The organism is Serratia proteamaculans, assembly GCF_008830365.1.
GTDB lineage: Bacteria > Pseudomonadota > Gammaproteobacteria > Enterobacterales > Enterobacteriaceae > Serratia > Serratia proteamaculans.
Window position 1 is genome coordinate 1 of the sequence record NZ_WBKI01000001.1, and the last position, 115,343, is coordinate 115,343.

Consider the following 115,343-nt stretch of genomic DNA (forward strand, 5'->3'; position numbering starts at 1 on the left):
TCAATCTTGCCATGGGGCGCGCGGATTTATTCCCAGAAACGCCGGTAGCGGTGAGAGGGTTTAAGCGCGTCATAGACGAGCAGGCGTGGACAATTACTAAGGTGACCCATTCACTCAGCAATAGCGGCTATACGACGGCGCTAGAGCTAGAGGTTAAGCTTTCCGATGTGGAGTATGAAGAGGAAAGAAAGTAAGGTTGGTTTGTTAATAATTAATTGATGTTAAAAGAAAAAAGTCTAAAATCTCTTTATCAATGTTGAATGGTGGAGGTGATAAATTATGTTTCATTGCAATATCTGCGGAACTGCTGCACATGCTCGTTCAAGTCGTTATCTCAGCGAGAACACCAAGGAACGTTATCACCAGTGTCAGAACATCAATTGCAGTCATACATTTGTCACCATGGAAACCATTGAACGCACCATTATGAAACCCGGCCATGTGGTGCCGGTGATGCCTCACCCGACCCATTACGGCCAGCAAAGCATGTTGATGTAACAGAAACGAAAAAGCCCCGGAAATCCGGGGCTTTTTTTCGATGTGGTCAATGTGTGGACGGAACAGGAAATAAATCCTTTTATTTCAATGTTATAACTCTATTTTAAAGTCACCTGTCACTGACATTGCGGGGTTTTCTCCAATATTGACTGTCAAACGCAGTCTAAAAGTAGGCTCATAACCGCCAGCCAGGGATCAGCGATGCAGTAAGCGGGCAGGGCCCGACGACTGGGGTGGAACGATTCCTGTTGGCCGGTTATTACGCCGGATAACTGTTTTGTCGGATATCCATCAAGTATAGCTATCTGGCAAAACAGACTCGTGTTGAGTCAGGGAACTAGCATTTATTAAAAAGGCCGGAAAGATCCGGCCCCGGGGTTCAGCTTAACCACCGAGCGGGAAACCCCGCCCGGATGGGGCAATTACATCGACTGAGTGAAAGTACGGGTAATTACGTCTTGCTGTTGTTCTTTGGTCAGCGAGTTGAAGCGAACGGCATAACCGGATACGCGGATGGTCAGCTGAGGATATTTCTCAGGATCTTGCATCGCGTCCAGCAGCATTTCACGGTTCATCACGTTGACATTCAGGTGCTGACCGCCTTCGATAGAAGCTTCGTGGTGGAAGTAACCGTCCATCAGACCCGCCAGGTTGGCTTTACGCACGTCGTCGTCTTTACCCAGTGCGTTTGGCACGATGGAGAAGGTGTAGGAGATCCCATCCTTCGCATAGGCAAACGGCAATTTGGCTACGGAAGTCAGAGAGGCTACGGCACCTTTCTGGTCACGACCGTGCATTGGGTTAGCACCTGGACCGAATGGAGCGCCAGCACGGCGGCCATCTGGGGTGTTACCGGTTTTCTTGCCGTAAACCACGTTGGAAGTGATGGTCAGTACGGACTGAGTCGCTACAGCATTACGGTAGGTACGCAGTTTCTGAATTTTCTTCATGAAACGTTCTACCAGGTCACAGGCGATGTCATCAACACGAGCATCGTTGTTACCGAACTGCGGGTATTCACCTTCGATTTTGAAGTCTACGGCCAGGCCGTCTTCGTCACGGATGGTGGATACTTTAGCGTACTTGATAGCAGACAGGGAGTCAGCCGCAACAGACAGACCTGCAATGCCGCAAGCCATGGTGCGGTAAACGTCACGGTCATGCAGCGCCATCAGTGCAGCTTCATAGCTGTACTTGTCGTGCATGTAGTGAATGATGTTCAGCGCGGTCACGTACTGCTTGGCCAGCCAATCCATAAAGTGGTCCATACGTTCCATGACTTTGTCATAGTCCAGCACGGTATCCATCATTGGCGCTTCTTTCGGACCAACCTGGATTTTCATTTTTTCATCAACGCCGCCGTTGATGGCGTACAACATGGTTTTCGCCAGGTTGGCACGGGCACCGAAGAACTGCATTTGTTTGCCGACGATCATCGGGCTAACGCAACAGGCGATGGCGTAGTCATCGTTGTTGAAGTCAGGACGCATCAGGTCGTCGTTTTCATACTGTACGGAGGAGGTGTCGATAGACACTTTCGCTGCGTATTTTTTGAAGTTCAATGGCAGTTTTTCAGACCACAGGATGGTCATGTTCGGTTCCGGAGACGGCCCCATGGTGTACAGGGTGTTCAGGAAACGGAAGCTGTTTTTGGTGACCAGAGTACGGCCGTCAACGCCCATACCTGCCAGAGACTCAGTCGCCCAGATTGGGTCGCCGGAGAACAGCTCATCATACTCAGGAGTACGCAGGAAGCGCACCATACGCAGTTTCATCACCAGGTGGTCAATCAGTTCCTGCGCCTGTTCTTCGTTCAGTTTGCCTGCTTCGATATCGCGTTGGATGAACACGTCAAGGAAGGTAGACACGCGGCCGAAGGACATGGCTGCACCGTTCTGGGATTTCACTGCGGCCAGGTAGCCGAAGTAGGTCCACTGTACGGCTTCTTGCGCGGTGGTAGCCGGGTTAGAGATATCGCAACCGTATTTGGCCGCCATTTCTTTAATCTGGCCCAGAGCGCGATGCTGTTCAGCAATTTCTTCACGCAGCTGGATGGTCATTTCCAGATCTTCGCCGTTTTCCAGCTTGGTCTGCAGTGACTTGAACTGATTCAGTTTGTCGGCCATCAGGAAATCGATGCCGTACAGGGCTACGCGACGGTAGTCACCGATGATGCGGCCACGGCCATAAGCATCTGGCAGACCGGTCAGCACGCCGGATTTACGGCAGTTCAGAATGTCTTTGGTGTAAACATCGAATACACCCTGGTTGTGGGTTTTGCGGTATTCGGTGAACACTTTTTTCAGCTGTGGATCCAGTTCGCGGCCATAGACCTTACAAGAACCTTCTACCATTTTGATGCCGCCGAATGGGATCAGCGCACGTTTCAGAGGTGCATCAGTCTGCAAGCCAACGATGGTTTCCAGCTCTTTGGCAATGTAGCCAGCGTCGTGGGAAGTGATGGTAGCTGCAACGTTGGTGTCGAAATCAACTGGCGCATGGGTGCGGTTTTCCAGTTTGATCCCTTCCATAACCTTGTCCCACAGGGTGGAAGTGGCCTGAGTTGCGCCGGCCAGGAAGGATTCATCACCCTCGTAAGGAGTGTAGTTTTTCTGGATGAAGTCACGAACGTTGACCTCGTTCTGCCAGTCACCTTTACTGAAACCTTCCCAAGCTTTGGCTAACTTCTCGTTAAGTTCGGTCATTATACACCTACCTTTAATTGTGGAGTTCTAACTCGGCGCGCGGTAACTAACAGCTTAGTGCTGTTGTTCACCACCACGCAGATAAATTACCCAGTAAGTCAACCCAACCAGCAAACCGCCACCAATGATGTTGCCAATGGTGACTGGGATCAGGTTGTCGATGATAAAGTTGCTTACGGTCAGATGAGCAAACTGCTCAGGTGTTGCCCCTATGGCTTGCCAGAATTCTGGCGTGGCGAAGTTTTTAACCACGATACCCATAGGGATCATAAACATGTTGGCGATGCTGTGTTCGAAACCGCTGGCGACAAACATGCCGACCGGCAGGATCATGGCGAACATTTTGTCCATCAGGCTGCGGCCTGAGTAACTCATCCACACCGCCAGGCAGACCATCAGGTTAGCCAGAATGCCGAGGCAGACGGCCTCAACAAAAGTGTGATGCAGCTTGTGGTCAGCGGTTTGCAGGACGTTCAGGCCCCATTGGCCGTTGGCCACCATGTGTTCGCCAGAGAACCAGATGAGTGCCACAAAGAACAGTGCGCCAATCAGGTTACCGATATAGACATTCAGCCAGTTGGCACCCAACTGGCACCAGCTGATACGGCCGCTGGCCTTGGCGATGACAATCAGTACGGTAGAAGTGAACAGGTCGGCGCCCGAAACGACGACCAGCATTAACCCCAGGGAGAAACAGATGCCGCCGACCAATTTTGCCAGGCCGAAAGGCACACCGGCAGTGCCGGTAGTCGCTGTGATATAAAACACGAATGCGATTGAAATAAAGACACCGGCAGTGATCGCCAAATAAAACGTTTTCAGCGGATGCTTGGTGGCTTTGTACACACCTGCATCCTCAGCGATTTTCGCCGTTGCTGCAGGTAATATCAGATCGAAGGGGTTGTCAGCTTTCACACTAACTCTCGCTTTTAAGGGTTAAAACAACGCAATAAGATACTAGCAAAGCAGTATAGGGTAAAAATTGATTTGGATCATAAGGCGAGAAACTAAAGCGGCCAAAAACCAGATAAATCGCAAGGTTTATTGAGTTAACTAATTGAATTTTATTGTAAAACTATTTTTTAATGTTTGCAAAAAATTTTGAATAAACCATCCGAACATTCTCGTAAAGGTTAAATTTTCATGTATTTTGTCACTTTCCGACGGTCAGCGTTTAATTATCGGTTAATTATTATTTTACCGACCAGTAACAATTGCCGTTTTATTTGTCTTGTTTGCTGATAAGTGCGTAATTAAGCGAAAAAAATAAGCAGAAAAAACGCTTATTTAACCGTCTAAATAAGGTTTAGATCATTTGGAGAGAGGCGACAGGGGGTAATTTGAGTATTGCGCCGGCGATGGATCACCGGCGCAAAGGGACTGAGATTATGCCTGCGCCCAATAACGGCGTTTGGCGTTCTGCAGTTTTTCGTAGGCCGCTAACAGCGCCTGATGAGCCGGCAAGGCTTTCAGATCGTTATCGACTGCGAACAGGCCGTTAAAGCGCACTTCGCCGCTGATGGCCGCAGAGGCAGCATCCACCGCTTCCTGACCGTACATCTTCACGAAAGCAGTGTAGTACTGCGCCGGATCGCGTTCAGGTTCTTGTGTCAGTAACAGCAGCGTTTGCAGGCAACGGTAATAGTTGCTGCGTGCCGGGCTCAACACCGAAGCGTTGAAGTCTTGCGTCCATTCGGCCCAGATCAGCGCCTGGTCCATATCGCCACCGGCCAATGCCAGCATTGATTTCAACTCGCCCACGCGCAGGGTGTTCCAGGCGTTGTCTTTACCGGAGGCAATACCCAGCAGTTCGCGCACGCGGGTGAAATCGTCCAGGCCTTCGTCGTCAAAGCGTTCAATCAGCGCCAGATATTCCTGCGGCTCCCACTCACTGCCCGGCAGAGCCAACAGAAGATCACGCAGGTGCGCACCCATGCTGTTGTTGGCCAGCAGCAGGTCTTCCGCAGGGTAAATATCGGACATTCCCGGCACTATGATGCGGCAGGCGTACACGTCCAGATGCTCATAGTCGGCGATGTACACTTCCGCGCCTTCCTGGTCGAAAATGCTCATCAGGGTGGCGAACTCTTCCTGCGTGCTGCCGCTGAAGCTCCAGTCGACAAACGGGTAATCCGCATCCTGCTTGAACATATCCCAGGAGATCAAACCGCTGGAATCGATAAAGTGGGTTTCCAGGTTGGTGTGTTCTGCGACTTCTTCGTCGTCGAAGGTTGGCGCGGTGAACACATCCAGATCCTTCAGGCTACGGCCCTGCAGCAGTTCAGTCACAGTACGCTCAAGTGCCACGCCAAAATCAGGATGGGCACCGAACGAGGCGAAACAGGTGCCGTTAGCCGGGTTGAACAGCACAACGCAGATCACCGGGTAGTTGCCGCCCAGCGAGGCATCGTAAGAGAGGATCGGGAAACCTTCTTCTTCCAGCTTGGCGATAGCTTCCACCACGCCCGGATAGCGGTTCAATACTTCCGCCGGGATCTCCGGCAGGCTGATGGATTCGGCGATGATGCGGTTTTTCACATAGCGCTCGAACACTTCAGACAGGCCCTGTACGCGAGCTTCGTTGGCGGTGTTACCGGCAGACATGCCATTGGACACATAAAGGTTACCGATGATGTTCATCGGGATGTAAACCGTCTGCTGGTCTGACTGACGGGAGAATGGCAGGGCGCAAATGCCACGATCGCCATTACCGGACTGCAGGTCGATCAGATCGCTGGCGTTAACTTCCCGATCCGGATTATAGAATGCATGCAGACGATCATCGAGAATGCCGGCCGGCAGCGAATCATCGGCTGGGATCGGGAACCATTTCTCGTTCGGGTAATGCACGAAATCGCCTTCGGCAATCTGTTTGCCCAGATAGAAGTCGGCAAAGAAATAATTGGTAGAGAGACGTTCGAAGTATTCGCCCAAAGCGGAGGCCAGCGCAGCTTTTTTGCTGGCACCTTTACCGTTGGTGAAGCACAGCGGGCAATCGCGATCGCGGATGTGAACCGACCATACGTGTGGCACCGGGTTCAGCCAGGAGGCCTCTTCGATATTAAAACCCAGATCGCTTAATTTCTGTTGGAAACGGGCGATAGAGTCTTCCAGCGCGGCGTCTTTGCCAGGGATAAAAGTTTGCGTCATTGTCTTCACTTTTTGAGCGTACTAAAAACGCGCAATGATACGGGGTTTTACGCCCAAGCTCCATGTATTCCTAAATCGGTGGCAAAGTCACAGTTTTTTTGGGGATAAGGGCCATAATTCAGCGGGTTATCTATCATGGAGAAACCCAATGAAATCAGTGAAACTCAGCGCTGTGGCGCTCCTGCTGGCGGGCGCAAGCGGTTCTGCTCTGGCCTTGCCCACCATTACGCTGTTGGCGACCGGTGGCACCATCGCCGGTGGGGGCGAATCGGCGACAAAATCCAACTACACGGCGGGTAAGCTGGGCGTTGATGCCCTGGTGAATGCCGTGCCGGAGTTGAAAAACGTCGCCAATGTGCAGGGCGAACAGGTAGTGAACATCGGTTCGCAGGATATGAATGATGAGGTTTGGCTGAAGCTGGCGAAAAAAATCAACGCCGACTGCGCTAAAACTGATGGTTTTGTCATCACCCATGGCACCGACACGCTGGAAGAAACCGCCTACTTTCTTGATCTGACGGTAAAATGCGATAAGCCGGTGGTGATTGTCGGAGCGATGCGCCCAGCCACCGCGATGAGTGCCGACGGTCCGTTTAATCTGTATAACGCCGTAGTGACGGCAGCCGATCCGCAATCGGCGAAACGCGGGGTGCTGGTGGCGATGAACGACATCGTGCTGGATGGGCGCGACGTGACTAAAACCAATACCACTTCCGTACAGACTTTCCAGTCGCCCAACTTTGGCCCGCTTGGCTATATCCATAACGGCAAGGTTGATTACCAGCGCTCGCCGCAACGCAAACACACCACCGATACCCCGTTTGATGTCGCCAGTCTGACAGCGTTGCCCAAGGTCGGCATTATCTATAACTATGCCAACGCCTCCGATGCCCCGGCCAAAGCGCTGATTGCCGAAGGTTATCAGGGCATCGTCAGCGCCGGAGTCGGTAACGGTAATCTGTATAAAACGGTATTCGACACCCTGGCGACAGCCGCCCATAACGGGGTCGCCGTGGTGCGTTCCTCCAGAGTGCCCACTGGCGCGACCACCGAAGATGCCGAAGTGGATGATACCAAATTCGGTTTTGTTGCCGCCGGTACGCTGAATCCGCAAAAAGCGCGGATCCTGCTGCAACTGGCGCTGACTCAGACTAAAGACGCCAAACAAATTCAGCAGATGTTTAATCAATACTGAGTGTCTTTCCTTCATTCGGGGGCCTGCGTGCCCCCTAGCCATGTCGGCTGTATACAGCATAAAAAACCGCGTTAACCCACTGAATTGGCCGTTGTCACAGCGTTTTATTGCAAAAAATACCGGTGATTTGGCAGAGCCTGTTAGTGCAGGGTTTGCGTGTTTCCTTGCATCGGGTGAATAACCATTGCAGGAGGGGGGCGCGAGTGATAAAACCGAAGGATTAATTCGGGCGTATTTCGGTAGGCCAGTATCATTGGCGAATAGTGAATGTGGTGAGGGGAAATGACTCAGGTTTATAATTTTAGCTCTGGTCCGGCCATGCTGCCGGTTGAAGTTTTGCGTCGTGCGGAACAGGAGCTGTGCAACTGGCACGGTCTTGGCACCTCGGTGATGGAGATCAGCCATCGCAGTAAAGAATTTATCGAAGTCGCTCAGCAGTCCGAACAGGACCTGCGCGATCTGCTGAAAATCCCCTCCAACTATAAAGTTCTGTTCTGCCACGGTGGTGCCCGCGCGCAGTTTGCCGCGTTGCCTCTGAACCTGTTGGGTGACAAAACCACCGCAGACTATATCGACGGCGGTTACTGGGCACATAGCGCCATCACCGAAGCGAAAAAATACTGCACGCCAAACACCATCGACGTGAAAACTAACGTCGACGGCCTGCTCGGCATCAAACCGATGAAAGAGTGGCTGTTGAGCGATGACGCGGCCTACGTGCATTACTGTCCGAACGAAACCATCGACGGCGTGGCTATCGATGAGGTGCCTGACTTCGGCGATAAAGTGGTGATCGGCGATTACTCCTCCACTATTCTGTCCGGTCCGCTGGACGTTAGCCGTTTTGGCGTGATTTACGCCGGGGCGCAGAAAAATATTGGTCCGGCCGGTCTGACGCTGGTGATTGTACGTGAAGATCTGCTGGGTAAGGCGCGTCGTGAAGTGCCGTCGATCCTCGATTACACCGTGCTGGCCGAGAACGACTCCATGTTCAACACGCCGCCGACCTTTGCCTGGTATCTGTCCGGCCTGGTGTTCAAATGGCTGAAAGAGCAGGGTGGACTGGTGGAAATGCATAAACGTAACCAGGCCAAGGCCGAGTTGCTGTACGCGACCATCGATAATTCTGATTTCTACCGCAGCCGGGTGGCGCTTGCCAACCGTTCCTGGATGAACGTGCCGTTCCAGTTGGCGGAGCCTGCACTGGATAAGGTGTTCCTCAGCGAAGCAGAAGCCATTGGCCTGCAAGCGCTGAAAGGCCACCGAGTGGTTGGCGGCATGCGCGCTTCTATTTACAATGCAATGCCGCTGGCCGGTGTGAAGACATTAACCGACTTTATGGCCGACTTCGAACGTCGTCACGGTTAAGCCAGGTTGCCTGCCTTGAGCGGGCCGCCTCGCTGTTGTCCTTTTGAGTTAAAGCGGCTCCGGCATTTTTCCCGGGGCCGTTTCGTTTATCAGATTTTGGAGATTTTAGTTCACATGGTGGATTCCCTAACGTTACAACCGGTTGCCTTGGTTAATGGCACCGTCAACTTACCCGGTTCCAAGAGCGTGTCCAACCGTGCTCTGCTGCTGGCTGCGCTGGCGGAGGGAACGACGACGCTGACCAACCTGCTGGACAGTGACGACGTGCGCCATATGTTGAATGCGCTGCAGGCGCTGGGCGTGAACTATCAACTGTCAGACGATCGCACCACCTGTAAAGTTGAAGGTGTTGCCGGCCCGCTGGTGGCCAGCCAGCCGCTTGAACTGTTCCTCGGCAATGCCGGTACCGCGATGCGTCCCTTGGCGGCAGCGTTGTGCCTGGGCAGCAATGATGTGGTGTTGACCGGTGAGCCACGCATGAAAGAGCGTCCAATTGGTCATCTGGTAGATGCCCTGTGTCAGGGCGGCGCACAGATTGATTACCTGGAGCAGACCGATTATCCGCCATTGCGCCTGCGTGGGGGGTTCCGCGGCGGTGATGTGACCGTCGACGGCAGCGTTTCCAGTCAATTTCTGACCGCATTGCTGATGACGGCACCTTTGGCCGAACAGAACACCAATATCCATATCAAGGGTGAGCTGGTTTCCAAGCCGTACATTGATATCACGCTGCACCTGATGCGTACTTTCGGTGTTGAGGTCAGCCACGACAACTATCGCGTGTTCCACATCAGTGGCCGCCAAACCTACCGTTCTCCGGGCGACTACCTGGTGGAGGGCGATGCTTCTTCGGCTTCTTACTTCCTGGCGGCCGCGGCAATTAAGGGTGGCACCGTGCGTGTCACCGGCATCGGTAAGAAAAGCGTTCAGGGCGACACCAAATTTGCCGATGTACTGGAAAAAATGGGGGCACGCATTACCTGGGGCGATGACTATATTGAATGCAGCCGCGGTGAATTGCGTGGCATCGACATGGATATGAACCACATTCCTGATGCGGCGATGACCATTGCGACTGCGGCCCTGTTTGCCGAAGGCCCAACGACCATTCGTAATATCTATAACTGGCGGGTGAAAGAAACCGACCGTCTGGCTGCGATGGCGACAGAGTTGCGTAAAGTGGGCGCGGAAGTGGATGAAGGGGAAGACTATATTCACGTCGTACCGCCGGCCAAACTGAAATTTGCCGATATCGGTACCTACAATGACCACCGTATGGCGATGTGTTTCTCGCTGGTGGCGCTGTCGGATACTCCAGTGACCATTCTCGATCCGAAATGTACCGCGAAAACCTTCCCGGACTACTTCGAACAACTGGCACGCATCAGTCAATTGGCGTGATCCGCAGTCAGATACTTTCTTTTAAGGCCCTTAATTGGGCCTTTATTGTTTTTAACGCCTGTAGCCCGGTGCTGTCCGCTATACTTTTGCGCGGCCATACGCTTATTTTCAACAACCAGACGGTTCCAGGGTAACAGTTCGCCGTTAGGCAGCGTATAATGCGCCACCGTGACTGCCCCGATTGGGCGGGCGGCAGGGATGTTTTTAATTATGCTTTCGCATTGTGCTGGCGGCAGGTTATGTCCCTGTGAGGTTTTCTACCTGAAGGAGAGAGAAATGACGGCTACAGCCCCGGTGATAACCGTTGATGGACCAAGTGGCGCAGGCAAAGGCACGCTGTGTAAAGCGTTGGCCGAATCACTTGGTTGGCGCTTGCTGGATTCCGGTGCGATTTATCGCGTGCTGGCTTTGGCGGCGTTGCATCATCAGGTCGATATCACGTCTGAGGAGGCGCTGGTTCCACTGGCCGCACATCTCGATGTTCGCTTTATTGCCCTGGATGGCAAACTGCAGGTTATTTTGGAAGGTGAGGATGTCAGCAATGAAATCCGCACTGAAACCGTCGGCAATACCGCTTCACAGGCTGCGGCTTTCCCGCGTGTGCGTGAAGCCCTGTTGCGCCGCCAGCGGGCATTTCGTGAGGCCCCAGGCCTGATTGCCGATGGCCGCGACATGGGCACGGTGGTGTTCCCCGATGCCCCGGTCAAGATTTTCCTGGACGCCAGTTCTGAGGAGCGTGCGCACCGCCGCATGCTACAGTTGCAGGAAAAGGGCTTTAATGTTAACTTTGAACGTCTTTTAGCCGAGATAAAGGAACGGGACGACCGTGACCGTAATCGGCCTATCGCGCCACTGGTGCCTGCTTCTGATGCCCTCGTGCTGGATTCAACCAGCATGTCGATTGACGAAGTCATCCAGCGTGCGTTGACTTATGCACATGAAGTTTTAGCGTTGCCGCAGCAGTAAGCGCGGCGGCGCTATTGGCTTTTTGTCATATTTGTCATGGTAGTATCGAACTATATCGGGTAAAATTTTACCCCTGTAACCTAAACCCTGTCGGCATGGAGCCAATGGCGGGGTATGTGAAACAACCCCATTCGGCGGGATGCTAAATGGACGTTAAACTATAGAACCCTGAAGATTAAACATGACTGAATCTTTCGCTCAACTCTTTGAAGAATCCCTGAAAACAATCGAAACCCGTCCGGGTTCCATCGTCCGTGGCGTTGTAGTTGCTATCGACAAAGACGTAGTACTGGTTGACGCCGGTCTGAAATCTGAGTCTGCCATCCCGGCTGAGCAATTCAAAAACGCACAGGGCGAGCTGGAAATCCAGGTAGGCGACGAAGTTGATGTTGCGCTGGACGCTGTTGAAGATGGCTTCGGTGAAACTCTGCTGTCCCGTGAGAAAGCTAAGCGTCACGAAGCTTGGATCACGCTGGAAAAAGCTTACGAAGAAGCTGAAACTGTCGTCGGTGTTATCAACGGCAAAGTTAAGGGTGGCTTCACTGTAGAGCTGAATGGTATTCGTGCGTTCCTGCCAGGTTCCCTGGTTGACGTGCGTCCAGTACGTGACACTCTGCACCTGGAAGGCAAAGAGCTTGAGTTCAAAGTCATCAAGCTGGACCAGAAACGCAACAACGTTGTAGTTTCTCGCCGTGCGGTTATCGAATCAGAGAACAGCGCAGAACGTGATCAACTGCTGGAAAACCTGCAGGAAGGCATGGAAGTTAAAGGTATCGTTAAGAACCTCACTGACTACGGTGCATTCGTTGATCTGGGCGGCGTAGACGGCCTGCTGCACATCACTGATATGGCTTGGAAACGCGTTAAGCATCCGAGCGAAATCGTCAACGTTGGCGACGAAATCACTGTTAAAGTGCTGAAGTTCGACCGCGAGCGTACTCGTGTTTCCCTGGGCCTGAAGCAACTGGGCGAAGATCCATGGGTTGCTATCGCGAAACGTTACCCAGAAGGCACCAAGCTGACTGGTCGTGTAACCAACCTGACTGATTACGGCTGCTTCGTAGAAATCGAAGAAGGCGTTGAAGGTCTGGTACACGTTTCTGAAATGGATTGGACCAACAAAAACATCCATCCGTCCAAAGTTGTTAACGTGGGCGATGTAGTGGAAGTTATGGTTCTGGACATCGATGAAGAACGTCGTCGTATCTCCCTGGGTCTGAAGCAGTGCAAAAACAACCCATGGCAGCAGTTTGCAGAAACCCACAACAAGGGCGACCGCGTTGAAGGTAAAATCAAGTCTATCACTGACTTCGGTATCTTCATCGGCCTGGACGGCGGCATCGACGGCCTGGTTCACCTGTCTGACATCTCCTGGAACGTTGCAGGCGAAGAAGCAGTTCGTGAATACAAGAAAGGCGACGAAATCGCAGCGGTTGTTCTGCAAGTTGACGCAGAGCGCGAGCGTATCTCCCTGGGCGTGAAGCAGTTGGCTGAAGACCCGTTCAATAACTACCTGTCTATGAACAAGAAAGGTACTATTGTTACTGGTAAAGTCACTGCAGTTGACGCCAAAGGTGCTACAGTTGAATTAGCAGGCGGCGTAGAAGGTTACCTGCGTGCTTCTGAAGCCTCTCGCGACCGCATTGAAGATGCAACTCTGGTTCTGAATGTGGGTGACGACGTTGAAGCTAAATTCACCGGCGTTGACCGTAAGAACCGCGTAGTAAGCCTGTCCGTACGTGCTAAGGACGAAGCTGACGAGAAAGATGCAATTGCTACTGTTAATAGCGGCAGCAAGCAGGAAGAAAGCAACTTCTCTAACGCAATGGCTGAAGCTTTCAAAGCGGCTAAAGGCGAGTAATGACGGGGGGCGGTTTTTGACCGCCCCGATACGGTAGTTTAGCTGCAAAGCTTGGAGGAACTATGACCAAGTCTGAACTTATTGAAAGACTTGCTGGCCAGCAATCTCATGTACCGGCGAAAGCCGTTGAGGATGCAGTGAAAGAGATGCTAGAACATATGGCTGCAACGCTAGCCGATGGGGAACGCATCGAGATCCGCGGATTCGGCAGTTTTTCTCTTCACTACCGTGCTCCGCGTGTGGGCCGCAACCCGAAAACTGGTGATAAAGTTGAGTTGGACGGCAAGTACGTTCCTCACTTCAAGCCAGGCAAAGAGCTGCGTGACCGCGCCAATATCTATGGCTAGTCACTGACTACCCATAGAGTTGTTGCTTGTAAAGAAATATAAAACGGTGCCCTGGGGCGCCGTTTTTTTTGCCTGTTATTTACTGGCGCGGTCTCGGCGCTTCTTGCGAGCTACGCCGCAGCATGCGGTTGGCCGCGGTAACGGCCGCTATTATTGTGCGGAGGGGATCGCGTACTGTCAGATTGCAGATGGTGAGTATTGGCCAATGCGTAAACAATCCCGTGATGTTGGCAGCCTGAATAGCTGCCCGATACCGGGAGATCTCTTATCAAAACTTCGCTGGATTTGGCTGTAAGTGCAATTATCTGCGGTATTTTACCGCTGCTTTTCATGCCGTCCTTACCCGATGCGCGCCTCACTCTGTGGGTCACCTTACCTGTTTGTCTCTGCCTGTGGCGTAAGGGCAACGTAGGCCGATTTGTGGCATGTGGGGCATTGGGGTTTCTTTGGGCGGTATTTACTGCCGGAACCCTGGTTAATCAAATCAATCGCTTAAGTCAGGGGCCTGCAGTGAACGCGGTGGTTCAGGTGAGCAGTATTGCATTGGCTTCCGCGCCACGAAAGCAGACGGTTATGCGTATCGAACAGATTAATGGCCGCTGGCTGGTGCCCTCGATCGCTTTTTCTACCCACTGGCAACCAAAAGACCAGCCCCTGTGTGCCGGGCAACGCTGGCGATTGCACCTGCGCTTGCGACCGGTGCATGGCAGCTTAAATGAAGGGGGGTTTGACAGTCAGCGTTGGGCGATATCACGGCGCCAACCGCTGACGGCGCAGGTTAAGAGCGCGGTACTCTTGGATCAACGCTGTGGTTGGCGGCAACGCATGATCGGCTACGCAGAGAGCAATATGGGGATCCTTCGCTATAAAGCCGTGTTGCTCGCGTTGGCATTTGGAGAGAGGGCGGCGCTGGAACCGGCACTGCAGACCTTGATGTTGAAAACCGGCATTGCCCACCTGATGGCCATTTCGGGGCTGCACGTGGCGATGGTGGCTATTTTGATTTGGTCCTTGTTACGGGCTCTGCAGTTTTTTCTGCCGGCAAACCTGATTGGTTACCGTTTTCCACTGATCATCAGCTGTCTCGGCGCATTGGGCTATGTCTGGTTGGCTGGTGCGCATCCACCCGCGGTAAGAACCGGCCTGGCGCTGACACTGTGGATGTTGTTGCGTATACGCGGCATCTATTGCTCTTCCTGGCAAGTTTGGCTGTGGTGTATCGGGCTAATCCTGGTTTGTGATCCGCTGGCAGTGTTATCCGACAGTTTTTGGCTATCGGCCACGGCAGTGCTTTGCCTGATTTTTTGGTTTGAATGGGTGCCGCTACATCCCCGCTTTCGCTCGGGATGGTACTGGGCACCGCTACGTTGGCTGCATATTCAGTTTGGTATCACATTGCTATTAGTCCCCATGCAGGCCGGCTTGTTTCTTGGCCTGACGCTTACCTCCATTCCGGCCAATCTTTGGGCGGTGCCCCTGGTTTCACTGATAACGGTGCCACTGATCCTGCTGGCAGTGGTGGTGGGTATTTTCCCGATGTTGAGTGCGGGACTCTGGGGAGTAGCCGATCTTACCCTGGTAGGGGTGTTTACCCCATTACACTACCTGCAAAACGGTTGGGTCGATCTCGGCGCAGCTTCTCTGGTTGTCAGTCTTACCGGTTGGCTGTTGGTGATTTTTTGGCGTTTTCACTGGTGGTGGCGTTATGCATCGGTGCTGGCAACTTTGGCGGTGTGTGGCTTATTGTGGCGCGAAAGAGAGCCCACATACTCTTGGCGTGTAGACATGCTAGACGTTGGGCATGGTCTGGCGATGGTGGTTGAAAAGAACGGTCGGGCAATATTGTATGATACTGGCCCCCGTTGGGGGACAGAGAGTGCCGCTGGTCGGAATATTTTGCCGTTTCTTCACTGGCGAGGATTGCCTGTGGAGCAAATCATTATCAGTCACGATCACCTGGATCATATCGGTGGTCTTGAAGAGATGCGGCGGGCATTTCCGCAAGCGACCGTAAGAAGTCCACGTCTTGATGCAGGCCATTTACCCTGCGTGGCCGGGGAGCGCTGGCAATGGCAATCGTTACAGTTTCAAGTGTTGTGGCCGCCAAAGAGGGTAAAAATGGCAGGAAATGATGATTCATGCGTCATTCGTATTGATGATGGCAAATATAGCCTGTTGCTAACCGGGGATGCAGAAAAAAGGACGGAGGCACAGTTGGTACGGTATCAACGTCCTTTATTGAGCGCTACAGTGTTACAGGTACCGCATCATGGCAGTAAAACCTCGTCCACGCCGCCATTTTTGCGTGCGGTAGCGCCGAAGGCAGCAATAGCTTCGGCATCGCGTTACAATAAATGGCGTTTACCTGTGGTTAAAGTTGTCACCAGATATCTCGCAAATGACATCATATGGCGCGATACTTCGCGCTCTGGTCAGTTATCCGTACTTTTTTTCGACAACGATTGGCAAATTAAAGGCTTTCGTGAACAATTAATGCCCCGTTGGTACCATCAGCGGTTTGGCGTAGAGGGTGATAATGAGTAAAATGGGCCGCTATTTCTTCCGATGCTGGTATTTGCATGATGAATGATAAAGATCTCTCCACCTGGCAGACTTTCCGTCGCCTCTGGCCGATGATCACACCTTTTAAGACCGGACTGATCGTGGCCGCCATTGCGTTGGTACTTAACGCGGCCAGCGACGCCTTTATGTTGTCTTTGCTTAAACCTTTATTGGATGACGGTTTTGGGAAAACGGAAAGCAGCATTCTGCTGTGGATGCCATTGGCGGTAATTGGCCTGATGGTGGTGCGCGGGGCGACTGGCTTCGTTTCCAGTTACTGTATCTCCTGGGTATCCGGTATGGTGGTGATGCATATGCGCCGCCGGCTGTTTGGCCATATGATGAGAATGCCGGTATCGTTCTTCGATCAGCAGTCTACCGGAACCTTGCTGTCGCGGATCACCTATGATTCCGAACAGGTCGCTTCATCGTCTTCCAGTGCGCTGGTGACCGTGGTGCGTGAAGGGGCGTCGATAATCGCGCTGTTCACCATGATGTTCTACTACAGCTGGCAGCTGTCGGTGATCCTGATCGTACTGGCCCCTATTGTCTCTATTGCTATCCGCATCGTTTCCAAACGCTTCCGTAATATCAGCAAAAACATGCAGAACACTATGGGGCAGGTAACGACCAGCGCAGAGCAGATGCTTAAAGGCCATAAGGAAGTCCTGATTTTTGGCGGTCAGCAGGTTGAAACCGATCGCTTCAATTCGGTCAGCAACCGCATGCGCCAACAGGGCATGAAACTGGTTTCCGCTTCCTCTATCTCTGACCCCATTATTCAGCTTATCGCGTCACTGGCGCTGGCCTTCGTGCTGTATGCCGCCAGCTTCCCTAGCGTAATGGCTACCCTGACTGCCGGTACTATCACCGTGGTGTTCTCTTCGATGATCGCCCTGATGCGCCCGCTGAAGTCACTGACCAACGTCAACGCTCAGTTCCAGCGTGGGATGGCGGCGTGCCAGACCTTATTCTCTATTTTGGATATGGAACAGGAAAAAGATACAGGCACCCGTGAAGTTGCACGTGCGAAGGGCGATATCGAATTCCGTAATGTCACTTTCTACTATCCAGGCAAAGAAACTCCTGCGTTGCGCGATATCAATCTGAGCATTTCAGAAGGTAAAACCGTAGCGTTGGTAGGGCGTTCCGGTTCGGGCAAATCGACGATAGCCAATCTTCTGACCCGTTTTTATGACGTCCAGGAAGGCGAGATCCTGATGGATGGTCATGATTTGCGCGAGTACACACTGGCATCGCTGCGTGATCAGGTAGCGCTGGTTTCGCAAAACGTGCATTTGTTCAATGACACTATTGCCAACAACATCGCTTACGCGCGTGAAGAACGTTATAGCCGCGAAGAGATAGAAAAGGCTGCGCGCATGGCTTATGCCATGGACTTCATTGAAAAAATGGAGAACGGTCTGGACACGGTGATCGGTGAGAACGGCGTAATGCTGTCCGGCGGTCAACGCCAACGTATCGCTATCGCCCGTGCCTTGCTGCGTGACTGCCCGATACTGATCCTCGATGAAGCTACTTCGGCACTGGACACAGAATCGGAACGTGCTATTCAGGCAGCGTTGGATGAATTACAGAAGAACCGTACTTCACTGGTGATTGCGCACCGTCTGTCGACCATTGAGAAGGCTGATGAAATCCTGGTGGTTGAGGATGGCCGTATCGTTGAGCGTGGCGAGCATGCGGTCTTGCTCGAAAAGCAGGGGGCTTATGCCCAGCTTCATCGTATGCAGTTTGGTCAATAATGATTGAGCGCATCTGGTCAGGCAGTTCGCTGGTTTATTTGCTGCTGTTACCGCTGTCCTGGTTGTATGGCCTGGTCAGTGGTCTGATTCGGCTCAGCTACCGTTGCGGTCTGCGTAAAAGCTGGCGTGCACCGGTGCCGGTGGTGGTGGTGGGGAATCTCACTGCCGGTGGCAACGGCAAAACTCCGATGGTGATCTGGCTGGTAGAACAGTTGCAGCAGCGTGGATACCGGGTGGGTGTGGTTTCTCGCGGTTATGGTGGTAAAGCCGAGGCATATCCGCTGTTACTTAACGCGAGCACGACCACCCAGCAGGCGGGCGATGAGCCGGTGCTGATTTTTCAGCGTACCGCTGCACCAGTGGCAATCTCACCCAAGCGTTGTGAAGCTGTTCAGGCGTTGCTTAAGCAGCAGTCACTTGATGTGGTGATTACCGATGACGGTCTGCAGCATTACGCTTTGCAGCGTGATTTTGAACTGGTGGTGATCGACGGAGTACGCCGCTTTGGCAATGGATGGTGGTTGCCGGCAGGCCCGATGCGCGAACGTGCTTCGCGGCTAAACAGCGTTGATGCCCTGATTGCCAACGGTGGTGTGGCCCAGCCGGGTGAGATTGCTATGCGGTTGCAGGCACGTGACGCGGTTAATGTTGCCAGCGGTGAGCGCCGCCCGGCAGTCGAACTGCCGCGTGTAGTGGCAATGGCCGGTATCGGTCATCCCCCACGTTTCTTCGCCACCTTGGAAAAGCTGGGTGTGGAGGTTGAAAAGGAAGTGGCATTTGCCGATCATCAGGAATATCAGCATGATCCATTGGCGGCGCTGGTGTCTTCAGGGCAAACGCTGTTGATGACTGAGAAAGATGCGGTCAAATGTCGTGCTTTTGCCCAGCCCAACTGGTGGTATTTACCGGTTGATGCGGTACTTCCCCCCGAACAGGCTGAGCAACTGCTGCACAGCATTGAAACTCTGCTAAAAAAATAATTCAGATTGCCAGCGCGTGAAGCCCCAGTGCTTGCGCGCAGGCGTCTATCGAACGCTGTTGCGTTTGCTGATATAACGCTAATTCATCAACCACTTCCGTCCCCAATGCCCGCTCAAATGCTGCCCTGCTTGAGGTTGAGTTGTACTGCGTGTGGCCACTGTCGCCCAAATTCGATTGAAAAATGCCTGCGGCACTGACCGGCAGAAAATCTTCATAGACCAGCGGCTGGAAACGGATATATTCCTGAGCGATCAGCTGTTCCAACGTGCTGTGGTGATCCAGCGTTTCCTTGGCCGCCAGCCCACATTCGGTCGGGAAGTAGCGGAACCAGGCTAACTGTTGCTCACGCAGGGTGGCATAGTCATCTGGAAACGCCTGGAAATTTTCCGCCAGTAATTGGTTGTAGCGCTCAGCATTTTTTTCGCTCGGCGGGGCCTGCAAAGCATCATTGGTCGCCTGCAGCAAGCGATCGTACAGTGTACGGCCTTTGGTTGTCAGTGCCACTCCGCGCTGTTCAATTTCACCGAAGCGTGCAGTGTGATGCCCGGCTACGGCGCTACCATCATGTTCAACAAAATCAACGTTCTCTTCCAGCGCTTTAAAACTGGTTTGGCGCAGCAGGATAGGGCGGCGACGTGGCGGCGGGCCTTCAATCACCGCTTTGGGGGTGATACCCCGGCCGGGCATGGCTTGCTGGACCAAATCGATATCGAGAGTGCGTGGTGTTAAATGGTTAATGTGCGGGCCTTTAAAGGCCACGACATCGGCGATCAAACGGTGCTGGTCATGCAACTGTTGATATTCGGCTGCGCTGACCGTCGCCCGGCTGTGCCAACGGAAGGTTTCCAGCGCCTGTTCGACAAATTCATTTGCCTGGCTGTCATCCAGCCCGCCCTGAGCTTCCTGCAATACGATCAGCTCTAGTGCCCGTTCGGTAAAGATACGGCGACGAGCCAACAGGCGTTGTGCCAGTTCGCGTAACTCTGGGTTTTCAATCAGCTCAAGCCGTAATAATGAGGTGAACACCCGAAATGGACTGATTTGCAGCGCATCCTCGTGTACTGCCCGAAACGCGGTGGAGTGTACCGGGACACCTGCGACGGCCAGGTCGTAGTAGCCGACCGGAGACATGCCCATCACATTAAACAGCCGCCGCAGGGTGGCCAATTCTTCTGAGGTACCCACCCGAATCGCCCCATGGCGTTCCATGGCCAGACGTTCGATTTCGCCGGTAATTTGTAATTGATGAGCCAGTGCGGCATCTTCGCGCAGGACCTGTCGGTTGGTTTCCGCCACCAATTCCAGCAAATCGCCATACAGAGGTACCTCGTTTTGGTACATTTCTGACATGGCGTGGGAGAATCTGGCGCGGATTTCATTCGGTGAGACGAACTGCTGGGCGGTCATGCGCATAGCTCCTTTATTCAGTATAATCTGAAAAATATCATTCTTGGCGGCAAAAGTGCTGGCTGGAAGGCCATTAGCCTTGTTTTCACCTCAAGTTTAGCTATGTCGATTAGGTTTTGTTATAGCTTGGGCAAGCATATTAGATTTTTATGCGTTAGCTCTCATTTGAACAGGAAATAACGGAAAGTACGGCCGTCCGGAAGGCAATGACGCCAAGCGATTCTCGTAAAAAAAGATAAATAAATCCATTAGCAATCATAGATATAAAAACAAATGTGCCCTTATGATAAAAATAAGGCAATAAACCTCTTGTGCAAAAGATAGATTTATGAGTAAATGCAAGTCGGCCTGTGATACAGACCTATTTATGTTCGAGTTTAGAGTTAAGCAGTTCCTCCAAAAACGTTATCATCTGATTCCGCTTCAAAGACGAACCTTCTAAGTATCTCCCATAAGTAATGTTTCTAAGAGCGGCCAAAATTGCCTTATGGCAGGTTTTGTATATATATTTAAAAGGTAAATGAGTAATGTCTAAGAAGACGGGTCAAGTGAAGTGGTTCAATGAAAGCAAAGGTTTTGGTTTTATTGAACAGAACGACGGTGGTAAAGATGTATTCGTACACTTCTCCGCAATCGCGACCGACGGTTTCAAAACTTTGGCTGAAGGCCAGCGTGTTGAGTACACCGTAGAAGACAGCCAGCGCGGGCCGGCTGCAGCTAACGTTGTTGCTCTGTAAATAAACAGGGAATAACGTAAAGAGATATTAATACAACCATGATGACGCATTTACGCTGATTCATTGCGGAAGATATTAATTTCAACAAGCCCGCCAGAGTGCGGGTTTTTTATTTTTTGCTCACGAGAGGTTTCTTACGAAAAACTTTAGGATGGGCTGGTAGCGTCCAACAATAATAAAAATGACGTTGTTAAGGATGCTCAAGTAAAAGGATATAAGTTATGTTTAAAAATACTGTGTTACAAATGGGCCGTGTGAAATGGTTTGATCAGGCTGCAGGCTATGGTTTTATTTCACCGGTAGATGGTAGCGACGAAATCTATGTAAGTCGTCGTTCTATCGCCAATACTAAAAATAAATCGTTAAACGAAGGTCAGAACGTTGAGTTCTCGATCTATCGCAGCTCCCACGGGCTGTCAGCGGCAGACGTTATCGCGTTCTGACCCACCCCTTCCTCGCCAGTGCCGGTGCAGCCACCCCAAGCACTGGCGAAGATAAATCTCCCGATATCCACTACTATCAAGCGATTGCTCAATCACTTCGGATGTCAGGATGAACACCCCAGTTATTTCTCTTACTGCCGCCCGTGCGCTTCACCTCGCCGCACAGGGGCTGCTATCCCCGATGAAACGCAAAGCCAAACCCGATGACGTAGTTGCCGCTATTGGGCGTATGGGCTTACTGCAAATCGATACTATCAGTGTGGTCGCACGCAGTCCCTATCTGGTGCTGTTCAGCCGCCTGGGTGACTACCAGCCTGAATGGCTGGAGCAGGCACTGGCGAGCCGCCGGCTGTTCGAGTACTGGGCGCACGAGGCCTGCTTTTTACCCATCGAAGATTTTGGCCTGTTGCGTCACCGAATGCTGCAGCCGCAAGGTATGGGCTGGAAGTATTCCGAAGCGTGGATGCAGGAACATCAGGTGGCAATAGACGCCCTGCTGCAACACATTGAAACGGGTGGACCGGTACGTTCGGCGGATTTCAGCGCCGAGAAGAAGGGCAACAGCGGCTGGTGGGATTGGAAACCGGAAAAGCGCCATCTCGAAATATTGTTCACCGCCGGCAAACTGATGGTAGCCGAACGGCGCAATTTCCATCGCGTTTACGACCTGACAGAAAGATTGTTACCTCACTGGGATGATAGCCGGCATGGGTTACCTGTCGAAGATGCACGACAGGAAATGCTTAGCCGCAGCTGTCGTTTCCTGGGTATCTTCAGAGCCGAATGGTTGGCGGATTACTACCGTCTGAAGCGGGTAGCGCCAAAAGCGCTATTGACGTCGTTACAACAGCAGGGCGAAGTGCTACCCGTGCTGATTGACGGTTTGGACGGGGAGTTTTACGTGCATCATTCGTTGTCGGCAGAGCTACGGCTGGCAGAGCAAGGGGCGTTAAAATCCACCGTGACCACGTTGCTTTCTCCGTTCGATCCAGTGGTTTGGGATCGCCGTCGTGCGCTGGAGCTGTTCAATTTTGATTACCGGCTGGAATGTTACACGCCGAAAGAGAAACGGCAGTATGGCTACTTTACATTGCCGGTGTTGCAGCGCGGCGAACTGATTGGCCGTATTGATGCAAAAATGCATCGCCGACAGGGCATTTTCGAAATTATCAGCTTTCACCCACAGGCGAAGGTTCGCTTCGGTAAACAACGGATGCAGGATATTCGGCAAGCAATAACCCGCAGTGCAAAATGGCATGGTGCCAAACAGGTTACTTTGGGTGATATTCCGGCGGCACTGGCTATAGAGTGGGGCGCTGGCTGGGAAGTGGAATAACGAACGGCGTTGTCGGCTTGGGTAAAACGAATGTTCAGCGCCGCTCGTTACAATGGGGATACCTTAGTTGCTGAAGTTGGCAAACAGGGCGATGATTTTGTGAAGACGTTTGATCATGTTAATTGTCTTTTTTGTGACTTGCATCGCAAAACTCTACGCCTGAGCCGGGGGCAATTCAATCCCCTCGAAAGATTAAAATGCCGCGACAAAACAGCCGGTGATTAACCTGGCGCATCGCGTTATGCTATCCTCACGCACTTTCCTTACGTTAAATCTCCACCCTGGAGGAAGCATGGATCACCGTTTACTCGAAATCGTTGCCTGTCCGGTCTGCAACGGTAAGCTTTATTTTAATAAAGAAAACCAGGAATTGGTCTGCAAAGTGGATGGTCTGGCCTATCCGCTGCGTGATGGCATTCCCGTCCTGTTGGAAAATGAAGCGCGAGCGCTGTCATTGGATGAGAAACACGCATGAGTTTTATCGCTATTATTCCAGCCCGTTATGCATCAACCCGTTTACCGGGTAAACCCCTGGCCGATATCCACGGTAAGCCAATGGTGGTGCACGTAATGGAGCGTGCGCGCGAGTCGGGGGCCAGCCGCGTTATCGTCGCGACCGATCATCCGGCGGTGGCCGAAGCGGTCAAAGCGGCAGGCGGTGAAGTCTGCATGACCCGGGCCGATCACAATTCCGGCACCGAGCGTTTGGCAGAGGTGATCGAACACTATGGTTTCGCTGATGACGAAATCATAGTGAATGTCCAGGGTGACGAGCCATTGATCCCACCGGTGATTGTGCGCCAGGTGGCTGAAAATCTGGCGGGAAGTCAAGCCGGTATGGCAACCCTTGCGGTGCCGATCGAAAGCGCAGAAGAAGCCTTTAACCCCAATGCGGTCAAGGTCGTGATGGATGCGCAGGGTTATGCGCTCTATTTCTCGCGCGCCACAATCCCATGGGATCGTGAACGTTTTGCCCAATCCAAAGAAAACATCGGCGACAGCCTGTTGCGTCACATCGGCATTTACGCCTATCGCGCCGGTTTTGTGCGTCGTTACGTCACCTGGGCACCAAGCCAACTGGAGCAAATTGAGCTGCTGGAACAGTTGCGGGTGCTGTGGTATGGCGAAAAAATCCACGTGGCAGTGGCCAAGGCGATGCCGACGGTGGGTGTTGACACGCCGGAAGACTTGCAGCGCGTGCGCGACAGTATCCAAGGCTGAGCATTGAACGCCGGCGTGTTACGCAACGCGCCGGCGATATGATTTCCCTTCTTATATCCCCATTTTGTTGATCTGCGTTGAAGAATTTTTCTGCTCCCCGTTCGATGATGTCAGCGTCTCTTCCTTTCCTCTTGAGGCCATTTTCTTATGGAGCAGTTACGTGCCGAACTGAGTATTGTGCTGGGTGAGTCCATCAGCCGGCTGGAACGCGTCAGCGAACAACCTTATGCGCACATGTATTCACTGTATGACCAACAGGGCTATGCTATTCCACTAATGGCAAAAAGTTTTGTCTGTCAGGGCATTGCCCAGCAGGAGGCTTACAAACTGTCGATGCTGTCGCGTGAAGGGGATATTCGCCTGCCGACGGTATATGGCGTGGTCTATACCCACCAGGCTCCCTATAAAGAGATCTTGTTGATCGAACGTTTACGGGGTGTGTCGGTGGAAGCGCCGACGCGTACGCCGAACCGCTGGAATACCCTGATGGAGCAGATTGTCGATGGCGTATTGGCCTGGCACCGCATTGACAGCCACGGCTGTGTTGGCACGGTAGACAGTACTCAGGAGAACGACTGGTTCTGTTGGTATCAACAGCGGGTCGAAGTGCTGTGGTCAACGCTGAGTAATCTCAACTCGCCGCAGCTGACGATGGCGGATCGCCGTTTGTTGTACCGCACGCGTGAAGCCCTGACCCATTTTTTTGTCGGTTTCGACGATCCCTGCGTGCTGGTTCACGGCAATTTGTCATTGCGCAGCATGCTGAAAGATCCGAAAAGCGATCAACTGCTGGCGATGCTCAACCCGGGAATGATGTTGTGGGCACCGCGTGAATATGAGCTTTTCAGGCTGTGTGAGGCGGGAATGCCGAGCCAGTTGCTGTTCTATTATTTGCAACGGGCACCGGTAGCGGAATCTTTCCTGATGCGGCGTTGGTTGTATGTGATCTGGGAGGCGGTAGGGCGGTTGATTCATACCGGCAAACTGGAGCGGCAGCCGTTTGACTATGCGTCCAAACAACTGCTGCCCTGGCTTGCCGGTTAACCCGGTTAGTCGACAGAAACCTCATCGGCCCCTTTCAGCCATTGCCACAGGCTGCCCAGCGTTTCATACCAGGCGCGTTCGCTGTGGCCAAGGAACATGGCAGACGGTACCACGCGATCCCAGATATTCAACCGCGAACTGATGGCCAACTGATTGGCCGGCGCCGGGATCGGGTGCAGCCCCTTGGCTTCAAAGAAGCGCATGGCGCGCGGTAAATGGTTGGCTGAAGTCACCAGAATAAACGGCTGCTGGCCGACCAGCTTCGACACCTGCAATGCCTCCTGCTCGGTATCCAACGGGCGATCCAACAGCACGATATCACTGCGGGGGACTCCCAGGCTTTCCGCCACCTGCGCCGCGGTTGCCGCGTTACTCAGGGTTTTGGGACTCCCGGCGCCGGTAAACACCATTTTCGCCCCAGGGTGAGCGAGATATAAGCGCACACCTTCCGTGACTCGCGGCAGGCTATTGCCGATCAAGTTGGAACTTGGCGCCCAATCCGGATTAAAGGTATAGCCGCCGCCCAGCACCACGATATAATTCACCGGGTCATTGCCACGATAGGTGACATACTCAGATTCGATGGGGCGCAGCAACCTGTCGGCCACTGGTTGCAGGCTGAAAAGCAGTAAAAACAGCCAGCTCAGCGTGAAAATGGCCTTGCCGCTTTTTTGCCAACGGGTGAACCACAGCAGTAACAGCGCCAGTCCCATCAGTAGCAACATCGCAGGTAACGGCATTAAAATAGCGCCAATGAACTTTTTCAGGTTAAACAGCATCAAAAATCAGGTCCTTTTGGGCGAAAAAACGACATCCGGGCACAATCAGGCCGCAAGAAGATTTATTCTAAGCCAGTCTGTGCCAAAATAGCAGGTTTGAATGGGCTGGCACTTTGCCCCAGCCGGATAAGATCAGCGGAGCCGTTGTCCATGCAGGATCGCAATTTTGACGATATTGCTGAAAAGTTTGCGCGTAATATTTACGGCACCACCAAAGGGAAAATCCGCCAGGCTGTGGTTTGGCAGGATCTGACCACGCTGTTGGCCCAGTTGCCGCAGCGGCCGCTGCGCATTCTGGATGCCGGCGGCGGCGAAGGCCATATGGCCTGCCAATTGGCAGAATTAGGACATCAGGTGTTGTTGTGCGATCTTTCTGGTGAGATGATCCAACGCGCCGCGTTGCTGGCAGAGCAGAAAGGTGTGAGCCAGAACATGCAATTCATACAAAGTTCAGCACAGGACATTGGTCAACACTTGGAACAGCCGGTTGATCTGATATTGTTCCATGCAGTGCTTGAATGGATCGCCGAACCTGAGGCCGCGCTGCAGGCGTTATCTAACTGTTTGCTGCCGGGCGGTGCGCTGTCATTGATGTTCTTTAACGCCAATGGCCTCTTGATGCGTAACGTGGTGTTGGGTAATTTCCAACTGGTGAACCCAGAGGTCAGAAGACGCAGAAAGCGTTCGTTGTCGCCGCAGTATCCGCACAGCCCGCCGCAGGTGTATGACTGGTTGGAGCAACTGGGCATGCGCATCAGCGGAAAAACCGGCGTGCGGGTGTTCCACGATTATCTGCAGAGCAGGCAGCTACAGACACAAAAATTTGAAGAGTTACTGGCGCTTGAACAGCACTATTGCCGGCAGGAGCCGTACGTGAGTTTGGGGCGCTATATTCACGTCATGGCGCATAAACCAAACCTGAAGGACGAACTATGAGTGAATTTTCCCAGACAGTACCCGAACTGGTCGCCTGGGCACGGAAAAATGATTTCTCTATTTCGCTCCCTACGGAGCGTCTCGCGTTTTTGCTCGCTATCGCCACGTTAAACGGCGAGCGGCTGGACGGCGAGATGAGCGAAGGTGAGCTGGTTGATGCATTTCGCCATGTCAGCAAGGGTTTCGAACAGACGCATGAAACGGTGGCCGTCCGCGCCAACAATGCGATTAATGACATGGTGCGCCAGCGCCTGTTAAACCGTTTTATCAGCGAACTGGCGGACGGTAACGCGATTTACCGTCTGACGCCGCTGGGCATCGGTATCACCGATTACTATATCCGTCAGCGCGAATTCTCCACGCTGCGTCTGTCGATGCAGTTGTCGATTGTGGCGCAGGAGCTCAAGCGTGCTGCCGACGCTGCCGATGAAGGCGGTGATGATTTCCACTGGCACCGTAACGTGTTTGCACCGCTGAAATATTCGGTAGCGGAAATCTTCGACAGTATCGATTTGACCCAGCGGATTATGGATGAACAACAGCAAGGCGTGAAGGACGACATCGCAGCATTGCTGAACAAAGACTGGCGTGCGGCGATCTCCAGCTGTGAGATGTTGCTGTCCGAAACTTCGGGCACCCTGCGTGAATTGCAGGATACGCTGGAGGCGGCGGGCGATAAACTGCAGGCCAACCTGCTGCGTATTCAGGATGCCACGCTGGGTGGGGCAGAACTGGGCTTCGTCGACAAGCTGGTGTTTGATCTGCAAAGCAAGCTCGACCGCATTATCAGTTGGGGCCAGCAGGCGATTGACCTGTGGATTGGCTACGACCGCCACGTGCATAAATTTATCCGTACCGCGATCGACATGGACAAGAACCGGGTGTTCGCCCAGCGTTTGCGTCAGTCGGTGCAAAACTATTTCGACAACCCATGGACACTGACCCATGCCAACGCCGACCGTCTGCTGGATATGCGCGACGAAGAACTGGCGCTGCGCAGCGAGGAAGTGACCGGGGAACTGCCGCCGGATCTGGAGTTCGAAGAGTTCAGCGAAATCCGTGAGCAACTGGCGGCAATGATCGAACAGGCACTGAAGATTTATCAGGAACAACAGATGCCGCTCAATTTAGGGGCGGTAATGCGCGATTATCTGGCGCAATATCCGCGTGCTCGTCATTTCGATGTGGCACGTTTAGTGGTCGACCAGGCAGTGCGCCTTGGTGTGGCTGAAGCAGATTTTTCAGGGTTGCCGGCACAGTGGCAGGCAATCAATGATTACGGAGCCAAGGTCCAGGCCCATGTCATCGACAAATATTGAACAAATAATGCCAGTCAAGCTGGCCAAGGCATTGTCTAACGCGCTGTTCCCGGCGCTGGACAGCCAACTGCGTGCGGGTCGTCACATCGGTATCGATGAACTGGACAACCACGCCTTCTTAATGGATTTCCAGGATGAACTGGAAGAATTCTACACCCGCTACAGCGTAGAGCTGATCCGCGCGCCGGAAGGATTCTTCTACCTGCGCCCACGCTCTACCACGCTGATCCCGCGTTCGGTGCTGTCCGAGCTGGACATGATGGTGGGGAAAATCCTGTGCTATCTGTACCTCAGTCCAGAGCGTCTGGCCCACGAAGGGATCTTCAGCCAACAGGAGCTGTATGACGAACTGCTGAGCCTGGCGGACGAGAGCAAATTGCTGAAGTTCGTTAATCAGCGTTCTACCGGCTCGGATCTCGATCGCCAGAAGCTGCATGAAAAAGTACGTACTTCACTGAACCGTCTGCGTCGTTTGGGCATGGTCTATTTCATGGGCAACGACAGCAGCAAGTTCCGTATTACCGAGGCGGTGTTCCGCTTTGGCGCCGATGTGCGCAGCGGTGACGATCCGCGTGAAGCGCAGTTGCGTATGATCCGCGACGGCGAAGCAATGCCGGTTGAAAACAGCCTGTTGCTGAATGATGAGAGCGATGCGGAAGACGCGTCGCTTGATACCACACCGGACAGTGCAGAGGATGAACAGGAATGATTGAACGCGGTAAATTTCGCTCGCTGACGTTGGTTAACTGGAACGGCTTCTTTGCCCGCACCTTTGATCTCGATGAGCTGGTGACCACGCTGTCCGGCGGTAACGGGGCAGGGAAATCCACCACCATGGCGGCCTTCGTCACTGCGCTGATCCCCGATTTGACGCTGCTGCACTTTCGTAACACCACTGAAGCCGGTGCCACCAGTGGCTCTCGCGACAAGGGCCTGCACGGTAAACTGCGCGCCGGGGTATGTTATTCGACCCTCGACGTGCTCAATTCGCGGCACCAGCGTGTAGTCGTTGGTGTCCGTCTGCAGCAGGTTGCCGGCCGTGACCGCAAGGTGGACATCAAGCCGTTCGTTATCCAGGGCCTGCCGACGGCGGTGCAGCCGACGGAGCTTTTGACCCAAACGGTGGGTGAGCGCCAGGCACGTGTATTGTCGCTGCAAGAACTGAAAGATCGCGTTGAAGAGATGGAAGGGGTGCAGTTCAAGCAGTTTAACTCCATTACCGATTACCACTCATTAATGTTTGATCTGGGCGTGATTCCAAAACGCCTGCGTTCATCGTCCGATCGCAGCAAGTTCTACCGCCTGATCGAAGCCTCACTGTACGGCGGTATCTCCAGCGCCATCACCCGCTCACTGCGTGACTACCTGTTGCCGGAAAACAGCGGCGTGCGCAAGGCATTCCAGGATATGGAAGCAGCGCTGCGTGAAAACCGCATGACGCTGGAAGCGATCCGCGTTACCCAATCCGACCGTGACCTGTTCAAACACCTTATTTCCGAGGCCACCTCTTACGTGGCGGCGGACTACATGCGCCATGCCAATGAGCGACGCATTCATTTGGACGGAGCACTGGCACTGCGCAACGATCTGCTGGGTAGCCGCAAACAGTTGGCTGCCGAGCAATACCGCCATGTTGAAATGGCGCGTGAACTGGCAGAACAGAGCGGTGCAGAATCCGATCTGGAAACCGATTATCAGGCTGCCAGCGATCACCTGAATCTGGTTCAGACGGCAATGCGTCAGCAGGAAAAGATCGAGCGCTATGAAGGCGATCTGGAAGAGCTGACCTACCGACTGGAAGAACAGAATGAAGTGGTTGCGGAGGCCAGTGAACAGCAGGCCGAAAACGAAGCACGCGCCGAAGCGGCCGAACTGGAAGTGGATGAGCTGAAAAGCCAGCTTGCCGACTACCAGCAAGCGCTCGACGTGCAGCAAACCCGTGCCATTCAATATCAGCAGGCGTTGCAAGCATTGGAACGCGCGCGCGCGCTGTGCCAATTGCCGGAACTGACCGCCGAAAATGCCGAGCATTGGCTGGATACATTCCAGGCGCGTGAGCAGGAAGCGACCGAAGCCTTGCTGATGCTGGAACAAAAACTGAGCGTGGCCGATGCCGCGCACGGTCAGTTTGAACAGGCTTATCAGCTGGTGGGTAAAATCGCCGGTCAGGTCAGCCGCAGCGAAGCCTGGCAGTGTGCGCGCGAATTGCTGCGTGACTGGCCATCACAGCAACACCTTGCCGAGCGCGTGCAGCCTTTGCGTATGCGCCTGAGCGAGCTGGAACAGCGTCTGCGCTCCCAGCAGGACGCCGAGCGTCTGCTGCAGGAGTTCTGCAAACGCCACGGCCAGCAGTATCAGCCGGATGAACTCGATGCCCTGCAACAAGAGCTGGAAGAGCGTCTGGAATCGCTGTCACAAAGCGTCAGCGATGCCGGCGAACGTCGTATGGAAATGCGCCAGGAACTGGAGCAAATTCAGCAACGTATCCGCGAACTGACCACCCGTGCACCTATCTGGTTGGCAGCGCAGGATTCGCTGAGCCAGCTTGGTGAGCAAAGCGGTGAAGCGCTTGAAAGCAGCCAGCAGGTGACTGAGTACATGCAGCAACTGCTGGAGCGCGAACGTGAAACTACCGTTGAGCGTGACGAAGTGGCTGCCGGTAAACGTGCCGTGGAAGCGCAAATCGAACGTCTCAGCCAGCCTGGGGGGGCTGAAGATCAGCGCCTGGTCACGCTGGCCGAACGTTTTGGTGGCGTGCTGCTGTCCGAAATCTACGATGACGTAACCATCGACGATGCACCGTACTTCTCCGCCCTGTACGGCCCGTCGCGCCACGCGATTGTGGTGCCGGAACTGTCGTTGGTGCGCGAGATGTTGGAAGGTCTGGAAGACTGCCCGGAAGATCTCTATCTGATTGAGGGGGATCCGCAGTCGTTCGATGACAGCGTATTCGCCGTCGAAGAACAAGACCGGGCGGTGTTGGTCAAAACCGCTGAGCGCCAGTGGCGTTACTCCCGTTATCCGGCAGTGCCTTTGTTTGGTCGTGCCGCTCGTGAGAACCGCCTGGAAATACTGCATGCCGAGCGGGAAAAACTGGCAGAACGTTATGCCACGCTGTCGTTCGACGTACAGAAAACCCAGCGTTCGCATCAGGCCTTCAGCCGCTTTATCGGCAACCATCTGGCGGTGGCGTTTGACGCTGATCCAGAAGCCGAAATCCGGGGCCTCAATACTCGCCGCGGTGAAATCGAACGTGCTCTGAATAACCATGAAGCGCAGAACCAGCAGCAACGCCAGCAGTACGATCAGGCGAAAGAGGGTATTTCAGCGCTGAACCGTCTGATGCCGCTGGTTTCATTGTTAAACGATGAAACCCTGCAGGATCGCGTGGAAGAAATCCGTGAAGAGCTGGAGGAGGCGCAGGATGCCGCGCGTCATATTCAGCAGCACGGCGTTTCCCTGACCAAACTTGAGCCGCTGTTGTCGGTGCTGCAGAGCGATCCGCAGCAGCATGAGCAGCTGCAACAGGACTACTCTCAGGCGCAGAGCGTGCAGCGTCAGGCTAAACAGCAGGCGTTTGCCCTGATTGAAGTGGTGCAACGTCGTGCTCACTTCAGCTATACCGATTCCGCCGGTATGCAAAATGCCAATAACGATCTGAACGACAAGCTGCGCCAGCGTCTGGAGCATGCGGAAGCGGAACGTACCCGTGCCCGTGAGCAACTGCGCCAGTATCAAACCCAGTTTACCCAGTACAGTCAGGTGTTGGCATCGCTGAAAAGTTCGTATGACGCCAAGCGCGACATGCTGAAAGAACTGAGCCAGGAACTGGTAGACATCGGCGTACAGGCGGATGCCAATGCCGAAGCCCGCGCGCGCACTCGTCGTGATGAATTGCATGCGGGTCTGAGCACCAATCGCGCACGCCGTAACCAGTTGGAAAAACAGCTTACCTTCTGCGAAGCGGAAATGGACAGCCTGCAGAAGAAACTGCGCAAGCTGGAACGTGATTATTATCAGTTGCGTGAGCAGGTGGTTACCGCCAAAGCGGGCTGGTGCGCAGTGATGCGCCTGGTGAAAGACAACGGGGTTGAGCGTCGTCTGCATCGCCGTGAGCTGGCCTATATGGACGGTGATGAACTGCGCTCAATGTCGGATAAGGCGCTCGGTGCGTTGCGTCTGGCGGTATCGGATAACGAACACCTGCGCGACGTACTGCGCCTGTCGGAAGATCCGAAGCGTCCGGAACGCAAGATCCAATTCTATATTGCGGTCTATCAGCATCTGCGTGAGCGTATTCGTCAGGATATCATTCGCACCGACGACCCGGTTGAGGCCATCGAACAGATGGAGATCGAACTGGGCCGTCTGACTGAAGAGCTGACTGCGCGTGAGCAGAAGCTGGCGATCAGTTCCAAGAGCGTGGCGAACATCATTCGCAAAACCATCCAGCGCGAACAGAACCGTATCCGCATGCTCAACCAGGGCCTGCAGGCGGTTTCCTTCGGTCAGGTGAAGAGCGTGCGATTGAACGTCAACGTACGTGAAGCGCATGCGACTCTGTTGGACGTGCTCTCCGAGCAGCAGGAACAACATCAGGATCTGTTCAACAGCAACCGACTGACCTTCTCAGAGGCTCTGGCCAAGCTGTATCAGCGCCTGAACCCGCAGATTGATATGGGGCAACGCACGCCACAAACCATCGGCGAAGAATTGCTGGATTACCGTAACTACCTGGAGCTGGAAGTGGAAGTCTTCCGCGGCTCTGACGGTTGGTTGCGTGCCGAGAGTGGCGCGCTGTCTACCGGGGAAGCGATCGGTACCGGGATGTCGATTTTAGTGATGGTGGTGCAGAGCTGGGAAGAAGAGTCGCGCCGTCTGCGCGGCAAAGATATCTCCCCATGCCGTCTGTTGTTCCTTGATGAAGCGGCGCGACTGGATGCCAAATCCATCGCCACGCTGTTCGAGCTGTGCGATCGTCTGGAAATGCAGTTGATCATCGCTGCACCGGAAAATATCAGCCCGGAAAAAGGCACGACTTATAAGCTGGTACGTAAGGTGTTCCAGAACCATGAGCACGTACACGTCGTGGGCCTGCGTGGTTTCGCTAACGAACCCCCAGTACTGGGGATTACGGCGGCAGAAACACCTTAAAGGTGAAAAAAGCCCGCTAATAATCTGAAAATAGCCGCCCTGGGGTGGCTATTTTTTTGTGCGAGTGGATGATAGTCGTGCTTTTTTCTGCGCGGGAAACCGAGTAGCCTGATGAAATACAGTTATTCATAAGTGCCAAAAGGCAAAATGGCTTTTCTGTTCGTATACTGAAACTAATAAGCTGTCTTGGTTATATTTTTTGTGAGCATACAGGGGGCAATGGATGTTGCTTAGAAATGGAAACACTGTACGGCGGCTGGCGTTAAGTTGCGCAATCGCATGTGGTCTTGCGTCGTCGTTACCCGTATGGGCAACCGTTCCTGCGTTTCCGGTAGCGTCATCCGGCATGTCAGTGGCGCAAAGCCGTTCGGAAATACTGGCGGCCTTGCCGAAGGGTATCACACCGAATTACCTTTCAACGCTGGCTCCTTTGTACGCGGCGAACCGTATGCAATTGATGTGGCAAGATCGCGACGCGGTTCAGCAATTCCAGCAGCAACTGGCAGAATTGGCGATGTCCGGCGTACAGCCACAGTTCACCCAATGGGTGAAACTGCTGACTAATCCGGCGATTACCGACGTGGCGCGTGATGTGGTGCTGTCTGATGCGATGCTGGGATATTTACAGTTCGTTTCGTCCATCGGAGCCAACGGTAATAATTGGTTGTACAGCAATATTCCTTACAAGCTCGGCTTGCCGCCGAATACGGTAATTAACCAGTGGCAGTTGGCGGTGCGTCAGGGCAAGACTCTGGCTTATGTCAACACGTTGGCACCGCAGCACCCGCAGTACGCCAAGATGCATCAGGCTCTGCGGGACATGCTTGCCGACGGCCATCCGTGGCCGCAGGTGGCCAATGGTCCTAGTCTGCGTCCAGATCAACTGAGTGATGATATTCCAGCCTTACGCGAGATTCTGGCGCGTACCGGCATGCTGTCCACTGCGACGGCACCGGTGGAAGCACAGGATCCCCCTGCGGTATTGACCGGCTCGCGCAATGAGCCCGACGATGGCGGCCTGTCGGTCGATGAAGAAAAAAGTCGTGAGAGCCAGAGCGTCGTGGTCAGTCCGGCCGCCGCGCCGGTGAAAGATCTGGCACCTTCACCGCAATCGCCATTTTCGCAGCAGCCGGAAAATCCGGTTACCGTCACCGATAATCGTTATACCCCCGATCTGGTGGAGGGGGTTAAGCGCTTCCAGCAATGGCAGGGGCTGAGCGCAGACGGGGTGATCGGCGTGCGCACTCGCGAATGGCTCAACGTGACGCCGCAGATGCGTGCCTCGCTGTTGGCGCTGAATATTCAGCGTTTACGTATTCTGCCCGGCCATGTCGATACCGGCATTATGGTTAACATTCCCAACTACTCATTGACCTACTATCAGAACGGTAATGAGGTGCTTTCCTCGCGGGTGATTGTCGGTCGACCTAGTCGTAAGACGCCGTTGATGAGTAGTGCTCTGAACAATGTGGTGGTGAATCCTCCGTGGAACGTGCCGACCACGCTGGTGCGCGAAGATATCGTGCCGAAGGCGATGCGTGACGGCAGCTACTTCCAGAAGCATGGCTATACCGTGCTCTCGGGCTGGAGCAACGATGCCGAAGTGATTAATCCGGCAATGATCGACTGGAGTATGATTTCGCCTCGTAATTTCCCGTATCGGATCCGTCAGGCTCCGGGGGCGACCAACTCATTGGGCCGTTTTAAATTCAACATGCCGAGTTCGGACGCTATCTATCTGCACGACACGCCCAACCATAATCTGTTCCAGAAGGACATCCGTGCATTAAGCTCCGGCTGCGTGCGAGTCAACAAGGCATCGGATTTGGCGAATATGCTATTGCAGGATGCCGGTTGGAATAACACCCGCGTATCGTCCACCCTTAAACAAGGGAATACCACTTTCGTTAATATCCGCCAGCATATTCCGGTTAAATTGTATTATTTAACTGCCTGGGTCTCTGATGATGGAAAGCCACAATTCCGTACAGATATTTACAATTATGATGATACGGTGAGATCGGGTGCACAAATTTTGGCTCAGGCCGAAAAATTAATGCAATAAATGCAGTAATTATAAATAAATAACGGTCTGAATATCGGGCCATGATGCAGGCACTCATTGCATGAGTGCCTGCAAACCGCGGGACATCACGGGTTGACTCAGCCAGTGTGGGCGGTTATGGTTCGGGCAGTGCGCTGTTTTGTGCATATATTTTGATATTCTTGCCGGGTTTAACAGAAACATGGACAAAATTGATCATCATCGCCGTAAATGGCTGGCGTTAGGTAGCGCCGCTGTGGGCATAGCGCTGCTCCCTGGGCAAGCCTTTGCCAGTCTTTCTACTTCACGCCCCCGTATTCTGGTTGTAAATAACATGCATACGGGCGAATCGCTTAAAGCCGAATTCTTCGACGGTAAGGGATATAATAAAGACGAGTTAGTCCGTCTTAATCATCTCTTCCGTGATTATCGTGCCAATAAGGTCAAGTCGATCGATCCTCGTCTGTTCGATCATCTCTATCGCTTGCAAGGCCTGTTGGGTACCAACAAGCCGGTACAGTTGGTTTCAGGCTACCGCTCGCTGGATACCAACAATGAGCTGCGTGGGCGCAGCCGCGGTGTGGCTAAGCACAGCTACCACACCAAGGGCCAGGCGATGGACTTCCATATTGAAGGCATCCAGTTGAGTAATATCCGCAAAGCGGCGTTAAAAATGAGCGCCGGTGGTGTAGGATATTACCCACGTAGCAACTTTGTACACATCGATACCGGCCCGGTGCGGACCTGGTAATCGCTGTGCACCATAAGTGAGTAGCGCCAGCCCATCAGGGTATGACGCTGTTGTCGTTGGAGCCTTATGAAATACCATATTATTCCCGTTACCGCTTTCAGTCAGAACTGCAGCCTGATCTGGTGTGAGAGCACCCAACAGGCGGCGTTGGTCGATCCCGGTGGCGAGCCAGAAAAACTGAAGGCCGAAATAGCCAGCCAGGGCGTAACGGTGACGCAGATCCTGTTGACTCATGGGCATCTCGATCACGTTGGTGCCGCGGCTGAGCTGGCAGAGCATTATCAGGTGCCGATTTACGGCCCGGATAAAAAAGACGCTTTCTGGCTGGACGGCCTGCCTGCGCAGAGCCGGATGTTTGGACTGGAAGAGTGTGCTCCACTGACGCCGACCCAATGGTTGGAAGAAGGGGACAGCGTGCAGGTGGGCGATATGACGCTCAAGGTGCTGCATTGCCCGGGCCATACTCCTGGTCATATCGTCTTTATTAACGAACAGGCGAGATTGGCGCTGGTGGGTGACGTGCTATTTAACGGCGGTGTTGGACGCAGTGATTTCCCACAAGGTGATCATCAGGCGTTAATCAACTCGATCCATACCAAGTTATTACCGCAGGGTGATGACATGGCGTTCATTCCAGGCCATGGGCCGATGTCTACCTTCGGTCAGGAACGTGAAACCAACCCGTTCCTGCGTGAAGAGCCGGCCATCTGGTAAGGTTATTTCCGGCAGAAATAACTAAGGGGCGCATTGAGCGCCCCTTTTGCTATGTGTCGCGTGCTGGTTTTACAGCACGGCGACGATGGCTTCGCACAACGGCGCCATATTGTCCGGCGTCATGCCGGCAACGTTAACGCGGCCGGAGTTAACGGCATAGACGCCAAACTCTTCACGCAGGCGCAGCACCTGTTCTTTGGTCAGCCCGCTGAACGAGAACATGCCGTTCTGATTGATGATGAAGCTAAAGTCCTGCTCAGCACCTTTCTCCTGCAGGGTATTCACGAACAGCTGACGCATGCGGTGAATGCGTTGACGCATGTCGGTCAGTTCCTGCTCCCATAGCGCACGTAGTGCGTCGTCACCCAGGATGGTCGCTACAATGGCAGCGCCGTGTGACGGTGGGTTGGAGTAGTTGGCGCGAATGGCGGCTTTCACCTGGCTGAAGGCACGATCGGCGGTCTCTGCATCTGCGGCAACCACAGTACAGGCACCTACACGTTCGTTGTATAGACCGAAGTTCTTCGAGTAAGAGCTGGCAACGATCAGTTCCTGGTGTTTGGCGGCAAAAATACGCAGGCCCTGAGCATCTTCTTCCAGTCCTTTCGCGAAACCCTGGTAAGCGAAGTCAAACAGCGGCAACCAGCCGTTAGCCACAGACAGCTCGGCCAACTGGGCCCATTGCTCAGCCGTTGGGTCGATACCGGTTGGGTTATGGCAGCAACCGTGGAACAGTACTACATCGCCTGCCTGAGCCCGTTTCAGGCTGTTCAGCAGGCCATCGAAGTCCAGCGCATGATTGGCTGCGTCGTAGTAGTCATATTCCAGCACTTCCAGACCGACAGCCCCGAACACGTTGTTGTGGTTCGGCCAGCTTGGGTTGCTGATCCAGATGCGTTTTGCGCTGGTCTGGTTGGCGATGAAGTCAGCTGCTACACGCAGAGCGCCGGTGCCACCAGGAGTTTGTGCGGTGCGCGCACGCTTGTCGGCAATAATTGGGCTTTGTTTGCCGAACAGCAGCTCTTGCGTGCAGTTGGCGAACGCCGGAATACCTTCAATGCCGAGATAGTTTTTGGTGGTCTCATTTTCCAGCAGATACTGCTCAGCTTTTTTAACGCTGGTCAGCACCGGAGTTTTACCGGTTTCATCTTTATAAACGCCAATCCCCAGGTTGATTTTGTTAGGGCGAGCGTCAGCGCGGAAAATGTCGGTCAGACCCAGGATCGGATCGGCAGGTGCAGCAGTGATTTTTTCAAACATGTCAGGTGCTTCCATGGCTCGGAGTTAAGCAGACAGAAGCATCAGGGTAGCGCCAGTTATGCCCTTTGCCAACCGTTTGCGAGAAAAACACCTCGATCTTGTGAAGGACGCATATTCAGCATAAAAAATGAGGGAGAAGGGGGGATTGGCAGGATAAAAATTCAGGAGAATGCAAAAACAAAAACAGGGCCGAAGCCCTGTTTTTTAACTTGTCCGACGGTGAACCGTCGTTAAGTGTGACAACTTAGAACTGGTAAACCAGGCCAACAGCTACGATATCGTCGGTAGCGATGGCGTTAGCTTTGGTGAATTCGTTCTCGTCCAGCAGGTTGATTTTGTAATCAACATAGGTAGACATGTTTTTGTTGAAGTAGTAAGTGGTACCAACAGAAACATATTTAACCAGGTCGGCATCGCCGCCACCGAAGCTAGAGCCGTTTGCGGTACGGCTAGACAGGTTTTTACCTTTAGACTGCAGGTAAGAAACTTCTGGACGCAGACCGAAGTCGAACTGGTACTGTGCAGTCACTTCGAAGTTCTGAGTTTTGTCAGCGATGGTGAAGTCAGATTCGCCGTATGGAGTCATGTTACGGGTTTCTGAGTACATGGTTGCCAGGTAGACGTTGTTCGCGTCGTATTTAGCACCCACGGTCCACGCATCGGCCTTGTCGCCTTTAGCGGTAGAGTCGGTGGTCTGCGCATCAGTACGATCAGATGATGCGTATGCAGCACCGAAGCTAATGCCTTCGCCGATGTCATAAGTAGAAGACAGGCCCCAACCGTCGCCGTTTTGTTTCTTCAGAGCACGGCCGTCGTTTTCGTTCTTACCCTGGTACTGAACAGCGAAGTTCAGACCGTCAACCAGACCGAAGAAGTTGTTGTTACGGTAAGTAGCAACGCCGTTGGTACGGCCAGTCATGAAGTTGTCGGTGTAGGTGTAAGTATCGCCACCGAACTCTGGCAGCATATCTGTCCAGCCTTCCACGTCGTACAGTACGCCGTAGTTACGGCCGTAGTCGAATGAACCGTAGTCAGCAAATTTCAGACCCGCGAAGCCCAGACGAGTCTTGGTGCCTTCGGTGCCTTGAGATTCAGCGTGGTTAGCCTGAACGTTGTATTCCCACTGGCCGTAACCGGTCAGTTGGTCAGTAATCTGGGTTTCACCTTTGAAGCCGAAACGAACATAGGTCTGATCGCCATCATTACCTTTGTCGTCTGAGAAGTAGTGCAGACCGTCAACTTTACCGTACAGATCCAGTTTGTTGCCGTCTTTGTTGTAGATTTCAGCAGCGTTTGCTGCACCAGCTGCTAACAGAGCCGGGATTACCACTGCAAGAATGTTGCGCTTCATCATTATATTACCCTCATTGGTGTTATTCGGACACCTTTGCCACTGCCGCCAATAATTCTTTTGGAACTATTGTTGATAGATTGGTGTCGTCCTGTGTCTGCACGCAGTGTTCCATTCACAGCCGGGTTAATCTAGAACGAAAATGCTACTAATGTCGCAATGAGGTATCAGAATGAAAGCATTTGTAACAAAAAGTAATATTCAGGGAACTTTGTGACGCGCGTCAATATTAAAAAATGCGAAAGGCCAGCAAAGCTGGCCTTGGTTTTGTAACTAAATTAATTAGAAAATGTATTATCTGATTAATTAAAAGGTTGCATTACGTGGAGTCCGCGGGAACGGAATGACATCACGCACGTTTTGCACGCCGGTGACATAGGCGATTAAACGCTCAAAGCCCAAACCGAAACCGGCATGAGGCACGGTGCCGTAACGACGCAGGTCGCGATACCACCAGTAGTCTTCTTTATTCAGACCCATGGCTTCCAGACGCTGATCCAGTACGTCCAGACGTTCTTCACGTTGAGCACCGCCGATGATTTCACCAATGCCTGGAGCCAGAACGTCCATTGCGGCAACGGTTTTACCGTCATCGTTCATACGCATATAGAAAGCTTTAATGTCTTTCGGGTAGTTTTTCACTACTACCGGGGCTTTGAAGTGTTTCTCCGCCAAATAACGCTCATGTTCGGAAGACAGGTCGATACCCCAGGAAACCGGGTTTTCGAAAGTCTGACCTGAGGCGATCAGGATTTCCACTGCTTCGGTGTAATCAACCTGAGCAAAATCAGAAGTCACAAAACGCTGCAGGCGATCGATGGCATCCTTGTCTACGCGCTCGGCGAAGAACTGCATGTCATCCATACGCTCGTTCAACACGGCCTGGAATACATACTTCAGCATTTTTTCGGCCAACTCGGCGATGTCTTCGAGATCGGCAAACGCCACTTCCGGTTCGATCATCCAAAACTCCGCCAGGTGGCGGCTGGTGTTGGAGTTCTCGGCGCGGAAAGTGGGGCCGAATGTGTAAATTTTCGACAGCGCACAGGCATAGGTCTCGCCGTTCAACTGGCCGGAAACGGTCAGGAAGGCTTCTTTGCCGAAAAAGTCCTGGCTGAAATCGACCGCACCTTTATCGGTACGCGGCAGATTTTCCAGATCCAGAGTTGAAACGCGGAACATTTCACCGGCGCCTTCGGTATCGGAAGCGGTGATCAGCGGGGTGGAAACCCAGAAGAAGCCGTTTTCGTGGTAGAAACGGTGAATGGCCTGTGCCAGCGTATGACGTACGCGGGCAACGGCACCGATCAGATTGGTGCGTGGGCGCAGGTGAGCCACTTCGCGCAGGTATTCGATGCTGTGACGTTTGGCCGCCATCGGGTAGGTGTCCGGATCGTCAACCCAGCCAACCACTTTAATTGCGGTTGCTTGCAGTTCGAAACTCTGACCTTCGCCCGGAGATGCCACCACAATGCCGGTGACTTCAATGGAACAGCCCGTGGTCAGATGCAGCACTTCATCCTGATAATTCGGCAGAGAATTATTAACGACGGCCTGTAACGGATCAAAGCAGGAACCGTCATAGACGGCCAGGAAGGAGATACCAGCTTTAGAATCTCTCCGGGTACGCACCCAACCGCGCACGGTGACTTCACTGTCAACCGCAGCACGGCCTTGCAGTACGTCGACTACAGGCACAACGCTCATAGATTTCTCTCTTTATAAATTTGGTTTAGAAATAGCTTACAACCCAAGAATATGGGGATGTTGCTATGTTACTTGCCGCGGTGCAGAGCACAAGCAGAAATCGCCGGATTGGTGCAACATTTCTTGGGCAGAGTGAAAAGGGGGCTGCGGGAAGTGTCTTATAAAGAAGAAAAAAGCCGGCGTGAAGATTTCAGCCGGCTTTTTGGCGTTCGCAAGGCGGGGGCTTAGCTCGCTTTTTTCACCAACGGCAGATCGAAGGCTTTGCGCAACGCTTTGACAAAGGCCTGATCCTGGCAGATGGTTTTGCCTGGGCTGTCGGAGAGTTTAGCCACCGGTTTGCCTTTGCATTCGACCAGCTTGATAACGATGTTCAGCGGTTTGACACCAGGAATATCACAGGTCAGACGCGTACCTATGCCGAACACCAGGTTAACGCGTTGGTAGAAGTGACGGTAAAGCGCCAGCGCTTTGTCCAGATCCAGATTATCGGAGAACACCAGCGTTTTGCTCATCGGATCGATACCCAGCTTCTGGTAATGTGCGATGGCTTTCTCGCCCCATTCGAACGGATCGCCCGAATCGTGGCGCAGGCCCTGATAGCGCTGGGCAAACTGCGGGCCAAAATCACGCAGAAAGGCATCCATGGTGATGCAGTCGGTCAGGGCGATGCCGAGCTGATCCGGATATTCATCCAACCAGGCCTGTAACGCCGCCCGCTGGCTATTGGCCAGCACCGGGCTGATCTGCTGATGTGCCTGGAACCATTCATGGGCCTGGGTGCCGACCGGCGCAAGGCCAAGCTGATGCGCCAGATCGTAATTGCTGGTGCCCACCAGATACGGGAATTCGTTTTTCAGTGTGCTAACGATCGTTTGCTGCACATCCTGCGAAAAACGACGACGGGTGCCGAAGTCCATCAGCTTAAAGCGCGAAATATCCACGTCGGCACTCATAGCTTTAAACTGTGTGAGCTTGTTGCGCAGGTGGGCTACCGCCATGTCTGGTGTGACATCCGGCGAGCGGTGACGGTGTACCACTTCGCTAATTACCGCCAGCAGAGGGACTTCCCACATGATCACTTCGCGCCATGGGCCGGCAATACGGATATGCAGTTTGCCCGCGCGGTTTTCGATTTGAACCTGTTTCGGGTCGTAGCGGAAACCGCGCAGCCAGTTCAGATAATCTTCACGGAAGAAGGGCAGTCCTGAGAGATATTGGAACTCAGCGTCTGTCAGCGCTAACTGGCTCATCAGTGCGATTTGCGCACCAATCTCGTCGGCATATTCACCAAGCAGCTCGTCACCACGGCAGCGGAATTCCGCCGCCACGCTGATAGCGGGATAGCGATGAAACACTGCTTGCTGCATATGAAGCTTGTAGGCATCAGTATCAAGCAGTGATGTCAAAATCGGGGAGGCGTATTGAGTCATAGCGCGTTACTGCATCCTCGTCAGGCGCGTGTCCAAATCCGGATAATCAAAAAAAGTGGGGGGAGTATACCCGGATTATCCTGTTATTGAAGCTGCATCACACCACAATTCATCGGAGCGGGTCGAGGATTAAACGTGCCTTTATCTCGGCTTGGCATCAGGGGAGCGGCAGAAAAGCCAGATAAGCCTGTAAGGTGAATGACTTAGGTTAATTAGTCATAAAAATTATAATGTTAATTATTTTAAACAGCAATTCAGATAAAACCGAGCGGCGTGTGAATGCCGATCCGGTCCTTGCCGTTATTCTTGCAGAAATAGAGCGCTTCATCCGCCTGTTTGATTGCCGTTGGCAACAGCTGGATGTCACTCACCTGGGCAATGCCGCAGCTGGTGGTGAAACGCACGTTTTGCCCATCGGCTACGGTCAGGGTTAATTGGTGAGTTCGTTCGCGTAGCTTGGACATCACTTCGCGTGCATTTTGCAGCGTGCAGTTGCCGAGGATAACGGCGAACTCTTCACCGCCATAGCGACAGAAAATATCACTGGAACGGAAGGTGCTCTGCAGCAGTTTACCGAATGCTACCAATACAAGGTCACCGATGTGGTGGCCGTAGGTGTCATTGAGGTTCTTAAAATTATCTATATCAATCAGGCAGAAGGCCAGCGGATAGTGACTGGCGGCCAGCGATTCGCACTCGCGGAAAAATTTGCGGCGGTTATAGATGTTGGTTAAAGGGTCAAGAAATGAGGAAGCTTCCAGCTCTTTGATCAGCAGATGTTTTTCATTTTCCAGCGTCACCTTTTCCATCTGATACTGTTTGAGCTGCTTAATCGCATCGCTGATGGCCATTAACTCCTGACTGTAGAACACCTCATTGCGATCGATGTTCATATTCCCGCGCGACAGTCGCAAAATATTATTATGGGTTTTCGTCAGCCAGCGGCTGATATTTGAACAATAAACCAGCGTTGGCAGAAAAATAAACAGCGTGATCAGGCCACCCAGGGAAATCATGCCGTAAATGGCCGTCTGGCTGTTATAGATTTTATGTTGAGAGGCGGCGACCTCCATCTCAAAACTACGCTGAAAAAGCCGCTGTGACAGTTCACTGAGGTTTCTACCATATTGATAAATTGAATCGATCGGGTAGGCGGTATGGGTATCCACGGCGGTATACAGCCCGCTAGTAATACGGCTGATCTGCCTGGTCGACAATTGCTCAAGGATCTCATTCACCAGAAAGGTGGTTTGCACATCATTGTAGGTCAGCTTGATAAATATCAGCCGGGTGTTCAGCGCGCTCAATACCCCGGTGAGCTGAACGGCTTTCAGGTAGGCAGCTTTACGCTCCAGTGGGTTGGTATTGACGTCGATAACTTGATCGATCAGTTCAGTAACGGACATATTCAGTCGGTTATTTAACCGCACGGCTTCCAGAAACAAAAACGAATCGGCATCGACCATACGATTATCGTAGCTATAGCGGTAATAACTTTTGCTGGCCTGAGAAATATAGTAGGCGCTATTGATATTAAACAGATTGGCATTGGCGTCGGTAACATGCGAAAGCTGCAGGTTGTCGTTATTGAGTAATTGCTCCATCAGACTGAGCATGGAAAGCGCCGCGATTTTTTGTCGAATGCCCAGCCGTTGCGATATTTCACTTTCTATATGCGGTCGAAAGCGGGCAATTTTCTCCCGGGCCAGTCGATCGGCGTCCTGCCACTGCTGTGGGGTAATTTTCGAGTCTATCAGGCTCAGGCGCTTTAAGCGGTGGGCCAATAAGGTGGCTTGAAAAGCTTCGGAAATCTCTTTGGCGCGGGTAATTTTGTACAGGTTAAGCTGGTTGTCTCGATAGTCAGTATTGGCCTCAAGCAACTCATCGGAAATGAACAAGGCGAATGAGGACATCAGGGCAAAGGTAAAAAAATAGATCAGATATTTTACTTTCATATGCGCCGCGAGTCCTTGAACCAGAATGGTTAATTATATCATTGCGCCTCCCAGACTGTCTTAACAATACCCGGTGAGGCCTGGCGGCCCAAAAACGTTGCTGAACAGCAGCTAACAGCCCGCAGGCTCTGAGAAGAACGCACTTTTTATCCAGGTATGAAGCCTGGTAAAAGGCGTCCTACGAAAGGTATTTTTTAGCATTAAATGCTGATTTCTACGCTGCATCAGGTGAAGGAGCCTGACTGTGTGGGCAATTCGTCGACAATATTAGGATCCACCTCCGATTTCTCCGCTCTGGAGGCCCGGCATCTCTGGGTTTTTTTTGTAGCTGTGATACAGTTTATTTACAATCAGGCTCATCGAACTTTCTGCTCTTTCCCCACGGCGAAATAAGCCCATGATGAAAGCCTGGCACCTGTAACTCACTGAGACGTCAAAGGGTTTTTATGACACAACAGCCACAGGCGAAATATCGCCACGATTATCGCGCGCCAGATTACACCATCACTGACATTGACCTGGATTTTGAGCTGGACGCAGAGACAACTCGCGTCACCGCCGTCAGCAAGATCAAACGCCAGGGCGCTGCCGACGCGGCATTGGTGCTGAACGGTGAAGACCTGACGCTGGTAAGTATTGAGATCGACGGTCAGCCGTGGACGGCCTATCAATTGCAGGATAACAAACTGGTTATCGAGAAACTGCCGGCACAATTTACCATGACCCTGGTTAACGATATCCACCCGGCGAAAAATACCGCGTTGGAAGGGCTATACCTGTCTGGCGAAGCGCTGTGCACCCAGTGTGAGGCCGAAGGCTTCCGCCACATTACCTATTATCTGGATCGCCCGGACGTGCTGGCCCGCTTTACCACTCGCATCGTGGCTGACAAGGCGCGTTACCCGTTTCTGTTGTCGAACGGTAACCGTGTAGGCCAGGGCGAGCTGGAAGACGGGCGTCATTGGGTACAGTGGCAAGATCCGTTCCCAAAACCTTGCTACCTGTTTGCGCTGGTGGCCGGTGACTTCGATGTGTTGCGCGACAGTTTCACCACCCGTTCCGGCCGTGACGTAGCGCTGGAGCTGTTCGTTGACCGCGGTAACCTGGATCGCGCAGATTGGGCGATGACCTCGCTGAAGAATTCGATGAAATGGGACGAAACCCGTTTTGGGCTGGAATACGATCTCGATATTTATATGATCGTGGCGGTCGACTTCTTCAACATGGGAGCGATGGAGAATAAAGGGTTAAATATTTTTAACTCCAAATACGTGCTGGCAAAAGCCGAAACCGCCACCGACAAGGATTACCTGAACATCGAAGCGGTGATTGGCCACGAATATTTCCACAACTGGACCGGTAACCGCGTGACCTGCCGCGACTGGTTCCAGCTCAGCCTGAAAGAAGGGCTGACGGTATTCCGCGATCAGGAGTTCAGTTCAGATTTGGGTTCACGCCCGGTTAACCGCATCGATAACGTGCGCGTTATGCGCGGCGCACAGTTCGCCGAAGATGCCAGCCCGATGGCACACGCCATTCGCCCGGACAAAGTGATCGAAATGAACAACTTCTACACCCTGACGGTGTATGAGAAAGGGTCTGAAGTGATCCGCATGATGCACACGCTGCTGGGTGAAGAACTGTTCCAGAAAGGTATTCAGCTGTATTTCGAACGTCATGACGGTAGCGCGGCTACCTGCGACGATTTCGTTCAGGCGATGGAGGATGCTTCCAACGTCGATTTGTCATTGTTCCGCCGCTGGTACAGCCAGTCCGGTACGCCGTTACTCACCGTTCGCGACGAATACGACGCCGAGCACCAGCAGTATCGCCTGCACGTCAGCCAGAAAACCGAGCCGACCGCCGATCAACCCGAGAAGCTGCCACTGCATATTCCGCTGGATATCGAACTGTACGACGCACAAGGTAATGTGATTGCGCTGCAGAAGAACGGTTCTGCGGTCAATAACGTGCTGAATGTCACCGAAGCGGAGCAGACTTTCGTGTTCGACGGCGTAGCGCACAAGCCAGTACCGTCCCTGTTGCGTGAATTTTCTGCGCCAGTGAAGCTGGACTATCCGTACAGCGATCAGCAACTGACTTTCCTGATGCAGCATGCGCGCAATGAATTTGCCCGTTGGGATGCGGCCCAGAGTTTGCTGGCCACCTATATCAAACTGAACGTGGCCAAACATCAGCAGAAACAGCCGTTGTCGCTGCCGCTACACGTTGCCGATGCGTTCCGCGCGGTGCTGTTGGACGAGACGCTGGATCCGGCATTGGCCGCGCAGATCCTGACGTTGCCTTCAGAAGGCGAAATTGCCGAGCTGTTCGCTACCATCGATCCCGAAGCCATCGCCGCGGTGCACGAAGCTATCGTCCGCTGCCTGGCGAAGGAAATGGCCGACGAGTGGCTGGCGGTTTATAACGCCAACAAAACCGACGGTTACCGGGTGGAACACGCGGATATCGCCAAACGTTCGCTGCGCAATGTGTGCCTTGGCTATCTGGCCTTCGGCGACGAAGCGCTGGCCGATCGCTTGGTGACCGAGCAGTTCCGTCAGGCAGACAATATGACCGATTCTCTGGCGGCGCTGGCAGCTGCGGTAGCGGCACAGTTGCCTTGTCGCGACGCGCTGCTGACGGCCTTCGATGAGCGTTGGCACCAGGATGGCCTGGTGATGGACAAATGGTTCGTGCTGCAGGCGACCAGCCCGGCGGCAGACGTGTTGACCAAGGTGCGTAGCTTGCTGAAACATCGCTCATTCAGCCTGAGTAATCCCAACCGCACACGTTCGTTGATCGGTGGTTTCGCTTCCGCTAACCCCGCAGCGTTCCACGCAGCAGACGGCAGTGGTTATCAGTTCCTGGCGGAGATCCTCAGCGATCTGAACCAGCGCAACCCACAAATTGCTGCTCGTCTGATCGAGCCGCTGATCCGCCTGAAACGTTATGATGCTTCGCGTCAGGCGTTGATGCGTAAAGCGCTGGAACAGTTGAAAGGGCTGGAGAATCTGTCCGGTGACCTGTTCGAGAAGATCACCAAAGCGCTCGACGCGTAAACCTAAAAAGGGACGGCATGCCGTCCCTTGTTTAATTCGCTACCCGGCGTGAGGCTTCAGCCAGCGGCGGGGGCGGAGACAGTACCCTGTCCAGCACCTCGGCTTCCAGTTCCGCCAGTTTGGTTGATCCCTTCCGGCGTGGGCGTGGCAAGTCAATGGTCAGGTCCAATCCGATACGGCCTTCCTCAATCAGGATCACCCGATCCGCCAGCGCAATAGCCTCACTGACATCGTGGGTCACCAGCAGTACGGTAAAACCATGCTGTTGCCACAGCCCTTCGATAAGCCCCTGCATTTCAATCCGCGTTAATGCATCAAGCGCCCCCAGGGGTTCATCCAGCAGCAGTAAGCGTGGCCGGTGGATCAGTGCGCGTGCCAGCGCCACCCGTTGTTTTTGCCCGCCGGACAACGCCGCAGGCCACTCATTGGCGCGATCGGCCAGCCCGACGGCTTCCAGCGCTTGCAAGGCATCGGCGCGCCAATGACCGCGCAGACCGAGGCCGACATTGTCGATCACCTTCTTCCACGGCAGCAGGCGTGCATCCTGAAACATCAGGCGAGTATCGTCTCTGGCACTGGAGAGAGGTGCATTTCCGCTTAATAACGCGCCGCTGCTGGCATGTTCCAGCCCGGCCATCAGACGCAGCAAGGTGCTTTTGCCGCAGCCACTGCGACCGACCACGGCGACAAACTGCCCGGCGCTGATGCGTAACTGGATATTGTCGAGTACCGTGCGGTTACCGTATCGCTTGGCAATCGACTCCAGCGTGACCGGGGTACCCTGGGGAATGCGTGCGGGAACCGTCATAGCGCTTCTCCTTGTTTCAGTTGATAGGCCGGATGCCAGCGCAGCCAGACTCGCTCCAGCAACCGGGCGCTGACGTCCGCCAGCTTGCCGAGCAGTGCGTAAAGCACAATCGCCACCACCACCACGTCGGTCTGCAAGAATTCACGGGCATTCATCGCCAGATAACCGATCCCCGAATTGGCAGAAATGGTTTCGGCCACGATCAGCGTTAGCCACATAAAGCCTAACGCAAAGCGTACGCCGACCATGATCGAGGGGAGGGCGCCCGGCAACACCACCTGGGCAAATAACTGGAAACCACTGAGTCCGTAGCTGCGCGCCATTTCAAGCAGGTCGGGATCGATATTCTTGATGCCGTGATAGGTATTCAGATAGATAGGGAACAAGGTGCCCAACGCCACCAGAAAAATCTTGGCGGATTCGTCAATGCCAAACCACAGGATCACCAGTGGGATCAGCGCCAAATGCGGCACGTTGCGGATCATTTGCATGGAACTGTCCAGCAGACGTTCACCCCAGCGTGACAGGCCGGTGATAAAGCCCAACGCCAGCCCAATGCTGCCACCGATGCTAAAACCGATCAGCGCGCGCCAACTGCTGATCGTCAGGTGTTGCCACAGCTCGCCGCTTTTGGTTAGTGTCCAGAAGGCGGTCACCACCGCGCTCGGTGCCGGCAGAATACGGTTCGACAGCCAGCCGGCCTCCACAGAAATCTGCCAGATAATCACCAGTGCCACCGGCAATGCCCAGGGCGCTAACCGGTGCAGGATCCGTTGTGTCCCCTTTGCCATAGTGCGACTCCTCAGCTTTGCGACGCTTGTTGCGGAATATAAATATTGGCCACCACTTCGCCCTGTGCTTTGACCGGTCGCCGCTGAACCGGCGCTTCGTTTTCCACCAGGTCAAGATGGGGGAACAACAGCTCGCCAACGCGATAGGCTTCTTCAAGATGCGGGTAGCCGGACAAAATAAAGGTGTCGATGCCCAGGTCGGCATATTCCTGCATGCGGGCTGCCACTGTTGGGCCATCGCCAACCAGGGCGGTACCGGCACCGCCACGGACCAGGCCCACCCCGGCCCACAGGTTGGGGCTGATCTCCAGGTTATCTTTCTTACCGCCGTGCAGCGCCGCCATCCGCCGTTGCCCAACGGAATCAAAGCGGGCAAAGGCCTTCTGTGCATCGGCGATGGTCTTTTCATCCAGATTGGCAATCAGCCGGTCGGCAGCTCGCCAGGCTTCCTCGGTGGTTTCGCGCACGATGACGTGCAGGCGAATGCCGAAACGCACCTGGCGACCTTTGGCTGCGGCCTTGGCGCGTACCTCGGCAATTTTTTCTTTTACCTGCGCCGGTGGCTCGCCCCAGGTGAGATACATTTCAACCTGTTCGGCAGCCAGATCCTGTGCGGCGGCGGAGGATCCGCCAAAATACAGCGGTGGGCGTGGCTGTTGCACCGGTGGGTACAGCAGTTTTGCACCCTTTACCTGAATATGTTTACCATTAAAATCGACGGTTTCTCCTTCCAGCACCTTGCGCCAGATATGGGTGAATTCTGCCGAGGCCTCGTAGCGTTCTTCGTGATTCAGGTGCAGACCTTCCGCCGCCAATTCATCAGGATCGCCGCCGGTAACCAGATTAAACAGTGCCCGGCCGTTGGAAAGGCGATCCAGCGTTGCCGCCTGGCGAGCCGCCAGCGTGGGTGAAATAATGCCGGGGCGCAGGGCTACCAGGAATTTCAACCGTTGGGTGACCGGGATCAGCGAAGCGGCCACCAGCCAGGAGTCTTCACATGAACGACCGGTGGGGATCAACACACCACCGAAACCCAGCCGATCGGCAGCCTGGGCGATTTGCTGTAAATAGCCGTAATCGACGCTGCGGGCCCTTTCGGTACTGCCAAGATAGTGGCCATCTCCGTGGGTGGGTAAAAACCAGAATACGTTCAGGCTCATCGTCAGTTCTCCAAAGTTAGGGTGCGCTCGGGTGCCAGATGCGTTGTGAGATATCGACCTTCACAGGCACCAGACGATTGGCATAAAACAGATCGGCAGTTTCCTGTTGAGCGGCAATGGTGTGTGCGTCTAAAGGTTTAATGGCCGTCGGCGGGCGATGATCCAGATAGGTCGAGATCACTTTCTCCGGCAAACCCATGGCATTCGCCAGCAGTGTGACGCTTTGCGCGCGGTCGCTCAGGGTTAACGCATCGGCCTGTGTCAGGGTATCGAGCACCTGTTGAATAAATGGCCCATTAGCCTCGGCATAAGGGCGTACCGCCAGATAGAAGGAGCCGGTTTGGTTCAGATCGGTGCCGTCACCCAGCACCCGCACGCCGCCCTGCAACAATGCCGCGGAATAGTAGGGATCCCAAATAGTCCAGGCATCGACATTACCCTGCTGGAAGGCGGCGCGGGCATCGGCCGGGGTCAGATAGATCGGTTGAATATCGGTGAATTTCAGCCCCGCTTTTTGCAGCGAGCGCAGCAGCAGGTTGTGCGAGCTGGATCCTTTCTGGAAGGCAACCTTGCGGCCTTTTAGCTCTGCGACGGTTTTGATCGGGCTGTTTTCCGGCACCAGGATCACTTCCGCCTTGGGTTTGGGGGGTTCTACACCGACATACAGCAGGTCCGCACCGGCGGCCTGAGCGAAGATCGGCGGAATATCACCGGTACTGCCCAGATCGATACTGCCGACGTTCAGCGCTTCAAGCATTTGTGGGCCTGCTGGGAATTCGATCCAGCTGATTTTGGTATTGGGAAAACGCTGTTCAAGCAGCCGGTGGGTTTTTGCCAGGACCAGACTGATCGATCCTTTTTGGTAGCCAATGCGAAACTGCGCAGGATCCTGTGCGCTGGCGGTATTGATCCACACCAGCGAGATGATGCCCGCCAATGCGCTGGCGCCCAGCCAACGTCTTAGTAAAGAAGGTCGTTTCATGCTTATCTCCTTATAGGCTGTGCCGTCAGGCGGTTTGGCGGGCAAACAGAGACGGGTTGGTGGTGACTCTCGGCGGTTTACGGCGACCTAGCGCCAGATAAAAGCTTTCCAAAGCTTCTTCCAGCCGGCCGGCCAGGTTGTCGGACAGCGTGATGGCTTCCCCGTTCAGCACCACCTGGCTGTCATCGGCAAACACGCCGTGCAGGACTTCTTGCGCTTTCAATGCTGCCAGGACTGGCTTGAGGGCGTAGTCCACCGCCAGCATATGACCAATGGAGCCGCCGGTGGCCAGCGGTAACACCACCTTATGATCCAGCGCCCGCTCGGGCAACAGATCCAGCAGGGTCTTCAGCGCGCCGGAAAACGAGGCTTTATACACCGGCGTAGAGACCAGCAGGCCATCGGCCTGGGCCAGTTGTTCGGTAAAGGCCTTGATCGCCGGGCTGTTAAAATTGGCGTACAACAAATCTTCGGCATCAAAGTCATGCAAGGTATAGGAAATCACTTCCACGCCTTGCTGCTGCAACCAGTTTTTACTCAGGGAAAGCAGCGCCGCTGAGCGTGATGGGATACGAGGGCTGCCGGCCAGTGATATAACGCGCATTACCACTCCTTATAACTAAAAGTTAGGTTTAATCAGAAAATGGTCGAGAAGTGTTTTAAACCTATCAGCAAAGAGGCGGGTTACTTAAATCTCATTTTTCGATTTTGATATGCGCAAATGCGGATTGGCGGTGGTTTGAGCCCAGTCAGGGGGAAACGATTGCGTAAAAAACGCTTTTTTTGCTTTTAATCAATTCCAATTGGTCAGGGGATACCGGATAATACGCCCCCGGTTTGCAACCGGGAAATCAGGAGAGTACATGTACTACCCCCTCATCAGAAAAGCGTTGTTCCAGCTCGATCCCGAGCGTGCGCATGAATTGACTTTTCAGCAGCTCCGCCGTGTCAGCGGTACCCCGTTAGAATTTCTCATTCGTCAGTCTGTGCCGACCAAGCCGGTAAGCTGCATGGGGCTCTCTTTTAAAAACCCATTGGGTTTGGCCGCCGGTCTGGATAAAGACGGCGAGTGCATCGATGCGTTTGGCGCCATGGGTTTTGGCTCTGTCGAAGTGGGCACCGTGACGCCGCGCCCGCAGTCGGGCAATGACAAACCGCGTCTGTTCCGTATTGTGGAAGCCGAAGGTCTGATCAACCGCATGGGCTTTAACAACCTGGGCGTGGATAATCTGGTTGAAAACGTTAAGAAATCCCATTTCGGCGGTATTCTGGGGATTAATATCGGCAAGAATAAAGATACCCCGGTTGAGCAAGGAAAAGACGATTATCTGATCTGCATGGATAAAGTTTATCCGTATGCCGGTTATATCGCGATTAACATTTCGTCACCTAATACTCCGGGATTACGATCCTTACAGTATGGTGAGGCGTTGGACGATCTTCTGGCTGCGATTAAAAATAGGCAGCAGGAATTACATGAGCGTCATCACAAATATGTGCCGGTAGCAGTAAAGATCGCGCCGGATCTTTCTGAAGAAGAATTGATCCAAATAGCCGACAGTTTGGTTCGTCATAATATAGATGGCGTGATCGCGACCAATACCACGCTGGATCGTAAATTGATCCAGGGGCTGAATTATTGTGAGCAAACGGGGGGCCTGAGTGGTCGTCCTCTGCAGGCAAGCAGCACCGAAGTGATCCGCCGTCTGTCGCTGGAGTTGCAAGGGCGCTTGCCGATTATCGGCGTCGGCGGAATTGATTCCCTGATGGCGGCGCGGGAAAAAATGGCGGCCGGGGCTTCATTGGTACAAATTTATTCCGGATTTATCTTCAAAGGTCCGCGCCTGATTAAAGATATCGTTAACTACATCTAATATTTTTCCTTTCATTTTCCGCCGGGGGTTTATTTCTTCCCCCGGCTCGTCTATATTTTGTCCACTAGCATAAATATCGTTCGCGGAATTATCCGATGTTTAAGCGACTTTAGTGGTGATAAAATCACCTTTTAGGGTAAATATTGCGTGGCATGGGCAGCGAGAAGGATAAGAGATGAAGATAAAACCTGACGATAATTGGCGTTGGTATTTTGACGCTGAACACGATCGGCTAATGCTGGATTTAGCCAATGGGATGATCTTTCGCTCGCGTTTCCCAGCCAAAATGTTAACCCCAGATGCCTTTGATGAGTGTTCTTTCTGTGTGGATGACGCGGCGCTTTATTTTAATTATGAAGAGCAGTGCAAGCAGATAAAACTTAGCCATGAGCAACGCGCTGAACTGGTATTAAATGCCCTGGTGGCTTATCGCTTCCTGAAACCGCTGATGCCGAAAAGCTGGCATTTCTCTCAGCAACATTATCCGTTGCAGCCGAAGAACGGCGAACTGGCGGCGGTAAAGGTGATGGAAAGCGGGATTGAAGCCCGTTTGTTGGTGGTAGAAGCTGGCGATAACGCCAGTCTTTGCCTGCTGGCGCAAAATCAGCTGTCACTGGCTGGCCGCACCATGGTGCTGGGTGATGCGATCAAAGTGATGCACGATCGCCTTAAACCCTGTGCGCAAGATGAAGCCTCTGCCCCGGCTTACGACAGGGCGATGTAAAGCTCGTTACGCCAGCGTCAAATCGCTTTTTGGAATACAGCTGCAGGAGAGGATGGTGCCATTGTTGGCCACTGCACTTTTCTTCAGCGGCGCCACTTCGCCACTGACCAAGGTTATGCGGCAGCTTCCGCAAATCCCCGCACGGCACGAATAAGGCACACGGAGCCCTTGTTGTTCCAACTGCTCCAACAAAATCTGCTGATTATTGCCGGTAAACACCGTTCCCGCGTAGTCGATGGTCACGCTTTGCGTACTGTCCTGCGGCGCCTGCACGCTCTCAACCACTTTACCTGCGCTATAAGGGCGTGGTGGCTTGGTGGATAACACTTCCACTGCATCGCCAACGCGGATAATCCCGCTGTTACGTGCCACCATATTCTGGCCAAAATCGATATCGCCGTTATCGGCGGTGCGGAATTTCTGCAGGGTGCTCAGCGGTTCGCCACTCGGGTGCTTGCGTCCACGTTCGGTGCTGACGGTGGTCAGCACGCAGCGGCTGCAGGGCTTTACCAGGTCAAACATCACGTCACCGACACGGATCACCTGCCAGCCATCTTCGGCCCAGGCGTTGGCACCGGTCACCACCAGATTAGGCCGGAATTGTTCCAGCTTGATACTGCCAGGGCAGCGTTGCTGTAAGTCATTGAATGAGGCTTCGTTAATCAGCAGGTAAGGGTAGCCGTCGGCGAAAGACAGGGGAATTTCCGGGTGCTTTTTAACGCGACGGGTCAGTTCCGAACCGAGCCAACGCAATTGTACTTCACGCTGGAAATAGCCGCTCAGCCAGCTATTAATCGCCTGCGGTGCAATCAGGGCGGTAAAATGGTTGCCCCAAACTTCGGTCGGTTGCGCTTCGGCGGCGAAATCGCTGAAGCGGATGGCGGCGCTTTCTCCGTCCGGCGCGGTCAGGAACAAACCGTCTGCCAACAGTGCCGGGGTGAACAACACCATCTGGGGATATTGGCGAGCAGTAATAAAGGTGCCATCCGGTTCGGTGATCATAAAGGTACGATCGAAAGCCAGGCCGCTACTGGAAACCTGAGCATGAGAAAGTTGCAAACCCCGAAGCGATTTAACCGGATGAACGTAAAGTTTGGAAAGCGTAATCACCCTGATCTCCGCGCGAATATTAAATAGAAGGGAGCAACTTTATGACAAGCGGTCTGGATTAGCTATAATGCGCAACAATTTTCTTTTTGGTGATAAGTACGATATGAACTCTCTGTTTGCCAGCACGGCGCGTGGACTGGAAGAACTGTTAAAAAGCGAACTCGAAGCGCTGGGCGCTCACGCCTGTAAAGTCGTACAGGGTGGGGTACATTTTCAGGGTGACGATCGTCTTCTGTACCAAAGCTTGCTGTGGAGCCGTTTGGCCTCACGTATCTTACTGCCGCTGAACGAATTCCGCGTACACAGCGATCTGGATCTGTACCTGGGCGTACAGGCGATCGACTGGACCAGTATCTTTGGTGTGGATAAAACCTTCGCCGTACACTTCAGTGGCGTTAACGAAGAGATCCGCAACAGCCAGTATGGCGCGCTGAAGGTCAAGGACGCTATTGTCGACAGCTTTACCCGCAAGATCGAACAGCGCCCGACGGTGGCTAAGCAGCAGCCGGACATTCGCGTGAATGTGTTCCTGCAGCGCGATATGGCCAGCGTAGCGCTTGATCTCAGCGGTGAAGGCCTGCACCAGCGCGGTTACCGTGACCTGACCGGTCAGGCACCGTTGAAAGAAAGCCTGGCAGCGGCGATTGTGCAGCGTTCTGGCTGGCAACCAGGCACGCCAATGCTGGATCCAATGTGTGGTTCGGGCACCCTGTTGATCGAAGCGGCGATGATTGCTTCTGACCGCGCACCGGGCCTGCATCGTCAACACTGGGGCTTTACCGCCTGGAATGGTCACAACGTCGATCTGTGGCGTGAAGTGATCACCGAAGCACAGGAACGTGCCCGCAGCGGCCTGCAGGAAACCACCTCGCGTTTCTTCGGTTCTGATATTGATCGTCGGGTGATTGAAATGGCACGCGGTAACGCCCGTCGTGCCGGCGTCGCCGAACTGATTACCTTTAACGTCAACGACGTTGCCAAACTGACCAACCCACTGCCGGAAGGCCCGACGGGTACCGTAGTTTGTAACCCGCCGTACGGTGAGCGTCTGGAAAGTGAACCGGCGCTGATTGCCTTGCATAATATGCTGGGTCGTATCATGAAGAGCGCTTTTGGTGGCTGGCAGTTGTCGTTGTTCAGCGCCTCACCGGAGTTGCTGAGCTGCCTGCAGTTGCGTGCCGATCGCCAGTTCAAAGCCAAAAACGGTCCGTTGGACTGCGTGCAGAAAAACTACCAATTGGCGGAAAACCCGCTGGGTGCCGGTGGTGTACAGGTGGCGGAAGATTTTGCCAACCGCCTGCGCAAAAACCTGAAGAAGCTCGATAAGTGGGCCAAGCAGCAGGGCATTGAGTGCTACCGTTTGTACGATGCCGACCTGCCGGACTATAACGTGGCGGTGGATCGCTACGGCAGCAAGGTGGTGGTACAGGAATATGCGCCACCGAAAACCATTGATGCACAGAAGGCTCGTCAACGTCTGTTCGACGTGATCAACGCCACGCTGGCGGTGCTGGAATTGCCGTCCAACCAGTTGATCCTGAAAACCCGTGAGCGCCAGAAAGGCAAAAACCAGTACGAAAAACTGGCGCAGAAGGGTGAGTTCCTGCTGGTGGAAGAATTTAACGCCAAGCTGTGGGTTAACCTGACCGATTATCTCGATACCGGTCTGTTCCTTGATCACCGCATTGCCCGTCGCATGCTGGGTGAAATGAGCAAAGGTAAAGACTTCCTCAACCTGTTCGCCTATACCGGTACCGCCAGTGTGCATGCCGGGCTGGGGGGCGCACGTAGTACTACTACCGTGGATATGTCGCGTACCTATCTGGAATGGGCGGAGAAAAACTTGCGGGTTAACGGTTTGACGGGCAAACAGCACAGATTGATCCATGCGGACTGTCTGTCATGGATGCAAAATGCCGACGAACAATTCGACGTGATCTTTATCGATCCGCCGACCTTCTCCAACTCCAAGCGTATGGAGAACACTTTTGACGTTCAGCGCGATCACCTGGCGCTGATGCAAGATTTGAAACGGTTGCTGCGTCGTAACGGAACCATCATGTTCTCGAACAACAAGCGCGGTTTCCAGATGGATATGGCTGGCCTGAGCGAATTGGGTCTGGAGGCGAAAGAAATCACCGCCCAGACGCAGTCACAGGACTTTGCCCGTAACCGTCAAATTCATAACTGCTGGCTGGTCACCCACGCCGGCGAAGGAAAATAATTACTATGTCGTTAATTAGCATGTCCGGTGCCTGGCTGTCCTTCAGCGATGCACCACTTTTAGACAACACCGAAATTCATATTGAAGACAACGAACGCGTTTGTCTGGTTGGGCGCAATGGCGCCGGTAAATCCACTCTGCTGAAGATCCTCGGTAAAGAAATTCCGTTGGATGATGGCCGGGTGACTTACGAGCAAGATCTGATTGTGGCGCGTCTGCAACAGGATCCTCCGCGCAATATCGGCGGTACGGTGTTTGATTTCGTGGCCGAAGGGGTAGCCGAACAGGCAGAACACCTGAAAGCGTATCACGCGATTTCGCATCTGGTGGAAACCGACCCAAGCGAAAGAAACCTGACGCGCATGGCGCAGATTATGGAGATCCTCGATCACCAGGGTCTGTGGCAGCTTGATAGCCGCATCAGCGAAGTATTGTTGCAGTTGGGTCTGAACGGAGATGCAGAGCTTTCCTCGCTCTCCGGCGGCTGGCTGCGTAAAGCGGCACTGGGCCGCGCGCTGGTCAGTTCTCCGCGCGTATTGCTGCTCGACGAACCAACCAACCACCTGGACATTTCAACCATCGACTGGCTGGAAGGCTTCCTGAAAGAGTTCCAGGGCAGCATCGTGTTTATTTCCCACGACCGTTCCTTTATCCGCAATATGGCGACGCGCATTGTCGATCTCGATCGCGGCAAGCTGGTGTCTTGGCCGGGTAACTACGATCTGTACCTGCTGAGTAAGGAAGAAGCTCTGCGGGTGGAAGAGCTGCAAAACGCCGAATTTGACCGCAAGCTGGCGCAGGAAGAAGTGTGGATCCGCCAGGGCATCAAGGCGCGTCGTACCCGTAACGAAGGCCGTGTGCGTGCCCTGAAGGCATTGCGTAACGAGCGTTCGGAACGTCGTGAAGTGATGGGCACCGCCAAGATGCAGGTGGAAGAGGCCGTACGCTCCGGCAAGATCGTGTTTGAGATGGAAGACGTTAACTATCAGGTTGGCGGCAAAGTACTGGTGCGCGATTTTTCCGCCCAGGTGCAGCGTGGCGACAAAATTGCCCTGGTCGGCCCGAACGGCTGCGGTAAAACGACGCTGCTGAAATTGATGCTCAGCCAGTTGAAAGCCGACAGCGGCCGCGTGCATTGTGGTACCAAGCTGGAAGTGGCCTATTTCGACCAGCACCGCGCCGATCTGGATCCGGAACGTACCGTGATGGACAACCTGGCGGAAGGTAAGCAGGAAGTGTTGGTCAACGGCCGTTCCCGTCACGTGCTGGGTTATCTGCAGGACTTCCTGTTCCACCCTAAACGGGCGATGACGCCGGTGAAAGCCTTGTCAGGCGGTGAGCGTAATCGCCTGTTGCTGGCTAAGCTGTTCCTGAAACCGAGTAACTTATTGATCCTCGATGAACCGACCAACGATCTTGACGTCGAAACGCTGGAATTGCTGGAAGAGCTGATCGACGGCTATCAGGGTACCGTGCTGTTGGTGAGCCACGATCGTCAGTTCGTCGATAACTCGGTGACCGAGTGCTGGATCTTTGAAGGCAACGGTGCGATCAGCACCTTCGTCGGAGGTTACTACGATGCGCATCATCAACGCGCGACGGCAAAACCGATCCGTCAGGTCGCGGCCGATCAGAACAAGCCTGCAGTAGAAAAAAAGGCTGAACAGCCAAAGAAAACAACGGCTAAACTGAGCTATAACCTGTTACGTGAGCTGGAGCAGTTGCCGCAACGTCTTGAGCAGTTGGAAGCGGAAATTACGGCGCTGCAGGCGCAAATGAGTGATGCTGAGTTCTTCACGCGTCCTCACAGTGAAACACAACAGGTGCTGACTGCGCTGGCCACAGCCGAAGGGGCATTGGAAGAAGCCTTTGCCCGTTGGGAAGAGTTGGAAGCGATGAAAAACGGCTAACCGTTGAAAATACCGCCCGCGCGCTGCTGCGGGCGGTATTGCCGTACCGGTGAGCAACGTTGTTAAGGAGGAATATGGTGTGTTCCCACGAGAATCACGAGCAGCACAGTCATGCAACGCACGCAACACACGCAACACAGCAGCAGGACAATCTGATGTTGTGTCCGCAGTGCGACATGCTGGTAGCATTGCCGCCGTTGGCATATGGTTCAAAAGCGGTATGCCCGCGTTGTAAAACGACCCTCAGCTCCCGCTGGGAAGAACCGCGTAAGCGGCCGATCGGTTACGCCCTCAGCGCCCTGTTTATGCTGCTGCTGGCGAATATTTTCCCGTTTATCAATATGCGCGTTGCCGGACTCGGTAACGAAATCAAACTGATCCAAATCCCGCAGGTGATGGTGGCGGAAGACTACGCCAGCATGGCCACGCTGTTTATGGTGTTTGTTCAACTGATCCCGGCATTCTGCATGCTGGCCATTATTCTGCTGTGCACTAAAGTGCCCATCCCCAAGGGGCTGAAAGAGTGGATGGCCAAAATGCTGTTCCAGTTTAAAACCTGGTGCATGGTGGAGATTTTCCTGGCCGGGGTGCTGGTCAGCTTCGTTAAGCTGATGGCTTATGGTGATATTGGCGTCGGCAGCAGCTTTGTGCCGTACTGCCTGTTTTGCCTGCTACAGGTGCGTGCTTTCCAGTGTGTCGATCGCCGCTGGCTGTGGAATGATATTGAACCCGCACCGCGCCTTGATCGTCCGATGGAAGTCGGGCGCACCGGGCTGCGTCAGGGGCTGCGTTCCTGCCAGTGTTGCACGGCCATTTTACCGGCGGAACTGACTCAGTGTCCGCGCTGCCATTCCCGTGGCTACGTGCGCCGCCGGCACAGTCTGCAATGGACGATGGCGCTGCTACTCACCTCTATCTTGTTGTATATTCCGGCAAACCTGATGCCGATTATGGTTACCGAGGCATTGGGCAACAAGCTCACTTCTACTATCATGGCCGGGGTGATCCTGCTGTGGGGAGAAGGATCTTACCCGGTGGCGATGGTGATCTTCATCGCCAGTATTATGGTGCCTTCGCTAAAAATGTTGGCGATTGGCTGGCTGTGTTGGGACGCTAACGGTACCGGCAAGGCACGGGCCGACAGCGAGCGAATGCATCTGATTTATGAAGTGGTTGAATTTGTTGGCCGCTGGTCAATGATTGATGTGTTTGTGATTGCCGTGCTTTCGGCATTGGTACGGATGGGACAATTGATGAGCATTTATCCTGACATTGGCGCACTGCTGTTCGCCATGGTGGTGATCCTCACTATGTTTGCAGCCATGACGTTTGATCCCCGGTTAACCTGGGATCGCGTAAACGAAACAATAAAAAAGGAGCCGCAAGGTGACGGAAAATAATCATAGCGTCGCGGACGTCGAGAAGATCAAGCGCTGGTCACCAGTGTGGATCATCCCGATTGTCACCGCACTGATCGGCGCCTGGATCCTGTTTTACCATTTCAGCCATCAGGGGCCGGTGGTCACTCTGGTTACCACCACCGCAGAAGGGCTGGAGGCAGGTAAAACCAAAATCAAAAGCCGTAGCGTTGACGTCGGGGTTGTGGAAACGGTGACCCTGAGCGAAGACTTGAGCAAGGTGGTGGTAGAGGCGCGCCTTAACACCGGCATGGAGAAGCTGTTGCGTCAGGACTCAGCCTTCTGGGTAGTGAAGCCGCAGATTGGCCGTGGGGGTGTTTCCGGATTGGGGACGCTGCTTTCCGGCGCCTATATAGAACTGCAGCCGGGCAACAAAGGCAAGGCAGGCAAGGGCGACTACCAACTGCTGGATGCACCGCCGCTGGCTTCACCTGACGCTAAAGGGTTACGCATTGTGCTGGACAGTGAAAGATCCGGACAGTTAAATGCCGGCGATCCGGTGTTGTTCCGTGGTTATCGCGTTGGCTCGGTGGAGACCAGTTATTTTGATCCCAAGATGCGTGCCATGCGTTACCAATTATTTATCTCCGCACCTTACGATCAGTTGGTGACCAGTAACGTACGTTTCTGGAAAGACAGCGGTGTGGCGTTCGATATGTCGGCGCAGGGGATGAGGGTGGAAATGGGCTCGTTGGCGACCTTGTTCAGCGGCGGCGTCAGCTTTGACGTACCGGAAGGCTGGGAGCGCGGTGAACTGGCGCAACCGAAAGCGGAGTACCACCTGTTCGACAACCAGCGCAGCATTCAGGATTCGCTGTATACCGTGCATAAAGACTACCTGCTGTTCTTCGCCGATTCGGTTCGCGGGCTGCAGCCTGGTGCGCCGGTGGAATTCCGCGGCATTCGTCTGGGTACCGTTGGGCAAGTACCGTTCTACAAAAAAGGCATGATACAGCGTCTGGACAACGACTACCGGATCCCGGTGCTGATCCGCATCGAACCGGATCGTTTCCAGAAACAGTTGGGTGGCAACTTCGACTTTGAGAGTCATTTGAAAGACGCTGAGTCGCGTGGAATGCGTGCCTCTTTGAAATCCGCTAACCTGCTAACGGGTTCGCTGTATATCGATCTGGATTTCTATCCGCAAGAGAAACCTTATAAAGGGCCACGTGAGCTGTTTGGTTACCGACTGATGCCAACCACCAGCGGTGGCCTGGCGCAGATCCAGCAGAAACTGATGCAGACGCTGGATAAAATCAACTCGATGCCGCTGAATCCGATGATCAACGAAGCGACCAAAACGTTGGCTGAAAGTCAGAAAACGATGAAGTCGACACAGCAGACCATGCAATCGTTGAATGACATCATCGCCAGCAAAGAGATGAAGGCACTGCCGCAGGATATGCAAAAAACCTTGCAGGAACTGAACCGCAGCATGAAAGGGTTCCAGCCTGGTTCTCCGGCCTACAACAAGATGGTCGGCGATATGCAACGTCTTGATCAGGTGCTGCGTGAGCTGCAGCCGGTGCTGCGCACCCTGAACGAAAAGAGCAACGCGCTGGTATTTGAAGCCGCGGGCAGTAACGATCCTCAGCCGAAGAAGGCCAATAAATGATGAAATGGATTCCGGTAGCCCTGGCGCTGTTACTCAGCGCCTGTAGCAGCACCCCACAGAAGACCTACTATCAACTGCCGGCGTTGGGCACGCCGGCGCAGGTCAGCGGCAGCACGACGTCGCGCCAGCTTTGGCTGGAGCACGTTAGCGTGGCGGATTACCTGGCGCAAAGCGGTGTGGTTTATCAGACCAATGACGTGCAGTACGTTATTGCCCAGAACAACCTGTGGGCCAGCCCGCTGGATCAACAGTTGCAGCAGACGCTGGTCACCAACCTGAGCAGCGCACTGCCGGGTTGGGTGGTGTCCTCGCAACCGATGAGCAGCGAGCAGGATGTACTGAACGTCACCATCAGCGGTTTCCATGGCCGCTTTGACGGCAAGGCGATCATTCGCGGCGAGTGGGTGCTGAACCATCAGGGCAATCTGACCAAACGGCCGTTCAGCCTGGAGCTTAAGCAGGGTGAAGACGGCTACGATGCCTTGGTGCGGACGTTGGCTCAGGGCTGGCAACAAGAAGCCCAGGATATTGCTGCGCAAGCCGGTCGTTTTTAGAAATAATTTGTATTAAATCGGTCTAACCCCTTGCGGCGAGGAATATTGGGATTTCTCGTTGCAAGGGGTTTTTATTTTATTTCAATAAGTTAGCTTCTTTCCTATCTATCAGCCACTTAGCAAATTCTGCGTGCGTAGCTCACAAATATGACATTGGCGTGAATTTTGCGCATTGATCTTCGCTCCATTTAGCGCTATTGCTTAAACGTGGCTGCACAAAAAGCAGCCATTGTTTTCTTTCCAACTGACCAAAAAGTGAGGGAAACGAGGCATGAAGAGACAGAAACGCGATCGCCTGGAAAGGGCGCACTCGAAAGGTTATCAGGCAGGTATTTTAGGACATCCGAAGGATTATTGTCCCTATAAAACGACTGTGGAAAGCCGGTCTCAATGGCTGGGAGGTTGGCGAGAAGCCATGGAAGACAGGGCTGTGACCGCTTAAGCGGCTCCCTGTCAAAAAAAGGAATAACCTCCGCCCAGCGCGGAGGTTTTTGTTTAAGGCTGTACGACTACCCCTGCCAGCGTTTCAGCAAAATACTCGCATTGACACCGCCAAAACCAAAACCGTTCGACAGTGCGTAGCTTATGGCCATGGGTTCCGCTTTATTCGCGACCAGGTGCAGCCCCTCTGCTGCCGGATCCGGACTTTCCAAATTCAGCGTGGCGGGTGCAATCTGGTCACGCAGCGCCAGTGCGGTAAAGATGGTTTCCAGCCCGCCGGCGGCACCCAGTAAATGGCCGGTCGCTGATTTGGTTGAGGTAACCGCTACGCTGCCGCTCGTGCCGAACAGATGCTTAATGGCGTTAATTTCGCCCAAATCCCCTACCGGTGTGGATGTCGCATGCGCGTTCAGGTGTTGAACCTGCTCCGGTGCTACGCCAGCCTGTTTGAGGGCAATTTTCATGGCACGGTAGGCACCGTCACCATCCTCGGCACCAGAGGTCATATGGTAGGCATCTGCGCTGGTGCCATAACCGACAATTTCAGCCAGCGGTGTTGCCCCACGGGCCAGCGCATGCTCCAGTGTCTCAATCACCAGCATGCCGGCACCTTCACCCATAACAAACCCGTTGCGTGCACTGTCAAAAGGCCGTGAGGCTGTTGCGGCGGCGTCTGCAGGCGTTGTGGACATGGCACGCGCCGCTGCAAAACCCCCAAGGCTGACGGTGTCGATAGCCGCTTCCGTACCGCCACACAGCGCGATATCCGCTTCATCGTTACGAATCATACGTACGGCATCGCCGATGGCTTGTACGCCTGCGGCACAGGCCGTCACGGGGGCACCAATAGGGCCCTTGAACTGATGTTTAATCGATACATGACCGGCGGCCAGATTAACCAGGAACGAAGGGATGGTGAAAGGTGACAGGCGTTTGGCACCGCGGCTGTCGGTGGTGCGTACCGCATGGGCGATAGCCGGGAAGCCGCCAATGCCGGAAGCGATCACGGTTGCGGTGCGTTCCTGCTTGTCTTCAGTGTCTGCTACCCAACCTGCCTGGCGGATAGCCTCATCGGCCGCTGCCATGGCGAGCAGGATAAAGCGGTCCATTTTCTTCTGGTCTTTGGGTGCAACCGAAAGGTCGGGGTCGAAGCCCGCCTCGGGATCCTGTTCCAAAGTGGGCACCTGACCACCGATTTTCACCTGCAGGTCTGCGACGATCTCTTCTGGCAGCGGACGAATGCCGGACTGGCCGTTCAGCAGACGCTGCCAGATAGCCTCTACGCCGCATCCCAGTGGCGAAATGGCGCCCATGCCGGTAATGACTATACGACGAGTGTTCATAGTGACTCCTTGGATGATTCAGGGGGAAATGCAGAAAGGTTCTGCAGCATCAGGGCCGCGCGCTGGCGCATGCCGTCGGTCGCTGCCGGCCCTGGGGCTAAAGTAATATTATGCAGCGCAATGGGCTGCTGGGTAATGCTGTCGATCAGTTGCACGCGTATGGGTTGCCCGGTACGACGATCGACCAGTTCGGCACTGATGCCATCATCGGCCAGGTGGGTATTCCCCCAGTGAAACAGGGCTGCAAGCACCGGGAAAAAATCTTTGCCACGCTCAGTGAGCAAGTACTGGTAGCGTACCGGTCGTGTTTGATAGCGTTGTTTATGCAGTATGCCGCTTTCTACCAGATACTTCAGGCGACGGGTCAATATGGTGGGCGAAAGTCCAAGGCTCTGCTGGAACTCATCAAACCGGGACAAACCATGAAACGCATCGCGAAGTATCAGGATGCTCCACCATTCCCCGACGCGGTCCAGTGAGCGAGCTACCGGGCATGGCATGTTATCAAAACGAGTTTTTTTCATGGCATACCTCCTGGTTACTACAATTATTGTAGTTACTGTTTAGCCGCTATGGACGCAACGATTAAAAGATAACTAAGGGAAATAAACGGCGACCCGGAAGGCCGCCGTGATTGCGGTTAGAACGCCGCAGTGTCCTTGAACAGGCCCACTTTCAGATCGCTGGCGGTGTAAATGACCTGACCATCGACCAGGACTTCACCATCAGCCACACCCATAATCAGTTTACGGATGATCACACGCTTGAAGTTAATGCGGTAGGTGACTTTTTTCGCGGTAGGCAGAACCTGGCCGGTAAATTTAACTTCACCCACGCCCAGCGCACGACCTTTACCTTCGCCACCCAGCCAGCCGAGGTAGAAACCTACCAACTGCCACATCGCATCCAGGCCCAGGCAGCCCGGCATCACTGGATCGCCGATAAAGTGGCAACCAAAGAACCATAGGTCCGGATTGATATCCAGTTCCGCTTCCACATAACCCTTGTTGTGGGTACCACCGTCTTCGGTCATTTTGACCACGCGGTCCATCATCAACATGTTACCTGCCGGCAACGGCGGGCCACCGGCGCCAAACAGTTCGCCACGGCCGGATGCTTCGAGGTCTTCTTTCGTATAGGAGTCGCGTTTTTCTACCATGTTCTCAGTAAACCTTATTTTATTGAAGGGCGCATCTTAGCTTACACGTGTACGCTGAACAAGTCCGATCAGCCGTGGCTGAATCAGTTGAGCCAACGAAGTGGCCACGGCCAGCGCCGGCGTTCCTGCGGATTCACCAGTGCAATCCGTTCCTGAATGGCAGCTAACAAGTTCGGCTGCTGTTCATCAGAGTAGGGATAACCGGTGAGTAATGGCAAAGCCTCTGCGGCGCTGTTGACGGCCCACAGGTGGAATTGCCCCTCGCGCACCGCATCGACCACGTCCTGGCGCAGACACAGGTGGCGCACGTTGGTGGCGGGCAGAATGATGCCCTGTTTACCCGTCAAACCGCGACGTTGGCAAACTTCAAAAAAGCCTTCGATCTTCTCGTTGACGCCACCAATCGGCTGTACATTACCGAATTGGTCAACGGAGCCGGTTACCGCAATCTGCTGAGTGATCGGCTGCAGCGACAGTGCGCTGATGAGTGCACAGAGCTCAGCCAATGAGGCGCTGTCACCGTCCACTTCGCCATAAGATTGTTCAAATACGATGGAAGCGGAGAAGGGCAGCGGTTGGTCCAGTTCCAGTTCGGAAATCAGGAACGCCTGCATAATCATCATGCCTTTGGCATGCAGATTACCGCCAAGCTCGGCCTTGCGTTCAACGTCGGTGAATTCACCATCGCCAAGATGCACGACACAGCTGATACGGGAGGGTTCGCCGAAGCTGCGCGGATGGCCAGGGTATTCCAACACAGACAGGCCGTTGATCTGACCGACGACTTCGCCTTCGGTTTCAATCAGGATTTGGCCCAGTTCAATCTCATCCTGCATCCGTTCGGCAAGGTAGCTTTCACGCCATTCGCGAGCATTTAGTGCCGCTTCAAACGCTTTGGCGGTGATGCTTTCTTCTTCGACATACAGCGCAGCTTCAGAAAGTTGCTGGCCGAGCCAGAGTGGGGACAACGGCAGGTTGCCCTGATCACCACTGTGACGGACCGCCTGGATCATTAACGGGTACCAGGCATCGGCTGCCAATGGCGGCAGTTGCTTCTCATCAATAAGAGTATTGACGTAGCCACACCACTGCACCATGTCATCGATTTCGGTGAGTTGCAGATCTTCTTCGTATTCGCCGTAGACCGCCTGTTCACACAGTTCCGGCTCAATATCATGGAAATCGGCAAGACCGTGACGATCGCCCACCACGATCAGTCGCAACTCCAGCGGCATGGCTGGAATAGTGATCGGCAGAGGACGTGTTTCATCCGGGGAAACCCAGTGGAACTGACGTTGGGTAATCATCTGCTTCAGGCGCAGCCACAGCAGCGGCTGAGCCAGCAGAGAACGTGCAGACAGGATCAGTACGCCTCCGTTAGCCTGATGTACCAGACCGGGCTGCAGGTTGATCTCATCATTGTGGATCCGGACGCAGCCAAACAGCTGTTCTGGCTCAACCCACTCTTGAAACACACAGGCACCACCGGCGGCAAAGGGTTCATCACCCAGGCTGGCGGGTTCTACGCTGACCTTGCTGCCCTGGATCACATAATGACTGCCCTTGAACGCGGTATTCTGCGGCTGCAGTTGTTCAACTGCATGGGCGATCAGCGCCAGATACTCACGCGTTTCCTGCGCTTTCAATAACATGAAACGCGGTGGTGACTGTGGATGGCAAAACAGCGTCAGTGCGTTTTCCAGCCGAGGCTGAATAGAGGCAAAGGACACGGGTGCCAACTGCGCGGCGGTATCAAATATCGCTTGATAAGGCGTAACGTCCGGCAACAGTGATTGCCATTCAAGTCGGTTATTGGTCAAAGTGTTAGATGCAATCGTCAAAAAGGGAAAGGGCGATTATACAAGAATAACGGCAGCTTGATAGATGCAGAGTAACAGTTGATGTCAGGGAGTTTGACATCGCGCGATGACTGTGCAAAAAACAGTCTAAAACGGGGTGTAATTGGCGGGGAAATTCGGCGTAAAGCTGTTATGCTTAATAAAGTTACGCGGTCACTGAAGAGCTCACGATGAAATATCAGCAACTGGAAAATCTGGAGAGCGGTTGGAAATGGAAGTACCTGGTGAAAAAGCACCGGGAAGGGGAAGCTATTACCCGCCACATTGAAAACAGCGTCGCTCAGGAAGCCATTGACGAGCTGCTGAAGCTGGAAAATGAGCCGGTAAAAGTGCTGACGTGGATAAGCCATCATATGAATCCGGAACTGGATAACCGGATGAAGCAAACTATCCGCGCACGGCGTAAACGTCATTTTAACGCAGAACACCAACATACGCGTAAAAAATCTATCGATCTGGAGTTTCTGGTTTGGCAGCGGTTGGCTGCGCTTGCCCGTCGTCGTGGGGTGACGCTGTCAGAAACCGTGGTGCAGTTGATCGAAGACGCAGAACGTAAAGAGAAGTACGACAGCCAGATGTCGTCACTCAAGCAGGATTTAAAAGCCATTCTCGGTAAAGACAAAGAGTAAACCTACCCGCCAGCTCCGACTGTGTAAGGGGCTCTTTGTTGCTAATGCCAACGTCATTTAATTTGGCCGAAAAAAAACCCCGCATTGCGGGGTTTTTTATTAAGAGTGGTAGCTTAGCCTTGTGGCTGAGTTACAACGTCTTTGATACCTTTAACTTCGATCTCTACGCGACGATCTGGTGCCAGGCAATCGATCTGTGCTTTGGTAGCACGGCCAGCTTTGTAGCCACAGGTGTTACCAGTGACTGAATCAGCTTCGCCCATACCACGTGCAGAGATTTTGTCTGAAGGAATACCTTTAGATACCAGGTAATCAACAACGCTTTGAGCGCGTTTTTCAGACAGTTTCTGGTTGTACTGGTCAGAACCAACGGCGTCGGTGTAACCCAGAACTACAACAGAACCATCTTTAGGATCCATGGAGCTCAGCTGAGTGTACAGCTGGTCCAGAGCCTGTTGGCCTTCTGTTTTCAGAGTAGATTTGTTGAAGTTGAACAGCACGTCAGACTTCAGAGTGAAACGCTTGGTTTCAACAACTGGAGCCGGAGCTGGTGCTGGTGCTGGTGCAACAACATCATCCTGACCGAAACGGTAAGAAACACCCAAGCTCAGCATGGTGTTGTCTGGACGTGCGCCGACAGTACCTGCATCACCGATGTTGCTAACGAATTGGTAGTCCAGGCGAGTAGCCCAGTTTTTGGTCAGTGCGTATTCAACACCAACTGCTGCCAAAGGAGAAACGCCGGTGTCGTGGTCGCTCAGACGAGTGCCATTACCGTAGTTAGCTTTGGAGTCAGCACGCCATACCATGCCGCCCAGACGAGTGTAGATGTCCAGATCGTCCATGATTGGGTAGCTCAGTTTAGCAGCCAGTTGAACGCCCTGCGCTTTGAAAGCACCGTTGTTCACGCTGCCTTTGTAAGGCATACGGCCAAGCCAGTCATAGCCCAGCTCGAAGCCCAGGTATTGGTTCGCCTGGTAACCCAGGAACGCGCCAGCACCCAGTTGATCTTTATGGGTCGGACCATTGCCGATACCATTCTGGTAACCGTTGCCGTAGAAACCAGTGTCATGATACTGGGACCAGCCCAGTTTAGCACCAGTGTACCAGGTATTATCTTTTGGGGCGGCTTGCGCTACTGTTGCGAAACCTGCCAGTGCCACTGCTAATGCGATAGCTGTCTTTTTCATTTTGCGCCTCGTTATCATCCAAATAGGCAATGAGCTTTAAAGCTGTTTAAGCCCTTGGTTAAATTCCTTCGCCAAGGTTTGAGCCCTCGTTTGTTACTCGGCCAGTTTATCTGGCGTTATAGAGCAACCTTGGCGATGTAAAGTCTACAACGTGGCGCGAAAGTTACAAGTGTGATGTGATAAAGCTCTAAAAAAAAACGCAGAAACATACATATTTACTAACATTAACCGGCAAAAAAGCGAGCATTTTAACCTTGGTTTTAGGTCGCGGAACCGCAGCCGCACTCGCTTTGTCCCTGATCCCATAAAGGTTCCCTTGCAGGGAGATGAAAATGATGGGAAAAATCCTAAATTTACTTAATGATACAAAGAAGAGTGAATTTTTAGGGTGGAACAGTGTCCGTGAATCGGGTTTATGTCACGTTGAGGACGCATTATGAACCCATAAGCGTTACCTAATTCTGCCGCACGCCTTAATTTTAGACGATCTTCTTCTGTAAGATCGGGCAGCCATCCAAGAACTACACTGTAGTTACCTGTCAGCAGCGCTTTTTCCATCGCTTCAACCGTGTCCAACGGATGAATTTGACTCAGTTGCACCACTTTCCCCACCGGCAAACCGGATTGCTGTAGCCACAACTTACTCAGTTTTTGCTGTGGGGTCAGCCATAACAACCAGCGTGACTGCATACCCAACTGCTGCAACAGTGGCAGCAATAGTTGCGCCACTGCGGGCTGATGCTCGTTGTAAACAAGTTCACTGATAAGGCCATTCTCTTTGCCGGCATCCGTGCTTTCTGCAGCATTATTTACCGCAAAAGAGCTGTGGCTGAAATTGGTTTTGTAGAGTGATTGAGTACGCATAAAGTATCCCGCCCGTAGTGTCACTGTATGTTTATACAGTACATCCTGTTGTGATTAAGATCAACCCAAATCTTCGTGGTACCTCGCATAATTGCGATCATTTTTTATACGGCTGGCTTTTGTGATTGGCATGACTGCGGATAGTGCGTATTTTTCTAATTACTTGTTCACGTTACCTTTATTTCATTGATGCGAGGAATAATAGAAGGGTAACCTACACCAGGAGAACGCTATGAAAGGGACATCAACGGGAAGGATCGTACAGGCCAAAGCTTATTTTTACGCATTAGGTTGCATCACTACACGCTCACAATTCGGTGGGTACGGGATACTGGCCGATGGCGTCATGTTCGCTGTGATCGCTGAAGGGGAGCTGTATCTTCGCGCGACGGATAGCCTGGAACCAGCCTTCCGCGAACGCGGAATGGTTAATATGGTTTACTCCAAGCGTGGAGTTCCCATAACCATGCGTTATTACTGGGTTGATGAAACGCTATGGCGGGATCGTGGAGAACTTGTAGGGTTAGCCTGGCAGGCAATTCGGGAAGCACGCCGGGAACTCAAGGTGAAAACGGATAACCAGGGGCGTCTGAAGACCTTGCCGAACATTGACATCAATATGGAACGTTTACTCTGGCGGGCGGGCATTCGCAATGTTTATGATTTACGTCTGAACGGCGCTAAGCGCAGCTATCTTCGTTTGTTGCAGCAGCAACGCAATTTGGGCCTAAGGGTACTGCTTTCTCTGGGGGGAGCCATTGCCGGTTATCATCATGCTGCCTTACCCTCGGAAATGCGTAGTGAGCTGACTCATTGGTTTGAGCGAACCATGTCGTTGCTTAGCCATGGACATAACCCGGGAGTTCGGGGCTTGATAAAAGACCCCGGGTGATTAGGCCGATTTGGCAATTTGCGCATTGAGCATCGTGAGTTCCGGAAGCAATTCAATCACCAATCCAATCTGCTGTAATACCAATTGATCTTTGCTTTCCGGTTCCGGCGCTGCGTGCTGAATACGTTCTGCCAGACTTTCCAACGCCTGAGTGATGCGTTGTTCGTCCTGTTCTTCCCAATGCAGGGCGCCATCGACATAGCAAACTGCATCATTCAGCAGATCCAACGTAGCAGGGTTGTTCAGGCGCTCACGGTGGGCACCCAGCGCAGAGATATAACTCAATAAGGTGTGGTTTAAACACAGCAGGCGAAAGGCGGCATCCTGAACTTCCTTATTGGCTTTTGGGTCGGCAGACATGTTGGATATCACCGAAGCCAACTCTGCATCACTGTTGTGTGCATCCCGGCGAGCGATACGGTATGGAAGGCCATTATCTTTGCCCTGATGGTATTGCACCAGAATGGCATCCAGATAACGGCAGTTGGCGTTCAGCGTTTTGCTGACGACTGCCGGCAGTTGGCGGAACTTCCAGTCTGGCCAGATAAAACTGACTGCCGCCCAAGCGATGGCACACCCTAAAATCGTGTCGTAAACGCGAGGCGCGGCGACTTCAAAACCTTCACCCAGCAGGTTAAAGCACAGCAATACCAGTAGGGTAATAAACATGGTGGCGTGTGCATATTGCACGGTTCGAAAAGCAAAAAACAGCACGCCGCTGATAACAATCAGCACCATCTGGCCTTCCAGTGACGGCACAAAATAGAGGATCGGCAGACCAATAAGAATACCAGCAAGCGTGCCGATAATTCGAAGCGCCAGCCGGCGACGCGTGGCATTGTAATTCGGTTGGCAGACAAACAGACTGGTTAACAGGATCCAATAACCGTGCTGCATGCCGGTAAACTGAATAAAGGCATAACCCACGCACAACACTGTTGACATGCGGATGGCGTGGCGGAATAAGGCCGACTGAGGTGTCAGATGGCGGCTGATACGTAAGCGGATGTCGCTCCAGCCGGTGATCCGGTCATCCGACAGACTGTTCTCTTCCACCTGACCGTTGGCCAATGCCTGTTCGGACTCAATATTCGCCAACTGTGCGTCAATCGCGCGTAAATTTTTTAACAGGTGTGACAGCGCTTTGGTTAACTCACGATTTTCCGGGGTGATGGCGATGCGAGTCAGAGCTTCTTCAATACGGGCAAAGGCCGGTTCAAAGCGAGGGTTGTGCTGATACTTCTGCCGTAGCAAAATCGACTGTGCCAACTGCTGACAGGCGCGTGCTTGCATGCTGAGCAAACGCTGGAATCGAAACAGAATATCACTGTGGCGGAATTGTCGGCTCAAGGCCTGATATTGAACGTGAGAGGAACTGGCGCGCTCATGGATATCCTGGGCAACGAAATAATAATGCAACGTGCGGCGGGTACCGCGTTGACCTCGATCGCCTTTTAACCGCGTCAGCAATGAAACTTTGGTCTGGTTCAGAATGGTCACCAGGGCACTGTTGGCCATGGCAACATCCATCCACGGCAGGTCTGCATCATGCTCGACGTCGGGATCAAACAGGTTGGCTTTGGCATCCAGATAATTCGCCAACTGATTGTAACAACGTGCCAGGTTTTCCTGCAATGGGCGGATAGGGAAGATCAGGTGTCCAATCAGCGTCAGCAGGTTGTACCACAGGGCACCGATGATCAGCAGCATCGGTTGTTGATACCAGGCGTCGTACATTGAAGTGCCGAGCATGGTATAGACCGCGATCAGCAGAGCACCAAACGCAATGGTGGCGTAGCGTTGCCCGAGCGCACCCAGCAAAATAAAACCGCAGGTGGAAGTGGTCAGGCCCAGCGCGAACAGCCAGGGATAAGGGAACAGCAGTTCAATGGAGGCGGAGGCGACAAAAAAACACACCAGCGTGATCAGCAGATTGCGCAGTCTGCCAGTCAGGCGATCATCAAGATCGGTCAATGCCGCTGCCACCACCCCCAGAGTCAGGGGAATGGTGAGCTTGGGAATGGCGAGCCACCAGGGTACGGCGGCTGCGCCGGCCAGCGCAATAAAAATACGCAGGTCATAAAGCAGATTGCTGTTGTAGGCATAACGGCGTATTGCTGGTGCAAAAGAGAGCACGAAAAACTCCTCAGGCGGAGAAAAAATTAACGCTGCTGGTACTGACGTCGGGCATTTTCAGTTCTGGCCTGTTGCGCCATCTCAACGGACACCACACGGCGTCCAACCGGCCACAGGGCAATAGCGGCGATTTTGAAATTGGCTATGCCTACCGGAATGCCAATAATCGTCACGCACTGCACAATACCGGCAGCAATATGTGACAGGCACAGCCACCAGCCGAACAGGAGCAGCCAGACAATATTCAGCAGTGAACCGCTGGCGGAAAGCAGCGCATTGCTTTTTTCCGGGTACAATTCATTAACGTGAATCGCTTCGTTGCCGAAAGGCAGTAACGATAGCTTGGTGATTTCCCAGCAGGAGCGGGTTAACGGTAGGGTGATGATCAGCAGCACGCTAAATACCGTTGCGACCAGCCAGCCAAGGGTGGTGAAAAAGCCGCCTAACACAAAATTAAGAATATTCAGTACAGTACGCATAGTCGTCATTCTGCTCTAATGATGGCCAAACCGCGATGCGGTTGCGTTTGCTATCAAAACGCAAAATCTATTCTACCCTTTTTTTAGCGCTAGAGTGCCACTGCTTATCACAGGTAAACTGGCAGATAACCGTTATTTAATCTCAACATAGTCATGGCGCGAAGATATGGAACTTAAAGCGACATCGCTGGGGAAACACCTGGCTCAGCATCCTTATAACCGTGTGCGATTGCTGCACGCCGGTGTCGAGGTGAGCGGTGAAAAGCATGAATATCTTATTCCTTTCAATCAGTTGATTCATGTCAGGTGTAAGCGAGGCATCGTCTGGGGCGAGCTGGAGTTTGAGCTGCCGGATGAAAAAGTGGTGCGCTTGCACGGTACCGAATGGCAGGAAACTCAGCGCTTCTATCATCATCTCCAGCAGGCCTGGCAACAGTGGAGCGCCGAGATGAGTGAAGTCAGCGCCGGCGTGTTGCGCCAGCAGGTTGAACATATTCAGCGTATTGAACAGCAAGATAAGTGGTTTAAAAAATCCGAACTGGGTAAGTTGCAGCAACAAATCCGCGAGTCTTTCGGCGCCTTACCCATGCCGGTGGCACGGTTGGATCAATTCGACAATTGCCGGGATGATTATCAGCTTTGCCAGCAATGGTTGCAGCAGGGGTTGCGCAGCGTAGGGCAGCGTAATCAGCAATGGACCGAACGTATGCTGGAGACCTACCATGATTTCTTCCAGAGCATCGAAACCTCACCGCTGAACGACTCGCAAAGCCGCGCAGTGGTCAATGGCGAAGACTCGGTGCTGGTGCTGGCTGGGGCTGGTAGCGGTAAAACCTCTGTGCTGGTGGCGCGAGCCGGCTGGCTGCTGCGCCGTCAGGAGGCTGAACCCGGGCAAATACTGTTGCTGGCATTTGGTCGTCAGGCGGCGGAAGAGATGAACGAGCGAATTCAGGATCGCTTGGGTAGCGTGGCGATTCAGGCCAAAACTTTCCACGCGCTGGCGCTGCAAATTATTCAGCAGGGTAACCGTAAAGTGCCGGCGATCAGTAAGTTGGAAACAGACAGCAAGGCTCGACGAGCTTTGTTGATAGCGCATTGGCAGCAGCAGTGTGCCGAGAAAAAAGCCCAGGCCAAAGGGTGGCGGCAATGGTTGATTGAAGAGCTTGAATGGGAAGTGCCTGAAGGCGATTTTTGGCAGGATAAACGCCTGGCTGAACGGTTGGCAGGTCGGCTCGAACGCTGGCTGGGGCTGATGAGGATGCACGGCGGCAGCCAGGCCGAAATGATAGAACAGGCGGATGAAGAGATCCGTGACCTGTTCTCAAAACGTATCCGGCTGATGGCACCCTTGCTCAAGGCCTGGAAAGGCGCGCTGAAAGAGGAAGGGGCGGTTGATTTCTCCGGTCTTATCCACCAGGCGGTCAATATTCTGGAGAAAGGGCGTTTTGTCAGCCCGTGGAAGCACATTCTGGTGGATGAGTTTCAGGATATCTCACCACAGCGTGCGCAATTGCTGGCGGCGCTGCGTAAACAAAACAAGCAAACCTGTTTGTTTGCGGTGGGTGACGACTGGCAGGCCATTTACCGCTTCAGCGGTGCCGAACTGACGTTAACCACGGCGTTTGCCGATAACTTTGGCGAAGGTGCCCAGTGCGCGCTTGATACGACTTACCGTTTCAATGAGCGCATCGGTGAGGTGGCAAACCGCTTTGTGCAGCAGAACCCGCACCAGTTGAAAAAACCGTTGAACAGCTTGAGTAAAGGTAATAAGAAATCGGTAGTTCTGTTACCGCATGAACAGCTTGAAAATTTGTTGGATAAGCTAAGCGGTTATGCCAAGCCGGAAGAAAGGATCCTGGTGCTGGCGCGTTACCATCATCTGAAACCGCAAGTGTTGTCAAAAGCGGTGACCCGTTGGCCCAAATTAACCATTGAGTTTATGACCATCCACGCCAGCAAAGGGCAGCAGGCTGAGTATGTGATTATCGCTGGTTTGCACGATGGCAACGACGGCTTCCCCGCGGTTGCGCGTGAGTCGGTATTGGAAGATGTGCTGCTGCCGCAACCGGAAGATTTCCCGGATGCAGAGGAGCGACGCTTGCTGTATGTGGCGCTGACTCGCGCCAAGCATCAGGTATGGCTCTTACAGGATCGCGAGCGTCCGTCGGTGTTCGTGGAACAACTGCAGGATCTTGGCGTACCGTCGCAGAAAAAACCCTGAACTTAAGGCCTGGCGGAAACCAGGCCTTAATGGTTATTTCAGGCGATCCTGCAAATAGCGTTGGTAGTCAGGGATGGCGATTTCTACTTCGCTTTTGAACAGTGAAGAGCCAATCAGAAAATCTGCGGTTGAGCGGTTGGTCGCGACGGGAATATTCCACACGGTCGCCAGGCGCAGCAGGGCTTTCACATCAGGATCATGGGGGACCGCGTTCAAGGGATCCCAGAAGAAGATCAGCATATCGATTTTGCCTTCGGCAATCAGTGCACCAACCTGCTGGTCGCCCCCCATCGGCCCGCTCAGCATGCTATGCACCGGAATACCACTGGCTTGTTGCACCAGGTTACCGGTGGTGCCGGTGGCATAAAGTTGGTGTTGTTCCAGCACGGCCTTATTGTCTTCAACCCATGCCAACAGGGCTTGTTTACGGTGATCGTGCGCCACCAGCGCAATGTGTTTGCGCGCGGCGATAGTGCGGGTGGTAAATTCCATCTGGATTTCCTTCGCTAATCGGGTGATGTGCGACAGATTACTGAAACTGCTTTTCACTGCCTAGCGTTTACACCTGAAAATGCGAAGAAAGCGCGCCTTTAAATAAAGGCGTCGGCAATCTTACTTAACGCACTGCCTGTTTATTGGCCCAGTGGAGAAAACGCTTCTGCGTTTCTTTGTCCGCCTGCTGATACCAGTATTGCAGCATCTGTTCGGAAACGTTTTCACCTTTCAGCGTCACCGTGGGGGAGTTTAACACTGCGCTACCCAGTGAGGAGGAGGCAGTGGAGCGTGCGTGGGTGAAGGCTGGTACGGAAGCTGGGCGTTTCTGACTATTATAATCCGCCATTACCTTTTCCAGATCGACGCTGAGCGTGACGCCATCGGGGTGCAATACATCGTGTTTCATCACCAGCGCGTTGCCGTTTTTATCGATCACCTGATAATTTAGCGTCTTATCAAATCGCTGACCGTCCCGAACATTTTCAATGCGCGGCAGCTCAATGGCAACGGAGCTGACATTTTGCGTATTGAAGGTGGCGATCAGCGGTGGTGAAGTATAGGCCGTTTGATCGTTTTGCCCTGAGCGTACAGATTTGACAACTTTAAACAGCAACTGATGTTGCCCGCCATCCAGCTCCAGGCTGTCGGCGCCTTTTAACAACGATCCTGTCATTTTCTTGCCGTCGACCACCAGCAGGTCGATGTCAGGGGAGAGTTTCAGGGTCGTAGCCACGGCAGGCATGCTAATACTGATGCTGAGCAGCCCCGCAACCATCAGACCAAATTTCATTGTTATCTCCTTATAAGTAGCATCGCTATCAGTGTTGAACACGCCACAGGTTGTGTCAAAGTTTTTCAGCATCATGGTTTGAGTTACAAATGTACACACTTATATTCATTTTGACACTTTTTAAACCGGCATATGCTGGCAGTGACAGCATCAGACCGCAAAAGTCGCCGGGAGTTTCCGGGACCCCAGGTTTAGCCGATTTAAGGTCAATGGGTTACACTCGAAACAGGGAAATCCCCCGTTGATCATTGGGAGCGGAAAATGCAAGACAACGAGATTGCCGGCCTGCTGCAGCAGGTGAAAACCATTGCGCTGGTGGGTGCCAGTGACAATCCGGCACGACCCAGTTTTGGTGTGATGGCCTATCTGCTTGCGCAGGGATATCAGGTTACGCCGGTCAGCCCAAAACTGGCCGGAAAAACGCTGCTAGGTCAGCAGGCCTATGGCACATTGAAAGATATTCCGCATCCGGTGGACATGGTTGACGTGTTCCGTAATTCAGAAGCGGCATACGCGGTAGCGCAAGAGGCCATTGCGATCGGTGCCAAGGCTCTATGGCTGCAAATCGGTGTTATTAATGAACAGGCAGCGGCATTGGCAAGCGAAGCGGGGTTGAAGGTGGTGATGGATCGCTGCCCTAAAATCGAAATCCCGCGTCTGGGGCTGGAGCGCTGAAAAATAAAAAGCCTGGCATAGTGCCAGGCTCTTATCGGGTGTTTCTCAGGCCAGGCGCATCAGTTGCGCAGGCGTGGGGCTTGTAGCTGGTGTCGGATAGACTCCGCCAATTCATCCAGCGATGGTTGTTCAGGATGAGCGTCCTGGGCTTCCCCATCTAACTGTGCTTCCGCCAGATAGGTATGCACCGGTTGACCTTCTTCGTCTTCCATCACCACGTGGTACCAAGGAGCGAACCGTAGAGCGGTATTCGCCGCTATTTCATCAGCTTTAGGCTGTTCCATAGAGTATTCAGGGTCGATATCAATCACCACCCCCAAATACCCCAGCAGCTTATGCCGAACCTGTTGTCCGATACCAAATTTGCTGGCAATCATGATGACCTCCTGAGAAACAGTGCCTTGCTCTCTATATGAGGGCAAAACAGCGTATTTCAAGTTACATCACCCGACACGCAAACCCTTTCAAATACAGCCCTTCAGGATAAGTCGCGATAACCGGGTGATCGGCAGCCTGACGATACTGCTCTATAAATTGTACATCACGCCCGGCGTCTACAGCGGCATCGGCTAAAATTTTCTGGAATAAATCGGTTGGCATCAGACCGGAACAAGAGAAGCTGAGCAAAATACCGCCCGGGTTCAGCAATTGCAGCGCCAACATGTTGATATCTTTGTAGCCGCGGCAAGCACCGGCCAGTTGGTTCTTATTTTCGACGAACTTCGGCGGATCCATAATGATCAGGTCGAATTTCTCACCCTGAGTACGGTAGGCGCGCAGCAGTTGGAACACGTCATCACGGACAAATTCGGCTTTGCTCAAGTCTAACTTGTTCAGCTCGACGTTCTGTTTGGCGATATCCAATGCGGCTTGCGACGTATCAACGCTGATCACCTGCGTACAGCCACCCATCAGGGCAGACACGGCGAAGGCACCGGTATAGGAGAAGCAGTTCAGTACGCGGCGGCCGGCGGAGTAATTACGTGCTGCCAGACGGCTGTCGCGCTGGTCGAGGTAAAAACCGGTCTTATGGCCTTGCTGAATATCTACCAGCAGTTTCATGCCATGTTCGGTAATCGGCAGCAGAGCAGGGGGCAGATCGCCCAGCACCTGGCCTTGCGCTAACGGTAAACCTTCTTTTTTACGCACAGCTACGTCTGAACGATCGTAGATGGCACATTCCGGGTAACAATGCTGTAAAGCGGTAATCAACGCGGCACGCTGATATTCAGCACCGGCGGACAGCAACTGCAACACCATGAAGTTCTGGAAGCGATCGATAGTGATGCCCGGCATGCCGTCGGATTCACCGGCAATCAGACGGTAGCTGTCCAGCCCATCACGTTTGGCAACCCAATCACGCCAGGTTTGCGCCTGTTGTAAACGGCGGATGAAGAATTCGATGTTAATCTCTTCTTCTTGCTGGAAAGTCCAGACGCGGGCGCGGATTTGCGACTCCGGCGAGTAGGCACCGCGTGCCAGCCATTTGCCCTGGGCGTCGTGAATATCGATGGTTTCGCCAGAAAGGGCTTTACCTTCAATACGTTGAACAGCGCCGGAAAATACCCATGGGTGGCGACGGAGTAAGGACTTTTCACGTCCTTTGGCGAGATACAGGCGTACGGTCATAATTAAGAATGCTGCCAGCTAGATAAAAAGAGTGACATCGCCGTGCAAACGCACAGGCAATACCATAAACGGAAGTCGATAAGGGGGCGATTATGACACAAGTTTGCATTGCTGCGTATGTCTATGGCGTAGTGCAAGGGGTTGGGTTTCGTTATAACACCCAGCATCATGCGACGGCGTTGGGATTGAGCGGTTACGCACGTAATCTTGATGACGGCAGCGTAGAAGTGGTGGCCTGCGGCGAACAACCTCAGGTGGATAAACTGGTGGAATGGCTGAAAAATGGCGGCCCGCGTAGCGCACGCGTTGATCGCGTGCTGGTGGAACCGCGAGGCACCGCCGATTATCAAGGCTTCAGCATTCGCTATTAGCCGGGTATCAGATGCATTTTACCGGTTTCGGCAGGCCGGCAATTTTGGTGGCCTGCTTGGCCGGACCTTTGGGGAACAGGCGGTAGAGATAACGGCTGTTGCCTTTCTCTTCGCCGTATTTCTGCGCCATGGCTTTGACCAGCATGCGGATCGCCGGTGAAGTATTAAATTCCAGGTAAAAGCTGCGTACGAAACGCACCACTTCCCAATGTGCCTCGGTCAGTATTAACTCTTCCTGTGTGGCCAGCAGCGGCGCCAGGGCCTCATGCCAGTCAGCGCTGTTTTTCAGGTAACCCTGTGCGTCGGTTTCAATAACCTGACCTTCATACTCCAACATACTGCCTCGGTAACGGGTAATTCAGAACGGCCGCCAGTTTAGCAAACTTTTGTCGCTGCAAAAAATAAAGCCCCGCCGGAGCGGGGCTTTGGGTATTTCTCAGACGTTGAATCAGTTGCTGCGCGCGAAGCCCAGAATGCTCAACAGGCTGATGAACATGTTGTACAGCGACACGTACAGACTGACGGTGGCGCGAATGTAGTTAGTTTCGCCGCCGTGGATAATGTTGCTGGTTTCCCACAGGATGGCACCGGCGGAGAACAGGATAAACAGCGCGCTAATGGCCAGATGCAGGGCAGGGATCTGCAGGAACAGGTTGGCGATAACGGCAACCAGCAGCACCACAAAACCGGCCATCATCATCCCGGACAGGAACGACATATCCTTGCGCGTGGTCAGCACGTAGGCCGAACAGCAGAAGAACACCACCGCGGTGCCACCCAGTGCCAGCATGATCAGGTCGCCGGCTCCGGTATTAATGAACGAACTGAGGATCGGCCCCAGGGCGTAACCCATAAAACCGGTCAGCGCGAAGGCCGCCAGAATGCCCGCTGGGCTGTTCGCCAGCTTATGTGTCAGGAACATCAGTCCATAGAAACCGACCAGCATCAGCAACAGGCCCGGCGCCGGCAGCCCCAGCATGGTGCTGGCTGTTGCGGTAAGCGCAGAAAAAGCCAGCGTCAGCGAAAGCAGGAAATAGGTGTTACGCAGAACCTTATGTGTACTCAGTAACGAGTCACGCGAGGAGGATGAGACGACAATACGGTCCATAATGATCTCTCTTATCAGGTCATCACAAAATTAGTGACGATGATAGGCAGCGCAAGCGTTTGATTAAAGTTTGTTTACCAATCTTTACCCTTAGTAATCATTGCTGCAACATTGAACCGGTGTTGGTGGTTTCTTCAACGCTTGCACGTCAGTTGCTGTTTTTTCACTCAATTGAACGGTAATGGGCTTTACAAGCGGATCAGCTGTGTTTATAGTTCGGCTCGTTGCGGAGGGGTGGCCGAGTGGCTGAAGGCAACGGTCTTGAAAACCGTCGACGGGAAACCGTTCCAGAGTTCGAATCTCTGCTCCTCCGCCATAAATTATGACCCCCGTGCTCTTAGAGCGCGGGGTTTTTTTATGCCCATAAAATGGCTTGTTGCGCTGATGTCATAGTGCTTATTGCATAAAAAAACCGCCCCGGATGGGGCGGCTGACTAGAACAGTAGCGCAGGGAACTAGCGTACCAAATGCAGGAAGTGCAGGTGTTTCTCGTACTGGTCGAGAATATCGTGGATGATCTGTTCTTGCGTCCAGCCCATCACATCGTAATCCTGGCCGCCTTCCTTCAGGTGGACTTCACCCCGGTAGTACTTATGTTCTTCATCACGTTCTTCGTCTTTCAACCCGGCCAGGGCAAAGGCCGGTTGAATGTAAGCCCGCAGGCGCACCTCATAAACAAAGTTCAGGTCTTCACCCAAATCGACTTCGAAACGGATGCGATCGTCCTGTGAATCATCAATCGAGGACGTGGTGTTTTGCTTGGCTAATTCTGCTTCTACCAGCGTCATGGCTGGTTGAACCACTTCACCGACAAACCGTTTTACCTGAGAGCGTTTAGGGAAGTAGGCGATATTACGTAAGCGCCGTTGCCATGAGATCGGATTGCGTGCGGCAGTCGGTGCAATAGTGGTCATCACCTGGCTGTCGCGCTTATAGGCGTCGATACGCAAGGCCTTTAATAGCCCGTAGATCGACACCAGCAAGATCATCGAGAACGGCAGGGCACTGGCGATGGTCACGGTTTGCAGCGCGCTTAGCCCACCGGCGAGCAACAGGGCAATGGCGACCAAACCCATCATGGCGGCCCAGAAAATCCTCTGCCAGACCGGCGTTTGATCGGTACCACCGGAAGCCAGGGTATCTACCACCATCGCCCCCGAATCCGCCGACGTGACGAAGAACACCACCACCATCGCCATGGCGATAAATGACAGAATATTAGAGAACGGGAAATGTTCCAGGAAGTTGAACAACGCCAGTGCTACGTCATTTTGCACAGTGTCAGCCAGATCGCGCGCCCCTTCGGCCATGATCAGATTAATGGCACTGTTGCCGAACACCGTCATCCACAGCAGTGTGAAACCTGCGGGAACGAACAGCACGCCGGTGACGAATTCACGGATGGTACGTCCGCGTGAAACGCGGGCGATAAACATGCCGACGAAAGGCGACCAGGACAACCACCAGCCCCAATACAATAGCGTCCACCCGCCCAGCCAGTTACTGGATTTTGGCTCGTAGGCATACAGGTTAAAAGTCTTGCTGACGATGTCAGAAAGATAACCGCCGGTATTTTCTACAAAGGATTTTAGTAACAGCACTGTCGGACCGAGCGCAGCTACCAGGACCAGCAGCAGCACCGCCAGGCCGAGGTTCAATTCGGACAGAATGCGGATGCCTTTATCCAGCCCGGACACCACTGACAGCGTCGCCAGGCCGGTGATCACCACGATCAGCACCACCTGTACCGTGGCGTTGATCGGCAGGCCAAACAGGTGGTTAAGACCGGCATTGACCTGTAAGACGCCGTAGCCCAATGAGGTGGCGACGCCGAACACGGTGCCGATCACCGCAAAAATATCTACTGCGTGGCCAATCGGCCCATAGATGCGATCGCCAATAATCGGGTACAACGCGGAACGCAGCGTCAGCGGCAGGCCGTGACGATAGCTGAAGAAGGCCAGAATCAACGCCACGATGGCATAAATCGCCCAGGCATGCAGGCCCCAGTGGAAGAAGGTTAGGCGCATGGCCTGTTTAGCCGCTTCCACTGTTTCCGGCGTTCCGACAGGGGGAGAAAGGTAATGCATCACCGGTTCGGCGACGCCAAAGAACATCAGACCGATGCCCATCCCGGCGGAAAATAGCATGGCGAACCATGAAACATAGCTAAAGTCGGGTTGAGCGTGATCCGGCCCAAGCTTGATGTTGCCGTAACGCGACAAACCCAGATAGGTCACGCTCAACAGGATCAGTGCGACCGCCAGAATGTAAAACCAGCTGGCGTTGGTGAAAATACCCTGTTGCAACGCTTTGAATTTGCGATCGGCTAACTCGGGGTACAGGGCGGCAAAGGCCACCAGGATGATGATTAAAGCGGCAGAGATAAAAAATACCGGAGGATTGATATGGCTACGACGTGCCACAATTTCAGTGTCGTTTTGGCTCATAGAATACCTTCTAGCTAGTCCGTTAGGGAATGGGGGTTAATCCTTTAAAACAGCTCCATAAAAAGTGGGCGAATAGCTGCCCGAGACATTTAACTCGGCGAGTATAGCGAAAAAACGAGGTAATTGACATTTTTTGGTTAAAACAGCTATTTTAAGTTGTTTTATTAGATTTTTAAGCTATATGAAAAGAGAGCGCTCAGGAAAGACAATTCACTCTTTTCGAACGGATAAGACAGCCTGGCCGAGTAATGCCTGTATGTACATCAACACCGCAGCAGACTGCGGCTGCCCTGCATCAGTGGTAGGAAAGGGGCTTTTAGCGGCGGGGTAGAGCAGATCATGAGAGAAACCCCTATAACAGCGGCTTGAACCAGAGGGATGTGCCGTTGGCGCTTGATCAGAGTCATACAGAGGGTAAAATAGAGCGACGCGATCGCGCTTAACGCTTTCATGGAGATAGAGATGAGCTGGTATCAAATAGCATTGTGGACCATGATTTTTCTGAAGTCCGGTGCGTTTCTGGTGTTCGTTTGGTGGTGGATGTTCAAACGTGCCACTAAACCTTACGTTCGCCCGCAAGATGTTGTCATTGACGAAACGCCGGATGATGACAATCTGACCATGGAAGAAGTGATGAAGAAACACGGTATCACCCGTGTGGAAAATCAAACTCAGTAAAAGCGACCCATGCCGAATTCCTCAGGATGAAGGCAAAAACTATCCCTGCGTGGCTTGCGGCCAAACCTGCAAGCCGGGGATAGCTCCCCAGCCTGCAGTCACAGTATTTAACGCCGTTTTCTCCCTACCCGCCATACCAGAATCAGCAACGCCAGTACCGCAATGCCGATTGCCGGAGCCATATAAGGCTGCAACCGCGCCAGCAGTGGGATCGGACCGCCTTGGCGCAATATGGCGACGTCCGCGGCGCTGACTTTAACCGCCGGGTTGCCATACTGTTGCAGGACAAAGTTGCTGATAGCGGCGATCTGTTGGTCGTTCAGTGGATTCACATACGACTGTGGGCCAAAGTTCGGCATCAGCACGTGTTGACTGCCGACCCTTCGCTCGACGCCAAACAGCATGGCCGAAATCAGGTTAGCCGGGTTGCCGGCACCGGTGGCGGTATTGTTGAACAACGAAGGGTAAGCCTGGTTTTTACTGCCGCTGCCGTCTGGCTGATGACAGCTGGCGCAGTTGCCGCTGAACAGTGCGGCGCCGTCGGTCAGGGTATTATTGGCGGTAGCGGGGTGTAACCCGCGCAACTGAGGCTCAACGCTCGATGGCTTGCCATAGCTGTCGGCAGCCTGGCTGTCGTTAAGGTCGCGGATCGGCGTGGTGCTTTTCAGGTAAACGGCGATGGCCGATAGATCCTCAGTGGAAAAATACTGCAGGCTGTTTTCGATAGCCTCCGCCATGCCGCCCGCCGCCTGATTCTTGCCGGCCACCTGGCCCGTTTTCAGGTACTGGACCAATTGCTGCTGATTCCAACCGCCGATGCCGCTGATCGGATCTGAAGTGATGTTGGGCGCATACCAACTGCCTACCATACCGCCCGCCAGCGCCTGACTGTTATCTTCAGCCATCAGCAGGTTACGTGGGGTGTGGCAGGTGTCGCAGTGCCCCGGACCATTGACCAGATAGGCCCCGCGGTTCCATTGCTCGCTCTTGTTGGCATCGGGCGCAAAGCGGCCGTCTTTCAGGAACAACAGATTCCAGGCGGCCATGCTAAAGCGCAGGTTGAACGGGAATGGCAGGTCGGTCAGCGTATTTTTCTGATCGACCGGTTTCACGCCGTGCATAAAGTAGGCATACAGCGCCGTGATATCCGCGTCGCTCAACCGGGTGTAAGAGGTATAGGGCATGGCGGGGTAGAGGTGGGTGCCATCGGCACGAATACCGTCCCTGACCGCGCGGGCAAACTGCTGTTCGCTATAACTGCCAATACCCTCGACGTTGGACGGGGTGATATTAGTGGCGTAAATCACCCCCATGGGGGAACTGATACCATAGCCGCCGGCAAACGGCGTACCGCCTTCCGGTTTGGTATGGCAGGCCTGGCAGTCGGAGGCGATGGCAATCTGTTCGCCTTTCTTAATCAACGCCACGCCGCTCAGGTCAACTTCGTTTGCCGCCTGTGCGGCGCTGCTGCCGAGTAACAGCAGGGATAGCAGCGTCAGTCTCGCCTGTTTTCTCATGACTTCACCGCCAGCTTGCGCGCAATGTCATCGGCGGCCTTGATGCCTAACGCCGCCATGGTCAGGGTACTGTTCACCACGCTGGCGGAAGGGATGGCACCGCCGCCCGGCAACCAAAGATTGGCATGGTCATGAGTCCGGCAGTTACCGTCCACCACCGAATCTTCAGGGCTGTGACCCATGATGGTGCCGCCCATAATATGGTTGTTGGCGTTCAGGCTGGTGGTGATATTAAACTCATCGGCGTCAAACAGCTGACCAATGTGCTCTAGTTGTTTGTGCGCGGCCTCTGCACCTTTACGCACGTAGTCGCCAACGTCGTAGTGGATGTCCGGGCAAGGCAGGCCATGGGCATCTTTGCGGGTTTTACTCAGCGTCAGGCGGTTATTCGGGTCTGGTAACGGTTCCAGACTAATGGACAAATCGACGCCATAGGCGGCGCGACGGCGGATCTCGGCATCTAACTCTTTGCCGACCAACCCTTTTTCCAGCGCCTGTTGGGTTGCAGGTACCACCCGGTTGATGTTGTTGAGGATCATTTTATTGGCCGAGTAGTCTTTACGGAACTCCCCATCACGCGGGCCAACCAGACAGCTGCTTTGCGCCGGACCACGGCCCAGCCACAGAGGTTCTTTCGCCAGGAAAGTGCAGTGAAAACCTGAATGGTCCATCATGTTGCGGCCCACCTGATCGGAAGCGTTGGCGATGCCGTTCGGATTGCGCTCATTGGCAGCCATTAGCAGCAGGCGTGGGGTTTCTATGCCATTACAGGCCAGCGCAAAAGCCTTGGCCGTGGCCTGATGGGACTGTTTTTTGCTGTCCAGCCAATGTACCGCAGTCACCTGATTCTGTTCATCGGTGTCGATTTTGTACACCACCGCTTCCGCCAGCACGACCGCGCCTTTCATCTCTGCGCGTTCAACGTGATGAATACCGTTGTACATGGCGCCTATCGGGCAGATGGGCTGGCAATTGTTGTTACCACAGCAGGTCGGACGGCCTTTCCACGGATGGGTACTGCGCCCCTGCGGGATCGGAACCGAGCGGTAGCCGTGCGGGTTGACCACTTCGGCAAAACGAATGTCGCCGTGAGCCCAGGGCACCATATCCATCGGGTAGGGTTTACTGCGCTCAACCGGGGACTGCTGTTGCGGATCGTTAGGGCCGGCTACGCCAATTTCTTCTTCGGCCCGGCAATAGTAGGGCTCCAGTTCGTCGTAGGAGATCGGCCAGTCGCGGCCCACGCCATACAGGGTTTTCATTTGGAAATCGCTGGGCAGGTGACGCCAGCAGGAAGCCGCCCAGTGCCAGGTGGTGCCGCCGACGGTACGCAGATAACCCTGCTTGAAACTGCCTGCGCTCGGGCCACTCAGGGCTACATAGTTGTTTTCCGGAAAGTAGAGCGGTGCGGTGGCGAATTCAGATTGTGGGTAAAGCCCCTGGTAATCAGAGCCGGCGCGGTTGTCAAAAGGCATATTGCGCCAGTTCTCTACCGCCTGGCCGCGTTCGATGCGCAGGCCTGCCTCCAGTACCAGCACAGAATACCCCTGGCTGACCAATTGATCGGCCATCATGCCGCCGACAATGCCGGAACCCACGATCACAATATCGGCCGAGGCGTTGCCATCGGCGGTAAATACAGGTTTTTTCATCAGAAGGCTCTCAGATCACAGGGAAACATTGACGGCAGGTGGAGCCGCGGTCCACCACAGCGGGCCATTGCCGCAGTAGGTGGGAACGATCAGCGCGTCGCTGGCGGGGCGATACATCAACGCATCTTTGTAGGCAATTAGCTGCGCCGTTTGGCCATGGCCGACGGTGCCGGTATACCAGGCGGTGATAATCGCGGTGACCACTTCCTGCAAGCCGGCCTGGATCGCCTGCTGCTGCAACTGTTGCGCACTTTGGCCCGCTTGTAACAGACCTCCGAGTTGCTCAACCTGTGCAGTGAACTGGGCATTCTGATTATGCAGCGCAGTAAAAATACGCGCCGACATCCCCTGATCGATATCCTGATGTTCGGTCAATGTCTGAGATATTTTGAAGAAGCGAGCAAACTGCAAGGGGTTGGCTGCAGCAGTTTGTTGTTCAGCCAGGCTGAGGAAAGGATAACTGAGCAGCGAGCCGGCCAGCAGGGTTGAGGCCAGCCCCAGCAGCACTTCACGTCGACTGAAACCGGTTCCATTTTTGGCTGGTAGCCCACCATCGTCTAATAACAAATTTTCCATGTGTTTTTCTCACAACAGGTGTTAGTGCCGAATAAGGCAAAAGGGAGCGGGTAAAGAGGGATAAAAAATAGTCAACAATGGAATAACTCCATTACTTATGGTTTTATATCTAATAATTTGGCGGGATATTAACTTGTCGATAACTTTCCGGCAATAAACTTGCTTAGATGCCATGACAAAACAGCACGTAAAGAATAAAAAACCCGCCGCAGCGGGTTTCCGGTTTATACGTTAGCTTTTGCAACCCATCAATTCCGGCAGCACGCCCGGTTTGGCCTTCAGCGACGCCTGCACATCTTCTGGCAGACCGGCCCAGATAATCAGCCCGGTGCGCTTCTCAATTTCGTTAACCGTTACGCGGTACTGACAAAAATCGGCGTTTTTCGGGGTGTTTTGATCAAACAGAAACGCCGCATAGTGGTTCACTTCCGGGCTGTTATTGATAAAAATCACCTTCCAGTAAGCGCTGGGGATGGTATGTGCTTTTTGGGTGCCCGGCAGTTTACCCATATTGCGCTCGTACAGCGGGCCGGTCACGGTATACACCGAACTGATGTCTGCCCGGTCAATCAGCTTACGTTCCTGATCTTCCAACCGTGCCCAGGAACCCTGGTTCAGGTCGGCCATCTGCGGCGTGATGTTGGAAAGGTAGTTCAGCGACTCCCAGTCAGACACGCCCGCCAGTGAGGCCAACGGCGCCTGATGCCCACGGTCGACCTTCAGTGCCGCATTGGCACCGGTGTAGTCTGCCGGGATCAGGGTATCCGCCGGGTTCAGCGCCGGATCGGTCTTCCAGTTGCGGGTTTTACCGCTGGCCGGTGTGTCTTTGGTGATGTGATAAGCCACCCAGTTGGCGAACTTGGTGGTGCTGTTGTTGTTCAGCGTATAGGCATGGCGAACGATTGACACATTGCTGCTGCCGCCGGTTGGGCAACCGACTGCACAGTTGTCGATCGATTCCAGCGCCTCGGCGGAAGCATGAGCGGTAAACAGCAGGGCGGCCAGAGCTAACATCTTGTTAAAACGCATATTCATATCCTCAATAAGTTAAAATAATACTGTATGTATTTACAGTAAAATTAACTTATCGCAATGAAACGAATACAACAATGCAACACATTCACGTTATGAATGTGTCAGCATTGGTACAGCAAAGTTGATGAAAACAGGCAGTGCGGCGACAGGGCCGAAGTATCAAAAACGCCAAAAGGCGCGTGAGCACAGGATCAACATAGGGTAAATCTCAAGACGGCCAAGCAGCATCGCCGAGCACATCAGCCATTTGGCTGCATCGCTAAGCGTACCAAACCCGGCGGCGGTTTCACCAAAGCCTAATCCCATATTATTGATACAGGCGGCGACGGTGGCGAAGGAAGTGACCAGGTCATAGCCCATCAGGTTCAGCAGCCAAACGAAGAAACAGCTGAAGAAGACATACAGAAAGAAGAAGCTCCAGACCGAACGCAACACGCGATCCTGAATAGGCGCATTGCCAACCTTGATGGTGAAAATGGCGTTGGGATGAACCAGTTGGTTAATCTCATGCCGGCTCTGCTTGTACATGATCAGAAAACGCAGTGCCTTGATACCGCCGCAGGTAGAACCGACACAACCACCGAAAAAGCTCGCCGCCAACAGCAGCATAATGGTGTGGGAGGGCATTTTGGCATAGTCGGCGGTGGCCAGCCCGTTATCGGTCATCATCGAACTGGTGAGGAAAAAACCGTGTACGAAGGAGTCTTTGGCACCGTACATGCCGGAGCGGTACAGTTCGAAACAGACAATGGCCACGATAATCGACAGCACCAACAGGAAAAAACGCAGTTCCGGGTTTCTATACAGCGGCTTCAGGCTGCGGCGGCCCACGGCGACGAAATACAGGGTGAAATTCACTGCAGCCAGAATCGAGAAGATCCCGCCGACCATTTCCACCGCCGAGCTATCGTAAAAACCCAGGCTCTCATTGCGGGTGGAAAAGCCCCCGAGCGAAACGGTGGAGATCCCATGGCAGAGTGCATCAAACCACGGCATGCCCGCAATACGGAACGCCACCGTACAGGCCAACCCCAGGCCAAGATAAATCAGCCACAGGTTTTTCGAGGTGTCGGCCAGCCGCGGAGTCAGACGTTCTTCTTTGAACGGCCCGGGCATTTCCGACTGATAAAGCTTGGCGCCACCAATGCCCAGCAGCGGCAGCACCGCGACGGCCAACACAATGACGCCGAGGCCACCGATAAAATTGAGCTGGGAGCGGTAGTAGAGAAAAGACTTAGGTAAACCGGAGACGTCATTAAGTACCGATGCGCCGGTGGTAGTGATGCCGGAAACGCCTTCGAACATGGCATCGGTCAGGCTGATATTCAGCGTGTCATCTATCCACAACGGCAGGGCGCTGACCATTGAAAACAGTAGCCAGAACAACACAATAATCAGAAAACCGTCCTGTGTGCGAAGCTGCACCTTGGACTGACGCGTGCTGAACCAGCCCAATCCGCCGAGAGAGCCGGCAATCACCAGCGTATAGAAGAAGGAAAAAACGCTTTTTTCTTTATACAACAACGCCACCAACAAAGGGGGAATCATTGACAGGCTGTAAAGGAAAACTAAAAAACTGCAAAGATGAATAACGACCAGGATCTGTTTATTCTTGACCATACTTGCGCCCGAGTTGCCAGTCGGCAATGAGTCAATTTATTCTTTAAGTATATAAAGAATAAGGCAGACGATATAAAAAAAGCGTAAAAATTCATATCGTCTGCGAAGGTTGGCACGTTTTTAACCGTGGTGGTGATTATTCCAACAAATTGTTTACGGTGCGACGTACGTATTGCGTCATCTGCGCCAAATCCTCGGGTGACACCGGTCCGCCACCGGCATGGATGACCTGCTGTTCAATCTGAGCAATTTCCTGCTCGACCCTATTGGCAATCTGCACTTTGACGATTTTATCCACCGACGAGAGCAGTACCTTCAACACCACTTTCAGCGCCACATTCTCGCAGAACGAATCGTAGTGATGGACCGCAGGCGGTGCCGCGGGTGGCTCGGGTGCGCGCGGGGCCATAGCCTTGAAACTGTCTACATTTTCAATAATAAGATCCAGGTCTCTTATTAGTTCATCAAAATCTTTAGACACTGACTTATTTCCCTTCGCTATGCGCAAAAACAGAACGCCCGTCATCAGGGCACAGGGCGGTGATTGACGGGCAGAACGAATTTCGACCGTGACGTTCAGGTAGTGAATGGCAGGCTGAGCGGCATTTTAACCTTGCTGCGGGTTGGCAACAAGATGGGGCCGAAGGAATCAACGGCCCCAGAGGGCAGGTAACTGAAGGTTATCGCTTAACTTTTCAGCTTAGCGGTGATTTTCGCCACGTGTTCACCCTGATAACGGGCAATGGTCAGCTCTTCCGGGCTGGGTTGGCGTGAACCGTCGCCGCCGGCGATGGTGGTTGCGCCGTAAGGGGTGCCGCCGCGGGTTTGCGAGACATCAAACAGTTCCGGAGTGGCATAACCGATCGGCACAATAATAAAGCCGTGGTGCGCCAGCGTGGTCCAGGTGGAGGTGATGGTGTGCTCCTGACCGCCGCCGGTTCCGGTCGAGGAGAAGACGCTGCCCACTTTGCCGTACAGTGCACCGGAAGCCCATAGCCCACCGGTTTGGTCGAGGAAGGTACGCATTTGGCCAGCCATATTGCCAAAGCGGGTCGGGGTGCCGAAGATAATGCCGTCGTAATCGGCCAACTCCTGCGGGCTGGCTACCGGTGCTTTTTGATCTTGTTTACCGCCGGCTTTGGCGAAGGCCTCTGCCGGTATGGTTTCCGGCACGCGTTTCAGGGTCACTTCAACGCCACTGACCCGGCGAGCGCCTTCCGCTACCGCCTCCGCCAGGGTTTCAATATGTCCGTACATTGAGTAATAAAGGACCAATATTTTCGCCATGTTCCATTCTCCGCTCTGGTGATTGCAAGATATGCCCCCTAAGCATAGGAGTGAATGAAGAACTTATCCTCGCGGTTTTATTTTATTCCGGCCATCGCCAGCAGTGTGCCGAAGGTAATCAGCAGACCGCCAAAGGCTCTGTCGATACCTTTGCGCATACGCAGCAGGCGCGCATTGATACGGGGGGCGGAAAACAGCAGCGCGACGGCACTGAACCAGAGAATATGGGCGAGTGAAATAAACAGCCCATAACCGATTTGTATGCTGAGCGGTGTCTGCGGGTTAACCACCTGCATAAACAGGCTGACGATAAAAATGGTGGTTTTCGGGTTGAGCACGTTGGTTAAAAAGCCGGTTTTCAGCGCGGCAATATCGTTGACGGCGGCTGGCGTGTTGGAAGATGGGGCTGAATGGGCACCGGCGCTACGCAGCATACTGACGCCAAGATAGATCAGGTATGCGGCGCCAATCGCCTTCAGCAGGGTGAATAACCACAGCGACTGCTGGATTAACACACCGACCCCAATCAGGGTATAGCTGACATGGATCAGCACGCCAGCGCCAATGCCACAGGCGGTTACTACCCCGGTGCGGCGGGAGAGCAGCAGGCTGTTGCGTGACACCATGGCAAAGTCCGGCCCTGGACTGATGACGGCGAGTAAAGTGATGGTGACGACAGCGAGAAGTTCGGTCATAGTTATCCTGGCAATAAATCAGAAAAGAGTGGCTGATTTATAAGAGAAATGTCCGATGGTGACAAACGATGAAAACTGACCGTATCGGTGAGAAAAACTCACATAGTGTTAATCGACCGCTGTCGCTGGGAGGGCTGCGTTGTTTTGAGGCCGCCGCGCGACTGGAAAGTTTTACTCAGGCGGCGAACAGTCTGAGTCTGACGCACGGTGCGGTTAGCCGTGCGGTCAGGGGGCTGGAGGAGGAGCTCGGTGTGGCATTGTTTGAACGCCGCCATCGGCGGGTGTACCTGACCGTGGCCGGTCGTACGCTATTGCAGGCGTCACAACAGGCATTCGGCATTCTGGAGCACAGCGCACAAACGCTGCGGCAACAGGCGCAGGACGCACCGCTGATATTGTCCTGCGAGCCGACGCTATTGATGCGCTGGCTGATACCGCGTCTGCCGGCATTTCAGTTGGCATACCCGGACATCAACCTGCAACTGGTGGCTGGCGGTGGGCAGTTTTCGTTTCACGATGGGATTAGCGCCGCTATCCGTCGCAACGATTTTGACTGGGGCGATAAGCTGCACAGCGTAGCGTTGTTCAACGAACGGGTCGGGCCGGTGTGCAAACCTGAAATGCTACGGCGTTTTGTGACCGCCAATGGCGGCCAGCCGCAGTTGAGCCAAGATGCGGTGCTATTGCACTCGGCCACCCGACCCGATGCCTGGCGACAGTGGGCGCAAGCACAGGGCGTCGCGCTGGCGGGGAGATCGGAACAGCGTTTTGATCATTTCTACTTCAGTTTACAGGCGGCGGTGGCGGGAATAGGTATTGCCATCGGCCCGTGGCAACAGGTGCGTGATGATGTCGCTAGCGGGTTGCTGTGCGCACCTTTTGGTTTTTCGTCGGATGGCAGCGGTTACTGTTTGCTGACGCCGCAAGAAATCCGGCCGGGCAGTGCGCTGGCCCGGTTGGCGGATTGGCTACAGCTTACGGCATGCGCCTGAGTTTTTCTGCCAGGCGTTGTTGTTGCCAGCGACTGAAAACATCACGCAACAGCAGAGTACGGGTGGCACGCATGACCAGTGCGATGCTCATGCCGCCGATGGCCCACAGCGACCACAGATATTGCGGATGGGTAAACCAGTTGATGGCAAACAGCATCAGACCGATGCAGGCAAACCGTACCGCCATACTCAACAGCTTGGTTTCCGCCGCGACCTGCCGGCGTATGTCCTGTTCTGCCTGATGATTATTGTCAGCTTTTTCCTGCTGTGTCGGCTGGTAAAGATCGCTGACCTGCAACCCCATGGCTGCGGCAATGGCGGTCAGGGTCTCCAGACTGGCCTGTTCGCCATTTTCAATACGTTGAACCGTGCGGGTACTGAGGCCGGCAATGGTGGCCAATTGCTCTTGTGACCAGCCCTTTTCCAGCCGTAATGGCCTGATGCGGTAAGTTTGCATTGCGTTCTCCAAAATGAACCCTCAATGACACAAAGTGTAGGGGCTGGCAGCGTCGACCGCCACGACACTAGCATGACATGTGCACGACAGACGGGTGACAGCCCACTGAAAATGCGGGCTGTTGTGGCGACTAGAAGGTGACGTTGCGGATAAAACGTAAGGGTTGCTGGCTGTGGTTAGCGTAAGCGTAGTGTTGATCGCTGTTGAACACCTGGGTTTGGCCAGCTTCCAGCGTCAAGGTTTGTTGTTCCAGTACCAGCGTCAGGCTCCCGGCGATGACGTAGATAATTTCGCTCCAGCCTTCGGCATCCGGCACCGAGTCGTAGTGCTCGCCCGGCATCAGCGTCCATTCCCAGAGTTCAACCCGCTGGCGCGCAGGCACGCTGGCGGCGAACAGCGCCTGACTTGCCGGTTGAACCCCTTGCCAGGCCAGTTCACCCACCAAATGGTTGCCACGCGCTTCGGGTGCCTGGATAAGATCGGTGAAGGCGATATTCAACGCATCGGCCAGTTTGTCCAGCACCGCCAGGCTGACGTTACGGTCACCGGCTTCAATGCCGGCCAGCATGCGGCGGCTGACGCCGGATCTTTGTGCCAGCGCCACCTGACTGAGCCCCGCCTGTTGGCGATAACCGCGCAGGTTACTGCTCAGGTATTGCAGCACCTTGGGCGCTTCATGTTTGCCGCTGTTCACTGTATTGCTCATCCGCAGGCGTTACCTCATACTGGCAGGATCTGTGCATTATATTGCACCCAGCAGGAAGGGCAAGCCGGTGTCCGCAGTAAAAAAATCCTTTATTTCCGCCTTCATTCCCAAGATAAAGCGACAGGAAGCGGTGCTGATTTTCATCACCATGATCTGGGGCGGCACCTTTTTGGCGGTGCATCTTGCCATGCAGGTCAGCGGGCCGTTCTTTTTCGTTGGTTTGCGCTTCGCCGCCGCCACGCTGGTGCTGATGTTGTTTTCGTTGCGCAGTCTGCGCGGGCTGACCTGGTATGAGCTGAAAGCGGGCGTGTTTATCGGTGTGGCCATTATGTTCGGCTACGGTCTGCAAACCGTGGGGTTACAAACCATCAGCAGCAGTCAGTCGGCGTTCATTACCGCCATGTATGTGCCTATGGTTCCGCTGCTGCAGTGGCTGGTATTGGGGCGTTTTCCCGGCGTGATGGCCTGGGTCGGCGTGTTGCTGGCATTCAGCGGTCTGATGCTGCTGGCGGCGCCGAGCAACACCGATATGACGCTCAGCGTGGGTGAGATACTGACGTTGATTGGTACGCTGGGTATGGCCGCCGAGATCATTTTGATTGGCGCTTATGCGGGTAAGGTCAATGTTAAGCGGGTGACGTTGGTACAACTGGCGACCGCCTCGCTGGCCTCGTTCCTGATGATGGTGCCGACCGGTGAGTCGGTGCCGCCGTACAGCAGCTATCTGTTGTACAGTGCAATCGGTCTGGGGATGGCCAGCGCCATTATTCAGGTAACAATGAACTGGGCGCAACGCAGCGTTTCACCGACGCGTGCCACGGTCATCTATGCCGGTGAACCTGTCTGGGCCGGGTTGGTCGGACGTATTGCCGGCGAACGTTTGCCCGGCGTAGCCCTGTTAGGCTGTGCGCTAATCGTGTTGGGAGTGCTGGTTAGCGAACTGCGCATCCGTCGCAAGGGAAAAGCGGCGGCGCTGGCCGAATAAGGCCCGATTACCGGGCCATCACGATGGATTAACGTACGGGACTGTCTGCCAGCGGCAGTGCTTTGCGCTTGCGCAGCAGGGCATTGAGGATAATGGCACCGAAAGTGGCAGTGCCGATCCCGCCCATGGTGAAGTTGCCAATGGTCAGTGCAAAATCCCCCGCACCCAGTACCAGCGTAACCGCCACCATAATCAGGTTGCCGTTATCACCCAGATCCACCTTGTTCTGCACCCAGATACGCGCTCCGGCGACGGCGATCAAACCGAACACCACTACCGAAGCACCGCCCAGCACCGGGCCGGGAATGGTGTGGATCAACGCACCGAACTTCGGTGAAAAGCCCAAAACAATCGCCACCACCGCCGCCGCGACAAACACCAGCGTAGAGTAAATCTTGGTCACCGCCATCACGCCGATATTCTCAGCATAGGTGGTTACTCCGGTACCGCCCACAGAGCCGGAGAGCATGGTCGCCAGTCCATCCCCGACGAAGGCTCGGCCGATATAAGGGTCGAGATCGCGGCCGGTCATGCCCGCCACCGCTTTGACATGCCCGAGATTTTCCGCCACCAAAATAATCGCCACCGGGGCAATCAGCAGCATGGCGTGCAGGTTAAACGCCGGCGCGGTGAACTGCGGCAGACCGAACCAGGCCGCCTGGCTCAGTGCGCTGTAATCCACCGGTTTGCCAAGCCCCAAGCCATTGGTCGCCACCACGTAAATCAAATAGGCGGCAATCAATCCCACCAGGATCAACAGCCGCTGCATCAGCCCACGGGTGAATACCGCTACCGAACCAATACACAGGATGGTGACCACCGCCATCCAACTGTCGAAGTTGGAGGCCGAGACGCTGCGTACGGCGATCGGGGCCAGGTTCAGGCCGATCGCCATCACCACGGCACCGGTCACCACCGGCGGCATCAGACGTTCGATCCAGCGGGTACCGACGCTCATCACCACAAAGCCGATCAGCAGATACACCAGGCCGCAGGCGATGATGCCGCCGAGCGCCAGCGCGATATTCGGGTTAGCGCCCTGGCCACTGTAACCGGTCAGGGTGATCACCAGCCCGACAAACGCCGCGCTGGAGCCGAGGTAACTCGGTACCCGGCCGCCAACCACCAGGAAAAACAGCAGCGTGCCGATGCCGGACATCAGAATAGCCAGATTGGCGTCAAAGCCCATCAGCAGCGGCATCAGTACCGTGGCACCAAACATCGCCACCGCATGTTGCAAACCCATCACCAGCGTCTGCGCCAGTGGCAACCGTTCATCGGGCGCGACGATCGCTCCATCCAGATTGCCTTGTTTCATACGCCATTGGGGAAACCAGGTATTCGCCATCGTTATCTCCAAAATGTTGAGTGCAGGTTAGGGTGACTGGTGAGTGCGTTTTTAGCGATTATCCGTCGCTGCCTGCTTTGGCAACGCGTGGTAGCGTCGGTCGAAGTAGGCCAGGCCATGGCTGTCGTCATTACGCGTCAGCGCTACCGCCTGACAGAACAGAATGTCGTGGGTGCCGACGCTGACAATCTGACTGATCTGGCAGTCGAACGAGACCACCGCACCGTGCAAAATGGGGGCGCCGGTCGCCAGCGTAGACCAGCGCGCGGCAGAGAAACGCAGGTCCATAGGCGTTTTTCCGCCAAACAAATTCGACAGCGACTCGTGCTCCGCCGCCAGGGTATTGACGCACAGCGTCTGGTTTTGCTTAAACACCGAATAGACCGAGGCGGATCGATTCAGGCACACCAACAGTGTTGGCGGCGTATCGGTGACGCTGCATACCGCCGAGGCGGTAAAGCCGGCACGGCCGGCGGGCCCATCGGTGGTGATGATATTGACCGCCGAACCCAGGCGCGCCATGGCGTCGCGGAAGTCCTGTTTTTCTACGTACGGTGGCGCTAGTGGCGTATCGGCAAGCAGCGTTTGGCTTTGCATGAGGTGTCTCCGGGTCTAGGATGCAAGACGGGTGTTGGCGTGAGGTGTTTTCAACAGCCAGCCCAGCAAAATGCGGTTAAAGTTCTCTGTGTCGGTCACGCTCATGGCATGGCCGCCGTACGCCATCTCTGCCAGTTCGCCGTTCGGCAGACCAGCCGCCAACTGATGTGAGCAGTGATAGGGCACCAGCAGATCGTCGCGGGAACACAGCGCCAGGGTCGGCGTGGTGATGTCTGCCAAATGCGGACGGAAATCAGTATTCATCAGCGCATTCAGACGGCGCAGCAGGTTTTCGGTACCCTGAAAATGCGCGGTCTGGTGCTGCAGTTCTTCATCGAGCAAGGTCTGGTGTTGCGACAGCCAGTCGGCGGGGAACAGGAACAGCGGTTGGGCACGCACGTAGGCTTCCACGCCGCTGTTGAGCAACAGATCCTGACGCACTTTGAAGCAGCGCTGGGTCTGGCTGTCCAGCGTCGGCCAACCATTGACCACCACCAGTTTTTCGATCAACTGCGGGTGCGTGAGCGCCAATTGCAGGCCAATCATGCCGCCAAGGGCATGGCCGACGAAATAACAGCGTTCTACGCTGAGTGAATGCAGCAACTGCGCCACCTCATCGGCCATATCGGCCATGCTGTAGCCGTCCGGTACCTCACCTTTGCTGTGTGCGGTACCGGAGTGATCGTAAACCACTACCCGGAAATGCTCGCTTAGCGCGTTAATCTGCGGTTGCCAAAAGCTGCCTGCGCCACCCAGCCCGGCGGAGAGTACCAGCGTGGGCGCCAGCGGTGTGTCTTTCCCCAAAATCTCAAAATACATGCTCGATCCTCAGCGAATAATGACTCAGCGGCCGATATGGGCCACGGTGGCGATTTCAATCAGGGCGTCCGGCTTCACCAACCCGCACTGAATGCAGTAGCGTGCCGGTTTGTCGCCGGGGAAATACTCCGCATACACCTGATTGACGGCGGCATAGTTTTGCCAGTCGGTGAGGAAGATCGAGTTAAAGGTCACGTCGTCCATGTTGCCACCGGCGGTTTCGATCACGCTTTTGATGGTTTCCAGCACGTGGCGGGTTTGCGCCGCCGCGTCACCGACGTGTACCACGTTATTGTCTTTATCGAATGCCAGCGTGCCCGAAACGTAAACCACGCCGTCAGCCAAGGTGCCGGGCACGAAAGGGGCCAGTGGTTTGCCGGTGCCCGGCGGAGTAATGATTGTTTTTGGCATAGTGATGCTCCTGGTGAAAATTTAATATTTGGTGAATAAAAGCAAAACTCATGCCGTCTGGCTGAGTGGGGCGGCGAGCACGTCACAGAAACTGTCAACGTCCGACACCCAGCCAAAAAAGGTTTCGATGTTGTACAACGCCGCCTGCTGGATGAACGCTGGCCCGGCCTGGTGAGTGGCGTCAGCCAGTACGATGCCGAAATACTCGAGGAAAAAACCGTCGCGTAGCGTGGACTCGACACAGACGTTGGTAGCGATGCCGGTAAACACCAGATGATGAATGCCATACGAGCGCAGCAGGCTGTCGAGCTGGGTGTTAAAGAATCCACTGTAGCGTGGTTTTGGGATCACGATATCGCCGGGTTGCGGCTGCAGTTCGTCCACCAGGTCGTAATCCCAGTCACCCTTGGCCAGCAGCTTGCCCATCAGTTCCGGGCGCTTACGCATGGTTTTCAGCGCGTTGGATTTATGCCAGTTGGGGGAACCCTGGCCGCCGGCCTCGACGTACTGGTTGTCCCAACCGTTCTGGAAGAAGATCACCTTGATACCGGCGGCACGGGCAGCGTTGATAGCGCGTTTGATGTTGGCGATCACCGGGGCGGTGGCCGAAACATCAAACCCGGCGAGATCCAGATAGCCGCCCTGCGAAGCATAGGCATTTTGCATATCGACCACGATCAAGGCGGTTTCCTGCGGCGCAAAGGCGATAGCCTCCGGACGGGCGGGAAGGGTGACGGTAGCGCCGGCCTGCGGTGAATGGCGGTGCACCACCAGTTGGTTTTCAACAATTTTCATCATGCCACCTCGCGGCTTGCAGCGGTTTGTGGGCAAACGTCGGCACGGCTTTTCATCAGCGGCTGGATGCGTTCGCCAAAGTCTTCCACCCCTTTGACAAAGTCATCGAAGGTCAGCAGCACGCCTTCGGTACCGGGGACGGTGGCGATTTCATCCATCATGCGCGCCACATTGGCGTAGGAGCCGACCAGCGTACCCATGTTGATGTTGACGGCTGAGGTGGGGTCTGCCATCTGGCGCACGTTGGTGTCGGCACCGGATTTGGTGTCCTTGCCACTTTGCTCGGTCAGCCAGGCCAGGGCTTCGGTATCGGCCCCCGCTTTATAGCTTTCCCATTTGGCGCGGGCGGCCTCATCGGTTTCATCGGCAATGATCATAAACAGCACGTAGCAGGCCACGCTGCGGCCTTCGCTATCCGCCGCAATTTTCAGGCGAGCCGCCGTCGGTGCAAAGGCGGTCGGGGTGTTGACGCCCTTGCCAAAGCAGAAGTTGTAATCGGCATATTTGGCCGAGAAGGCCATACCCGCGTCGCTCTGCCCGGCGCAGATCACCTTGATGTCCGCCTGCGGCTGCGGGCTGACGCGACAGTCGTCCATCTGGAAGAACTCGCCTTTGAAATCTGATTTACCGGTGCCCCAGAGATCGCGCAGCACATTGACGTATTCCGCCAGATAGTCGTAACGGCGACCGAAGTAATCGTCACCCGGCCACATGCCCATCTGCTCGTATTCCGGTTTTTGCCAGCCGGTGACCACGTTCAGGCCAAAGCGACCGTTGGAAATGGAGTCGATGGTGGAGGCCATGCGGGCGACGATCGCCGGTGGCATGGTCAACGTGGCCGCCGTGGCGTAGATCTTGATGCGTGAGGTGACGGCCGCCAGCCCGGCCATCAGGGTGAAGGATTCCAGGTTGTGGTCCCAGAACTCGGTTTTGCCACCGAAGCCGCGCAGTTTGATCATCGACAGAGCGAAGTCGAAGTTGTAGTGCTCGGCCTTTTGCACGATGGTTTTGTTGAGTTCAAACGTCGGTTGGTACTGTGGGGCATTGCTGGAAATCAGCCAGCCGTTGTTGCCGATAGGAATAAATACGCCAATTTTCATTTGAACACCTCGGGTCTGCGAATGGGACGGTTCATATGCTGCCTGAATGCTTCTCGCCGGACAGCGCTGGATACGACGGCTATTGCAAGTGGAGTGCCAGTTTTTAAAATGGATTATTTATCAATGAGTTGTTTTTAATGTGTGATTTTTTTGTTGAGTGAATGGTCCAAAACAGACCATTTGGTCAAAAATAGCTGCACAAAAAACAGGCGCAGCTGCGCGTTAAAGGTGCAAAGAATCACTCGGAAGGGGTAGGCAAAAGCGTGGGTTTAACCCAATGGCTTTGTTATGCTGGCTCGAATCAGGTTGCGCCAAGGAGTCGCAGTGAAGCCACAAGCCGTTAAACCCCCCACGCGCCGCTCGCGTGCGGTGGCTGCAAAACGCAGCACCATCATGGATGCGGCGCTGGAATTTTTCTCGCTGTACGGTATTCATGGCACCAGTCTGGATCAGGTGGCCGAACGCGCCGACGTCTCCAAAACCAATCTGCTGTATTACTTCCCTTCCAAAGAAGAGCTGTACGTGGCGGTGCTGAAAGGCATTCTTGAGGTGTGGCTGGCACCGCTTAAAGCGCTGCGTGCCGATCAGGAACCCTTGCAGGCCATTCGCGAATATATTCGGCTGAAGCTTGAGGTATCCCGCCATCATCCGCAGGCTTCACGGCTGTTTTGTCTGGAGATGATCCAAGGGGCCCCCTTGTTGAAACAGGAGCTGCAGGGCGGGTTAAAGGCGCTGGTGGACGAGAAGTCCGCGATGATTGAGCGCTGGATTGCACAGGGCCATATCGCGGCGGTAGAGCCGCACCATCTGATCTTCATGCTGTGGGCAACCACTCAACACTACGCTGATTTTTGGGTGCAGGTGGAAGCGGTGACCGGCAAGACCCTGGACGATGAGGCGTTTTTTCAGCAGACGGTGGAGAACGTGCAGCGGGTGATTGTCGAGGGTATTCGGCCGCGCTAAGCGCCAGGAGTGGGAAGGGGGATAGCGGACTATCCCCCAGCAGCGTATTAAGCGGTTTTCTTCTTGCGCAGGAACACGTAGGACAGACCGAGCACCACAAACCACAGCGGCGTGACGATCAGCGCCTGGCGGGTATCTTCGCGCAGCGTCAGCAGCACCAACACAAAGGCGAAGAACGCCATACAGACCCAGCACATCAGTTTGCCGGCCGGCATCTTGTAGATCGATTTCTGGTGCAGCGCCGGGCGTTGCTTACGGTAAACCAGATACGAGCACAGGATGATGGTCCAGACAAACATAAACAGGATCGCCGAGACGGTGGTCACCAGCGTGAAGACTGTCATCACGTTCGGGATCAGGTAAATCAGCACTACCCCACCCAACAAACAGATACAGGAGAAGGTCAGGCCATTAGCCGGTACTGCCCGCTTGGACAGGTGGGCGAACGACTTGGGTGCATCGCCTTCCTGTGCCAGACCGAACAGCATACGGCTGGTAGAGAATACGCCACTGTTGGCGGAAGAGGCGGCGGAAGTCAGTACCACAAAGTTGATCACACTGGCTGCGGCAGGCAGGCCAATCAGCACGAACAGTTCCACGAACGGACTCTTGTCGGCGACCACTGAACTCCATGGCGTGACCGACATAATCACGATCAGGGCGAACACGTAGAACATGATGATGCGGATAGGAATCGAGTTAATGGCGCGTGGCAGTACTTTTTCCGGATCTTTGGTTTCAGCCGCGGTGGTGCCCACCAGCTCAATGCCGACAAAGGCGAACACTGCAATCTGGAAGCCGGCGAAGAAGCCGCTGATGCCTTTCGGGAACATACCGCCGTCATTCCACAGATGTGAGAACGACGCGACGGTGCCGGTAGGCGACTGGAACTGCATGGCGATCATCACCAGCCCGGCGATGATCAGCCCGACAATGGCGACGATTTTGATCATCGCGAACCAGAACTCCATTTCACCAAACATCTTCACCGTCGCCAGATTCAGGCCCAGCAACAGCAAAATGCACAGCAACGAGGCGATCCACTGCGACAGCCCGGGGAACCAGAACTGTGCATAAGCGGTGATCGCCACCACGTCGGCAATACCGGTGACCACCCAACAGAACCAGTAGGTCCAGCCGGTGAAAAATCCGGCCCAGGGGCCGAGCAGATCGGCGGCAAAATCGCTGAAGGATTTGTATTCCAGGTTGGAGAGCAGCAGCTCGCCCATGGCGCGCATCACGAAGAACAGCATAAAGCCGATAATCATGTATACGAAGATGATCGAAGGCCCGGCCAGGCTGATGGTTTTGCCAGAACCCATAAACAGACCTGTACCAATAGCACCGCCGATGGCGATCAGTTGAATATGTCGGTTAGTTAGGTTTCTACGTAGATGATCTTCTGATTCGGGCGACGCCTCTGCGGCTATTTTAGAGTGATCTACCATCTGATGATGTCCTGTTTTACCTGTCATGAGTGAAATAGTGAGCTCTGAAGTGGCTCTTTTTTATACGATTATCTGGTTGTGCCAGATTTAGTAAGGTAGTGCAATAACGCCACCTTTGTGCAACATGTTTACAACATTTATGCGAGGGATAAAAGTCGATTGTTCTTTACACTGCGGAGGCAAATCGGACGTCTTGGGGGCGGAAGATTACTCTGGGTTCTGGCAGATTAATAGCCCTGCTGCGGCTTATCTTATTGATAAAGCAGGGTGTTAAAAATATCGCATGAGAATAACTAATGAGTGTAAGCGTTTGACATTCAGGGGGTGGAAACAAAAACTCTAACTTCCTTGATCGTTAGTTCAAGGGGCACAGTTGCTGACGCTTATTCAATTGATTACAGGGAAGAACGCAGCACCTCCTGTTAGCTAAATCAATGTGTTAGCGGCTATTTTTTCTTGATGGTTTTTTAAGATTAATAGCTGATTGAGACTCACCCCACAAAAAACGCATTCCCTCGAGTGAATATTCAGTTAAGTGATCTGGCGCAAACTGAGCCTACCGACAGCCGATTTATCGCGAACTCTAAACGTAGATTTCCTACAAAATTGGTAATGGGACTTTTGGCGGGATGAAGCTGTTAGAAACGCGCTATCCGCCAGACCTGAATGGGAAGAAGCCGACTTGCGTGATTTTTTGCATTTTTAGTATTTACACCGGCTAGCCAAGAGTAAGCTGATAGCCCGTATATAAGTTTGGCCCTTACTGTTTTAAAAGGAAGTGAACCATGAGGAAAGCTAATTTAGGGTTTGGAATGAGCGTGCCGAAATTAGTGCTTATTACGCTCACGCTACTATTGGCGGGGTGCTCGAAGACCCATTCCGAGATAAAGTCAGGGGCGTCTGGAGAGGGTGTTGATGATCTTTTTGCTACTTTGGAAGGCAAAACAGCGCCTGTACCTGCGGACGGGGTCAATACGTATGCCATGCAGATCAAGTCTGCTATTCAAAGTCATTTACACGATGCCGGTTTATACGCCGGTAAAGAATGCTCTTTAAGGATCAAGCTGGCTCCGGATGGCATGCTTATCGGCGTCCGGGCTGAAGCTGGTGATCCTGCTCTTTGCCGCGCAGCGATAAAAGCAACCACAAACGCCCGCTTTCCCAAACCGCCGTCACAGGTTGTGTATGGTGATTTTAAAAATGCCGTATTGGAGTTTCGCCCTCAATAACCCGATGCTGGCACTTCAAAACACCCGGCTAACCCACATCAGGGCCAGCGCCCAAATCCCGGCGGACAGCGCGCTGGCGCAATAAACCTGCTTGAGCGGCAGTGCAATGATACCGGCGACCAAGGGCACGGTGTAGCGCATCACCGCCAAAAAACGTGACATAAACAGCAGTGGCATGCCTTTCTTCTGCAGTGCGGTTTGTGCCCGGTGCAGAGGGGTCTGAAATCGGATCGGCAACCTTTTGAGCGATCCCCGGCGGCAGAACAGCGCGCCGCAATGGAAGGATAAAACGGAGCCGAGCAGGGCGCCCAGGGTAATCGCCGCCCAGACATGGACGTCGGGGAGCATGCTTTTACCGGCGACGATGCCCAGCATCAGCGTGACCGAAGCCGGTGGCAGCAGCGAAGAAATAAAAATCACTGACTTTCCCAGCGAAAATAAAAAGATAATCAACAGCAGGAATTCAGGTTCCGGGCTGTATTTGGCGATCATTTGTGTGAGTTGTTCCATCAGCCACCTGTGAAAATGTATTCTCTGGTGACCAGTGTCCCATTCGTAACTTCAATAAATGGTCAATTAGGTTTTGTTAGCTGAATAGGTCATCATGCTGAGAGGCCGCGACCGAGCGTCGCGCGACACTTCGTAAAACAAACAGGGAAGGTAACAATGTTAAAAGTGATTGCTGAAGATTTTATCAAGCTCGATTGTGTTGAAACGGTGATGCCGCTGTATCAGGAACTGGTGGAGAAAACCCGGCAGGAACCGCTTTGTCTCTCCTATGAACTGTTTATCGATCATCAGGACGCGGGGCATTTTATTTTTGTCGAGGAGTGGCCCGATCGCGCCGCGCTGGACGCCCATTGCCAGACGGAACACTTCAGGCGTTTGGTGCCCTTGATCAATCAGCACCAGAGTAAACCCTGTACCTTCCTGTTTATGCAGCCTTTTTCCGCCGTGAAATCCTAATCAGCAAAAAAAGCCCCGCAGAGCGGGGTTAATGGCTTCTCAAGCACTGTCTTGTAGTGATTAAAAATTAGACTGCGAATGATTGCCATTCACTAAGAATGTTCTTAAAAGGATTTGGCCGCGGCCTGGCGCACCCGCTCCACCCAGCCTTGCTGATAGTCAAAGGAAGCGGCTTCATGCCGGTTCAAACCTTGGCGGACGATGGTCTTCACCGCCTGACTTGCCAGCGGATTTTTCTGCGCAATCTGCCGGGCGAGATTCAGCGACTCCTCATATGCGCTGCCCTCGCTGATGCGGGAAATAGCGCCCTGTTGCCAGGCTTCCTGTGCGGTGATGATTCGGCCGGTGAGTAACCAGTCGAGAGCGATATAGGGTGAGATCCGCGCCGGCAGTCGTGAACAGCCTCCTTGCGCGGCAACCAGCCCCAGCCCGGTTTCCGGGAAGCTGAATTGCGCGTTGTGGCTGGCGACGATCAGGTCGCAGGCCAGCGCTATCTCGAAACCGCCGCCGAAGGCGATGCCATCCACCGCGGCAATAATGACCTTGGTGAGTTGGGCATGCACCAGCCCGCCAAATCCCCCCGGTTCGACCACCGGCAGTTCACCCTGCTGGAAGGCCCTGACGTCCATGCCGGCGGAGAATACCTGTGGCAGGCCGGTCAGTACTATCACCCGAATGTGCTCATCTTGTTCGGCTCGTAGCAGATAGCTCTGGATCAGTTGCGCCATCGCCAGATTGATGGCGTTCTTTTTTTCCGGCCGGTTCAGGGTGATCACGGCAATGGCGTCATCTTGCTGATATTGCACGGGGAGTGGCCGGTCACTCATTGGCTTTTTCTCCCTGGAAGAAGAACAGCGTCAACAGCAGGGCGATGGCCCCCAACGGCAGCGAAAACAGCGGGAGATAAAAGGCCGGCAGGCTGTACAGCGTCAGGCCACCGAGCATGCCACCCGCGGCGATGCCGGCATAGAGTACCGAGCTGTTGAGTGAAACGGTCAGCGCGCCAAAGCGCTTTGACAGTGACAATAAGTGGTGCTGGATCGGCACCAGATACATCCAGCCGGTAATGCCCCAGACCAGAAAGATTGCCAGTACCCCCCAGGGGGAGCTGACGTAAAAAGTCAGCAGGAACAGCGAAACGGTTTGAATCGACACCGAAAACAGCAAAACAAACTTGCTGCCAAAGGTATCGGTGAGCAGGCCGGAAACGAAATTTCCGATCACGGCACCGATACCGAACACCAGTAGCGCGATCGGCAAAATAGCCTCCGGGCCAAACTGGGTGTTTTTCAGCAATACGCTCACGTAGCTGTAAACGATATGCTCGGAACAGACGGCAAAAAAGGTGATCAACAAGGTGGTCAGCACCGCTTTTTGCCGCAGCGGGGCAAGCCGTTCTTTCAGCGTATGTTTACCCGGTGCCGCGATGGCGCTCAGCGCTAGCGAAAGCCCCAGCAGTGAGACAGCGCCTAACAGGGCAATCAGCAAAAAGATTTCTCGCCAACCAATCAACCTGGCCAGGAAGGTGCCGAAGGGAATACCGAGGGCGATGGCCAATGTCATGCCGCCGTAAACAATCGATATCGCCAGCCCGCGGCGTTTTTCCGCTACCAATCCAACCGCTGCCGCCGCAGCCTGTGGCGTATAGCAAGCCGCGCCCAGCGCCGCCAGCACGCGCCCGGCAGACATTTGCAAAAAGCTGTCGGCGTAGGCACAGACCAAATTCCCGGCGATAAATAACAACAGGGCCAACTGCAAAATATGCTTGCGGTTGAGATTACCCAGCAGCCAGGCAGTTAGCGGAGCAAACAACATATAGGCCAGGGCAAAGATTGAGATTAACTGCCCCGCTTGCGCGGGGCTGACGGCAAAGGTGCCTGATATCTCGTCGAGGATACCGGCGACAATAAACGCGTCGGTCCCGATGGCGAAGGTGCCGGTCGCCATCAAACACAGCGTAAGAAAATGGCCGTTATAGTCCGTCAACTTCATCCTGCTCTCCGTAACTGATTGGCGTCCCAGACTTTGCTTAACGCCGCCAGGAAATATTCCACGTCCTCATGAGTATGGGCAGAGGTCGGCGTAACGCGCAAACGCTCGCTACCGGCCGGAACTGTTGGCGCGTTCACCGGCTGTACGTAAATATCGTATTCATCGAGCAGCTGCTTGCTGATGTGCTTGTTACGATGCGGATCGCCGACCAATACCGGCAGAATATGGCTGTCCTCCGAAACCAGCGGAATGCCGGCGGCGCGCAGACCGGATTTTAAATGGTCGATAATCGCCAGCAGGTGTTTGCGTTGGTTGTCATGCTCCAGGTTGTATTTGAAGCTGGCCAGAGCGGCCGCCACCACCGGGGCAGGAGACGAAGTGCTGAAGACAAACGCCGGCGACCAACTACGCACCGCCTCCACCACCACGCGGGGGGCGGCGATGTAGCCACCGGCCGCACCGTAAGATTTGCCAAAGCCGCCCTGAACAATGGTGATTTTTTCCAACAGGCCAAGCTGTTCGGCATAGCCCAGCCCGCGATGACCGTAAACGCCGGCGGAGTGGATTTCGTCCAGATAGGTCAGCGCCTGATATTGCTCAGCCAGTTCCACAATTTGCGCCAGCGGCGCAAAGTCACCGTCCATCGAATAGAGCGACTCGAAGGCGATCAGTTTGGGCCGATGCGGATCTGCCGCCTGCAGCAGTTCGGCCAGATGCGCAACGTCATTGTGGCGAAAGATTTTTTTCTCCGCCTTGCTGTAGCGGATACCGTAAATCATGGAGGCGTGGTTCAGCTCATCGGAAAACACAATCAGATCGGGAATGGCATCACACAGAGTGGACAAGGTGGCGTCATTGGCACCGAAACCGGTAGTAAACAGCAGCGCCGACTCTTTGCCATAGGCGCTGGCCAACAGGGTTTCCAATTCACTGTGATAGACAGAAGTGCCGGAAATGCTGCGTGCGCCGCAGGTGCCCAGCCCGACGCGGTTCACCGCTTCGGTGGTGGCCAGAATGACTTTAGGGTGATGGCTCATCGCCAGATAGTCATTGGAGCACCAGACGTTCAGACGGCGCTCACCGCCCTGACCGTGGCTGGTTGCCCAGGGTTTGTCCAGCACGCTGCGCTCCAGATTGAGGAACTCGCGGAAGCGGCCCTGTCTTTTGGTTTCGGCCAGTTTTTCTTCAAGAATGTTCAATACGCTCATACGAAGTTCCTTGCATTAGAGGGCTTTAATAACCAATGAAACACCCTGGCCGACACCGACACACATTGTCACCAGCGCATTGTTTAACTGCCGAGCGTGAAGTTCCAGCGCGCTGGAAAGCACCAGCCGCGCGCCGGACATGCCCAGCGGATGCCCGAGGGCGATGGCGCCACCGTTCGGGTTGACCCGCGTATCCTTGAAGTCGATACGCCAGCTTTGCAGCGTTGCCAGCACCTGTGCGGCAAACGCCTCATTAATTTCAATCACGTCAAAATCATTCAGGGTAAAGCCGGTTCGTGCCAGCAGCCGGTCAGTAGCGGCGATCGGCCCAATGCCCATCAGTGAAGGGGCGACGCCGGCGCTGGCGCTGTCACCAATCTCCGCCAGCGGTTGCAGCGACTTGCTTTTCACATAGCGGCCGCTGGCCAGCAGCAACACCGCGGCACCGTCATTGATGCCGGAGGCATTACCGGCGGTGACCGAACCCTCTGCGGTAAAGGCCGGCTTCAGCGCCTGTAATTTTTGCAGCGTGGTCTGCCGTGGGAACTCATCCTGTTCGAAGGTTTTGCGGGTTTTACGATCGGCCTGCACCTCAAGCGACGTTATTTCCCTGGCTAAACGGCCATTTTCGATCGCCCGCCAGGCCTTCTGCTGCGAGGCCAGGGCAAAAGCATCCTGATCGTCGCGGGAAATCCTGTACTGCTGCGCGACGTTCTCCGCCGTTATGCCCAGCGGATCGCTGCCATAGCGCTGCGCCAACTGCGGATTGACAAAACGCCAGCCCAGCGTGGTGTCGTACAGTTTTACCCCCTTGTCGAAAGCCGTTTCGCTTTTGCCCATCACGTAGGGCGCGCGGCTCATGCTCTCCACACCACCGGCCAGCACCAGATCGCTGAGGCCGCTTTTTATTTTTGCACTGGCGTAAATCACCGCATCCAGCCCGGAAGCACACAAACGGTTAAGGGTAATCGCCGGCACCCCCTGATCCAGACCGGAGAGCAGCGCCGCCATGCGGGCAACGTTACGGTTGTCTTCTCCGGCCTGATTGGCGCAGCCGAGGATCACTTCATCAATATCCGCTTCGGTTTCGGGATGTCGTTGCAGCAGCGCCCGGATAATAGAGGCCGCCATATCGTCCGGACGAGTTAACGCCAGGCTACCGCCATAGGCGCCAATTGCCGTGCGCGTGCCGTCGATCAGATAGACTCCATCGTCTTTAATCGTCATCATTTTTCCTTAGGGCGCGACGGCCAACTCGGGCCGGGGGATATTCAGCAATGAGTAATGCGGGTAGTAGCGGGCGGAATGCAGCAGTTGCGCCATATTATCCAGCGTCGCTTTCACGTTTTTTTGTCCGAGCTGCGCCAGCCAGGCAAAGATGCCATCGGCATAGTTAACACCCGCCACGGCGGCAATATCGATATCCGCCCGGCTGCAAACACCGCTCTCCACCATAATCACCGACTCATTGATCAGACTGCTCAGAACCCGGGCGACGATCAGACCTGGGGAGTCTTTAATAAACTCCACCTGCGGGATCAACGTTTGCAGCAGCGACAGAAACAGCGCTTTATTGGCTTCGGCTGCGTCCTGATTGTGGGCGGCCACCAGATAGGTGGTATCGCTGTAATTCAGTGCGGCGTCGATCACAAAGGTGTCGAGATCGGTCAATTCAGCAAGCAGATTGGCGGTGCGACCGTCGGTGATTTTGACGGCCAATGCGTCATTCACCCGGATAAAGCGTCCGAGCATTGGCCGTTCCGGCTGGTGAATAATCTGCAGCGTTGGCCAAATAGCCAAGGCGCGCTGTTGCAGCAGGTCAAACAGGGTATGTTCGCCATAAAAATGCAGGGAAGTCAGCGTGTCGTTGCTTGCGTCGAGGGGGTTAGATTCGGCAGAAGGGGCAGCAAAAAAGGATCGGCCGTTTTTCTTCCCCAGTAACCCGGCATCCACCAACGAACGTTGCAAATGGCCGGGGGTATAGCGGGGCTCGTATTGCATATCCTGCCAAATCTGGCTGCTGACCTGATAGTTAATATCCTGGCCGATAAAATCGGTCAGCTCTAAAGGGCCCATGCGAAAGTGGCCACCGGCCTTGAGAGCTCGGTCGATCTGCGGTGCCAATGCTACGTTTTCTTCCAACAACCGGAATCCTTCCAGATAAAAAGGCCGTGCCATCCGGTTGACGATAAAACCCGGTGTGGCTTTGCAGACCACAAACTGTTTGCCTAGCGCCGTCACCAACTGCTGGCAACGCAGGCTGGTGGCCCGGCTGGTAAAGTAAGACGGAATAATTTCGATCAGTTTCATCAGCGGGGCCGGATTGAAGAAGTGCAGGCCGATAAAACGGGCGTTGTTTTCGACGCCTGCCGCCAGCTTATTCAACGACAGCGATGAAGTGTTGGTGGCGATAATGGCCTCTTTTTTCACCGTGGCCGCAATCGCCGCGAGGATCTCATGCTTGGTGGTCTCATGCTCCGCGATGGTTTCAATCACCAGATCGCTGTCGGCGATAGCATCGAAAATGGGAGAGAAAACCAGGTTGGCCAATATCTCGCCTTTTTTCTGCGGGCTTATTTTCCCGTCATCTATTTTCTTATCCAGGTCACGGATAATATAGTCCCTGGCCTGATTCAGATTATTATCGCTACGATTATAAAGCAGGGTTCGTATGCCATTCTGCGCCAGAAGATAGGCAATACCTCTGCCCATGGTTCCGGCACCAATAACAGCGACCGAATGGATTGCCGAATTATTCTCTGCCATAAAAATCCCCGTGAGTATTTTTCTGCCTTGCGAAATTCGCAAATGCTTATAATTTATTCGGATTTAAAAAGCACCAGGTGCCTATGGCGAAGGTAATGGGCAGAGCTGCCAGTGTCTAACGGTAGAAGTGACAGGTTTACAATAAATCGGCTTTATGTTATTCGCGTGATTTCCGCTATTAATGCTATTTAAAGGCGTTATTTATTAATATCCGAGCAGGCATAGCTGTTTTTGATATAGGCATGGTACTTTTTATACTATGAAACGGCTGTTGCCGCTCCGAGCCCTCCACTATAGTTAATCTTACTTATCGATAACCCGGTGCGGCTTTCTGGAGAACCTGTTTTATGGACACCCACCTTCAGCCTTTGATGGATGCCTTACTGACCCGTCTGCCAGACCGCGAGGCTTTTTTAAGCCAGCTGGAACCTTGTGCCCAGGCGTTGGGTTTTGAATACTTTTCTTACACGGTCTTTTCCTGCTACCCGGCCAGCCGACCCAAAATGCTGATAGAGGGCAATTTCCCCGATTCCTACCTGGAGGACTACCGCAAGCTGCGGGTCTACTTGCAGGATCCGGTGATTGAGCAGGCCCACCACTCTACGCTGCAATTTTATTGGGATGAACACTTCTACCAGGACAAGCCAGAACTGTGGTGGCGTATGGCCCAGTTTGGTATTCGCGAAGGCTGGTCGCAGTCGGTCAAGGATTGCTATGGCCGACTGGGCATTCTCACCTTTGCCGGAAAAAGCATTCCCGCTCAGTCGCCGCAGGCCAGTGCGCGTAACGAAACCTTTTTCCTGTGGTTGGCACAGATGGTTCATAAAACGCTGCGTGAAGCATTAATCTCGGTGAACGACGAGGCAATCAAAGATGTGCTGACGCTGCGCGAGAAGGATATTTTGCGTTGGTGCAGCGAAGGCAAAACCTCAGAAGAAACCGCTCTGTTAATGGGGCTGAGTGAGCGGACGGTGAATTTCCACATTGGCAATTCGATTAAAAAACTGTCGGTGGCCAATAAAACTGCCGCCACGGCGAAAGCGGTGTATTTACAGCTTATTTAACCCGGTTTGAAATAATTAAGCGGCTAGCCGTTAGACATGTGATGTTTATATTTTGTTAAATAAGGAATTATCCTAACCAGTATTTACCGCCGATCACAAAAGCGCGAGAAAGCGGTTCACCCTTATCCTGCCCGGCAGTACCCTGTAGTTACCAAGGTGACATAGAAGGGATGTGATATGTACAAGACCATATTAGTGCCGATAGATATTGAAGAAGATCTGTTGACCGAGCATGCGCTGGAACATGTTGAGTACCTGGCGAAAATATCCGGTGCCAAAGTGCATTTCTTCCATGCGTTGCCGGATGCCTCGGCATTCGTTACCGCTTATTCTTTCGGTATCAAGGAGTTTGAGAATCAGGCGGAAGTGAAGGCGGTAGATAAACTCAAGAAGATCATGTCGGAAATCGACATTCCCCTGGATCGTCTGGATTACACCATCAGCTTTGGTTCACCGCGCGATGAGGTACTGCAGCTGGCGGATGAGATCGGAGCCGATCTGATCATCATCGGCTCGCGTCGCCCGAGTGTAAAAACCTACCTGTTGGGTTCCAACGCCGCAGCCATTGTGCGCCACGCCAATATCTCGGTGATGGTGGTCAGATAATCTTTTCAAATCAGGCCCGCAGTATTGAACTGCGGGCCTGTCTCATTCAGCGGCAGAGCGCCACAATCTCGTCATACAGCGTCTGCGGCAAGCTAATGCCGTGCTGCTCGCTGTACTGCCGCCGCTGAAAACGCCGTTCCCCCGGAATACGCGCCCCTTGCTCGCTCATATCTGCGAATAAGGTTTCTGCCCTGGCCAAATGTGCCGCCTTGTCCGCCCCCAGAAAACGATCGGGATCCATCGCGATAATCAGCTCGCCGCCGTAAGGGGAGGAGCCGGTCTGCCGATCGTAGGCCAGCGACTCCTTACTGGTCATATCGCCAATCAACGGCCCGGCGATCAGCTCCACCATCGCCGCCAGCGCTGAACCCTTATGCCCGCCAAAGGTCAGCATCGCCCCCTGCAACACGCTGGCCGCATCGGTGGAAGGCTCTCCTTGTTGATCGATGCCCCAACCCGGCGGCAGCGGCGTACCGGCGCGGCGATGCAGCTCGATTTCACCGCGTGCCGCCGCGCTGGTGGCCATATCGAAAATAAAGGGCGGGCGCTGCGGGCGCGGCCAGCCGAAGGCAATCGGATTGGTACCAAACAGCGGCCGGGTTCCTCCTGCCGGCGTGACCCAGGCATGGCTGGGGGTACAGGCCAGTGCCACCAGGCCCCGATCGGTCAGGGGTTCGATATCGGCCCACAACGCCGAGTAATGTACACAGTGATTAATCGCCAGTGCAGCTATGCCGTTAGTGCGCACCTTATCGATAAACGCCGGCAGCGCGGTACGGTAGGCCAGCAGCGAAAAAGCATCGTGAGCATCCACCCGCAGGATGGCTGGGGCTTGATCGACCAGCGTCGGGAGTGCATCGGCGGATACCTTACCGGCCAGCAGCGAACGCACGCAGCCAAGTACCCGATACAAACCATGCGAGGCGCAGCCGTCGCGTTCACCGGCCGTTACATTCTGCGCGACGGCATCGGCATGTTCGGCACTGAAACCGTTGCTGCGCAATGCGCGCAATGCTAGTTCATAGGCTTCTTTCAGCGTCAGACTCTGGGTTTGCGTCATTACATATCTCCTTTACGGTTACTCTTCCTCATCACCGGCAAAATTTGCCTGAGGTAAACAGGTATAGGCGCCCCAGTAATAGATTGCCAACGCAATGACCGCCACCGTGAGGGTGTCCCACGGGTGGCCAATGGCATTAATTCCACCAAAACTGCCGAGGTAGGACGCGACAATGATCAAGGCGTAGAAGGCAATCAGCCACAGCGACGACCAAATCTGTTGCTTCAGGCTGACGGCGTGGGTTGGCACCTTGTTTTTGAACAGGATATAAACCACAAACATTAGGATCTGTAGGCCGAGCAGCCAGGACACGGTATTCCAGCCGGACCAGTAAACGATCAGCGCTGAAATGATAAATGATACCGGGCCGAGCACGCAGAACCCGCGCACGAAGAAGGGACGCGGCAGATCCGGCGCATTGCGACGCAGACCGGCAGCGGTGACCGGTGCAATGGCGTAACTCAGCACCAGCGCGGCGGACACCACGCCGATCAGCTTCTCCCAGGAGGGGAAGGGCAGCGTCCAGAAGATCGACAGTGCAAAGGTCAGCCACAGCGCAGGGCGTGGAATACCGGATTCACCGTCGACGCGGGTAAAGATCTTAAAGAAGGTACCTGCACGGGCCCAGCCGTACACCACGCGTGGGGTGGCGTTCATGTAAATATTGCCGGTGCCGCTCGGTGAGATAATCGCATCGCTCACCACCAGAAACGCCAGCCAGCCCATACCCAGGGTGATGGCGATGTCACGATAAGGCAGGGAAAATTGCTGGCTGATACCGGCCCAGCCACCGCTCAGCATTTCGCTGGGAATACTGCCGAGGAAGGCCACCTGCAACAGCACGTAAATGATGGTGGACAACACCACCGACAGGATCAGCGCGATAGGAATGGTGCGCTGCGGATTTTGCACCTCGCTGGCGACCGAGATGATCGGCGTCAGGCCCAGATAAGCGAAGATAATCCCCCCGGCGGAAATGGCCGCTTCCACCCCGGCGGAGCCAAAGGGCGCAAACCCCTGACTGTGCAGATTTTCGGGTTTGAAGAAGCTGAACAGCACCACAATCACCAGCAATGGAACCACGAATTTAATCACGCTGATCAGATTGTTGGATTTGGCAAAAGTTTTGACGCTGTAGTAATTCAGGGCGAAGAAAAAGCACAGCAGCAGGAGCTGGACCAGCCAGCCGATCAGCGTCGGGTTACCTGAGCCGGGCTGGCTCAGAAAGGGAAACCAGGCGGCGGCGTACTGGCGGGCCGCGACGATCTCAATCGATATCAGGCTGGAGAAGGCGATAAGGGTAATAAACCCCAGCAGATAGCCCATCAGTTCGCCGTGGGAGAACACCGGGTAGCGGATAATGCCGCCGGCACGGGGCAGCGCAGCACCCAGTTCACAGTAAACAATGCCCAGCAACAGC

Annotated in this window: 101 protein-coding genes, 1 tRNA gene and 1 pseudogene (1 of these 103 running past the window's edge); 47 read left to right on the forward strand and 56 right to left on the reverse strand. The window is 54.0% G+C overall.

Translation table 11 applies throughout. The annotated features are described in order from the left end of the window. Window positions 1–194: pseudogene (locus tag F8R23_RS00005) on the forward strand (phage late control D family protein); the annotation flags it as partial. Window positions 195–279: 85 nt separating this feature from the next. Further along, entirely contained in the window at window positions 280–498 is a 219-nt protein-coding gene (locus F8R23_RS00010; protein ID WP_099061749.1) for a DNA-binding transcriptional regulator, read from the forward strand. A gap of 422 nt (window positions 499–920) precedes the next feature. Here F8R23_RS00010 and pflB read toward each other — a convergent pair whose 3' ends face one another. The 3 genes from pflB to ycaO form a co-directional block, all read right to left on the reverse strand. Then, on the reverse strand, window positions 921–3,203 hold the full coding sequence (pflB, locus tag F8R23_RS00015) for a formate C-acetyltransferase (RefSeq protein WP_112350316.1): 2,283 nt from the start codon (window positions 3,201–3,203) through the stop codon (window positions 921–923). Between the two features lie 54 nt (window positions 3,204–3,257). Continuing rightward, window positions 3,258–4,118 (reverse strand): formate transporter FocA, encoded by an 861-nt coding sequence (gene focA, locus F8R23_RS00020; protein ID WP_099061747.1) that lies wholly within the window; start codon window positions 4,116–4,118, stop codon window positions 3,258–3,260. Window positions 4,119–4,589: 471 nt separating this feature from the next. Next, window positions 4,590–6,353 (reverse strand): 30S ribosomal protein S12 methylthiotransferase accessory factor YcaO, encoded by a 1,764-nt coding sequence (gene ycaO, locus F8R23_RS00025; protein WP_129935052.1) that lies wholly within the window; start codon window positions 6,351–6,353, stop codon window positions 4,590–4,592. A 148-nt stretch (window positions 6,354–6,501) separates the two neighbouring features. Here ycaO and ansB point away from each other — a divergent pair, with 148 nt between their 5' ends. The 9 genes from ansB (at window position 6,502) to lpxK (ending at window position 18,799) form a co-directional block, all read left to right on the forward strand. After that, window positions 6,502–7,548, forward strand: coding sequence for an L-asparaginase 2 (ansB, locus tag F8R23_RS00030; protein WP_112350318.1), 1,047 nt, complete (start codon window positions 6,502–6,504; stop codon window positions 7,546–7,548). Between the two features lie 282 nt (window positions 7,549–7,830). Further along, window positions 7,831–8,916: a 3-phosphoserine/phosphohydroxythreonine transaminase gene (gene serC, locus F8R23_RS00035; RefSeq protein WP_112350319.1), complete on the forward strand. Its 1,086-nt coding sequence runs from the start codon at window positions 7,831–7,833 to the stop codon at window positions 8,914–8,916. A gap of 114 nt (window positions 8,917–9,030) precedes the next feature. Beyond that, window positions 9,031–10,317: a 3-phosphoshikimate 1-carboxyvinyltransferase gene (aroA, locus tag F8R23_RS00040; protein WP_129935051.1), complete on the forward strand. Its 1,287-nt coding sequence runs from the start codon at window positions 9,031–9,033 to the stop codon at window positions 10,315–10,317. 276 nt (window positions 10,318–10,593) lie between these two features. After that, a complete protein-coding gene (cmk, locus tag F8R23_RS00045; protein ID WP_085116071.1) occupies window positions 10,594–11,283 on the forward strand; it encodes a (d)CMP kinase in 690 nt (229 codons plus the stop codon). Window positions 11,284–11,464: 181 nt separating this feature from the next. Next, the gene (gene rpsA, locus F8R23_RS00050; protein ID WP_099061742.1) at window positions 11,465–13,144 is read left to right on the forward strand and encodes a 30S ribosomal protein S1; all 1,680 of its coding nucleotides are present in this window, start codon (window positions 11,465–11,467) and stop codon (window positions 13,142–13,144) included. 62 nt (window positions 13,145–13,206) lie between these two features. Continuing rightward, a complete protein-coding gene (gene ihfB, locus F8R23_RS00055) occupies window positions 13,207–13,491 on the forward strand; it encodes an integration host factor subunit beta (RefSeq protein ID WP_004942652.1) in 285 nt (94 codons plus the stop codon). Window positions 13,492–13,770: 279 nt separating this feature from the next. Then, complete coding sequence (locus F8R23_RS00060) at window positions 13,771–16,035, forward strand: ComEC family protein (protein ID WP_211369068.1); 2,265 nt, start codon at window positions 13,771–13,773, stop codon at window positions 16,033–16,035. 35 nt (window positions 16,036–16,070) lie between these two features. Next, on the forward strand, window positions 16,071–17,819 hold the full coding sequence (msbA, locus tag F8R23_RS00065) for a lipid A ABC transporter ATP-binding protein/permease MsbA (RefSeq protein ID WP_129935049.1): 1,749 nt from the start codon (window positions 16,071–16,073) through the stop codon (window positions 17,817–17,819). Beyond that, the gene (gene lpxK, locus F8R23_RS00070) at window positions 17,819–18,799 is read left to right on the forward strand and encodes a tetraacyldisaccharide 4'-kinase (protein WP_112350323.1); all 981 of its coding nucleotides are present in this window, start codon (window positions 17,819–17,821) and stop codon (window positions 18,797–18,799) included. The genes msbA and lpxK overlap by 1 nt, the downstream gene beginning before the upstream one ends. Before the next feature lies 1 nt (window position 18,800). Here lpxK and hglS read toward each other — a convergent pair whose 3' ends face one another. Then, window positions 18,801–20,207 (reverse strand): 2-oxoadipate dioxygenase/decarboxylase HglS, encoded by a 1,407-nt coding sequence (gene hglS, locus F8R23_RS00075; RefSeq protein ID WP_129935048.1) that lies wholly within the window; start codon window positions 20,205–20,207, stop codon window positions 18,801–18,803. Window positions 20,208–20,734: 527 nt separating this feature from the next. Between hglS and cspE the strand changes: the two genes are divergently transcribed. From cspE to F8R23_RS00105, 6 genes are all read left to right on the forward strand, one after another. After that, entirely contained in the window at window positions 20,735–20,944 is a 210-nt protein-coding gene (cspE, locus tag F8R23_RS00080) for a transcription antiterminator/RNA stability regulator CspE (protein WP_085116076.1), read from the forward strand. Window positions 20,945–21,165: 221 nt separating this feature from the next. Further along, window positions 21,166–21,387: a cold-shock protein gene (locus F8R23_RS00085; RefSeq protein ID WP_006320799.1), complete on the forward strand. Its 222-nt coding sequence runs from the start codon at window positions 21,166–21,168 to the stop codon at window positions 21,385–21,387. Window positions 21,388–21,496: 109 nt separating this feature from the next. Further along, window positions 21,497–22,723, forward strand: coding sequence for a winged helix-turn-helix domain-containing protein (locus F8R23_RS00090; RefSeq protein WP_151415123.1), 1,227 nt, complete (start codon window positions 21,497–21,499; stop codon window positions 22,721–22,723). 292 nt (window positions 22,724–23,015) lie between these two features. Further along, window positions 23,016–23,198 (forward strand): Trm112 family protein, encoded by a 183-nt coding sequence (locus F8R23_RS00095; RefSeq protein WP_006320791.1) that lies wholly within the window; start codon window positions 23,016–23,018, stop codon window positions 23,196–23,198. Next, the gene (kdsB, locus tag F8R23_RS00100; protein ID WP_085116078.1) at window positions 23,195–23,944 is read left to right on the forward strand and encodes a 3-deoxy-manno-octulosonate cytidylyltransferase; all 750 of its coding nucleotides are present in this window, start codon (window positions 23,195–23,197) and stop codon (window positions 23,942–23,944) included. The genes F8R23_RS00095 and kdsB overlap by 4 nt, the downstream gene beginning before the upstream one ends. A gap of 147 nt (window positions 23,945–24,091) precedes the next feature. Next, complete coding sequence (locus tag F8R23_RS00105; RefSeq protein WP_112350326.1) at window positions 24,092–24,988, forward strand: YcbJ family phosphotransferase; 897 nt, start codon at window positions 24,092–24,094, stop codon at window positions 24,986–24,988. A 5-nt stretch (window positions 24,989–24,993) separates the two neighbouring features. Here the strand turns inward: F8R23_RS00105 and elyC are convergent, their stop codons facing one another. Then, a complete protein-coding gene (elyC, locus tag F8R23_RS00110) occupies window positions 24,994–25,767 on the reverse strand; it encodes an envelope biogenesis factor ElyC (RefSeq protein ID WP_129935203.1) in 774 nt (257 codons plus the stop codon). Between the two features lie 150 nt (window positions 25,768–25,917). Here elyC and cmoM point away from each other — a divergent pair, with 150 nt between their 5' ends. The 7 genes from cmoM (at window position 25,918) to F8R23_RS00145 (ending at window position 36,685) form a co-directional block, all read left to right on the forward strand. After that, complete coding sequence (gene cmoM, locus F8R23_RS00115; RefSeq protein WP_129938448.1) at window positions 25,918–26,703, forward strand: tRNA uridine 5-oxyacetic acid(34) methyltransferase CmoM; 786 nt, start codon at window positions 25,918–25,920, stop codon at window positions 26,701–26,703. Then, window positions 26,700–28,022 carry a chromosome partition protein MukF gene (mukF, locus tag F8R23_RS00120; RefSeq protein WP_129935046.1) on the forward strand — a complete coding sequence of 441 codons (1,323 nt, stop codon included), beginning with the start codon at window positions 26,700–26,702 and terminating at the stop codon, window positions 28,020–28,022. Before cmoM ends, mukF begins: the two co-directional genes overlap by 4 nt. Beyond that, window positions 28,003–28,731 carry a chromosome partition protein MukE gene (mukE, locus tag F8R23_RS00125; RefSeq protein WP_129935045.1) on the forward strand — a complete coding sequence of 243 codons (729 nt, stop codon included), beginning with the start codon at window positions 28,003–28,005 and terminating at the stop codon, window positions 28,729–28,731. The genes mukF and mukE overlap by 20 nt, the downstream gene beginning before the upstream one ends. Further along, a complete protein-coding gene (gene mukB, locus F8R23_RS00130) occupies window positions 28,728–33,176 on the forward strand; it encodes a chromosome partition protein MukB (protein WP_129938447.1) in 4,449 nt (1,482 codons plus the stop codon). The genes mukE and mukB overlap by 4 nt, the downstream gene beginning before the upstream one ends. Window positions 33,177–33,399: 223 nt before the next feature. Next, on the forward strand, window positions 33,400–35,241 hold the full coding sequence (gene ldtD, locus F8R23_RS00135) for a L,D-transpeptidase (RefSeq protein ID WP_129938446.1): 1,842 nt from the start codon (window positions 33,400–33,402) through the stop codon (window positions 35,239–35,241). Between the two features lie 181 nt (window positions 35,242–35,422). Next, window positions 35,423–35,971: a peptidoglycan L,D-endopeptidase MepK gene (gene mepK, locus F8R23_RS00140; RefSeq protein WP_112350332.1), complete on the forward strand. Its 549-nt coding sequence runs from the start codon at window positions 35,423–35,425 to the stop codon at window positions 35,969–35,971. Window positions 35,972–36,037: 66 nt separating this feature from the next. Continuing rightward, complete coding sequence (locus tag F8R23_RS00145) at window positions 36,038–36,685, forward strand: MBL fold metallo-hydrolase (protein WP_129935043.1); 648 nt, start codon at window positions 36,038–36,040, stop codon at window positions 36,683–36,685. Window positions 36,686–36,754: 69 nt separating this feature from the next. Here the strand turns inward: F8R23_RS00145 and F8R23_RS00150 are convergent, their stop codons facing one another. The 5 genes from F8R23_RS00150 to F8R23_RS00170 all read right to left on the reverse strand — a co-directional run bounded on the left by F8R23_RS00150 (window position 36,755) and on the right by F8R23_RS00170 (window position 44,388). Continuing rightward, a complete protein-coding gene (locus F8R23_RS00150) occupies window positions 36,755–37,945 on the reverse strand; it encodes an amino acid aminotransferase (RefSeq protein ID WP_112350334.1) in 1,191 nt (396 codons plus the stop codon). Window positions 37,946–38,189: 244 nt separating this feature from the next. Next, window positions 38,190–39,299, reverse strand: a complete 1,110-nt coding sequence (ompC, locus tag F8R23_RS00155; protein ID WP_269814051.1) for a porin OmpC — start codon at window positions 39,297–39,299, stop codon at window positions 38,190–38,192. Between the two features lie 303 nt (window positions 39,300–39,602). After that, window positions 39,603–41,003, reverse strand: coding sequence for an asparagine--tRNA ligase (gene asnS, locus F8R23_RS00160; RefSeq protein ID WP_115182825.1), 1,401 nt, complete (start codon window positions 41,001–41,003; stop codon window positions 39,603–39,605). 224 nt (window positions 41,004–41,227) lie between these two features. Continuing rightward, complete coding sequence (pncB, locus tag F8R23_RS00165; protein ID WP_129935042.1) at window positions 41,228–42,433, reverse strand: nicotinate phosphoribosyltransferase; 1,206 nt, start codon at window positions 42,431–42,433, stop codon at window positions 41,228–41,230. A gap of 254 nt (window positions 42,434–42,687) precedes the next feature. Then, window positions 42,688–44,388: a GGDEF domain-containing protein gene (locus tag F8R23_RS00170; RefSeq protein ID WP_129935041.1), complete on the reverse strand. Its 1,701-nt coding sequence runs from the start codon at window positions 44,386–44,388 to the stop codon at window positions 42,688–42,690. Between the two features lie 446 nt (window positions 44,389–44,834). On the opposite strand from F8R23_RS00170, the gene pepN reads away from it, so the two are divergent. Further along, window positions 44,835–47,450, forward strand: a complete 2,616-nt coding sequence (pepN, locus tag F8R23_RS00175; RefSeq protein WP_099061723.1) for an aminopeptidase N — start codon at window positions 44,835–44,837, stop codon at window positions 47,448–47,450. Between the two features lie 31 nt (window positions 47,451–47,481). On the opposite strand, the gene ssuB is transcribed toward pepN, so the two are convergent. Genes ssuB through ssuE form a run of 5 tightly spaced genes read right to left on the reverse strand, consistent with a single transcriptional unit; the run spans window position 47,482 to window position 51,795 of the window. Next, a complete protein-coding gene (gene ssuB, locus F8R23_RS00180; RefSeq protein WP_129938445.1) occupies window positions 47,482–48,258 on the reverse strand; it encodes an aliphatic sulfonates ABC transporter ATP-binding protein in 777 nt (258 codons plus the stop codon). Further along, window positions 48,255–49,049: an aliphatic sulfonate ABC transporter permease SsuC gene (gene ssuC / locus F8R23_RS00185; RefSeq protein ID WP_099061721.1), complete on the reverse strand. Its 795-nt coding sequence runs from the start codon at window positions 49,047–49,049 to the stop codon at window positions 48,255–48,257. Before ssuC ends, ssuB begins: the two co-directional genes overlap by 4 nt. An 11-nt stretch (window positions 49,050–49,060) precedes the next feature. Beyond that, the gene (ssuD, locus tag F8R23_RS00190; protein WP_151415124.1) at window positions 49,061–50,209 is read right to left on the reverse strand and encodes an FMNH2-dependent alkanesulfonate monooxygenase; all 1,149 of its coding nucleotides are present in this window, start codon (window positions 50,207–50,209) and stop codon (window positions 49,061–49,063) included. Window positions 50,210–50,225: 16 nt separating this feature from the next. Continuing rightward, window positions 50,226–51,191, reverse strand: coding sequence for a sulfonate ABC transporter substrate-binding protein (locus F8R23_RS00195; RefSeq protein WP_129935038.1), 966 nt, complete (start codon window positions 51,189–51,191; stop codon window positions 50,226–50,228). Window positions 51,192–51,216: 25 nt separating this feature from the next. Beyond that, complete coding sequence (gene ssuE, locus F8R23_RS00200; RefSeq protein ID WP_129935037.1) at window positions 51,217–51,795, reverse strand: NADPH-dependent FMN reductase; 579 nt, start codon at window positions 51,793–51,795, stop codon at window positions 51,217–51,219. 259 nt (window positions 51,796–52,054) lie between these two features. Here ssuE and pyrD point away from each other — a divergent pair, with 259 nt between their 5' ends. Both pyrD and F8R23_RS00210 read left to right on the forward strand, forming a co-directional pair. Then, on the forward strand, window positions 52,055–53,065 hold the full coding sequence (gene pyrD, locus F8R23_RS00205) for a quinone-dependent dihydroorotate dehydrogenase (protein WP_129935036.1): 1,011 nt from the start codon (window positions 52,055–52,057) through the stop codon (window positions 53,063–53,065). A gap of 175 nt (window positions 53,066–53,240) precedes the next feature. Beyond that, window positions 53,241–53,789: a cell division protein ZapC gene (locus tag F8R23_RS00210; RefSeq protein WP_012006168.1), complete on the forward strand. Its 549-nt coding sequence runs from the start codon at window positions 53,241–53,243 to the stop codon at window positions 53,787–53,789. 6 nt (window positions 53,790–53,795) lie between these two features. Here F8R23_RS00210 and F8R23_RS00215 read toward each other — a convergent pair whose 3' ends face one another. Next, window positions 53,796–54,899 carry a YcbX family protein gene (locus F8R23_RS00215; protein WP_151415125.1) on the reverse strand — a complete coding sequence of 368 codons (1,104 nt, stop codon included), beginning with the start codon at window positions 54,897–54,899 and terminating at the stop codon, window positions 53,796–53,798. A gap of 103 nt (window positions 54,900–55,002) precedes the next feature. Here F8R23_RS00215 and rlmKL point away from each other — a divergent pair, with 103 nt between their 5' ends. From rlmKL to rmf, 6 genes are all read left to right on the forward strand, one after another. Continuing rightward, window positions 55,003–57,123: a bifunctional 23S rRNA (guanine(2069)-N(7))-methyltransferase RlmK/23S rRNA (guanine(2445)-N(2))-methyltransferase RlmL gene (gene rlmKL, locus F8R23_RS00220; protein WP_129938658.1), complete on the forward strand. Its 2,121-nt coding sequence runs from the start codon at window positions 55,003–55,005 to the stop codon at window positions 57,121–57,123. Window positions 57,124–57,128: 5 nt separating this feature from the next. After that, window positions 57,129–59,033 (forward strand): ABC transporter ATP-binding protein, encoded by a 1,905-nt coding sequence (locus F8R23_RS00225; RefSeq protein ID WP_112350345.1) that lies wholly within the window; start codon window positions 57,129–57,131, stop codon window positions 59,031–59,033. Window positions 59,034–59,107: 74 nt separating this feature from the next. Beyond that, window positions 59,108–60,433 (forward strand): membrane integrity-associated transporter subunit PqiA, encoded by a 1,326-nt coding sequence (gene pqiA / locus F8R23_RS00230; protein ID WP_151415126.1) that lies wholly within the window; start codon window positions 59,108–59,110, stop codon window positions 60,431–60,433. Further along, the gene (gene pqiB, locus F8R23_RS00235; protein ID WP_129935033.1) at window positions 60,420–62,066 is read left to right on the forward strand and encodes an intermembrane transport protein PqiB; all 1,647 of its coding nucleotides are present in this window, start codon (window positions 60,420–60,422) and stop codon (window positions 62,064–62,066) included. The genes pqiA and pqiB overlap by 14 nt, the downstream gene beginning before the upstream one ends. Beyond that, window positions 62,063–62,620 (forward strand): membrane integrity-associated transporter subunit PqiC, encoded by a 558-nt coding sequence (pqiC, locus tag F8R23_RS00240; protein WP_099061712.1) that lies wholly within the window; start codon window positions 62,063–62,065, stop codon window positions 62,618–62,620. Before pqiB ends, pqiC begins: the two co-directional genes overlap by 4 nt. A 271-nt stretch (window positions 62,621–62,891) precedes the next feature. Then, entirely contained in the window at window positions 62,892–63,062 is a 171-nt protein-coding gene (gene rmf / locus F8R23_RS00245; protein WP_012006175.1) for a ribosome modulation factor, read from the forward strand. Between the two features lie 67 nt (window positions 63,063–63,129). Here rmf and fabF read toward each other — a convergent pair whose 3' ends face one another. The 4 genes from fabF to F8R23_RS00265 all read right to left on the reverse strand — a co-directional run bounded on the left by fabF (window position 63,130) and on the right by F8R23_RS00265 (window position 67,383). Then, entirely contained in the window at window positions 63,130–64,404 is a 1,275-nt protein-coding gene (fabF, locus tag F8R23_RS00250) for a beta-ketoacyl-ACP synthase II (protein WP_129935032.1), read from the reverse strand. Further along, complete coding sequence (locus F8R23_RS00255; protein WP_129935031.1) at window positions 64,401–64,928, reverse strand: winged helix-turn-helix transcriptional regulator; 528 nt, start codon at window positions 64,926–64,928, stop codon at window positions 64,401–64,403. The genes fabF and F8R23_RS00255 overlap by 4 nt, the downstream gene beginning before the upstream one ends. A 116-nt stretch (window positions 64,929–65,044) precedes the next feature. Then, complete coding sequence (gene fabA, locus F8R23_RS00260; RefSeq protein WP_012006178.1) at window positions 65,045–65,563, reverse strand: bifunctional 3-hydroxydecanoyl-ACP dehydratase/trans-2-decenoyl-ACP isomerase; 519 nt, start codon at window positions 65,561–65,563, stop codon at window positions 65,045–65,047. 83 nt (window positions 65,564–65,646) lie between these two features. Next, complete coding sequence (locus tag F8R23_RS00265; protein WP_207213249.1) at window positions 65,647–67,383, reverse strand: AAA family ATPase; 1,737 nt, start codon at window positions 67,381–67,383, stop codon at window positions 65,647–65,649. A 209-nt stretch (window positions 67,384–67,592) separates the two neighbouring features. Here F8R23_RS00265 and matP point away from each other — a divergent pair, with 209 nt between their 5' ends. Then, window positions 67,593–68,051 carry a macrodomain Ter protein MatP gene (gene matP, locus F8R23_RS00270; RefSeq protein ID WP_099061708.1) on the forward strand — a complete coding sequence of 153 codons (459 nt, stop codon included), beginning with the start codon at window positions 67,593–67,595 and terminating at the stop codon, window positions 68,049–68,051. Between the two features lie 113 nt (window positions 68,052–68,164). Here matP and ompA read toward each other — a convergent pair whose 3' ends face one another. Further along, a complete protein-coding gene (ompA, locus tag F8R23_RS00275) occupies window positions 68,165–69,241 on the reverse strand; it encodes a porin OmpA (protein ID WP_112350351.1) in 1,077 nt (358 codons plus the stop codon). Window positions 69,242–69,598: 357 nt separating this feature from the next. Then, entirely contained in the window at window positions 69,599–70,105 is a 507-nt protein-coding gene (gene sulA / locus F8R23_RS00280) for an SOS-induced cell division inhibitor SulA (RefSeq protein WP_099061707.1), read from the reverse strand. A 232-nt stretch (window positions 70,106–70,337) separates the two neighbouring features. On the opposite strand from sulA, the gene F8R23_RS00285 reads away from it, so the two are divergent. Then, on the forward strand, window positions 70,338–70,997 hold the full coding sequence (locus F8R23_RS00285) for a TfoX/Sxy family DNA transformation protein (protein ID WP_129935029.1): 660 nt from the start codon (window positions 70,338–70,340) through the stop codon (window positions 70,995–70,997). Here the strand turns inward: F8R23_RS00285 and yccS are convergent, their stop codons facing one another. Both yccS and F8R23_RS00295 read right to left on the reverse strand, forming a co-directional pair. After that, window positions 70,998–73,133, reverse strand: a complete 2,136-nt coding sequence (yccS, locus tag F8R23_RS00290) for a YccS family putative transporter (protein ID WP_129935028.1) — start codon at window positions 73,131–73,133, stop codon at window positions 70,998–71,000. 26 nt (window positions 73,134–73,159) lie between these two features. Continuing rightward, window positions 73,160–73,612 carry a YccF domain-containing protein gene (locus F8R23_RS00295; RefSeq protein ID WP_129935027.1) on the reverse strand — a complete coding sequence of 151 codons (453 nt, stop codon included), beginning with the start codon at window positions 73,610–73,612 and terminating at the stop codon, window positions 73,160–73,162. 166 nt (window positions 73,613–73,778) lie between these two features. Here F8R23_RS00295 and helD point away from each other — a divergent pair, with 166 nt between their 5' ends. Further along, on the forward strand, window positions 73,779–75,833 hold the full coding sequence (gene helD, locus F8R23_RS00300) for a DNA helicase IV (protein ID WP_151415127.1): 2,055 nt from the start codon (window positions 73,779–73,781) through the stop codon (window positions 75,831–75,833). Between the two features lie 33 nt (window positions 75,834–75,866). Here the strand turns inward: helD and F8R23_RS00305 are convergent, their stop codons facing one another. Next, entirely contained in the window at window positions 75,867–76,325 is a 459-nt protein-coding gene (locus F8R23_RS00305; RefSeq protein ID WP_112350356.1) for a methylglyoxal synthase, read from the reverse strand. A gap of 124 nt (window positions 76,326–76,449) precedes the next feature. Further along, on the reverse strand, window positions 76,450–77,118 hold the full coding sequence (locus tag F8R23_RS00310; RefSeq protein WP_099061701.1) for a DUF2057 family protein: 669 nt from the start codon (window positions 77,116–77,118) through the stop codon (window positions 76,450–76,452). Between the two features lie 261 nt (window positions 77,119–77,379). Between F8R23_RS00310 and F8R23_RS00315 the strand changes: the two genes are divergently transcribed. After that, window positions 77,380–77,793: a CoA-binding protein gene (locus F8R23_RS00315; protein ID WP_129938439.1), complete on the forward strand. Its 414-nt coding sequence runs from the start codon at window positions 77,380–77,382 to the stop codon at window positions 77,791–77,793. Window positions 77,794–77,852: 59 nt separating this feature from the next. Here F8R23_RS00315 and hspQ read toward each other — a convergent pair whose 3' ends face one another. After that, on the reverse strand, window positions 77,853–78,170 hold the full coding sequence (gene hspQ, locus F8R23_RS00320) for a heat shock protein HspQ (protein ID WP_129935024.1): 318 nt from the start codon (window positions 78,168–78,170) through the stop codon (window positions 77,853–77,855). A 61-nt stretch (window positions 78,171–78,231) separates the two neighbouring features. After that, complete coding sequence (rlmI, locus tag F8R23_RS00325) at window positions 78,232–79,422, reverse strand: 23S rRNA (cytosine(1962)-C(5))-methyltransferase RlmI (protein ID WP_129938438.1); 1,191 nt, start codon at window positions 79,420–79,422, stop codon at window positions 78,232–78,234. A 92-nt stretch (window positions 79,423–79,514) separates the two neighbouring features. Between rlmI and yccX the strand changes: the two genes are divergently transcribed. After that, window positions 79,515–79,793: an acylphosphatase gene (yccX, locus tag F8R23_RS00330; RefSeq protein ID WP_085116122.1), complete on the forward strand. Its 279-nt coding sequence runs from the start codon at window positions 79,515–79,517 to the stop codon at window positions 79,791–79,793. A 7-nt stretch (window positions 79,794–79,800) separates the two neighbouring features. Here yccX and tusE read toward each other — a convergent pair whose 3' ends face one another. Then, a complete protein-coding gene (gene tusE / locus F8R23_RS00335; RefSeq protein WP_129935022.1) occupies window positions 79,801–80,130 on the reverse strand; it encodes a sulfurtransferase TusE in 330 nt (109 codons plus the stop codon). A 111-nt stretch (window positions 80,131–80,241) separates the two neighbouring features. Further along, the gene (yccA, locus tag F8R23_RS00340; protein ID WP_004942825.1) at window positions 80,242–80,901 is read right to left on the reverse strand and encodes an FtsH protease modulator YccA; all 660 of its coding nucleotides are present in this window, start codon (window positions 80,899–80,901) and stop codon (window positions 80,242–80,244) included. 228 nt (window positions 80,902–81,129) lie between these two features. On the opposite strand from yccA, the gene F8R23_RS00345 reads away from it, so the two are divergent. Further along, a tRNA-Ser gene (locus F8R23_RS00345) sits at window positions 81,130–81,217 on the forward strand. A 139-nt stretch (window positions 81,218–81,356) separates the two neighbouring features. On the opposite strand, the gene F8R23_RS00350 is transcribed toward F8R23_RS00345, so the two are convergent. After that, window positions 81,357–83,351 carry a BCCT family transporter gene (locus F8R23_RS00350; RefSeq protein WP_085116149.1) on the reverse strand — a complete coding sequence of 665 codons (1,995 nt, stop codon included), beginning with the start codon at window positions 83,349–83,351 and terminating at the stop codon, window positions 81,357–81,359. Window positions 83,352–83,813: 462 nt separating this feature from the next. Here F8R23_RS00350 and F8R23_RS00355 point away from each other — a divergent pair, with 462 nt between their 5' ends. Then, the gene (locus F8R23_RS00355) at window positions 83,814–84,029 is read left to right on the forward strand and encodes a hypothetical protein (RefSeq protein WP_020826186.1); all 216 of its coding nucleotides are present in this window, start codon (window positions 83,814–83,816) and stop codon (window positions 84,027–84,029) included. Window positions 84,030–84,136: 107 nt separating this feature from the next. Here F8R23_RS00355 and F8R23_RS00360 read toward each other — a convergent pair whose 3' ends face one another. The 8 genes from F8R23_RS00360 to F8R23_RS00395 all read right to left on the reverse strand — a co-directional run bounded on the left by F8R23_RS00360 (window position 84,137) and on the right by F8R23_RS00395 (window position 92,411). Then, a complete protein-coding gene (locus F8R23_RS00360) occupies window positions 84,137–85,546 on the reverse strand; it encodes a cytochrome c (RefSeq protein WP_112350408.1) in 1,410 nt (469 codons plus the stop codon). After that, window positions 85,543–87,198 (reverse strand): GMC family oxidoreductase, encoded by a 1,656-nt coding sequence (locus F8R23_RS00365; protein WP_112350409.1) that lies wholly within the window; start codon window positions 87,196–87,198, stop codon window positions 85,543–85,545. The genes F8R23_RS00360 and F8R23_RS00365 overlap by 4 nt, the downstream gene beginning before the upstream one ends. A gap of 15 nt (window positions 87,199–87,213) precedes the next feature. Then, window positions 87,214–87,774 (reverse strand): sugar dehydrogenase complex small subunit, encoded by a 561-nt coding sequence (locus F8R23_RS00370; protein ID WP_112350410.1) that lies wholly within the window; start codon window positions 87,772–87,774, stop codon window positions 87,214–87,216. 231 nt (window positions 87,775–88,005) lie between these two features. Then, window positions 88,006–88,803 (reverse strand): DNA/RNA non-specific endonuclease, encoded by a 798-nt coding sequence (locus F8R23_RS00375; protein ID WP_129938436.1) that lies wholly within the window; start codon window positions 88,801–88,803, stop codon window positions 88,006–88,008. Window positions 88,804–88,968: 165 nt separating this feature from the next. Beyond that, a complete protein-coding gene (locus F8R23_RS00380) occupies window positions 88,969–90,429 on the reverse strand; it encodes a TrkH family potassium uptake protein (protein ID WP_112350412.1) in 1,461 nt (486 codons plus the stop codon). Window positions 90,430–90,565: 136 nt separating this feature from the next. Beyond that, a complete protein-coding gene (locus F8R23_RS00385; RefSeq protein WP_112350455.1) occupies window positions 90,566–90,877 on the reverse strand; it encodes a hypothetical protein in 312 nt (103 codons plus the stop codon). Window positions 90,878–91,116: 239 nt separating this feature from the next. Then, window positions 91,117–91,716, reverse strand: a complete 600-nt coding sequence (gene wrbA / locus F8R23_RS00390; RefSeq protein WP_085116155.1) for an NAD(P)H:quinone oxidoreductase — start codon at window positions 91,714–91,716, stop codon at window positions 91,117–91,119. A 77-nt stretch (window positions 91,717–91,793) separates the two neighbouring features. After that, entirely contained in the window at window positions 91,794–92,411 is a 618-nt protein-coding gene (locus F8R23_RS00395) for a LysE family transporter (protein ID WP_151415128.1), read from the reverse strand. A 68-nt stretch (window positions 92,412–92,479) separates the two neighbouring features. Between F8R23_RS00395 and F8R23_RS00400 the strand changes: the two genes are divergently transcribed. After that, the gene (locus F8R23_RS00400; protein WP_129935019.1) at window positions 92,480–93,403 is read left to right on the forward strand and encodes a LysR family transcriptional regulator; all 924 of its coding nucleotides are present in this window, start codon (window positions 92,480–92,482) and stop codon (window positions 93,401–93,403) included. On the opposite strand, the gene F8R23_RS00405 is transcribed toward F8R23_RS00400, so the two are convergent. Beyond that, window positions 93,387–93,860 carry a helix-turn-helix domain-containing protein gene (locus tag F8R23_RS00405; protein ID WP_129935018.1) on the reverse strand — a complete coding sequence of 158 codons (474 nt, stop codon included), beginning with the start codon at window positions 93,858–93,860 and terminating at the stop codon, window positions 93,387–93,389. The two genes, F8R23_RS00400 and F8R23_RS00405, sit on opposite strands and share 17 nt — an antisense overlap. Before the next feature lie 130 nt (window positions 93,861–93,990). Next, entirely contained in the window at window positions 93,991–94,566 is a 576-nt protein-coding gene (locus F8R23_RS00410) for a helix-turn-helix domain-containing protein (RefSeq protein ID WP_099061687.1), read from the reverse strand. A 67-nt stretch (window positions 94,567–94,633) separates the two neighbouring features. Here F8R23_RS00410 and F8R23_RS00415 point away from each other — a divergent pair, with 67 nt between their 5' ends. Then, window positions 94,634–95,551 (forward strand): DMT family transporter, encoded by a 918-nt coding sequence (locus tag F8R23_RS00415; protein WP_129938435.1) that lies wholly within the window; start codon window positions 94,634–94,636, stop codon window positions 95,549–95,551. A 28-nt stretch (window positions 95,552–95,579) separates the two neighbouring features. On the opposite strand, the gene rutG is transcribed toward F8R23_RS00415, so the two are convergent. The 6 genes from rutG to rutA are packed head-to-tail and all read right to left on the reverse strand — an operon-like array spanning window position 95,580 to window position 100,621. Next, window positions 95,580–96,899, reverse strand: coding sequence for a pyrimidine utilization transport protein G (gene rutG / locus F8R23_RS00420; RefSeq protein WP_112350418.1), 1,320 nt, complete (start codon window positions 96,897–96,899; stop codon window positions 95,580–95,582). A 51-nt stretch (window positions 96,900–96,950) separates the two neighbouring features. Next, window positions 96,951–97,496 (reverse strand): NADH-dependent FMN reductase RutF, encoded by a 546-nt coding sequence (gene rutF, locus F8R23_RS00425; protein WP_151415129.1) that lies wholly within the window; start codon window positions 97,494–97,496, stop codon window positions 96,951–96,953. 15 nt (window positions 97,497–97,511) lie between these two features. Beyond that, the gene (rutD, locus tag F8R23_RS00430; protein WP_112350419.1) at window positions 97,512–98,315 is read right to left on the reverse strand and encodes a pyrimidine utilization protein D; all 804 of its coding nucleotides are present in this window, start codon (window positions 98,313–98,315) and stop codon (window positions 97,512–97,514) included. A gap of 24 nt (window positions 98,316–98,339) precedes the next feature. Beyond that, on the reverse strand, window positions 98,340–98,726 hold the full coding sequence (gene rutC / locus F8R23_RS00435; protein WP_112350420.1) for a pyrimidine utilization protein C: 387 nt from the start codon (window positions 98,724–98,726) through the stop codon (window positions 98,340–98,342). Window positions 98,727–98,774: 48 nt separating this feature from the next. Then, window positions 98,775–99,521 (reverse strand): pyrimidine utilization protein B, encoded by a 747-nt coding sequence (gene rutB, locus F8R23_RS00440; RefSeq protein ID WP_129935196.1) that lies wholly within the window; start codon window positions 99,519–99,521, stop codon window positions 98,775–98,777. Continuing rightward, window positions 99,521–100,621, reverse strand: a complete 1,101-nt coding sequence (gene rutA, locus F8R23_RS00445) for a pyrimidine utilization protein A (protein ID WP_085116164.1) — start codon at window positions 100,619–100,621, stop codon at window positions 99,521–99,523. The genes rutB and rutA overlap by 1 nt, the downstream gene beginning before the upstream one ends. 288 nt (window positions 100,622–100,909) lie before the next feature. Between rutA and rutR the strand changes: the two genes are divergently transcribed. Next, a complete protein-coding gene (gene rutR / locus F8R23_RS00450; RefSeq protein ID WP_151415130.1) occupies window positions 100,910–101,584 on the forward strand; it encodes an HTH-type transcriptional regulator RutR in 675 nt (224 codons plus the stop codon). A gap of 47 nt (window positions 101,585–101,631) precedes the next feature. Here rutR and cycA read toward each other — a convergent pair whose 3' ends face one another. Then, entirely contained in the window at window positions 101,632–103,032 is a 1,401-nt protein-coding gene (cycA, locus tag F8R23_RS00455; protein ID WP_099061681.1) for a D-serine/D-alanine/glycine transporter, read from the reverse strand. Window positions 103,033–103,817: 785 nt separating this feature from the next. Here cycA and tolA point away from each other — a divergent pair. Then, window positions 103,818–104,261 (forward strand): cell envelope integrity protein TolA, encoded by a 444-nt coding sequence (tolA, locus tag F8R23_RS00460; protein WP_151415131.1) that lies wholly within the window; start codon window positions 103,818–103,820, stop codon window positions 104,259–104,261. A 15-nt stretch (window positions 104,262–104,276) separates the two neighbouring features. Here tolA and F8R23_RS00465 read toward each other — a convergent pair whose 3' ends face one another. After that, window positions 104,277–104,771 carry a DedA family protein gene (locus tag F8R23_RS00465; protein ID WP_151415132.1) on the reverse strand — a complete coding sequence of 165 codons (495 nt, stop codon included), beginning with the start codon at window positions 104,769–104,771 and terminating at the stop codon, window positions 104,277–104,279. A 156-nt stretch (window positions 104,772–104,927) separates the two neighbouring features. Here F8R23_RS00465 and F8R23_RS00470 point away from each other — a divergent pair, with 156 nt between their 5' ends. Then, window positions 104,928–105,227: a putative quinol monooxygenase gene (locus F8R23_RS00470; RefSeq protein WP_012006252.1), complete on the forward strand. Its 300-nt coding sequence runs from the start codon at window positions 104,928–104,930 to the stop codon at window positions 105,225–105,227. Window positions 105,228–105,331: 104 nt separating this feature from the next. Here the strand turns inward: F8R23_RS00470 and F8R23_RS00475 are convergent, their stop codons facing one another. The 5 genes from F8R23_RS00475 to F8R23_RS00495 are packed head-to-tail and all read right to left on the reverse strand — an operon-like array spanning window position 105,332 to window position 111,193. Next, window positions 105,332–106,054: an enoyl-CoA hydratase-related protein gene (locus F8R23_RS00475; protein ID WP_151415133.1), complete on the reverse strand. Its 723-nt coding sequence runs from the start codon at window positions 106,052–106,054 to the stop codon at window positions 105,332–105,334. Further along, window positions 106,047–107,219, reverse strand: a complete 1,173-nt coding sequence (locus tag F8R23_RS00480; RefSeq protein WP_151415134.1) for an MFS transporter — start codon at window positions 107,217–107,219, stop codon at window positions 106,047–106,049. The genes F8R23_RS00475 and F8R23_RS00480 overlap by 8 nt, the downstream gene beginning before the upstream one ends. After that, window positions 107,216–108,427 carry a 5-aminolevulinate synthase gene (gene hemA / locus F8R23_RS00485; protein WP_129935011.1) on the reverse strand — a complete coding sequence of 404 codons (1,212 nt, stop codon included), beginning with the start codon at window positions 108,425–108,427 and terminating at the stop codon, window positions 107,216–107,218. Before hemA ends, F8R23_RS00480 begins: the two co-directional genes overlap by 4 nt. Before the next feature lie 15 nt (window positions 108,428–108,442). Beyond that, complete coding sequence (locus tag F8R23_RS00490) at window positions 108,443–109,654, reverse strand: acetyl-CoA C-acyltransferase (RefSeq protein WP_129935194.1); 1,212 nt, start codon at window positions 109,652–109,654, stop codon at window positions 108,443–108,445. 9 nt (window positions 109,655–109,663) lie between these two features. After that, window positions 109,664–111,193, reverse strand: coding sequence for a 3-hydroxyacyl-CoA dehydrogenase NAD-binding domain-containing protein (locus tag F8R23_RS00495; RefSeq protein WP_151415135.1), 1,530 nt, complete (start codon window positions 111,191–111,193; stop codon window positions 109,664–109,666). A gap of 347 nt (window positions 111,194–111,540) precedes the next feature. On the opposite strand from F8R23_RS00495, the gene F8R23_RS00500 reads away from it, so the two are divergent. Continuing rightward, on the forward strand, window positions 111,541–112,257 hold the full coding sequence (locus tag F8R23_RS00500) for an autoinducer binding domain-containing protein (protein WP_129935009.1): 717 nt from the start codon (window positions 111,541–111,543) through the stop codon (window positions 112,255–112,257). A gap of 177 nt (window positions 112,258–112,434) precedes the next feature. Continuing rightward, a complete protein-coding gene (locus tag F8R23_RS00505; protein ID WP_012006259.1) occupies window positions 112,435–112,863 on the forward strand; it encodes a universal stress protein in 429 nt (142 codons plus the stop codon). Between the two features lie 46 nt (window positions 112,864–112,909). On the opposite strand, the gene F8R23_RS00510 is transcribed toward F8R23_RS00505, so the two are convergent. Next, a complete protein-coding gene (locus tag F8R23_RS00510) occupies window positions 112,910–113,923 on the reverse strand; it encodes an Ldh family oxidoreductase (protein WP_129935008.1) in 1,014 nt (337 codons plus the stop codon). A gap of 18 nt (window positions 113,924–113,941) precedes the next feature. Then, window positions 113,942–115,343: the 3' portion of an APC family permease gene (locus F8R23_RS00515; protein WP_129935007.1), read on the reverse strand. It continues 164 nt past the right edge of the window; the window shows 1,402 of its 1,566 coding nt (coding positions 165–1,566); the start codon falls outside the window, past its right edge; it ends in the stop codon at window positions 113,942–113,944.

Bases quoted from the DNA above. Each gene is read 5' to 3' on its own strand.
- pqiA (WP_151415126.1), top strand. From the start codon at position 59,108: ATGGTGTGTTCCCACGAGAATCACGAGCAGCACAGTCATGCAACGCAC.
- F8R23_RS00380 (WP_112350412.1), bottom strand. From the start codon at position 90,429: ATGGTCAAGAATAAACAGATCCTGGTCGTTATTCATCTTTGCAGTTTT.
- F8R23_RS00475 (WP_151415133.1), bottom strand. From the start codon at position 106,054: ATGAGTGACCGGCCACTCCCCGTGCAATATCAGCAAGATGACGCCATT.
- ssuE (WP_129935037.1), bottom strand. From the start codon at position 51,795: ATGCGCGTTATATCACTGGCCGGCAGCCCTCGTATCCCATCACGCTCA.
- rlmI (WP_129938438.1), bottom strand. From the start codon at position 79,422: ATGACCGTACGCCTGTATCTCGCCAAAGGACGTGAAAAGTCCTTACTC.
- fabF (WP_129935032.1), bottom strand. From the start codon at position 64,404: ATGAACACTCGTCGTATAGTCATTACCGGCATGGGCGCCATTTCGCCA.
- hglS (WP_129935048.1), bottom strand. From the start codon at position 20,207: ATGACCGCCCAGCAGTTCGTCTCACCGAATGAAATCCGCGCCAGATTC.
- pepN (WP_099061723.1), top strand. From the start codon at position 44,835: ATGACACAACAGCCACAGGCGAAATATCGCCACGATTATCGCGCGCCA.
- F8R23_RS00510 (WP_129935008.1), bottom strand. From the start codon at position 113,923: ATGACGCAAACCCAGAGTCTGACGCTGAAAGAAGCCTATGAACTAGCA.
- tolA (WP_151415131.1), top strand. From the start codon at position 103,818: ATGAGGAAAGCTAATTTAGGGTTTGGAATGAGCGTGCCGAAATTAGTG.
- pqiC (WP_099061712.1), top strand. From the start codon at position 62,063: ATGATGAAATGGATTCCGGTAGCCCTGGCGCTGTTACTCAGCGCCTGT.
- rutD (WP_112350419.1), bottom strand. From the start codon at position 98,315: ATGTATTTTGAGATTTTGGGGAAAGACACACCGCTGGCGCCCACGCTG.
- F8R23_RS00170 (WP_129935041.1), bottom strand. From the start codon at position 44,388: ATGAAAGTAAAATATCTGATCTATTTTTTTACCTTTGCCCTGATGTCC.
- ihfB (WP_004942652.1), top strand. From the start codon at position 13,207: ATGACCAAGTCTGAACTTATTGAAAGACTTGCTGGCCAGCAATCTCAT.
- pflB (WP_112350316.1), bottom strand. From the start codon at position 3,203: ATGACCGAACTTAACGAGAAGTTAGCCAAAGCTTGGGAAGGTTTCAGT.
- mukE (WP_129935045.1), top strand. From the start codon at position 28,003: ATGTCATCGACAAATATTGAACAAATAATGCCAGTCAAGCTGGCCAAG.
- F8R23_RS00095 (WP_006320791.1), top strand. From the start codon at position 23,016: ATGGATCACCGTTTACTCGAAATCGTTGCCTGTCCGGTCTGCAACGGT.
- F8R23_RS00505 (WP_012006259.1), top strand. From the start codon at position 112,435: ATGTACAAGACCATATTAGTGCCGATAGATATTGAAGAAGATCTGTTG.
- ssuC (WP_099061721.1), bottom strand. From the start codon at position 49,049: ATGGCAAAGGGGACACAACGGATCCTGCACCGGTTAGCGCCCTGGGCA.
- F8R23_RS00465 (WP_151415132.1), bottom strand. From the start codon at position 104,771: ATGGAACAACTCACACAAATGATCGCCAAATACAGCCCGGAACCTGAA.
- F8R23_RS00145 (WP_129935043.1), top strand. From the start codon at position 36,038: ATGAAATACCATATTATTCCCGTTACCGCTTTCAGTCAGAACTGCAGC.
- F8R23_RS00410 (WP_099061687.1), bottom strand. From the start codon at position 94,566: ATGAGCAATACAGTGAACAGCGGCAAACATGAAGCGCCCAAGGTGCTG.
- F8R23_RS00490 (WP_129935194.1), bottom strand. From the start codon at position 109,654: ATGACGATTAAAGACGATGGAGTCTATCTGATCGACGGCACGCGCACG.
- cspE (WP_085116076.1), top strand. From the start codon at position 20,735: ATGTCTAAGAAGACGGGTCAAGTGAAGTGGTTCAATGAAAGCAAAGGT.
- F8R23_RS00400 (WP_129935019.1), top strand. From the start codon at position 92,480: ATGAAAACTGACCGTATCGGTGAGAAAAACTCACATAGTGTTAATCGA.
- tusE (WP_129935022.1), bottom strand. From the start codon at position 80,130: ATGTTGGAGTATGAAGGTCAGGTTATTGAAACCGACGCACAGGGTTAC.
- F8R23_RS00305 (WP_112350356.1), bottom strand. From the start codon at position 76,325: ATGGAATTTACCACCCGCACTATCGCCGCGCGCAAACACATTGCGCTG.
- F8R23_RS00225 (WP_112350345.1), top strand. From the start codon at position 57,129: ATGTCGTTAATTAGCATGTCCGGTGCCTGGCTGTCCTTCAGCGATGCA.
- matP (WP_099061708.1), top strand. From the start codon at position 67,593: ATGAAATATCAGCAACTGGAAAATCTGGAGAGCGGTTGGAAATGGAAG.
- F8R23_RS00255 (WP_129935031.1), bottom strand. From the start codon at position 64,928: ATGAAAAAAACTCGTTTTGATAACATGCCATGCCCGGTAGCTCGCTCA.
- F8R23_RS00480 (WP_151415134.1), bottom strand. From the start codon at position 107,219: ATGAAGTTGACGGACTATAACGGCCATTTTCTTACGCTGTGTTTGATG.
- pncB (WP_129935042.1), bottom strand. From the start codon at position 42,433: ATGACTCAATACGCCTCCCCGATTTTGACATCACTGCTTGATACTGAT.
- ssuB (WP_129938445.1), bottom strand. From the start codon at position 48,258: ATGACGGTTCCCGCACGCATTCCCCAGGGTACCCCGGTCACGCTGGAG.
- rutA (WP_085116164.1), bottom strand. From the start codon at position 100,621: ATGAAAATTGGCGTATTTATTCCTATCGGCAACAACGGCTGGCTGATT.
- F8R23_RS00365 (WP_112350409.1), bottom strand. From the start codon at position 87,198: ATGAAAAAACCTGTATTTACCGCCGATGGCAACGCCTCGGCCGATATT.
- aroA (WP_129935051.1), top strand. From the start codon at position 9,031: ATGGTGGATTCCCTAACGTTACAACCGGTTGCCTTGGTTAATGGCACC.
- cycA (WP_099061681.1), bottom strand. From the start codon at position 103,032: ATGGTAGATCACTCTAAAATAGCCGCAGAGGCGTCGCCCGAATCAGAA.
- kdsB (WP_085116078.1), top strand. From the start codon at position 23,195: ATGAGTTTTATCGCTATTATTCCAGCCCGTTATGCATCAACCCGTTTA.
- elyC (WP_129935203.1), bottom strand. From the start codon at position 25,767: ATGCTGTTTAACCTGAAAAAGTTCATTGGCGCTATTTTAATGCCGTTA.
- ssuD (WP_151415124.1), bottom strand. From the start codon at position 50,209: ATGAGCCTGAACGTATTCTGGTTTTTACCCACCCACGGAGATGGCCAC.
- yccX (WP_085116122.1), top strand. From the start codon at position 79,515: ATGACACAAGTTTGCATTGCTGCGTATGTCTATGGCGTAGTGCAAGGG.
- ldtD (WP_129938446.1), top strand. From the start codon at position 33,400: ATGTTGCTTAGAAATGGAAACACTGTACGGCGGCTGGCGTTAAGTTGC.
- pyrD (WP_129935036.1), top strand. From the start codon at position 52,055: ATGTACTACCCCCTCATCAGAAAAGCGTTGTTCCAGCTCGATCCCGAG.
- F8R23_RS00295 (WP_129935027.1), bottom strand. From the start codon at position 73,612: ATGCGTACTGTACTGAATATTCTTAATTTTGTGTTAGGCGGCTTTTTC.
- F8R23_RS00315 (WP_129938439.1), top strand. From the start codon at position 77,380: ATGCAAGACAACGAGATTGCCGGCCTGCTGCAGCAGGTGAAAACCATT.
- sulA (WP_099061707.1), bottom strand. From the start codon at position 70,105: ATGCGTACTCAATCACTCTACAAAACCAATTTCAGCCACAGCTCTTTT.
- cmoM (WP_129938448.1), top strand. From the start codon at position 25,918: ATGCAGGATCGCAATTTTGACGATATTGCTGAAAAGTTTGCGCGTAAT.
- mukF (WP_129935046.1), top strand. From the start codon at position 26,700: ATGAGTGAATTTTCCCAGACAGTACCCGAACTGGTCGCCTGGGCACGG.
- F8R23_RS00395 (WP_151415128.1), bottom strand. From the start codon at position 92,411: ATGACCGAACTTCTCGCTGTCGTCACCATCACTTTACTCGCCGTCATC.
- F8R23_RS00360 (WP_112350408.1), bottom strand. From the start codon at position 85,546: ATGAGAAAACAGGCGAGACTGACGCTGCTATCCCTGCTGTTACTCGGC.
- F8R23_RS00310 (WP_099061701.1), bottom strand. From the start codon at position 77,118: ATGAAATTTGGTCTGATGGTTGCGGGGCTGCTCAGCATCAGTATTAGC.
- hspQ (WP_129935024.1), bottom strand. From the start codon at position 78,170: ATGATTGCCAGCAAATTTGGTATCGGACAACAGGTTCGGCATAAGCTG.
- yccA (WP_004942825.1), bottom strand. From the start codon at position 80,901: ATGGACCGTATTGTCGTCTCATCCTCCTCGCGTGACTCGTTACTGAGT.
- F8R23_RS00150 (WP_112350334.1), bottom strand. From the start codon at position 37,945: ATGTTTGAAAAAATCACTGCTGCACCTGCCGATCCGATCCTGGGTCTG.
- rutB (WP_129935196.1), bottom strand. From the start codon at position 99,521: ATGAAAATTGTTGAAAACCAACTGGTGGTGCACCGCCATTCACCGCAG.
- serC (WP_112350319.1), top strand. From the start codon at position 7,831: ATGACTCAGGTTTATAATTTTAGCTCTGGTCCGGCCATGCTGCCGGTT.
- F8R23_RS00405 (WP_129935018.1), bottom strand. From the start codon at position 93,860: ATGCAAACTTACCGCATCAGGCCATTACGGCTGGAAAAGGGCTGGTCA.
- ycaO (WP_129935052.1), bottom strand. From the start codon at position 6,353: ATGACGCAAACTTTTATCCCTGGCAAAGACGCCGCGCTGGAAGACTCT.
- F8R23_RS00210 (WP_012006168.1), top strand. From the start codon at position 53,241: ATGAAGATAAAACCTGACGATAATTGGCGTTGGTATTTTGACGCTGAA.
- hemA (WP_129935011.1), bottom strand. From the start codon at position 108,427: ATGAGCGTATTGAACATTCTTGAAGAAAAACTGGCCGAAACCAAAAGA.
- rutG (WP_112350418.1), bottom strand. From the start codon at position 96,899: ATGGCGAATACCTGGTTTCCCCAATGGCGTATGAAACAAGGCAATCTG.
- F8R23_RS00355 (WP_020826186.1), top strand. From the start codon at position 83,814: ATGAGCTGGTATCAAATAGCATTGTGGACCATGATTTTTCTGAAGTCC.
- F8R23_RS00195 (WP_129935038.1), bottom strand. From the start codon at position 51,191: ATGAAACGACCTTCTTTACTAAGACGTTGGCTGGGCGCCAGCGCATTG.
- F8R23_RS00010 (WP_099061749.1), top strand. From the start codon at position 280: ATGTTTCATTGCAATATCTGCGGAACTGCTGCACATGCTCGTTCAAGT.
- rutR (WP_151415130.1), top strand. From the start codon at position 100,910: ATGCTGGCTCGAATCAGGTTGCGCCAAGGAGTCGCAGTGAAGCCACAA.
- asnS (WP_115182825.1), bottom strand. From the start codon at position 41,003: ATGAGCGTTGTGCCTGTAGTCGACGTACTGCAAGGCCGTGCTGCGGTT.
- mukB (WP_129938447.1), top strand. From the start codon at position 28,728: ATGATTGAACGCGGTAAATTTCGCTCGCTGACGTTGGTTAACTGGAAC.
- rlmKL (WP_129938658.1), top strand. From the start codon at position 55,003: ATGAACTCTCTGTTTGCCAGCACGGCGCGTGGACTGGAAGAACTGTTA.
- ansB (WP_112350318.1), top strand. From the start codon at position 6,502: ATGAAATCAGTGAAACTCAGCGCTGTGGCGCTCCTGCTGGCGGGCGCA.
- rpsA (WP_099061742.1), top strand. From the start codon at position 11,465: ATGACTGAATCTTTCGCTCAACTCTTTGAAGAATCCCTGAAAACAATC.
- rutC (WP_112350420.1), bottom strand. From the start codon at position 98,726: ATGCCAAAAACAATCATTACTCCGCCGGGCACCGGCAAACCACTGGCC.
- F8R23_RS00350 (WP_085116149.1), bottom strand. From the start codon at position 83,351: ATGAGCCAAAACGACACTGAAATTGTGGCACGTCGTAGCCATATCAAT.
- F8R23_RS00285 (WP_129935029.1), top strand. From the start codon at position 70,338: ATGAAAGGGACATCAACGGGAAGGATCGTACAGGCCAAAGCTTATTTT.
- msbA (WP_129935049.1), top strand. From the start codon at position 16,071: ATGATGAATGATAAAGATCTCTCCACCTGGCAGACTTTCCGTCGCCTC.
- helD (WP_151415127.1), top strand. From the start codon at position 73,779: ATGGAACTTAAAGCGACATCGCTGGGGAAACACCTGGCTCAGCATCCT.
- rutF (WP_151415129.1), bottom strand. From the start codon at position 97,496: ATGCAAAGCCAAACGCTGCTTGCCGATACGCCACTAGCGCCACCGTAC.
- lpxK (WP_112350323.1), top strand. From the start codon at position 17,819: ATGATTGAGCGCATCTGGTCAGGCAGTTCGCTGGTTTATTTGCTGCTG.
- F8R23_RS00090 (WP_151415123.1), top strand. From the start codon at position 21,497: ATGAACACCCCAGTTATTTCTCTTACTGCCGCCCGTGCGCTTCACCTC.
- F8R23_RS00500 (WP_129935009.1), top strand. From the start codon at position 111,541: ATGGACACCCACCTTCAGCCTTTGATGGATGCCTTACTGACCCGTCTG.
- rmf (WP_012006175.1), top strand. From the start codon at position 62,892: ATGAAGAGACAGAAACGCGATCGCCTGGAAAGGGCGCACTCGAAAGGT.
- wrbA (WP_085116155.1), bottom strand. From the start codon at position 91,716: ATGGCGAAAATATTGGTCCTTTATTACTCAATGTACGGACATATTGAA.
- F8R23_RS00470 (WP_012006252.1), top strand. From the start codon at position 104,928: ATGTTAAAAGTGATTGCTGAAGATTTTATCAAGCTCGATTGTGTTGAA.
- F8R23_RS00105 (WP_112350326.1), top strand. From the start codon at position 24,092: ATGGAGCAGTTACGTGCCGAACTGAGTATTGTGCTGGGTGAGTCCATC.
- F8R23_RS00495 (WP_151415135.1), bottom strand. From the start codon at position 111,193: ATGGCAGAGAATAATTCGGCAATCCATTCGGTCGCTGTTATTGGTGCC.
- F8R23_RS00375 (WP_129938436.1), bottom strand. From the start codon at position 88,803: ATGCGTTTTAACAAGATGTTAGCTCTGGCCGCCCTGCTGTTTACCGCT.
- mepK (WP_112350332.1), top strand. From the start codon at position 35,423: ATGGACAAAATTGATCATCATCGCCGTAAATGGCTGGCGTTAGGTAGC.
- cmk (WP_085116071.1), top strand. From the start codon at position 10,594: ATGACGGCTACAGCCCCGGTGATAACCGTTGATGGACCAAGTGGCGCA.
- F8R23_RS00370 (WP_112350410.1), bottom strand. From the start codon at position 87,774: ATGGAAAATTTGTTATTAGACGATGGTGGGCTACCAGCCAAAAATGGA.
- ompC (WP_269814051.1), bottom strand. From the start codon at position 39,299: ATGATGAAGCGCAACATTCTTGCAGTGGTAATCCCGGCTCTGTTAGCA.
- fabA (WP_012006178.1), bottom strand. From the start codon at position 65,563: ATGGTAGAAAAACGCGACTCCTATACGAAAGAAGACCTCGAAGCATCC.
- F8R23_RS00085 (WP_006320799.1), top strand. From the start codon at position 21,166: ATGTTTAAAAATACTGTGTTACAAATGGGCCGTGTGAAATGGTTTGAT.
- ompA (WP_112350351.1), bottom strand. From the start codon at position 69,241: ATGAAAAAGACAGCTATCGCATTAGCAGTGGCACTGGCAGGTTTCGCA.